This window comes from Microbacterium awajiense (assembly GCF_039536545.1).
Classification (GTDB): domain Bacteria; phylum Actinomycetota; class Actinomycetes; order Actinomycetales; family Microbacteriaceae; genus Microbacterium; species Microbacterium awajiense.
The window spans coordinates 693,071-804,707 of the sequence record NZ_BAAAYU010000005.1; the positions used below are offsets into that span (position 1 = coordinate 693,071).

Below are 111,637 nucleotides of genomic sequence, written 5' to 3' on the forward strand. Positions count from 1 at the left end.
GCGGCAGCCCTGCTCATGATGCTCGGGGTCGGTGACGACGACGTGCGTGCGGACTACCTGCTCACGAACGACTCCCTGGTTCCTGCGCTGCAGCCGATGGTCGACAGGTTCGCTTCCATCGGCGGCGACCCGGAGTTGCTCGCTCCTGTCATCGGGGTCCGAGAAGAGTACCTGGACGCCGCGCGGTCCGAGATGCAGTCCCGATTCGGCGACGTCGAAACCTACTTCTCGAAAGGCCTCGGTCTGAGCTCGGGCACGATCGACGCGCTGCGCGCCGATCTGGTGGTGAGCGCATGAGCGATCTCACGGCAGTCGACATCCTGCTGCAACCCGATGCGGCGATGCTCGCGCGCACGGACCGAGAGAATGCCCGGATGCTCGAGAGCATCCCCAGCCCTCCGGGCTTCCACCTCGACGAGCACCATCAGCCCCACATCACCACGCTGCAGCGATACCTGCGGACGGACTCGCTCGATGACGCCTACGCCGCGATCGAACGCGTCCTGGCCAGTCTCGATCTGAGGACCCTGTCCTTCACGGCGCATGCCATCGCCCACCTGGAGGTCCAGCCGGGTGTCGGTCTGGCCGCCATCGTCGTGACGCCGGGCCCCGAGGTACTGGACTTCCAGTCCAAGCTCATCGACGCGCTCGCTCCGTTCGTCGGCCACGGTGGCACGGCCGAGGCCTTCGTGCGAACGGAAGCCGAGCCCGACATCAACGAGGCGACGCGCTCCTACGTCGAGAGCTACGTTCCCGACCGCAGCGGCGACAAGTACATCGCGCATGTCACGGTCGGCCTGGCGAAGATCGCCGACCTGACCCGCATGGAAGCGGAGCCGTTCGAGCCCCTCACCTTCGCGGCGACAGGCGTGAGCATCTACCGGCTCGGAAACAACGGAACGGCAGCCGCTCAGCTCAAGAGCTTCTCGTAGCATCGGCTTCCCGCGAGCGCGCGGGCGGCACCACCGCTGAACAGACACCGTCAGGAGTGTGCATGTCCGCGCTCGCGAAAGTCATCCCGCCGTGGATGCGAGAGTACAAGGCAGGCTGGCTCCCTGCCGACATCATCGCCGGTGTCACCCTCGCCGCGATCGCCATTCCCGAGGTCATGGGATACACGTCGATCGCGCAGACGCCTGTGATCACCGGGCTCTACACGATCATCTTCCCCACGCTGGTGTTCGCGCTGCTCGGTTCGTCGCGACTGCTCGTCGTCGGTGCGGACTCGGCGACTGCGGCGATCCTCGCAGCCGGCCTCGCGGGCATCGGGATCGCGGGCCTCTCACCGAACACGACGGAATGGGTGGCGTGGACCAGCCTGATCGCTCTCGTGTGCGGTGGTCTGCTCGTGCTCGCACGCCTGCTCAGACTCGGTTTCCTCGGCGACTTCCTCAGCGCATCCGTGCTCATCGGCTTCCTGACGGGAGTCGGCATCCAGGTGCTCACGGGTCAGCTGCCGGACATGCTCGGCATCAGCAAGGGCAGTGGAAACTGGTTCGAGCAGCAGTGGAACACGATCACTCACGTTGTGGATGCGAACATCTGGGCGGTGTCGTTCGCCGCGGGGACCCTGGTGATCATCGTCGGATGCAAGCTGATCAGTCCGAAGATCCCCGGTGCCGTCATCGCCGTGATCCTCTCGATCATCGTCTCGACGATGGTGAACGCGTCTGAGATGCTCGGCGTCGCCGTCATCGGCCCCGTGCAGGGCGGTCTGCCGCCCATCGGCCTGCCGCAGGACATCAACCTGGGGGACATCCCGGCGGTCATGGGGGTCGCGCTCTCGTGCTTCTTCCTGATCATCGCCCAGAGCGCCGCCACATCACGAAGCTTCGCCATGAAGCACGGCCAGCGCGTCGATGTCAACCGCGACATCGTCGGACTCGCAGGCGCGAACTTCGCGGCCGGCCTCACCGGGACGTTCGTCGTCAACGGCAGCCCGACCAAGACGGAGATCCTCGATCAGCAGAACGGTCGCAGCCAGATGGCGAACATCACGATGTCGATCGTCGTGCTGCTCGTCGTGCTCTTCCTGACCCCGTTCCTCACGAACATGCCCGTCGCCGTCCTGGCGGCGATCGTCTTCATGATCGGACTGAGTCTTGTCGACATCAAGGGACTCGCCCGCATCCGCGCTGCCCGTGTCAGTGAATTCGTGATCGCGTGTGTCACGGCCATCGTCGTGTTCGGCTGGGGCGTGGAGCAGGGAATCATCCTCGCGATCATCCTGTCGATCGTCGAGCTCGTGCGTCGGGCGTACTCGCCGCGCGACTTCCTCATCGGTGAGGACAAGCAGGGTTCGCCGACCTACGTGCCCGCCGCCGAGGGAGCGCAGAGCCTCCCCGGCCTCATCCTGTTCCGCTTCGACGCCCGGCTGTTCTATGCGAACGCCAGCCTGTTCGTGGACGACATCCGGGGACTCATCGACCACGCCCCCGAGCCGGTGAAGTGGCTCGTCCTCGACTGCTCCTCGATCGGCGACATCGACTACTCGGCGAGTCTCAACCTCGCCGACCTGATCACGGCGCTGCACGACGAGAACCGAGTCTTCGCGCTCGCGGCGGTCGACCCGATGCTCATGGAGGATCTGCATGCGTACCGCACGTTGGAATCCTTCGACAACGCGCACATCTACCCGACCATAGAAGACTCGATCGCCGCGTTCCGGGCCGCGTCGCGAGCCGAGTGAGCCGTCAGGTAGCCGACCCCCGTCGGCCTCGGTGCCGTGGCGGGCATCACGGGCGGACGTCGACGTCGTCGCCGCTCCAGAGGTCGCCGCACTCGACCTCGACAGCCCCGTGGGCGACCAGGTAGGCGCGCGCACCGCGGTCGCCGCAGAGCCCGTCGGCGAGTGCCGAGAAGTGATGTCGGCCGACCACGGCCGGGTGTCCCGGGTGACGGCCGTAGACCGCCTGGACCAGCGCACCCCGGGCCGTGTCCGTGTCGGGACCCACGGCGGCGAGCACTCGCGCGACGGCACTCGAGGGTGTGTCGGGGGTGTCGACGGGCACGATGACCAGCACGTCGCACTCCCGATCGGCGGCGGCGTGCACACCCGCGCGCAGGCTCGTGCCGAGCCCCGCGCTCCAGTCGGGCACGACAACGGCTGCTGCCTCCGCCGGGATGAGCTCCGTCACCTCGCCGCGGCGCGCCCCCACGGTGACGAGCAGGTCGTCGCAGCCGCCGGCGCGCAGCATCCGCACCGCGCGGGCGACCCACGGCTCACCGTTCGACGTCCGCGCGAGGGCCTTGGGTCCGCCGAATCGCGCCCCGCCGCCGGCGGCGAGCACGAGCCCGCACACGCGCATCCGCACCTCCGAGATCGCCCGACGTGTCACGACAGCGTATTCCGCCGGAAACAAGACGGCGTTAGCGTCGATGCATGCTCGACCTGGCGCGCGAACTGCTCCCGCTGGTGCGGGCGGGTACGTCCGTCGCCGCGGTGACGGTGACGCACGTCGCCCGCAGCGCCCCGCGCGGTGTGGGCGCGGCGATGGCTGTGACCGCGGATGCGACCGTGATCGGATCGATCTCGGGCGGGTGCGTCGAGAGTGACGCCGTCGCCCTGGCTCTGAGCTCCATCGCCGATGGACGCGCGCGCACCGCGCAGTTCGGGTTCACCGACGCCGACGCGCACGCCGCCGGGCTCGCCTGCGGCGGACACGTCGAGGTGATCGCACACGTCGTCGATGCGCGCGAGCCCCTCGTGCTCGAAGCGCTGACGAATGCGGCGGCCGACCGCCCAGCGACGCTCGCGGTCGTCGCGACGGGTCCGCACGCCGGGCGCTCGGTGCCCGTCGCGGCGCTGCGCGCCTCGGCGCCGCCGTCGGAGCGCGGGCTGCTCGACGACGCGGTCGCCACGCACGACAGTCGCATGCTGAGGTCGGCATACGACGGGGCTGATGTGCTCGTGCTCGCGCACGCGCCCCGCGCCCGGCTGATCATCCTGGGCGCGGGCGAACACGCCGCAGCGTTGTGCCGGGTGGGGGCGGCGTCGGGCTTCGCGGTCACCGTGTGCGATCCGTGGGAGACGCTCGTGACCGCCGAGCGGTTCCCCGCCGCCGACAGATTGGCGGTGTGCGCACCCGCAGAGTTCCTCGCATCGATCGATCCGGCCGAGGTCGACGCGCGGACGACGATCTGCGTGCTCACACACGACGAGCGGCTCGACGTGCCCGCGATCCGGCAGGCGCTGTCGATGCCGGTCGGGTTCGTCGGGGCGATGGGCGCGCGCCTCACCGTCGCGCGCCGTGCGGCGCTGCTGCACGAAGCGGGCGTCTCGGACGTCGACCTCGCCCGGCTGCACTCGCCCCTCGGCCTCGACCTGTCGGGGTCGTCGCCCGACGAGGCGGCCCTGTCGGTGCTCGCCGAGATCGTCGCATCCCGCCACGGCGGATCGGGCCGACCGCTGCGCGAGACGACCGGTCGGCTGCACCGAAACGATGTGCCCGTTCCCGCGCACGCCACTGCGGCGGCGGGCTGCGCCCTTCCCGAGCAGGCGCGGCCATGACCGTCTCCGCCGACTCCGTCCGTCTGTCGGATGCCGACCTCGCGCACCTGCAGCGCGCGGTCGAACTCGCGCAGGCCGCGCGCGCGGCGGGCAACCATCCGTTCGGCGCGATCGTCGTGACCGCCGACGGTCGCATCATCGAGGCGCGCAACACCGTGGTGACCGAGCACGACCCGACAGGGCACGCCGAGACCAACGTCGTGCGCGCTGCGGCAGCGGTGCTCGACGGCGGCGACCTCACGGCGTCCACGCTGTTCACGAGCACCGAACCCTGCGCGATGTGCACCGGCGCGATCTACTGGTCGGGCATCGAGCGGATCGTCTACGCACTCGGCGAGGACGAGCTGCGCCGCATCGTCGGCGCACAAGAGGGCGTGCCCACGATGGCGCTGCCCTGTCGCGAGGTGCTCGCCCATGGCGGGCGTCCCGTCGAGGTCGTCGGTCCGGTCGCGCTGCCCGAGGCCGCGCTCGTCCATGAAGGATTCTGGTCATGACGCGCACCATCGTCGAGGGCGGCTTCATCGCGACGGTCGACCCCGTCGGCTCCGAGCACGCCGGGGGCCACCTCGTGATCGACGACGGCGTCATCGTCGCCGTCGGCGCGGGCCCCGCCGCCGCGACGTGGCGTGAGGGCGCCGAGGTGATCGACGCCCGAGGATGCCTCGTGACGCCCGGTCTGGTCAACACGCACCACCATCTCTACCAGTGGCTCACACGCGGGTACGCGCAGGACGCGATCCTGTTCGACTGGCTGACCGCCCTGTACCCGCTGTGGTCACGGATCGACGCCGACCTGACCGGCATCGGCGCCGCCGGCGCCATGGCGGTGCTCGCCCGGTCAGGCTGCACCACGGTCGGCGACCACCACTACATCTTCCCCGCCGGCTCGGGCGACATCGTCGGGGCGATCGTCGATGCGGCATCCCGCGTGGGCGTGCGCCTGCACGCCACACGGGGGTCGATGGACCTCGGGGCCTCGCAGGGGGGCCTTCCCCCCGACTTCGCGGTCGAGACGACCGATGCCGCGCTGCGCGCATCGCAGGAAGCGGTCGAGCGCTACCACGATCCGTCGACGGGTTCGCTCGTGCACGTCGCGATCGCACCGTGCTCGCCGTTCTCGGTCACCGCCGATCTGCTGCGCGAGGCGGCGACGCTGGCCCGATCGCTCGAGGTGAGACTGCACACGCACGCTTCCGAGACCGTGGAGGAGGATGCCTACTGCCTGGAGCACTTCGGCATGTCTCCCACGGAGTACCTCGAGTCGCTCGGTTGGCTGGGGCCGGACGTGTGGATGGCCCACTGCGTGCACCTCGACGAGCCGTCGATCGCGAAGTACGCCGCGACGGGCACGGGCGTCGCCCACTGCCCGTCGTCGAACGCGCGGCTCGCCGCAGGCATCGCGCCGGTGCGCGACATGCTGGCCGCCGGCGTCCCGGTGGGCCTCGGTGTCGACGGCGCCGCCTCGAACGAATCGGGGCAGCTCGGCGTCGAGATCCGCGAGGCCGTGCTGATGAACCGTCTGCGCACGGGATCGGACTCGTTCAGCGTGCGACACGGCCTTCGGATCGGCACGATGGGCGGCGCGCGCGTGCTCGGCCGCGATGACGAGATCGGCTCGCTGGAGCCGGGCAAGCTCGCCGATGTCGCGGTGTGGCGCATCGACGGGGTGGAACACGCCGGCATTCTCGATCCGGTGTGCGCCCTCGGGCTCGGTTCGATGCCGCCGGTCGCGCGTCTGCTGGTCGGTGGCCGCACCGTCGTACAGGACGGGCAGCTCGTGACGGCCGAGGAGCCGATCCTCGCCGAGCAGGTGGCCGCGGCCTCTCGGGAACTCGCCTCGCGTCTGTGATCATGGACCTCACGACCGTCACTTCGTACCGCGTGGCCCGCGAGCGCGCCGATCTGCGCCTCGCCCCGGGTGAGACGGTTCTCGGCGGCGGCACGTGGCTCATGAGCGAGCCGCAGCCCGAGACGACCGGCCTGGTCGACCTCGCGGGCATGGGATGGACCGACCTCGAGGTGACCGCGGCGGGCCTGCGCATCGCCGCGACGTGCACGATCGCCGATCTGGTGGCGTTCGCACAGCGTCGCGGCTCGATCATGCCGCCCGACTACTGGCGGGCGGCGGAGATGTTCCCGGATGCCGCGAACGCCCTGCTCGCGTCGTTCAAGATCTGGAACCTCGCCACCGTCGGCGGCAACCTCTGCCGGTCGTTCGCGGCTGGTGCGATGATCTCGCTCGCGGTCGCCCTCGACGGCGTCGCCGAGGTCTGGACCGCCGACGGAGCCGAACGCCGGATGCCGGTCGCCGACCTGCCGACCGGTAACGGCACCAACGCGCTGCTGCCCGGCGAGGTGCTGCGCGCGGTCGAGCTTCCCGCCGCCGCGCTCAGCTCGCACGCCGTGCTCGAGAAGATCGCCCTCGCCGAACTCGGCCGGTCGGGCGCGGTCGTCACGGCGCGTCGCGGTGTCGACGGCTCGGCGGTGTTCGCCGTGACCGCCGCGACGCTCACCCCCCACGTGATGCGCTTCCCCGGGATGCCGGATGCCGCGCACCTGCGCGATCGTGTCGAGGCGGCCGATGACTTCTACACCGACCCGCTGGGCGCAGCCGACTGGCGACGCGGAGTCAGCGTCGTCCTCGCCGAGCGCGCACGACGTCGGCTGGAGGCGTCATGAGGTTCCGCGTCGACGGCACCGAGGTCGACGTCGAGCCGCGACCCGGCCAGTGCGCGCGCACGCTGCTGCGCGAGCAGGGCCGTACCGAGGTCAAGAAGGGATGCGACGCCGGGGATTGCGGCGCGTGCGCGGTGCTGCTCGACGGCACGCCCGTGCATTCGTGCATCCTGCCCGCCGCGCGTCTGGACGGCCGCGAGATCACCACCGCCGCTGGCCTCGCGCCGGGCGACGAGTTGCACCCGGTGCAGGAGGCGATCGCGAGTGGGTTCGGCTTCCAGTGCGGCTTCTGCACCGCCGGCATGACCGTCACCGCTTCCGCACTCACCGTCGACGACCTGCCCGACCTCGACCGCCGCATGAAGGGCAGCCTCTGCCGCTGCACCGGGTATCGGCCGATCCGCGAGGCGATCCGCGCGGCCACGCTCGGACCCGTGCGCGAGACCGGTGCGCGTGCCGATGCCGGCGCGGTCGGGGGTATAGGGACGTCGGTCGCCGCGCCGGCCGCCCGACGGATCGTGCAGGGTCGCGAGCCGTTCACCTTCGACGAACCGGTGCCCGGTGCACTCGTGCTGCGCGTGCTCGGATCACCGCATGCCCACGCGCGCATACTCTCGATCGACGTCGCCGCGGCGCGCGCCGTACCCGGCGTGGTCGCGGTGCTCACCCACCACGACGTGCCCGCGACCCGGTTCTCGACGGCGCGTCACGAGCACCGCACCGACGACCCGGACGACACGCGCATCCTCGACGACACCGTGCGCTTCGTCGGCCAGCGGGTGGCGGCGGTCGTCGCCGAGACGGCCGAGGCCGCGGACGCCGCCTGCCGGGCGATCGGCGTCGACTACGAAGTGCTGCCCGCCGTCTTCGACGCCGACGCCGCGCGTCGACCCGGTGCACCGGTGCTGCACCCCGAGCTGACGACCGACGACCGCGTCGCCGAGGCATCCCGCAACGTCATCGCCGAGCTGCACGAGGGCGTCGGCGGCGACATCGACGAGGCTCTGGCGGCGAGCGCGGTCACGGTGCACGGCACGTGGCAGACCTCACGGGTCTCGCACGCACAGCTCGAGACCCATGGCGCGGTCGGCTGGCTCGACGACGACGGCCGGATCGTGATCCGCTCGAGCACGCAGGTGCCGTTCCTCGTGCGCGACGAGGTGGCGCGTCTGCTCGACCGCGATCCCGCCACGGTGCGCGTGCACGTCGCGCGCGTCGGCGGCGGCTTCGGCGGCAAGCAGGAGCTGTTCAGCGAAGACCTCGTCGCGCTCGCCGTGCTGCGCACCGGCCGTCCCGTCGCCTTCGACTTCTCGCGCGTCGAGGAGTTCACCCGCACGTCGGTGCGTCATCCGATGCGCGTGGCCGTGACCCTGGGCGCGACCGACGAGGGCCGGCTGACCGCCATCAAGCTCGATGTGCTCAGCGACACGGGCGCGTACGGCAACCACGCCATCGGCGTGTTGATGCACGGCTGCGCCGAGTCGACGATCATCTACCGGTCGCCGGTGCGCCGGCTGGACGCCGAGGTCGTCTACACGAACACCGTGCCGTCGGGCGCGTTCCGCGGGTACGGACTCGGTCAGGTGATGCTCGGCATCGAGTCGGCGATGGACCTGCTCGCCCAGCGCCTCGACCTCGACCCGTTCGAGGTGCGCCGGCTCAACGCGGTGCGCGAAGGCGACCCGCTGCATCCCGACCCCGAGGAGGAGTACGAGGAAGACCTGGTGTGGGGCAGCTACGGCCTGGACCAGTGCCTCGACCTCGCCGAGGAGGCGCTGCGCCGCGGCAACGATGCGGTCCCGCCCGACGGGTGGCTCGTCGGCGAGGGCATGGCGATGGGGATGCTGGCGACGCTGGCACCGGGCGGTCACGTCTCTCACGCGACCGCGACACTGCGCGCAGACGGCGGGTACGTGGTGCACGTCGGCACAGCCGAGTTCGGCAACGGTGCCACGACCGTGCACCGTCAGATCGCGGCGACGGCGCTCGAGGCCGACTTCGCGAGCATCGACCTGCGCCACGCCGACACCGATCTCGTCGCCCACGACACGGGCGCGTTCGCGTCGACCGGCATCACGGTCGCGGGCAAGGCGGTGCACGCCGCGTGCCTGGCGCTGCGCGAGCGGATGCTCGAGATCGCGGCATCCGTCACCGGGTCGGATGCCGCAGCGGGCCGACTCGCTCCCGGCGGCGTCGACGTCGGCGGACGACTCGTGGGTTTCGCCGAGATCGTCGCGGCGGCGGGCGAGGACGAGCGCACCGCGGAGGGGCTCACCGCCGCGGGAGCGGAGTTCGGCGAGCGCCGCTCGCTGGCGTTCAACGTCCATGCGGTGCGCGTGGCCGTCGATCCCGAGACCGGATCGGTGCGCCTCCTGCAGTCGGTACAGGCTGCCGACGCCGGCACGGTCATGAACCCCGCGCAGTGCCGCGGGCAGATCGAGGGCGGCGTCGCGCAGGGCGTCGGCAGTGCTCTGTACGAGGAGGTGCTGATCGACGAGAGGGGCGCTGTGGTCAACCCGGTGTTCCGCCAGTACCGCGTACCGCAGTTCGCCGACATCCCCGACACCGAGGTGTATTTCGCCGAGACCGCCGACGACCTCGGACCGTACGGGGCGAAGTCGATGAGCGAAGCGCCGTACAACCCCGTCGCACCGGCGATCGGCAACGCGATCGCCCGCGCCCTCGGCGCGCGTCCGCATCACCAGCCGTTCACCCGCGAGCGTGTGTGGCGCCTCGCGAACGGCCACCCCGACCCGCACTGACCCCCCGGCATCCGTCACACCGTCGAAACACCGCGACGCACGCGCGGAAACGTGCGACCCCTAGCGTCTGTCAGATCAGAACGCACCAGAAGGGGGAGCCAATCCCGATGGCATCACACAGCAACCTTTCGCGGCGCGCCCGACTCGCCGCGGTCGCGGCGACCGCCGCCGCATCCCTGTTCGTCCTCGTCGGCTGTGCTTCCGGCGGCGACGAGCCCGCCGCATCAGGCGGTTCGGACGAATCGATGGACTTCGGCGAGATCAGCGTGCAGTACTCGTGGATCAAGAACGAGGAGTTCGCCGGAGAGTTCTACGCCTATGAGAACGGCTACTACGACGAGGCCGGATTCTCGGACGTCATCGGCATCGCCGGTCCCGACACCGGCGTGGCCAAGCTGCTTTCGGGCACGGTGCAGTTCGCGCTCAGCGACGCCGCGTCGGTGGGCGCAGCCGTCGCCGAGCAGGATGCTCCGCTGAAGATCATCGGCGCGACCTTCCAGAAGAACCCGTTCACGATCCTCTCGCTCGCTGACGGCGGCGACATCGCCACCCCCGAAGACCTCATCGGCAAGAAGATCGGCGTGCAGGATTCGAACGCCTCGGTGTTCGCGGCGCTGCTCGCGGCGAACGACATCGATCCGAGTGAGGTCGAGATCGTGCCGGTCGACTTCGACCCGACCCCGCTCATGAACGGCGAGGTGGACGGCTTCATGGCGTATCTGACGAATGAGGCGATCACGGTCGAGTTCGCCGGCTACGAAGTGACCAACCTCGCCTACGCCGAGAACGGCCTGCCGTACGTCGCCGAGACCTTCACGGTCACCGACCAGTACCTGGCTGAGAACCCCGACCTCGTGAAGGCGTTCCTGATCGCCGAGATCAAGGGCTGGACCGAGACGTTCATGCAGCCGATCGACGACACGGTCACCCTCGTCACCGACTACTACAACGAGTCGGCGGCGGCGGGCGACCTCACGTTCGGCGAGCTCGATCCCGCGAAGGTGGCCGCCGGCCTCGAGGCGCAGGCGCTGCTCATCTCGACCGACGAGACCGAGGCCAATGGCCTGTTCACCATCTCGGACGACCTGAAGGAGCAGACCCTCGCGTCGCTGGCGGCGTCCGGGTGGGAGCTCACCGCCGATCAGCTGTTCGACACGACGATCATCGACGAGATCTACACCGAGTTCCCCGACCTGCTGGCGTACCAGCCCTAACAGGGATCATGTCGGTTCCGACCAACGTGGATGCCGGTGCCCAGACGGGCACCGGCATCCAGATCACGGGAGTCTCGAAGTCGTTCCCGCTGCGCGGCGGCCGTTCGCTGCTCGCGCTGCAGGACACCGACCTCCACACCGAGAAGGGCTCGTTCCTGGCCCTTCTCGGTCCCTCGGGCTGCGGCAAGTCCACGATCCTGCGGATCCTGGCCGCACTCGAGCATCCGTCCAGCGGCACCGCGCTCGTCGACGGCGAATCGCCCGACCAGCTGCGGTCCAACAGCGAGCTGGGCATCGCATTCCAGGATCACGCGCTGCTGGCGTGGCGCAGTGTGCGCAAGAACATCGAGCTGCCCTTCGAGGTGGCCGGCAAGCCCGTCGACAAGGACTACGTCGACGAGCTGATCGCGCTCGTGGGCCTCAAGGACTTCGCGAACGCGAAGCCCGCACAGCTGTCGGGCGGCATGCGCCAGCGCGCCTCGATCGCCCGCGCACTCGTCCTCAAACCCTCGGTGCTGCTGCTGGACGAGCCGTTCGGCGCGCTCGACGACATGACGCGACAGAATCTGAACCTCGAGCTGCTGCGCATCTGGACCGAGAAGCCCGCCACCACGCTGCTGGTGACCCACGGCATCAGCGAGGCGATCTTCCTCGCAGACCGCGTGGCCGTGATGTCTCCGCGACCGGGCCGCGTCAAAGAGATCATCGAGATCGACCTGCCGCGTCCGCGCACGCCCGACCTGATGCGCACGCCCGAGTTCCACGCATACGTCGACCAGGCGTCGGAGCTGCTGTTCGGCTCGGACGGTCGGGCGGAGGCGGAGGCGTAGTGCGCACCTTCCGGATGCCGACCTGGGCGGCGGGCCTGATCGGGGCCGCCGCGCTGATCCTGGCGTGGTGGCTGTTCTCGCTCACGGCGTTCCAGCTCGAGGCGGGCACCAGCTTCACCCCGGTGCCCTCGCCCTGGGCGGTGTTCGAGTGGCTCTTCCTCGACGGCAACATCGCCGGCGCGTGGAGTGTGTTCCAGCCGACGATCACCGCCGCCGGGATCGGATACCTGTGGGGCAACGGCATCGCGCTGATCCTCGCGGCCTTCGTGCTGGTGTTCCCGAAGACCGAGACGGTCGTCACCCAGATCGCGGTGGTCAGCTACTGCCTGCCGATCGTCGCCGTCGGCGGCATCTCGGTCGTCGTGCTCGGCGGTGCGAAGAACCCCGGTGACCCGTCGGCGACCGCGATCTTCCTGGCCGCCCTCGTCTGCGTCTTCACCACGGTCGTCGGATCGATCCTCGGCTTCACGTCGGCCGACAAGTCGTCGCTCGACGTCGTGCGCGTCTTCGGCGGCGGCACGTGGACGCAGCTGCGCAAAGTGCGGCTGATCGCCGCGCTGCCGGCGATCCTCACCGCTCTGCAGATCGCCGTGCCGACCGCGTTCCTGGGCGCCGTCCTCGGCGAGTATCTCGGCGCGATCACCGCCGGCGTCGGCCCCACGCTCATCCGCCTGCAGGGCCAGCTCGACGCGGCCGGCGTCTGGTCGGTGTTCCTGCTGTGCGCGGTGTTCGCCCTGGTCGCCTACAGCCTGGTCGGACTCGTCGTGAAGCTCGTCACGCCGTGGGTGGCCGGGAGGCCGTCATGACCGAGAAGCTGGTCGACACCCAGAATCCGCCGACGCCGCAGACGGCGCAGCTCGTGCTGAAGGCCGATCCGGTCGCGCAGGCGCAGCAGCGCACCGACCGTCGCCGCGCCCTGACCCGCACGATCGGCCGATCGCTGGGCAACGCCGCGATCACGTTCGCGGTGGTGCTGCTGCTGTGGCAGGCGATCGTGAGCTTCAGCGGCATCTCGCCCTTCGTCGCGAAGGGACCGGTCGACGTCTGGAATTACCTCGTCACCGATCCGGATGCCGCGGAGCATCGCGCGGCACTCATGCCTCTGGTGTGGCAGACACTGATCGACTCGGGCATCGGTTTCGTGTTCGGCATGCTCACCGCGATCGTCCTCGCCGTGCTGTTCAGCCTGTCGAAGGCGGTCGAGGCCGGCGTCATGCCCCTCGTGCTGCTGCTGCGCACCATCCCGCTCGTGTCGATCGCCCCGGTGATCATCCTCATCACCGGACGCGGCACCGTGGCATCCGTCGCCGTCATCGGCACGATCGTCGTGCTGTTCCCGGCGCTCGCGAGCATTCTGTTCGGCCTGAGCCGGGCGAGCCCGCAGAGCATCGACGTGGTGCACGTGTTCGGCGGTGGCCGGTTCACGGCGCTGCGCAAGGTGAACATCCCGGGCGCCGGTCCGTCGCTGTTCGCCGCGGCGCGCGTGTCGGTTCCGGGAGCGGTGACCGGAGCCCTGCTCGCCGAATGGCTGTCCACCGGTCAGGGCATCGGCGGGGCGATCCTCAAGTTCAACGCCCAAGCGCAGTTCACCCAGCTGTGGGCGTCGATCGCGCTGATCACGCTCATCACGCTGCTGCTCTACAACATCGTGCAGATCGTCGAGAACATCGTGCTCGTGCGGATGGGCATGGCGCCCTCGCAGCGCTGACGCGGTCAGGCGCGGTCGTAGGCGGCGCGCAGCAGCGCCTCGAGTTCCGCGTCGACCTCTGCGACGGATGCCACCCGCACGCGGTGCGTGCACATGCCCGACGTCTGCTCGACCCGGCCGTCGGCGGGCGCGTCGCCGAGGTTGAGGCCGACGTCGATGCGGGTGCGACTGGCCGGCGTGAGCACGGCGAACTGCTTCGACCGCCGCAACGAGACACTGGTCTTCTTCGGTGCGACCTCGACGTCGCCGCCCAGACTCTGCGCGACCTCCACGAGCCGGTCGTACACCGGGCGCATCTCGGCCTTGCCGCCGGCGTACTGCTCGGCCACGAGGTCGGCGGGTGCGGCATCCGTCGACGACGCCGCAGCTGCGGCATGCACGAGGGCGTTCGCGTTGCCGTGAGTGAGACCGTGCTCGGACTTGAGCCACGCGACGAGCTGGCCGTGCCGCATCCCTTGCGCACGCTGGGCCTCGACGCGGGCGTACCACTCGTCGAGCGGCGTTGCGGTCGCCTCGGCGATGTTGCGCAGCTGCGATGTTCGGGCCTGTTCGACGTCCATGACTTCAGGATGCCGCGCCGCGCCCCGCCCTGCCTTGTACGGAATTCACCCGCCGCCGTCGAGGAACCGCGGGTCGTCGTAGCGCGATCGTACGAGCGCGTCGCGGTACTCGCGCGGCGTGAGCCCGACGAGCTGCCGGAACGAGCGGATGAAGTGCGACTGGTCGACGAACGGACTGTCGGCGATGAGCGCGGTCCATGAGGGCACTTCGCCCTCGGTCGGGATCGCCCGCACCACCGCATCCACCGCCGACAGCCGCGCCAGGTGCGACGGCGTCGAGCCGGTGACACGGCGGAAGCGCGCGATCAGCGTCTTGTGGGTCACGCCGGCCTCGTCGGCGAGCGAGGCGATCGACCGCGCGGGGTCGGCCCGCAGCGCGTCGGTCGCGACCCGAACCGTGCGCACCTCGGGGGTCTCGGGTACGAGGTGGGCGCGCAGGACCTCGACCACGGTGCGTGCCGCCTCACCCGGATCGGCAGCGGATGCCGCAACGCCGGCCAGGTCGTCGCCGAGAGCGCCCCGCACCGTGCCGACCGTGTCGGTGGGGTCGAGGCCGAGCCGCGCGGGCCCGTAAGCGGGCAACCGCACCGCGACGTGTCGCAGGACGGGGGGATTGTCGAACCGCACCACCGCCCGGCGCAGCCCGGTTCGGAAGACGCCTGGAGTGGGCCACGAGCCGGACTCGTCGTGCACGCGGTACGGCTCGGCCAGATTGACGATGATCTCGGTCGCCGGCATCGGCAGCACCTGCTCCGACGCGTGCGCGCGGGGCATGTCGAGCGCCCACACCTCGGTCACCGCGCCCGTCAGGTCGGGCGGCAGCGGAATCGGCTCGGGCAGCACGCCCCCAGGCTAGGCCCGCCCGCGATCGCAGACCCCACGAGGCTCGGAGAATCGCATCAACCTCGGGTCGGAAAGCGTTCTTCGTACCGCGGTTCGCGTGGATCTCCGAAGTCGGTGGCCTCGACGATCGCCTGACGTCAGGCCGCGCGGCGATCGGCGGCCAGCTGCAGCACGGTTTCGGCGAGCGCCTGGATGCCGCGGGCCACGTCGGCGCCCGACACGGCTTCGTCGGGGTGGTGGCTGATGCCGTCGGGGTTGCGCAGGAACAGCATCCCGACGCCCGTGACAGCGCCGATCGCCATGCCGTCGTGACCGGCCCTGCTGAAGATCACGGCCGGGTCGTCGGCGGACTCCCTCAGCGGGTCGAGGGTCGACCGGATGCCGGTGCGCACCGCGTCCTGCAGCAGCGGCTCGCAGAACACGGCCGGCGCGCTGTGCACCTCGCGGGCCCGCCACCGCAGGCCCCGCCGGCCCATGATCGCGTCGAGGTCGCGCTCGATCTGTTGCCAGACGCGGTCGCGCTCACCGTCGAACTCGCCGCGCAGGTCGAGCGACAGGTGCGCCTCGCCGGGCACGACGTTGACCGCGCCGGGATAGGCCTCGAGCTGGCCGACCGTGCCGATGATGTGGTGCTCGGCCCGGCAGATCCGCTCGACCGCCAGCGCCGCCTCGGACGCCCCCAGCAGCGCGTCGCGCCGCATGTCGTACGGGGTGCCGCCGGCATGCGCCGCCTCGCCCTCGACGATGAGCTGGAACCGCCGCGCCGACGCGATCGACGAGACCACCGCGAGCGCCTCGCCGCGGCGGTCGAGCTCGGGTCCCTGCTCGATGTGGGCCTCGAGGTAGCCGACGAGCTCTTCGGGCCGCCGGGCGGCCTCGCCGATGCGGCCGGTGTCGAGTCCGAACTCGCGTGCGGCCTCGCGCAGGGTCGTGCCCGACTCGTCCTCGAGGTCCCACCAGTCGTCGTGCCACGTGCCGGCGACCGCGGACGAGCCGAGCAGGGCCTTGCCGAAGCGGGTGCCCTCTTCGTCCGAGAACGCGATCACCTCGATCGCGAACGGCAGATCGACGCCGGATGCCTCACCCGCGGCATCCGGCCGTCTCAGCAGCCGCACCACCTCGAGCGCCATGAGCACGCCGACGATGCCGTCGAAGCGGCCCGCGTCGGGGACGGTGTCGAGGTGCGAGCCGATCATGAGGGCGGGGCCGTCGCGGTCGATCGAGCCCGCCGGGGTGAGCCGCTCGATGCGGCCGACCTGGTTGCCGGCGGCATCCTGGTGCGTCGCCATGCCGACCTCGCGCATCCATTCGGCGGCGAGGCGGTTGACGCGCGCGTGCTCGGCCGAGAGGTATACGCGCTCGATCGCACCGGGGGTCGCCGTGACGCGGGCCAGTTCGTCGCAGCGTGCCATGACGCGGCGCGCCGCGGCGGCGATGCGTTCGCCGTCGACCGAGAGCAGAGCGGATGTCACACCGAGGCCCCCCGGTACACGTCCGCCGCCGCCTCGACGCCCGCACCCGCCGGCACCGCGGCCCCGAAGCGCCGCAGCACGGCCTCGAGGGCGGCGAGCGTGGTGAGCACCGCGTCTTCACGGGCGTTGTAGCCCATGGTTCCGATGCGCCACACGCGGCCGTGGAGCGGCCCGAACGAGGTGCCGATCTCGATGCCGAAGTCGTCGAGCATGGCAGCGCGGGCCTCGTCGCCCGGCACGCCGTCGGGGATCTCGACCGCGACCACGTTGGTCATCTTGTGCGCGACGTCGCCGAAGACCACGAGGCCGAGCGCCTCGACCCCGGCGAGCATCGCCGCGCCCGCCACCCGATGCCGCTCGATGACGGTCTCGCGGCCTTCGAGCAGAATCAGCCGTGCACACTCGCGGGCGGCGTAGAGCATCGAGGTCGCCTCGGTGTGGTGGTTCAGCCGTCGCGGTCCCCAGTAGTCGAGGATCATGCCGAGGTCGAAGTAGTTCGACCGCACGAAGTCCGACGCCGACGGGTCGCCGGGCTCGCGGATGCCGGCCTCGATCTTCTTGCGCGCCTGCACGACCTCGACGGCGCGGTCGCTGAGCGTGATCGGCGCCGATCCCGAGGGTCCGCCGAGGCACTTCTGAAGGCCGGCGGTCGCGGCATCCAGCCCCCAGGCATCCGCTTCGAAGGGATTGCCGCCCAGCGATGCGGTCGCGTCGGAGTAGAACAGCACGCCGTGGCGGTCGCAGATCGCCCCGATCTCGTCGAGCGGCTGGTTCATCGTCGTCGAGGTGTCGCCCTGCACCAGGCCCAGCAAGGCAGGCTTCACCCGCGCGATCGCCTCTTCGATGGCCGAGACGGGGAAGACCTGCCCCCACTCCACCTCGATGGTGTGCACGTCGGCCATCGCGCGCTCGGCGATCTCGGCGAGCAGGTGCCCGAACCGGCCGAAGACGGGCACGAGCACGCGGTCGCCGGGTCGGATGAGCGAGATCATCGCCGCCTCGATGCCCGCCCGACTCGTGCCGTCGACGAGCAGCGTCGCGTCGTTGCGGGTGCCCCACACGCCGCGGTACAGCTCTTGCGTCTCGGTCATCGTGGCCGTCATGAAGGGGTCGTACTGACCGACGAGCGGCGCCGACATGGCACGCAGCACGCTGGGGTACGCCGAGATCGGGCCGGGGCCCATCAGCAGTCGCGGTGGCGGCTCGATCGGTCCGGGCAGCGGGGTCACGGGGTCTGTGGTGCTCACGGGGCCTCCCTCGGATCGACGAGCCGGGCGAGCCGGCGTCCGGCGCGCACGAGCGAGATGTCGGCACCGGATCGCCCGATGAGGCACACGCCGACCGGTGCGGGCCCCAGTTGAGACTCGACCGTCAGCAGCGGCACCGAGAGGGCGGGCAGCCCGCCGACCGCAGCGGGGGTGGTCATGCGCAGGGTGGCCTGCCGCACCGCGTCGACGCGCTCACCCCCGTGCGTGCGCATGGGCGCGGGCCCGGGCACGGTCGGCAGCAGCAGCGTCGCGCCCGCGACGAGGTGCTGCATACGTTCGCGCAGCGGTTCCAGCTCGGATCGAGCGGATGCCTCCTGCTCGGCCGTCACGGCCGAGGCGATCCGGAAGCGTTCGGCCACTGCGGGGCCGACGGCACCGGGGTGGTCACGCAGCCACTCGCCGTTGTTGCGCCACGCCTCGGCGCCCTGCACGACACGGAACGGCTCGAGGAATTCGTCGAGGTCGCCGATCGACACGCGCGCGAGCGAGGGCGGATCGTCGGATGCCGCAAGCCGCACGAGCAGCGCATCGAAAGCGTCGCGCGTCTCGGGCTCGACGGCGTCGAGCACCTCCTGCGGGATGAGGAACCGCCACGGCAGGTCGCTGCCCGACGCGCCGTAGACGCTCTCGGTCGAGTCCGACCCGTCGAAGCTGAGGCACCAGTCGACGACCGCTTGCAGCGTCTCGCCGCCGCGGGTGAGCCAGCCGATCGTGTCGAACGACTGGGCCAGTGGCAGCATCCCCTGCCTGGGGACGAGCCCGTGCGTGGTGCGCAGGCCCCACAGGCCCTGGTACGACGCGGGCACACGGACGGACCCTGCGGTGTCGGTGGCGAGCCCGATCTCGGCCTGCCCGGTCGCGACCGCCGACGCGGGTCCGCTCGACGAGCCTCCGGGCAGCGCGCCGGGAAGCGCCCCGTTCGGCGGGGTGCCGTAGTGCACGTTGTCGCCGGCGATCGAGTAGGCGAACTCGTCGGTGCGCGCGATGCCCCGCAGCGATGCGCCACCGAGCAGCAGATCGCTGACCGCGGCCGCGCTGGTGGTTTCGGGGCGCGCCCAGTCGAGGAACTTCGGGTTGCCGGCGCCGATGCGGTATCCCTTGATCGCGAAGAGGTCCTTGACCGCGACGGTGAGCCCCGCGAGCGGTCCCTCCCAGGCGCCCTGCCAGAGCGGGTCGCCGACGGTGCGCCAGATCGCGCGGTCGAGGGCCTGCGCGCGCGGTGTCACGTGTGCGGCGGTGATGCGCCACGCCCCGTCGGTGCCGCGCTGCCACAGCTGCGTCTGCAGGCCGGTTCCGCCGTCGAGGTACCGCGAGACCGAGACGAGCAGTGCGGCGCCTGCTGCCAGCGGCCGGTATTCGATCCGTTCGATCTCGCGCGCGGCGACGCCGCCGCGCACGCCGCGGAAGGCGCTGATGGCGTCGTGGCCGATCAGCAGACCGGCGGCATCCCCCCGCATCGTGTCGGGGCCGGGGGCGAACATCGCGTCGAGAGTGTCGAGGTCGTTGGCCAGGATCGCGCGCTCGTAGTCCTCGAACGCGGTGAACAGGTCGGAGGGCACGGCGTCGGCGCCGACGATCTCATCGGTCACGGTCCACCCCCGTGAAGTCGCTCTCGCGGATGCGGGCGTGCACACCGCACGTGATGTCGACCACCTGCGAGATGTCGAAGTCGGTCGCGGCCGACAGGTAGGCGTAGGCGAGGTGCTCGTCCATGCCGTAGCGGGCATGAAGCAAACTCAGTGCCGCTCGCACGCATTTGCGCATCGCCTCGTTCAGGTCGGGATCGAGGCCGGTCGGCACGAGATACTCGTCGGTCCGCACCAGCGGCCCGACGATCTCGCCGAACTCGGCGAGCGCCTCGGCGCGCGGCACGACCTCGAACCGCAGGGTCGCGCGGAGCGAGGCCTCGAGCGCCGTGAGCGCGACCTCGCCGTCGCCTTGGGCGAAGTGCGGATCGCCGACGTAGGCGAGGGCACCGGCCACCTGCACCGGAAGGTAGAGCACGGCGCCTTCGGTCAGCAGGTTGATGTCGATGTTGCCGCCGTGCGCGCCGGGCGGCACCGAGTGCGGCCGCTGGTCGCCGCGGACGGCGACACCCATCGTGCCGAGGAAGGGCGCGAGCGGGAACTCGACCGGGCGGGGTCCGCCCTCGGTGAGCGGCAGCACGCCCCGGGGGCCGGCGGCGCGGTCTTCGACGGGCGTGAAGACGCTGACGTTCTCGGGTCCGCGGGGCAGCTCGCCCACGAGGGCGCCCTTGCCGTGCCGGTTCGAGATCACGCCGTACGGCACCCGCGGTTCGAGCTGCACGACGGTGATCTTCAGCAGGTCGCCGGGCGCGGCATCCGCCACCCGGATCGGACCCGTCACGACGTGCGGTCCGTCGGATGCGGGGTCGCGCGAGAGCTCGGCGGCGATCTCGATCGCGTCGGTGAGCACGTCGGATGCCGCGACTCCGTGCCCGCCGAAGTAGGCCGCCGGGTCCTTGCCCTGGTCTTCGAGGATGCCTTCGTGGCTGACGGTGTCGATCGTGACGGTCTCGCCGGGCGCGATCTCGAGCACGGCCGGATCGGCCTCGCACGGCAGGCGGCCCCACATCACGGTCGCCGGGGTGGCGGCCAGGTAGTGGTCGCCGGCGATCTCGCCCTGCCCGGGCTGAAGAACCTGGAACGTGCGCACCATGGAGCCATCCAACCGCATCGACGTTTCGCGTGGGTGTCGCCCGTCGATCCGTGTGGGCCGGGCCGCCCGAGGCCGGGGCTGCCACGAGCACGGGGTGCGAGGGGCGCGCGCCGCGTGCCCAACTCCTGATTATCCGGCGGATCCGGGCGGGAAACCCCCGAATCGGGGCGATTGCCGCCCGGATTGCAGGAGTTGGGCACGGCGTGTCTGCGCGAACAACATGCCCGATGACATCGACGGGCCGCGGTGGGATGCCTGAGCCGGAGGCCCTGGCTAGGATGCCCGGCATGGCCATCACGTTCGTGCGGGGGCCGAGTGGCACCCTCGTGATGCTCGCGCATGACCTCGCGAAGTCGACGGCGAGATTCGGCGCCACACCACCATCGTCACCGGCGACGGGCTGACCCGATGCCGGAGTCGTGGGCGACGTACCGCCGGTCGATCGGCGACCGGTCGCCGCTGTTCGCCGCCATCGCCGCCGCGTGGCCCTGCGACCGAGCGCTGTATCCGGGCAGCTACCTCGACCTCTCGCCGTCGGCGGCCATCCGCTCGGTCACATACGTCGACACCGATCGCCGCGCGGCCCGCTTCTTCGGCGACCGCGCTCGCGTGGACGCCGAACTCGCCGAGGCGGGAGTGGATGCCGCCGCACGAGAGGTGCGATTCCTGCACGCCGACTACACCGACGAACTGCCGGTCGATGAGGCCTCCGTCGACCTGTTGATCTCGCTGTTCGCGGGACCGGTCTCGGACCACTGCCGTCGCTACCTCCGACCCGGCGGGATGCTGCTGGCCAACACCAGTCACGGCGACGCGAGTCTCGCGGCGCTCCACCCCGACTGGATGCTCGTCGCGGCCGTCCACCACCGCGACGGCCGCTATCGCCTCGACACTTCCGATCTCGACCGCTGCCTCGTGCCGAAGAAGCCTGCCGACGCCGACCCCGGGCTCATCCGCGAGCGCGGCCGCGGGGTGGCGTACACGCGCAGCGCGTTCGCGTACGTGTTCCGGCTGACCGAATCCGCCGGCACCTCCGATCGAATCGGTCCGGGATGATCGGGTGAGCGCCCGCTACCGCGATGAAGCTCGATGGTGAAGGAGGACCCGTGATCGGCACGCTCAACCGGGTCGTCGAGCACATCGACGATCACCTCACCGACGACATCGACATCGCCGCGCTCGCCACCGGGCTCGGCACGACCGAGTACCACGTGCGCCGCATGTTCTCGTCGCTGGCGGGAATGCCGCTGTCGGAGTACATCCGGCGCCGCCGCATGACGGTCGCCGCCGCCGACCTGCTCGGCGACGACGGGATGCTCGACATCGCGGTGCGGTACGGCTACGGCTCGACCGAGGCGTTCACGCGGGCGTTCCGCGCGGTGCACGGCGTCGGTCCGTCCGACGTGCGGCGCACCGGGGGTCCCCTTCGATCGCAACCACAGCTCAGGTTCCGCCTGACCGTCGAAGGGAACACCCCCATGGACACCCGTCTCACCGACCGACCCGCCTTCCGCCTCGTCGGCCACTCGACCCGTGTGCCGCTGGTTCACCGAGGTGCGAATCCGCACATCCAGGCGTTCATCGCCGGACTGCCGGCACCCGAGCATGAGCGTCTGAAGGCGCTCAGTAGCGCCGAGCCCGCCGGACTGCTGCAGGTCAGCGCCGACGTCGACCCCGACTACACCGAGGGCACCGACCTCATCTACCTGCACGGCGTCGCGATCGGCGCCGACACCGCAGCACCCGACGACCTCGACGTGATCGAGGTGCCGGCCGGGCAGTGGGCCGTGTTCCGGGTCACCGGCGCGTACCCGGATGCTCTGCAGGATGCCTGGGCCGCGACGGCGACCGACTGGTTTCCGTCGAATCCGTGGCGGCTGCGTCCGGGCCCGTCGATCGTGGCAGTGCTCGACCGAGCTGCCGACTTCCGCACCGCGACCTGCGAGCTGTGGCTGCCGGTCGAGCGCGGCTGAGACCCGGTCGACCGGGCGTCACCGCCGAACGGACCGAGCCGACTCGACCAGCGCTTCGAGCGTGACCAGTCGCGCGGCCCGGTCGCCGGTGATCTCGGCGACCCGCACGTCGTCGCCCACGAGGTCGGGATCGTCGATGAGGTCGAGAAGGGCGCGATCGGCGGCATCCCGCAGCTCGAGGTCTTCGTCGTCGCCGACGACGATCCCGTCGTCGTCCACGAGCGGCAGCACGACGAGCAGGTCGACCTGCGAGAGCGCCCGCTGCGCGACCTCGTCGGCCCGAGGAACGCTCTCGTCGGGGTGCTCCGCACGGCCCAGCTCGTGCAGCGCATGCAGGTAGGCGAGGAAGTCGAGCGGGCCGCGTTCGGCGATGAGGTCACCGTCGAATTCGTCCGAGAGCAGCCGATCGGCGGCGAGCCGCAACTGCGCGGCGAACAGGCCCGCTGTGGGCTGATCCCACGATTCGTCGAGCAGTTCGAACGGATCGGGCAGCACCGTGAACGACGGATGCCGCGCGACGAAGTCCGCGATCAGCGTGCTCTTGCCGCTGGCGTGGGTTCCCGACACCACGATCCGCATCGAAGACCCCCTCAGCCCAGGAACCTCGCCGGGTCGAACTCGTCGATCGGGATGATGCGGGTGCGCGGCAGCGGGGCGTCGAACACGCGCGCGTCGTACTCGAGATCGAACTTCTCGAGCCCGGGGATCGCCGTGAAGCCGCTGTTGCGGAACTCGGTGAACGCGACGACTCCGACGCGGCGATCGGCGCCGACCAGCGCCGTGATGTCGTCGATGAAGTCGCCGTCGTGGCTGACGAGCAGCACGTCGGCCGGGCGGTCGACCAGGGCCTGGAGGGTGCGCTGCACCGCGATGTCGACGACCTTCTCGTCGGGCGCCCCCGACAGCGGCACCACGACGTAGTCCATGGCCTTGAGCGCCTGGACGAACGACATCGGGATGCCGCTGGTGGCGTTGAGGAAGAACACCCCGCGTGCGGGCTGATCCCAGACGCGTGAGGCGAACGAGACCAGTCGGTCCCAGCGTGGGCGCTCGTCGGGCTGCGGCCGTCGATTCAGGATCGATGTGCCGAGGGTGGCGTCGATGTTCTCGCCGTCGACCAGCACCCAGGTCGCGCGCGATGCGGCATCCGTCACATGAGCCCCCTGCCTCGAACCGGCTAGACCGAAGCCTAGTGCCGGCGCTCGTCCCACCGCGCCTCTGCCGGGTTGACAGCGGACACGACGGGACTTATCGTTTTTCGATAACAACGAATAACGATAAGGAGGATGCTCATGACGAAGCAGGGTACCGAACGGGTGATGTCGAAGGCCGATGCGGTGTCGATGATTCTGTTCATGCTCGCGGGCGCCGCGATCGCGGTCGTCACCGTCGTCGCGGCGGTCATGCGGATCGTCGAGGTGCTGCCCGGCCGCGACGTGCGGGTGTTCGCCGAGTTCGCGGGCACGGTGGCGCAGGCGCCGATCGGACCCGACGGCGAGGCCGCGCCGGTCGAGCTCGACACAGGCTGGGTGATCGCGCCGGAGCTGCCGGCGGCATCGGTCGGCGCGATCGTCATCCAGCAGATCATCCTCGCGGGCGCGGTCATCACGGTGGTGACGTGTCTGCTGCTGGTGACGAACAGCATCCTGCGGGGCCGGATGTTCAGCCGCACGAACACGCGGCTGGTCACGGTGGCGGGCTTCGTCGCCATCGTCGGCTACGCGGCCATGCCGTTCTTCGGCAACATGGGCGCGAACGGCGCCTTCGTGCGCATCTCGGACGGCACGTTCGACAACGTGATCATGGCGGTCGACCTCTACCCGCTGATCCTCCTCGCCTTCCTGGCCGCACTCGGCAGCCTCACCTTCACGGTGGGTGAGCGCATCCGCCGCGACACGGAGGGGCTGGTATGACACCTCCGGACGAGGACGGCCCCAGCGGCATCCACTGCCGTCTCGACGAGCTGCTCGCCGCGCGCGGGATGACCGTCACGCGGCTGTCCGAGCTGGTCGGGGTCTCGGTCGTCAACCTGTCGGTGCTCAAGAACGACCGGGCCCGGGCCATCCGCTACTCCACTCTGTCGGCGATCTGCGACGCGCTCGACTGCGAGGTCGGCGACCTGCTCGTGAGGGCGGGCACCGACGGGGCGGATCGATGACCGACGACGACGCGGTCGCCGAGACCGAGCGCCTGGTGCTGCGCCGGTGGCGGGTGGCGGACGCCGCTGTGCAGCGCACGTTGTGGGCCGAACGCGATCCGCGCACCCCCGCCCACCGGCGGCTGTCCTCCGACGGCCATCCGACTCTCGAGGAGCTCGAGGACCGCATCCGCCACGAGTCCCCCGGCGCCACGGTCGCACTGCTCGCGGCCGTCCGGCGCACGGACGGCGCGGTCGTCGGCTACGCCGGGCTCATCCGGAACGACCACGGTGAGCCGGACGAGCCCGAGATCGCCTACGAATTCCTGCGTGCGGAGTGGGGGCGGGGCCTGGCCACCGAGGCGTGCGGCGCCGTCGTCGACTGGGCGCGGCGCACGCGCCACCGCCGCCTCTGGGCCACAGTGCGTGAGTGGAACACCGCCTCTCGCCGCGTACTCGACAAAGTGGGGTTCGCCGAGACGACCCGCGTCGACCGCGATGCCGCGCACGGCGACACCCTGTACTACCGTCTCGACCTCTGACCTTCGCTGTCCGCGGTGCCTGCGACGATCCAGGCGACGGATGCGGCGGAGGAGGCGGGATGCGGGGCGAGGCGACCGTGCTGCACGCCGACCTCGACGCCTTCTACGCCTCGGTCGAGCAGCGGGACGAACCCGCCCTGCGCGGACGTCCGGTGATCGTCGGCGGTGGAGTGGTGCTCGCTGCGAGCTACGAGGCGAAGGCGCGGGGCGTGCGCACCGCGATGGGCGGCCGGCTGGCGAGAGAGCTGTGCCCCGACGCGATCGTCGTGCCGCCGCGCATGGACGCCTACTCGGCGGCGAGCAGAGCCGTGTTCGCAGTCTTCCGCGACACGACGCCGCTCGTGGAGGGCATCTCGATCGACGAGGCGTTCCTCGAGGTGGGCGGTCTGCGCCGGCTCGTCGGCACGCCCGAGCAGGTCGCGGTGCGACTGCGCGAGCGCGTGCGTACCGAGGTCGGGCTGCCGATCTCGGTCGGCGTCGCGCGCACCAAGTTCCTCGCCAAGGTCGCGAGCGCGGTGAGCAAGCCCGATGGACTGCTGGTGGTCGAGCCCGACGGCGAGCAGGCGTTCCTGCTGCCGCTGCCGGTCGAACGGCTCTGGGGGGTGGGGGCCGCGACCGCCGAGAAGCTGCACGGTCTCGGCATCCGCACGGTGGGTCAGCTGGCCGAGCTCGAAGAGGCGACCGCCGAGCGGCTGCTGGGCCGGGCGGCGGGTGCGCATCTTCACGCGCTGGCGCGCCTGCGCGACCCGAGACCGGTGGATGCCACGAAGCGGCGCGGATCGATCGGCTCGCAGCGCGCGCTCGGCACCCGCCCGCGCACGCCCGACGAGCTCGACCTGTTCCTCACCCAGATCGTCGACCGGCTCGGCCGACGCCTGCGCGAGGGTGGACGCGTGTGCCGCACGGTCGTGCTGCGCCCGCGGTTCGGCGACTTCACGAAGGCGACGCGGTCGCGGTCGCTGCGATCGCCGACCGACCGCACCGCTCTGCTGCTCGGCATCGCCCGCGGTCTGCTCGCCGTCGCGCAGCCCGAGATCGAGCAGCGCGGCATCACCCTCATCGGCGTCTCGTTCTCGCAGCTCGCCCGGGCCGACAGCATCCCGCCCGAGCTGCCCATCGACTGGGACGACGGCATGAGGCTCGACTCGGTGCTCGATGCCGTGCGCGACCGCTTCGGCGCGGCATCCGTCGGGCGCGCGACGCAGCTCGGACGCGATCCGGGGTGGTCGACGCCGGTGCTGCCAGAGCACGAGTGAGTCGCCTTCCGGTCTAGCGCGGGATCGGCGTCGGCCCCTTGACGAATTGGTAACCGATACGTTACCAATGGTGTGTGGATGTCTTCACCGCGCTCGCCGACCCGGTGCGCCGTGCGCTCGTGCGGCGGCTCGCGGCCGGGCCGGCGCGCGTGGCCGACCTCGCGGCCGAGCATCCGATCAGCCGACCGGCGATCAGCCGCCATCTGCGCCTGCTCGGCGAGGGCGGCCTGGTGGTGGCGACCGAGGTCGGACGCGAGCGGCACTACGCGCTCGACCACGACGGTCTGCGCCCGGTTCGCGCGCTGCTCACCGAGCTCGCCGGTGAGCCGCGCGTCGACCCGACGCGCCTCGATGCGCTCGAACTCGAGGTGAAGCGCACGGTGCGCGAACGACGCGAGACGCCCCCGATCCGCCGAGAGGAGACCGCATGACCCCCACTGCCACGGCGACCGGCCGACGCGAGGTGCGCGACGGCGCCGTCTACATCGTGTTCGAGCGCACCTTCCGCGCGCCGAGAGACGACGTGTGGGCGGCCGTCACCGAACCCCACCGTCTGGAACGCTGGATCGGCACATGGTCGGGCGACCCGACCACCGGGTCGGTCGAGTTCCGCATGACAGCCGAAGATCCGGATGCCGCGCCCGAGACCCACCGGATTCTGCTGTGCGATCCGCCTCGCCGATTGGTCACCGAGTCGACCTCGCCGGACGATGACACGACGTGGCGCATCGAACTCGACCTCACTGAGGAGCGGGGCGTCACCACCTTCCGATTCGCGCAGCGCATGGAAGACGCGGTTCCGGCCGAGACGGTCGGGCCGGGATGGGACTACTACCTCGATCGCCTTGTCGTCGCCCACGGCGGCGGCGACGCCGCCATGGTCGAGTGGGACGCCTACTACCCGGCGTTGTCGAACCACTACGCGGAGATGTTCGGCCGGTAGGGTCCGGCATGCGGCGGCGAGCGCGCGTCCCACCGTGCGCTACTGCACCGAGACGCCCTGCTCGACCGCGGCGCGGGGGTGCGGGCGACTGATGAGGAACCCCTGCGCGCGATCGCAGCCCAACTCGGCCGCGGTCTCGAGATGCTGTTGTGTCTCGATGCCCTCGGCGACGACGCGCAGGCCGCGCTCGTGCGCGACCTCGACGCTCTCGCGCAGCGCGCCGAGACGATCGGGATCGGTGCTGCGCACGAGCGGACCCGCGAGCTTGACCTCGGTCAACGGCAGGTTCTCGAGACGCTCGAGCGACGCGTAGCCGGCGCCGAACTCGTCGAGCGAGATGCCGACGCCGATCTCGCGCAGCACCCGCAACCGCGGCACGACCGCGGAGGCATCCAGCAACGGCAGCTTCTCGGTGATCTCGAGCGTGAGGGATGCCGGGGCGAGGCCGCGTCGGCGGAACTCGTCGAACACGTAGCGCGCGAACGCCTCGTCGACCAGCTGCAGCGGCGAGACGTTGACGGCGAGCTCCCAATCACGACCGTTCGCGCGCCAGCTCTCGAGGAGGTCCAGGCAGTCGTCGAGCATGAAGCGGCCGAGCTCGTGGATGACGCCCGTGTTCTCGGCCAGGTCGACCATCGTGGCCGGGTCGATCTCGCCCATCGACGGGTGATGCCACCGGCACAGCGCCTCGACGGCTTCGACGTCGCCGGTCTTCAGCGAGATCTGCGGTTGATACGCGGCTTCGATCTGGCCGTCACGCAGGGCGGTCGCCAGGTCGGCCGCAAGGTCTTCTGTGTCGGGCATCCCTCAAGTGAGCCGGAAGGGACGATCCGGTGCAAGGGGAGCGCACCCGAACAGGGTCACCCGCTATGATGCGGGGCTTCGGCCGTTCGGCCGCGATGACGTAACCCGTTGCATCCCCAGTCCGACGCCGGTATGGTCACGCGCAACCGCAGACCCGGAGAAGCGCACAGCGCTGAGATCCGCCCCGCCGGGGACGCTCCGTCGGCCCGAGGGAGACATCGTGTCCACCACCTCGATCAGCAATGCGGCGCGCGAGCGAACCTTCGCCGTCGTCGACCCGCGCACGGGAACCGAGATCTCACGACGACCGGCGTTCACCGACGCCGACGTCGTCGCAGCGATCGATCGTGCTCACTCCGCGTATCGCTCGTGGCGTGACACCGACATCGCGGACCGCGCGGAGGTGCTGCATCGGATCGCCGACCTGCAGGCTGCGAACGCGCGCGAACTGCGACGACTGCTGATCCACGAGATGGGCGCACCGCCCGAGAGCATCGGGTGGGACTTCGACTTCGACGTGTCGATGTACCGCTGGTACGCCGACCACGGTGCGGAGCTGCTGGCGGACGAGCCGATCGACGTTGCCGACGGCCGAGGCATGGTGGTCAAGCGGCCGCTCGGCGTGATCCTCGGCATCATCCCGTGGAACGCGCACGTGATGCTCACAACCCGGTTCGCTGCGCCCAACCTCATCGTCGGGAACACCGTGCTGGTCAAGCCGCCGCCGCAGTGCCCCGAGAGTGCGGCCCTGATGGAGCAGCTCGTGCACGCGGCGGGGGTGCCCGAGGGCGTCTACACCGCGCTGTACTCGACGCACGAACAGACCGAGATGATCATCGCCGATCCGCGCGTGCACGCGGTCTCGTTCACCGGTTCCGCTGCGGGCGGCGCCGCGGTGGCCGAGATCGCCGGGAGACATCTCACGCGGGTGTCCCTCGAACTGGGCGGCTCCGACCCCTTCGTCGTGCTGTCGACCGACGACCTCGCCGGCACGGTCGCGGACGCGGTCGACCTGCGGCTGCTGGTGGGCGGACAGGCCTGCATCTGCGCGAAGAGGTTCATCCTGATGGACGATCTCTACGACGAGTTCGTCCGCCTCTACCTCGAGCAGGTCAGGATCGCCGGCACACCCGACCCGTCGGTGCCGGATGATGCGACGTGGACGCTGTCGTCCGACCTGGCCGCCGAGCGCCTTCAGGATCAGGTCGATCGCGCTGTCGCCCAGGGCGCGACGCTCGTCGGCGGCGAACGCGCGGGCAACATCTTCGCTCCGGGACTGCTCGTCGACGTCCCCGACGACGCCGACGTGCACAGTGAGGAGCTCTTCGGCCCCATCGCCATCGCGTACCGTGTGCACGACGATGACGAGGCGGTCGAGATCGCCAACGGCTCGCCATACGGCCTGGGCGCCTATGTCTACGCGAGCGAGCCCGGGCGTGCGGAGGCTGTGGCCGAGCGGATCGACTCGGGGATGTGCTTCATCAACCGTGGGCCCGACCTCGACGCCGCTGTCTGCTTCGGCGGCGTCAAGGCGTCCGGCTTCGGGCGCGCGCACGGCCGATGGGGTGCGGAGGAGTTCCTGAATCACCGCTTCGTGAGGACGCGGTAGCCGCCGGTCATCGCAGCGACCACCAGCGCCTGCGCCGCTCGGGCTTCGCCTGCGCTTCGTCGGCCTCCTGAGCCGCACGCGCGCGGGCGGCACGGCGCTCGCGCCAGGCATCCACCTCTGCGTCGACATCGCGCGTGGGTGTGACGACCGGTGGTCCACCCTGCAGCTGGCGTCGTGCCTCGACGACCCGGCGGTTGAAGTCGTCGAGCACCTCGCGCACGCGGGCCTCGCTCGACTCCAGATCGAGCTGGGCGTCGAGCTCGAGGTTCTCGACCCGCAGGCTCAGCGCAGGCGGGCCGAGCCCGGTGAGGTTCTCGGACTCGATCTTGCGGCGGATCCACCAGTCGGGATCGTGGTGCGAGCCGAGGCCCTCGATCGGCTTGCCGGCGCCAGGAAGGTCGTCGAAGTCGCCGCGGCGGATCGCCTGCTGGATCGCGGTCTCGACGATCGCCGACATGTTCTGCGCGGTGAGCGACGAGGAAGGCTTGCCCGAATCCGGGTCCGCGGACGGGTCTTCGCCCGCGGCGCGGCGCGCGGCATAGCGAGCGGCCTCGCTTCGTGCGTCGGACATGCCACCTCCTCGGGTCTCCCGAGGCATCCAGTCAACCTCATCGAGTGCAGAGGGGACACCGGAGCCACCAAGACCGCTGCCGAGCGTTGGCCGCGGGGTCTAGCCTGAGCCGATGCGGATGCTCCTCACCTCCAACGGAATCACGAACGCCGCCATCGGAGACGCGCTTGTGGAGCTGCTCGGAAAGCCGATCGCCGAGTCGCGCGTCGTCGTCGTGATCGACGCGATCCTCGGGTTCGCGGGCGACAGTTCGCAGCTCGTCGCACACCTCGAGGGGCTGCGCGCGCTCGATTGGGCGGAGTTCGACGTGGCTTCCCTCTTCGCCGGCCCGGCCGGCCTGGTGGAGGAGCGGCTGCGGGCCGCCGATGTGATCCTCTGCTACGGCGGCAGCAACCTGTGGCTGGCCCACGCCTGGAAGGAGACGGGGCTCGCGCCCGTTCTGGCGGAGCTCCTCGACGAGAAGGTCTACGTGGGGTGGAGCGCCGGCTCGATGATCTTCCCTCGCCGACTGGACCGCTGGCCGGAGGACTTCAACGACCAGGAAGAGCTCGAGATGTTCGGCCTCGACTCGGTCGCACCCGCCGTTCCGCTGTTCGATTGGTTCTTCATGGGCCATCTGGGTGCCGACTGGATGTCGCCGACCGCCGAGCAGTGGGCGGCGCGCGGCGCGGCGCGCACCGGCCAGCAGGTGTGGTTCATCGACGACGATTCCGCGCTGCTCGTGCGCGACCCGAGCGCTGACCCCGTCGTCATCTCCACCGGCCACTGGCGGCGCTTCGACGTCGACGGCTCACTGGCCGACTCGCGGTGAATACCGCGGTGGGGTGATTCACCGGTGCGCTCGCGCAGGCAGACTGGGCGCATGACCGTGCCTGACGGCGAGACCATGCTCACGGATCCGCAGCCCCGCCTGCCCGCGTGGCTCGCCGACATCATCATCATCGCGCTGATGGTGGTGCTCTCCGTGGTGCGCGATCCGGGCGAGATGATCCTCGTGCCGGATGCCGCCACGATCACCCTGGTCGCGCTCGCGGCGGCGGCTCTGCTCTTCCGCCGACGCTGGCCGATTCCGATCCTCGGCGTGGAGGTCGCGCTGTACGGGATCGCCGCCGCGTTCGCGACCCTCGCCCCGGCGATCGCGTTCGCGGTCGCTGTGGCGATCTTCGCCGTCACGAACCGCAGGCCGCGGAAGGTCGGGGTCATCGTGACGCTGATCGCCGTGGGGCTGGTGATCGGTCTGGGCCTGCTGGCCTGGCAGGGCGGCCCGACCGACCCGCGGCTGGTGCAGTTCGCGCTGACGGCGATCGTCGGATCGGCGCTCGGGGATGCCACCCGGTCGCGGCGCGAGTACATCGCGGCGATCACGGATCGTGCCGAGCGCGCCGAGCGCACCCGTGAGGCCGAGGCCCGTCGTCGAGTGTCGGAGGAACGGCTGCGGATCGCACGGGATCTGCACGACGCGGTTGCCCACCAGATCTCGGTGATCAGCCTGAACGCCGGCGTCGCGTCGGCCGCGATCGATGCCCGGCCCGACAAGGCGAAGGAGTCTCTCGCGGCGATCCGCTCGGCGTCGCGGACGGTGCTCGGTGAGATCGGCGGCCTGCTCGAGGTGCTGCGGGCCGACGACAACGATGCCACCGCGCCTGGGCCGAACCTGGCTCAGCTCGACGACCTGACCCGCCGGTTCACCGAGGCCGGGTTGGAGGTGTCGGTCCGGATCCAAGGCGACCTGTCGCGCGCGGACGGCGCCGTCGGCCTTGTCGCCTACCGCGTCATTCAGGAGGCGCTGACCAACGCGCACAAGCACGGCGCAGAGGACCGCGCTCACATCCTTCTCTCCGTGGATGACGAGGCCCTGACGACCGTGGTCACGAACCCGATCGCTGCGGCGATCGACGCATCCGCTGCCCCGGGCTCTCGTCTGGGCCTCGCCGGGATGCGCGAGCGGGTGGCGACCGTGCACGGCTCCGTTGAAACCGGTCCCGCGGCCGGAGGCTGGCGGGTGGCAGCGCGTCTGCCGCTGACAGAGGGAGGCTCCGCGTGATCCGGGTGCTCGTCGTCGACGATCAGGCGCTCATCCGCCAGGCCGTGACCGACATCCTCGGTGCCGCGGCCGGCATCGAGGTGGTCGGCGATGCCGTCGACGGGGCCGATGGAGTCGAGGCATCCCGTCGGCTTCGTCCTGATGTGGTGCTGATGGACATCCGGATGCCGCGACTCGACGGAATCGACGCGACAGCCCGGATCTGCGCCGACCCGGCCCTCGCCGAGACCCGGGTGCTCATCCTCACGACGTTCGAGGAGGACGAGTACGTCGTGAGGGCGATGCGCGCGGGGGCGAGCGGGTTCATCGGGAAGGGCTCGGAGCCCGACGACATCGTGCGCGCGGTCGAGGCCGTGCACGCGGGTGACTCCCTGCTGTCGGCAGCAGCCACGCGCGCCCTGATCGCGAAGCATCTGCAGCCCGCGGCCATGGATCGCGCTCGGCTCGAGTCGCTGACCGACCGCGAGGAGGAGGTGCTGCTGCTCGTCGCGCGGGGCCGGTCGAACCAGGAGATCGCCGACGAGCTGTTCATCTCACCCCATACGGCCAAGACCCATGTGAACCGCATCATGACCAAGCTGTACGCGCACGACCGCGCGCAGCTCGTGATCGCCGCCTACGAGTCGGGACTGCTCGCGCCCGGCGGCTGAAATACCGCAGGTGCGGTACGCGCATGCCGCCGCGGGAGGATCCGCGCCCGCGCGAGGAAGACGAGCCTGGGGGTATGACAATCTCCTCCCCTGTCACCAACGCGCCGGCCGGTGCCACGATCATCTCGGCGCGCGACGTGCACAAGTCCTACGGAAGCGGCCAGAACCGCTTCGACGCACTCAAGAGCATCAGCTTCGACATCCGCGAGGGCGAGTCGATCGCGATCATCGGCAAGTCGGGCTCAGGCAAGTCGACCCTGATGCACGTGCTCGCCCTGCTCGACGCCCCCGACTCCGGCGACCTCGAGCTCGACGGCGTCGACACGAAGCGACTGCGCGGCAGGAAACTCAACCGCACCCGCAACAAGACGTTCGGGTTCGTGTTCCAGCAGTTCTTCCTCACCGGGTCGAACACCGTGCTCGAGAATGTGATCCTCCCGATGAAGATCGCCGGCGTCGGTCGGGCCGAGCGCAAGCGCCGCGGAATGGCTGCGCTCGAGCAGCTCGAGCTCGCCGACAAGGCCAAGAACAAGGCCGTGAACCTGTCGGGCGGTCAGAAGCAGCGCACGGTGATCGCCCGCGCCCTCGTCAACAACCCGCGCATCATCTTCGCCGACGAGCCCACGGGCAACCTCGACTCGAACACCGGCGCGGTCGTCGAAGACATCCTGTTCACCCTCAACCGCGAGCACGGCATCACACTCATCGTCGTCACCCACGACGAAGACCTTGCCGCCCGCTGCGACCGCCGCATCCACATCCGCGACGGACGCATCGTCGAGGACTCTTCGGAGGTGGCGGCATGAGGACCGCTGATCTGATCACCACCGCAGGCGCCAACACGTTCCGCTCCAAGACCCGCTCGATCCTCACGATCCTCGCGATCTTCGTCGGCGCGTTCACCCTGACTCTGACGAGCGGTCTCGGCACCGGGATCAACCAGTACATCGACGACACGGTGAGCGCGGTCGGCGCGTCTGACGCGATGACCGTCACCAAGGTGCAGGAGGGCTCGGAGCGGACTCCCGGCTCGTCGGGGCCCGTCGAATACGACCCGGATGCCGTCTCCACCGGCATCCCGGGCCAGACCGTCATCGCGCTCACGCCCGACGACGTCGCCACGATCGAGGGCATCGACGGGGTGCTCGACGTGCAGGCCGCGCGCGCGATCAGCCCCGACTACATCGTGTTCGGCGACGGCACGAAGTACGTCGCGCAGGTCGGCAGCCTCGTGCCGGGGCAGACGACGCTGCTCACCGCCGGCGCGGAGCCCGACACGGATGCCGCCGATTACGAGGTCGCGATCCCCCTCACCTATGTCGAGGCGCTCGGGTTCGACTCTGCCGATGCCGCCATCGGCGAGACGGTCGAGATCGCGATCACCGACGCGATGCGTGAGCAGCACGTCATCTCGGCCGAGGTCGTCGGCGTGACCGAAGAGACGCTCGCGTCGCCGCTGGGCGCGAGCATCCTGCTCAACGACGCTCTCGCCGACACCCTCTTCGACACCCAGTCGACGGGGATCCCCGCCGACGAGGCAGACCGGTACACCTCGGCGACCGTCTGGTTCGACCCCGACGCCACCGACGACGAGATAGACGCGCTGCAGGATGCCCTGTCCGACGAGGGCTACACCGGAATCACCGTCGCCGACCAGCTCGGCACGATCACTTCGGTCATCGACGGCATCGTGCTCGTGCTCAACGGCTTCGCGATCATCGCGCTGCTGGCCGCGAGCTTCGGCATCGTCAACACCCTGCTGATGTCGGTGCAGGAGCGCACGCGCGAGATCGGCCTCATGAAGGCGATGGGGATGGGGTCCGGACGCGTGTTCAGCTTGTTCAGCCTCGAGGCCGTCTTCCTCGGCTTCCTCGGCAGCGCCATCGGCGTCGGCATCGCGATGATCGCCGGCGGGGCGATCAGCACGGCCGTGTCCACGGGACTGCTGTCGGATCTGGCCGGGCTCACGCTGATCGCGTTCGACCCGGTGTCGGTCGTCACGATCATCCTGACCGTCATGGTCATCGCATTCCTGGCCGGGACCATCCCCGCCTGGCGTGCGGCCAAGGCCGACCCCGTCGAGTCTCTGCGCTACGAGTGAGGTCGCCGAGCGGGCTCCTGCCGGGCAGGTGGGAGCCCGCTCGTCTCGACGATCGGCACTCTGCCGGCCGCCTCTCTATCCCTCGTGCGGCGCCTTGATCGTCTTCATGGGAAACCGGGACTGCATTCTGGCCAACCCCGGCAGGGCGGTCAGTTGCTGGGTCATGAACGCCTCGTAGGCGGTGCGGTCGGCCACTCTGACGAGGGCTTCGTAGTCGGGCGACCCGAACATCCGTCGCGCTTCGATGATCTCGTCGAACGCGACGAGCGCGGCCTCGAATCGTTCCACGGTCGCCTGCTTCATGTCGGCCAGTTCCAGTTCGATCCACACTTCGAACCCCTGATCGATCGCGTCAGGGTTGATCCGCGCGTGGTACCCGAGGATGACCCCCTCCTCCTCCAGGCGCCGCACCCGTCGAAGACACGGCGACGGCGTCAGCCCGACGCGCTCAGCCAACTCGTTGTTGCTCACGCGCGCATCACGGCGAAGCTGGTCGATTATTGCGCTGTCGATCGCATCCACGATTCAAACTTGCCAGAAGACGATGCTGCTCAGCAATATTCGCAATCGACTGCGGCCTCGGTCGGCCTACTCTGCGAGATATCGCATTCACGGCCTCAGCAAGGACACCGCAATCATGGACATCGCTGCGCTCGCGCTCTTCGTCGGCTTCGCCGCAATAGCCCTCGTAGTCCCCGGGCCCGATTGGGTGTTCGTGCTCTCCTCGAGCACGAGTGGCACCCGAGTAGGCTCCGCCGTCGGCGGACTGATGACGGGCTACGCGATCATCACGATCGCTGTCGCGGTCGGCCTGGGCGCCCTGATCGCGACCGTGCCGTTCGCCCTCACCGCCATCGCCGTCCTCGGCGCCGGCTACCTCATCTACCTCGGCGCGGCGATCCTCCGCGCACGATCCTCCGCGGCCCCCGCCGGCGCCATCGCCCCCGCAGATCTTCGGCCGGATGCCCACACCCTCATCCGCGGCATCGGCGTCAGCGCGCTCAACCCCAAGGCGCTGCTGTTCTTCCTGGCCATCCTGCCGCTCTTCGTCCGAGCCGAATCGCCACTGCCGGCGACCCTGCAGCTCGGCATCTACGGCGCGATCTACATCGTGATCGGGTCGGCGTTCTACCTCCTGCTGGGAACGCTCGCCCGCCGGCTGTCGCGCACGAACCGCGCCGGCGCCCTTCTGAACCGGGTGTCGGGTGCCCTCATGATCCTCATCGGCATCGCCATGCTCGTGGAGCAGGCCATCACGATCGCGCACATCGTTTAGGCACGTCGCCGGTCGCTGCAGTTCGAGAAGCGAGCGTCGGATAGTGCGGCCGTGTCCGCGGGCGGGACCTAGCCCGATGCGCCGGGCGACAGAACGCGCAAGCCGGCGCGGGCAGCGGCATCCAGTCCTCAGTCGGTCGTTATCCTCTCGTGAACGCCGAGGCCCGGATCCTTTGACGGGCATTGCACGAAGAGGGGGTTGAGGTCGGGCGGCCCTCCTCTTGCGCACGCTAGAATTCTGTACATGACAGTCCTCTCTCTGGCAGACGCGCGCGCATCGCTGAGCAAGCACATCGAATCGGCTACGACAACGCACGAGCGGTTCGAGATCACCCGCAATGGCGCCCGAGTCGCGGTATTGATGAGCGCCGAGGACTATGACGCGCTCGTGGAGACGGTCGACATCCTGAGCAGCCCAGACGAGGTTGCAGCGCTACGGACAGCGATCGCTGAGCTCGAGGTGGGCGACGTGTCGTCGGCAGATGAGGTTCGCGCGGCGATGGTCGCGCGCGGTCGGCTCGCCGAGTGAACGTCGCGTACGAGGTCATCTTCACCCGATCAGCCAGGCGCGCGCTGGAGGTCACGCTCCCCGAGTCGGTCGCGGCGGCGGCTTTCGAATTCATCGTCGGCCCCTTGGCGGGGAACCCGCGGCGGGTCGGGAAGCCTTTGCGTGAGCCGCTCGCGCCACTGTACTCGGCGCGGCGGGGCGAGTACCGAGTGCTCTACCGGATCGAGGACGACCGACTGGTCATCGAGATCGTGACGATAGAGCATCGCCGGGACGCCTACCACCGTCGCTGAGAATCGCCCCGCATCACCAAAGGGAATGCTTCTCTCCTAGACAGGTCCCCGACCCCGCGCCGACCGCCGACGCGGCAACGATCGTGCACGAACGAACGCCGTGGCGACCCATGGACCACGCCGTGTGACCACGCTCCGCTGACGACACCCGCCACCACGCAGTGGCAGCAGACCCCTTGTCTGCCCAACGGGCCGCCGACACAATGGGGCGCAGGCGCGCGTGCGCGCTCGACCGTATGAGGTGAGAGCTCGATGACGTCAACCGTCCGCGAAGTCACGTTCGACCTGCTCCGCACGCTCGGCGTGACCACGATGTTCGGCAATCCGGGGTCGACCGAAGAGACCTTCCTCAAGGACTATCCCGCGGACTTCACCTACGTGCAGACGCTCGCCGAGGCGGCTGCCGTCGGCGCCGCCGACGGGTACTCGCAGGCGATGCGCACTCCGGTGCTGGTGAATGTGCACACGTCGGCGGGCTTGTCGAACGGCATGTCGAACATCCTCACCGCGTACATGAACCGCACCCCGCTGATCGTGACCGCGGGGAACCAGACGCGCGAGATGCTGCTGATGGAGCCCTGGCTGACCAACATCGACCCGGCCGTGCTTCCTCGCCCGTGGGTGAAGTGGAGCTACGAACCGGTACGCGCCGGCGACGTTCCGGCCGCGTTCATGCGGGCGATCGCGATCGCGACGCAGCCGCCGCAGGGCCCGGTGTTCCTCTCCGTCCCGCTGGACGACTGGGATCAGCCCGCCGACGGGCCGGCGGCCGTGCGCTCGGTCGCCACCCGGATCGCGCCCGATCCGACGCGGCTCGCCGAATTCGCCGCGGCCCTCGCGGCTGCCCACAACCCCGCGCTGATCTACGGCGCGGCGATCGCGCGCGAAGAGGGCTGGGACCAGGCGATCGCGCTCGCCGAGCGCCTGAACGCACCGGTGTGGGCGGCACCGGCATCCGAGCGACCGCCGTTCCCCGAGAACCACCCGCTCTACGTCGGCGGACTGCCGTTCGCGATCGGGCCGCTGTCAGAGAAGCTGGCGGGCCACGACCTCGCGATCGTGATCGGCGCACCGGTTTTCCGGTACTACCCGTGGGTTGCGGGTTCGTATGTGCCGGACGGCCTGCGGCTGCTGCATGTCTCGGACGACCCGGGCGAGACCGCGAAGGCGCCGGTGGGCGACAGCCTTCTCGGCGATGCCGTGCTCACCATCGAGCGGCTGACCGAGCTGATACCGGCGCGGCCCTCGACCACGGCGCGCATCGCGCCGCAGCCGCACCGAATGGCGCCCCAGCCGCAGGCCGAACCTACCCAAGAGCCGGGTGACTCACGTCTGACCGCGTCGCAGCTCTTCCGTACGCTGCGCGACGCGGCGCCCGCCGACACGGTGCTCGTCGAGGAGTCGCCGTCGAACCTCGCCGAACTGCACGCCGCCTGGCCGGTCGAACTGCCCGACAGCTTCTACACGTTCGCGTCGGGCAGCCTCGGCTGGAACCTGCCGGCCTCGGTCGGCATCGCACTGGCCGAGCGCGACAGCGGACGGAAGCGTCCGGTGCTCGCCGTGATCGGCGACGGCTCGCTGCAGTACTCGATCCAAGCGCTGTGGACGGCCGCGCAGCACGGCCTCCCCCTCGTCGTGGTCGTGCCCCGCAACAGCGAGTACGCCATCCTGAAGTCCTTCGCCGAGCTCGAGGAGACCCCCGGAGTGCCCGGCCTCGACATTCCGGGCCTCGACATCGCGGCCCTCGCCACAGGCTACGGATGCCACGGAGTCGACGCCGAGACCGAAGACGACGTCCGCGCAGAGCTCGCGGCCGCCTTCGACGCCGACAAGCCGACCGTCATCGTCGTGCCGGTGACACCGACCATCCCCCCGCTGATCTGACGTCGCCCAGGCGACGGTCACGAGCGCGCAGCCATCGATCGGACGCGCATGACCCGCTCCACCCACACGCTGCCCGCCGGTGCAGGGTTCTGGGTCGTCGCGATCGTCTTCTTCCTCGCGATGTCGTACTCGACGGTTCCGACCCCGCTGTACCCGATCTATGAGCAGGCCGACGGCTACCCGGTGTGGATGATCACCGTGATCTTCGCCGCCTACGCGGTCGGTGTCGTGGGCGGGCTGCTGCTGCTCGGTCCTGTCAGCGACTGGGCCGGCCGCAGACGGATGTCGCTCATCGCGCTCGCGCTCGTCGCGGTCGCCGCGCTCCTCTTCATTGTCTGGACCGAGGTGCCTGCGCTGCTCGTCGCGCGGGTGGTCAACGGTGTCGGCATCGGCATCCTGTCCGCGAACGCGACAGCGCATCTGGGCGAGCTGCGCGCTCGCACGCGCCCGAAGGAGAGCCCCGTCATCGCCGCCACAGTCGCCGGCGTCGCAACGATCGGGGGCCTTGCTCTCGGTCCGATCGTCGGTGGGCTGTTCGCGGAGTTCGTCGACGATCCCCTGTTCCTCCCGAACGTCATCTACCTGGTCGTGATCCTCGTGTGCGCCGTCGCGATGGCGTTCGTGCCCGAAACGGTCAACGCGGTCGCCGGGCGCGGTCGCTATCGGCCGCAGCGCCTCGTCGTGCCACCGTCTTCGCGCAGCGCATTCGGTGTCGCGGGACTCGGCGCCTTCTCGGCGTTCGCGCTGCTCGGCACCTTCACGACGCTCACGCCGGTGTTCCTCGTCGACACGTTCGGCGACCGCGACCATCTGCTCGCCGGCCTCACGGCGGCATCCGTCTTCGCATCAGCCGCGATCGCCCAGGCGGCGCTGATGCGCGTCGCGCTGCGACGACAGCTCACGACCGCGATCGTCTGCTGCACGCTCGGACTTGTGGCGGTCGCGATCGGGTCGTTCCTGCCGTCGCTCGTGCTCTTCGTGCTCGGCGGCATCATCTCGGGCGTCGGAGTCGGCATCCTGTTCCGCTCGGCCATCGCGACCGCGGGTGCTCTCACCGATCCCGCGCGCCGCGGGGAGACGCTCGCGCTGCTGTTCCTCATCGCCTACCTCGGGCTCATCGTCCCCGTCGTATCGGTCGGCCTGGCCGCCGAGTTCGTGAACGAGCAGGCCGTGATGGTCGTCTTCGCGGTGCTCGTTCTGGCGGCGACGGTCAGTGCAGGCGTTGCGATGCGCCGCCGGGCGTCTGCCTGACGCAGTCCGCCCGTGCGGCGCACGCGAGGCGTCACAGGCCGATCAGGGCGAGGACGCCGACGGTGGCGGCGGTCGTGAGCGCGGTCCAGAGCACGATCGCGACACCCTGCCACAGCAGGATCCAGCTCTTCGAGACGCCGGATGCGACGAGCATCGCCGACGTGAACTGCGTCGGCAGCGCCAGAGGGCCGAGGATGCTCGCACCCGGCACGCCGAATCGCACGAGGAACCGGCGGAAGCGCTGGCGTCCCTTCGATTCGGGCTTCGTCTCCGCCGCAAGCGCAGGCACGCCCGACGCATGGCCGCCGGCGAGGACAAGCTCGCGACGGTGGGCGCGCCGCGCGACGATCGCGGCACGGATGCGAGCGCCGAAGACGACGACGACGAAGACCGACAGGAAGTTGCCGGTGACCGCCGCCGCGAAGGCGACGAACGGATTGAGGCCGGCCCAGACGCCGAGGACCGACGCGATTTCTCCTTCGACGAAGGGGATCGCCGCCGCGAGGAGGACGATGAGGGGCTGCACGATCAGCGGAACGTGCGACATGAGGTTCTGGAGACCGTCGATGAGGTCCATGGGTTTCCTTCCGCGAGCGGTTGTGCCGCGCGATGGGTGACTGGTGAAATGCATTCGTACTAGCACGGCGTACTAGCACACTGTACTAGTACGCCGTGCAGGTGAGTATTATTCCCAGGGGAGGTGCAGTCATCGGAACGCGAGAGAAGATCCTCGAAGCGGCTGCCGAAATCGTCCGCGACGACGGCGAGCGGCCGAGCGTCCGCGCCGTCGCGGCCCGCGCGGGCGTCGGCGCGAGCACGCTGCGCCACTACTTCCCGACCCAGCGCGCGTTGATCGGCGCGGTGCTCACCGAGCTGTACACGGACGCGATGCCCGACGCGCGCATCCGCGACACCACTCTGCCCGCGCGCGACCGGCTGCTCGAGTGCCTGTGGGCGCTGCTCGAGCCCTTCGGCAGCGAAGAAGAGGCGCGGCAGACGTGGAAGACGATCTACGAGACGGTCATCGCGCCCGAGGCGTCCGACCAAGCACGCGAGAACTACATGCTCCTCGTCCGGCAGGCCGAGCGACGCGTGGAATCCTGGCTCGCGATCCTCGATGCCGAGGGCGCACTGGTGCCGGGTGACATCCCGGCCCTCTCCAGGTTTCTCCTCGCGATCATCGACGGCGTCTCACTCGACCGCGCGATGATGACGGGCGCCGCCCGACTCGAGTACGACGCATCGACGCTGCGCATCGCCGTCGACGCCGTCCTCGTCGCGGAAGCCGGCGGCGGGAACGCCGACGACTGAGGCACCCTGGTATCCCTCAGCAACGCGCACCCGCTAACGTGACGGCATGCAGCTCGCCGAGTTCAACGCGCTGCCGGATCCGCGCCGCACGACGACGGGTGCCGAGTAGATGGACCGTTCGGCCCGGCATCCTTGGTGGTGGGGTCGGCAGACATGGGGGTTGCTGTGAAACTGTTCTTCGATGACGCCTCGTTCGACAGCGAGCTGCAGCGCACCGCGGCCAAGGCGTCGTACGGATGCGCCGATCTCGGCGAGGTCTTCGCGATCGCGGCGCGGATCACGCCCGCCGACCTCGACTCCTGGTACCGCGCGTGGTTCGCGGCCGGCGTCGACAACCGCGACCTGGCGGAATCGGAGGCCTCCCGCGGAAACGTCTACACCGCGACCCAAGCCTTCCTCCGGGCGAGCGAGTACTTCCGCTCTGCCTACTTCTACACTCGTCGCGACTACACCGGCGACGCGCTCCAGGATGCCTGGCGGGCGTCGCGCGAGGCGTTCTGGGATGCGATCCCGCACTTGCCCGTCCCGACCGAGCGTGTGCAGATCCCCTTCGAGGGCATGCAGCTGCCGGGATACCTGTTTCTGCCGCCGGATGCCGCGGCCCACACCCTGGCTGGAGACGGTGGCCTCCCGGTGCTGATCTTCCCCGCGGGGTACGACGGGCCTGCCGAGGAGACCTACTCCCTCGGCGCTGTCGAAGCCGCCATGCGCGGGTTTGCAGTCCTGACCTTCGACGGTCCCGGGCAGGGCGAGATGCTCTACGCCCACCGCGTGCCGTTCCGGTTCGACTTCGAGACGGTCGTCGCGGCCGCCATCGACGTGGTCGCGGCCCGAGACGGCCTGGATGCCTCGCGACTGGGAATCGTCGGCCGCAGCTTCGGCGGATACCTCGCGCCTCGGGCTGCGGCGAACGAGCCGAGGATTGCCGCGATGACCGCCGACCCCGCGCAGCTGGACATGGGGGCCGCCTTCGCCACGCACCTCCCCCGGTCGCTCCTCGACATGCTCCACAACGACGACCCGGCATTCAACGACGCGATCTGGGAGGCCTATCCCGGAGTCGTCGGCCAAGAGTATTGGCTGTCGCGCGCGCGATCGCACGGCTGCGACACCCCGCTGGAGTACGTGAAGGAGATGGCGAAGTACACCGTCGACGTGTCCGCCATCGCGTGCCCGACTTTCGTCTCGTACGGCGAGGGAGACTTCGCGCAGAGCGATTCGAAGACCTTCTACGACCGGCTCACCGTCGAGAACAAGCGGTTCGTGATGTATCGGGATGCCGACGGCGGTGGCGGTCACTGCGAAGGGATGGGCCCGTCGCGTTTCTTCGCCGATGCGTTCGGCTGGCTCGCGGGCGCGCTCTCCACCTGATCACCGACCCCGCCGGATTCGGCGACGACCTCGGCCGTTTCGGGGGTGGCTGGTGAGCGCGCACCAGCGCCGCGGCGCCCACGTCACCCAGCCCGACCGATCATCGAAACCCCTCAGTAACGCGCACCCGCTAACGTGACGGCATGCAGCTCGCCGAATTCAACGCGCTGCCGGCTCCGGAAGCGGCCGAGATCGTCGCCGTGTGGGCGGCGGTTCCCGCCTGGGTCGACACGCTCGTCGCGGCCCGCCCCTACACCCGTGTCGATGGCCTCGCGCAGACAGCACGCGACGCCGCAACCGCCTGGACCCGCGCCGACCTCGACGCGGCCCTCGCGCACCACCCGCGCATCGGCGAGCGCCCCACGACGACGGGCGCCGAGGCTGCGGCATCCCGCAGCGAACAGGCGTCGATGACGGATGCCGCAGCCGACATCACCGCGCGCATCGCCGCCGGCAACGCCGCCTACGAAGAACGGTTCGGGCGCGTCTTCCTCATCCGGGCGGCCGGGCGCAGCCCCGCCGAGATGCTGTCGGAGCTCGAGCGGCGACTCGGCAACGACGACGAGACCGAGGCATCCGAGGCTCTCGACCAGCTGGCGCAGATCGCCCTGCTGCGCCTGCGCACCACCGTCACCGACGACGAGAGGACCGCAGAGACATGAACAGCCACCTCACCACCCACGTGCTCGATGCCGCCACCGGTGCACCCGCCGAAGGGGTCGCGGTCGTGCTGGCCGCGGCATCCGGCGACTCGGTGGTCGCCGAGACCCCCGGGTCGATCATCGCCCACGGCACCACCGACGCCGACGGCCGCGCGGCGCTCGGGCCCGAGCAGCTGCCCGCCGGCGACTACACCCTCACCTTCCTCACCGGCGCATACTTCGCCGAGCGTGAGGTCGACACCTTCTACCCCTTCGTCACCGTGACGTTCACCGTCGAGGTCGCGGACGACGGCTCGAGCCGGCACTACCACGTGCCCCTGCTGCTCAGCCCGTTCGCCTATTCGACCTACAGAGGGAGCTAGTCATGGTCTCGGTCAGCCTCGGCGCCAACAAGTACGGCAAAGCGGAGAACCGCGTGGTGCGGATCTACCGCGACACCCCGCGTCACGAAATCGTCGATCTCAACGTCAGCTCGCAGCTGCGCGGGGCCGCCCTGGCCGAGTCGTACCTCACCGGCGACAACAGCGTCGTCGTCGCCACCGACACGCAGAAGAACACGGCGTTCGCGTTTGCGAAGCAGTTCGGCGTGCCGTCGGCGGAGGAATACCTGCTCGCCCTGTCGCGCCACTTCACGTCGTCGTTCGACTGGATCGAGGGCGGCCTGTGGCAGGCCGAGCAGTACGAGTGGGAGCGCATCCTCATCGACGGCGCCGCCCACGACCACTCCTTCGTGCGGAAGGGCCAGGGCACACGGCTGGCATCGGTGCAGGTGATCGACGGCGCCACCCACGTCACCGGCGGTGTGAAAGACCTGGTCGTGCTGAAGTCGACGGGCAGCGAGTTCGCCGGCTTTCCGCGTGACACGTACACGACGCTCGTCGAGACCGACGACCGCATCATGGCGACGTCGGTGACCGGTCGCTGGCGGTTCCTGCCCGAGGCCGTCGATGCGGGCATCGACTACAACGGGCTGTACTCCGAAGTGTCGGAGGTTCTGCTGGCGACCTTCGCGTCGGTGCACTCGCTGGCGCTGCAGCAGACCCTCTTCGAGATGGGCAAGGCGGCGATCGAAGCCCGGCCCGAGATCGCCGAGGTGCGCTTCGCCATGCCCAACATCCACCACTTCCTCTACGATCTCGCGCCGTTCGGCCTCGACAACCCGGGTGAGGTCTTCCACGCCGCCGACCGCCCGTACGGGCTCATCGAGGGAACGGTGCTGCGCGACGGGGTCGCCGAGGCTCCGGGCGCCTGGGTCGACCTGCCGACCTTCGTGTAGGCGGGCAGTCGCTCAGCGACCGAGCGACGGGCGGGCGACGGCGGTTCCGTCAGGGCGTCTCGCCTTCGGACGACACCGCGGCGGACGCGATCCGATCCGGCGCGATGACGATCGAGGAGATGATGCGCGCCGCCGCCTCATCAGAGGTCTCCGACGTCATCGTCAACTGCGCGAGGACGATCGCCTCGCCCGCGTCGAGCACCGACCAGAGCTCCCACAGGCGAACACCCGCCGTGCCCGCGCAGTTCTCCCAGACCACCACCTCGCCGACCACTCCGTCCGGTGGGGCCGGGTGCATCGACGAGAGCACGCAGCCCTGGTCCAGCCAGTAGTCGTTCAGGCGCACCTGCTCTCGCACCCATGCCGCACTGGTCTCGTGCCCGGCTCCGGGAAGGCCGAGGCGTGTCGCGGCATCCACGGACGCTCCGAGCCAGACCCCGTCTTCACCCCAGTCGACCCAGTCCGCGGGCGAGTGCCCCGCGATGCCGGCGCTTCCCTCGTCGAGCACACCGTCGATCTCGTAGTTCCACCTGGCGGCGACGACGAGCCAGTCTTCGGGCACGTCGAACGCCAGCGCCGAATCGCTCGTGGTGACGCGCTTGAACTGAACCGACTGCGCCGTCTCCTGCACAGGCGACGCGGAAGGATCAGGCGTTGCGAGCAGGCCCAAGGCCCAGTCCAGTCGCTCGGGCGTGATGATCGCCGTCGCGAGCGCGCCGGCCACAGCCACTCCGATCACCCCGAGGGCGGCCTGGCCGACGCGACGACGGCGTCGATTCGCCGTCGGTCCCGGCTCGGCGGAGTGACCGCCGTCGTGAGACTGCGCAGCGTCGCCCTCACGGGGGACGGGCTGCGCCGCGGAGTACGGCGGAGGATTGCGTGCCTCCCCCGGCACGTCGCGTCCCGCGCTGCGCCCACCTTCGGATGCTTCCACGCCCAGGCTCCCCTTCCGCCCCGCCCGCACGCTCAGATGCACGGAACTCTAGTCGTCGGGTGCCGGCCTCGGTAGAGACCCGATGGTGTCTCACGATCGAGGAGACCCGGACGAGGGGTGGATGCCTGTCGTGGGGAGGCCTCGTCGTCGGCGCGATCTCCTCGGCGATGCGTCGCGGGTACGGCCCTCAGCCCGGCAGGAGCGATGCGGTGAACTCGAGCTTGTCGAGCACGGGCGCGGGGATCGTGAACGGATAGAGGTCGCCCTTGCCCATCGATCGGTTCACGACGTTGAGCGCCGTCGACAGCGGCACCCACACCTCGGTCACCAGAGCGCGCATGCCGGATGCGGCATCCACCGTCGCGGCATCCGTCAGCCCATAGGCGACCGCGGTGTCGACCGTGTCGAGGATGTGCATCATGTGCGCCCAGGTCTCGGCGAAGTCCTCGTACGGGTGCATCGTCGCGTACGTCGAGATGTGCGCCTTCGCCCAGTCAGCCGGAGCGCCCTCGGCGTAGTGGCGGTCGACGGATGCCTGATAGTCGGCACGCTCGTCGCCGAACAGCTCGCGCGAGCGCGCGACCGCGGCATCCGTCGTCACGAGGGTCCACTCGAAGTAGTGGCCGATCTCGTGGCGGAAGTGGCCGAGCAGCGTGCGGTACGGCTCGTCGAGCTGCTCGCGCAGCCCCTCGCGGTGCGCATCGTCGCTCTCGGCCAGGTCGATGGTGATCACCCCGTCGACGTGGCCGGTGGTGACCGACTGCAGCGTGCTCGACAGCAGATCGAACGCGAGACCGCGCTCGGGGTCCACCGAGCGCGGCACGACCTCGAGACCCAGCCGGTCGAGCTCGACCAGCAGGTGGCGCTTCGCGCGTTCGGCGGGCACGAAGTTCGCGAGCCCCTCGAGGTCGCCGTCGGCGGGCCGCACCCGCGTGAGGTCGCAGCTCGCGCACTGCCCTCCTTCGAGCCGGGCGAGCCACGTGCATCCCGACAGGTTGAGGTTGCGGCAGACGTGCCAGATCAGGTCGTCGGCATCGATGTATCGGCCGACCCCGTCGACCGGCACGATCGCGCGTTCCTCGCGCGAGAAGCCCAGCGCGCTGCCGCAGCTCACGCACACCGAGTTCTCGAAGAAGAGCGGTCCGTCGCACACGCGACAGCGGAAGGCCTGCATGCCTCCATCCTTGCGCGGATTCAGGTCGCGTCGGCGCCCGGCGCGGGAGCGGCGGCGACGGGCTGAGCCTCATCGACGACCGGCGCCACGTCGACGCCGACCCGCAGCGTCGACTTCTTCGCCTTCGACCAGATGATGCCGCGCACGGGAGACACGTCGCCGTAGTCACGACCCCACGCGACCGTGATGTAGCGGTCGTCGATCCACGTGTCGTTGGTCGGGTCGATGTGCAGCCACTGATCAGATGCCGGCACCCACACCGCGAGCCACGCGTGCGAGGCATCCGCCCCCACCACGCGCTCCTTGCCCGGCGGCGGCTGGGTCGCGAGATAGCCGCTCACGTAGCGGGCGGCGACTCCGTGACTGCGCAGGCAGGCGAGGGCGACGTGCGCGAAGTCCTGACACACACCGGCCCTCTTGCGCATCGCGTCGGCGACGGTGCTCGTGACGGTGGTCGCCTTGGTGTCGTAGTCGAAGTCGCGGTGGATGCGGTGCATGAGGTCGGTGACGGCCTCACCGAGCGGGCGCCCCGGCGCGAGCGACTCCGCGCCGTAGGCGGCGGCATCCGGAACATGCGCGACCCGCGGCGACTCGAGCGCGAACTCGACGGCGGCCCACGTGTCGCGCGCGGTCGCGCCTTCGAGCGGACGCGCCGACTCCCACGGCTGTGCGAGCGCCGACTCGTCGTATCGGGGCGGCTCGACCTCGACCTCGCTGAGGGCGTCGATGACGAGGTTGGTGTGCGGCTCGGTGACGTGGAAGTAGGTCGCGGAGTTGCCGAAGTAGTCGGTGTCGGGGGCGAGGTCGCCGGGCACGGGAGACACGGTCACACCGTGAGACGTCAGTCGCTGCCAGGGCAGCTCGCGCGGGCGCAGGTGATAGGTGCCGACGCTGTTGCGCACCGGCTTGTCGTACGTATAGGTCGTACGGTGGCTCAGGCGGTACTTCACGAGCGGCTCATCTCTTCGATGAGCGACAGCGACGACATCTCCAGCGACGGCGGACCACCCTGGAAGTGCTGCTGCTCGATCGCGTCGGACACCCGCGCGAGCTGCCTGCGCGTCTCGGCGAGGAACGCGGTGAGGGCGGGGCGCTCGCCCCCGGATGCCGCAGCCACAGCCGCCACGTCGAGTCCGTCGATCGTCTCGGCGAGCTCGTGCAGCAGCCGCTCGGGCCGGGTCGCACCGGTCGAGTCGGGCATCGCCGCCAGCGACGCGCGCAGGCGTTCGACCGAGAAGGCGAGCGATCGAGGGTTGTCGCCGTCTTTGATCAGGAGCTCGAGGATGCTGCGCACCCGGCCATAGCCGCGGTAGCGGCGGCGATGGGTGACCAGGCTCTCGGCGGCGAGCAGCACGCCGTCAAGCACGTCGCGGTCGACCCGCGAGTCGCGGCGCGAGGTCGTCGTGGCCGACAGCAGCGCGCACAGCTGCTGGCAGCGCTCGAGGTAGCGGCCTGCCTCGATCATGTGCCAGCCGGTGTCGCGGATCATGTTCGCCGTGACGCCGTGCAGCGAGAGCACACCGGTGAGTATGCGCTCGGCGGAATCCGCGATCTGCGGCGAGTGCGTCGACTCGCGCAGCGCCGCCTTCGCCCGATCGGCATAGCTGAAGACACGCCACGTGTCGCCGGAGAGCTGGTCGCGCACGCCCTCGAGCGCGGCGCGCATTCCGGCGAGCGCATGCGCGGCCGACCCCGATCGCCGCTCGTCGAGCAGCAGCGACCGCAGCTCGGCGTCGGGGTCGAGCCAGCGCGTTCCGGCGAGGCGGTGCAGCACGTCGAGCAGCACGTCACCCGACGCCGACTTCTGGTCGCGCGCGAGGTCGAACCGGGTATGGGTGGCGACGATGAGCCGCAGCGCATCCTCGGCGCGCTCGGCGTAGCGCCCCGCCCAGTACATGTCGGCGAGCGCGCGCGGTGCCAGCGGCGGGATCGACGGGATCATCGTCATCGGAGCGTCGGCGGGCAGACCCTGATCGGCCTCGGCCGCATCCGACTTCAGCACCCACACGTCTTTGGTCAGCGGGGCGCCCGCGTCGTCACGCGCGGTCGCAAGCCCACCGGCGAGGGTGCGGTAGGCCTGTCCGTGATGCAGCGCGAAGGCGCGCAGCACCAAGGTGCGCGACTCGGCGGCATCCGTCGGCCCCCACACCGGCGCCTGCGACAGGGCGATGCGCTCGACACCGACGTAGCGGTAGGGATGCGCCGCGATGAGTGCTCCGATCTCGTCGACGCCGCCCGTCACGGCGGTGCCGTCGAGGGTGCGCACGATGATCGACTCGGGGTCGTCGCGCAGCCGCGCGACCACCTCGTCGGCATCCACCCCGCACCACCATGCCGGCGCGGCCGGCAGCCGCAGCTGCTCGCCGAGCAGCCGCTCGCAGGCGGCCGGCAGGAACGGCAGCAGCGCCGGGTTCTCGAGCACGCCCGCACCCAGCCCGTTGACGACCCGCACCCGCCGCCGCCGCACCGCCTCGACGAGGCCCGCGACGCCCAATTGCGAATCGCCCCGCAGCTCGAGCGGATCGCACCACGCCGAGTCGACGCGGCGCAGGATCACATCGACTCGATCGACCGGCTTCGACCGCGGCCAGCGCGGCGGCTTGATCCACACGTCGCCGTCGCTGACGACCAGGTCACTGCCCTGCACGAGCGGAAAGCCGAGCATGTTCGCCAGGAAGGCCTGGTCGTAGGCCGTCTCGGAATGCGTGCCCGGCGAGAGCACCACCACGCGCGGATCGGGGTCGTCGACGGCCGCGTTCTGCAGCAGCGCGTCGCGGAACGCCGCGAAGTACGGCTCGAGCCGATGGATCTCGGCCTCCTGATATAGCTCGGGCAGCAGCCGCGATACGACGAGGCGGTTCTGCATCGCATAGCCCAGGCCCGACGGCGCCTGCACCCGGTCGGCCAGCACGCGCCACTCGCCCTCGGCGTCGCGGCCGAGGTCGGTGGCGGTCATGAGCAGCGGATGCGTCGATCCGGCGCTCGCCCGCGCGATCGGCCGGATGAACCCCGGGTGCGCCACGATCGCCGCCGCCGGGATCACACCGTCGGCCAGCAGCCGCTGATCGGAGTAGACGTCGGCCATGATCGCGTTGAGCAGCTCGGCGCGCTGCGCGAGACCGACCTGCAGCGACTCCCACGTCGCCGAATCGAGCACCAGGGGGAACGGATCGAGCCGCCACGGCCGCGCGCCGTCCTCGCGGTGCGTGTAGGTGACACCGTCATCGGCGAGCGCTGCCGAGATCTCGGCATCCACCCGCGCCATCTCGGCCGCGGTCATGCCGACCGTCGCCGCCGCGAGGGCCTTCCAGGCCGGGCGCAGTGAGCCCTCGGGTGCGATCACCTCGTCGAAACGCGGCATCCCCGTCGAATCGGCGTCCGACAGGGGGATCAGGGGAGACTGCGACAGCGCCGCCGCGTAGTCGTGGAGCACGCTCACCGCGGGGGCACTCTCCTGAGGTCGAGCGTGTGCGGGTAGTCGGTCGTCGCGGCACGGCGGCCGGCGAGCCGCATCGCCGCGACGTCGAGTCGGCCCGGCGTATGACCGTGGGCGGTGAACCGGCTCGCGCGGCGGGCCTCTGCCTCATTGGCGTTGACGGGCGGATGCTCGTACGCCCGGCCGCCCGGATGCACAACGTGATACGTCGCGCCGCCCAGGCTCGCCTCGGACTCGGCGTCGACCACGTCGAACACCAGCGGCGCGTGCACCTCGATCGACGGATGCAGCGCCGACCACGGCTGCCATGCGCGGTAGCGCACGCCGGCGTAGTACTCGCCGAGGTGTCCTGTCGGGGTCATGGGCACAGGTACACCCTGACATGTCACGAGGTGCCGGTCGGGGTCGACGCCCCGCACGCGCACCTGCACGCGCTCCACCGACGAGTCGACGTAGCGCGCCGTTCCGCCCGCCGTCGCCTCTTCGCCGAGTACGTGCCACGGCTCGATCGCCTGTCGCAGTTCGAGCTCGATGCCGCCGCCCGCCTCGAGCCGCGTGACGCCGATTCGGGGGAAGCGGAACTCGGTGAACGGGTCGAGCCAGGTCTCTTCGAAGGCGATGCCGTGGGCGCGAAGGTCGGCGACGACGGCATTGATGTCGGCGGTCGCCCCCTGCGGCAGCAGGAAGTCCTCGTGCAGACGTGTGCCCCACCGCACGAGCGGCGCCGTGTAGGGCTTCTCCCAGAACATCGCGACGAGGCTGCGCACCAGCAGCGCCTGCACCAGCGCGAGCTGCGGATGCGGCGGCATCTCGAAGCCGCGCAGTTCGAGCAGGCCGAGCCGGCCGCGGCTCGAGTCGGGGCTGTACAGCTTGTCGATGCAGAACTCGGCTCGGTGCGTGTTGCCGGTGAGGTCGGTCAGCAGGTGCCGCAGCGCCCGGTCGACGAGCCAGGGCAGGGCTTCGGCGTCGGGCTGGTCGGCGACCGTCGCGAGGCGACGCACTTCGGCGAGCGCGATCTCCATCTCGTAGACGGCCTCGGGTCGGCCCTCGTCGAAGCGCGGCGCCTGGCTGGTCGGCCCGATGAACCGGCCCGAGAAGAGATACGAGAGGCTCGGATGCCGCTGCCAGTAGGCGACCATGCTCGCGAGCAGATCCGGCCGGCGCAGCAGGGGAGAGTCGATGGGCTGCGCGCCGCCGAGGGTGAGGTGGTTGCCGCCGCCGGTGCCGGTGTGCAGGCCGTCGAGGTCGAACTTCTCGGTCGCGAGCCGGCTCTGCCGCGCCTGCTCGTACAGGTCGAGGGTGAGGTCACGCTGATCGGCCCACGATGAGGTCGGCTGCACGTTGACTTCGATGACGCCGGGGTCGGGTGTGACGACCAGCTGGGTGAGACGCGCGTCGGGGGGTGGGCCGTACCCCTCGAGCACGAGCCGGGTGCCATGCTCGGCCGCCGCGGTCTCGATGACCGCGAGCAGACTCGCGTAGGCCTCGAGCGTCGTGGTCGGCGGCAGGAAGACGAACACATGACCGTCGCGCGCCTCGACGGTGAGCGCGGTGCGCTCGGCGCCGTCCGGATCGACGACCGCGACCGGAGGGATGCCCGCGACCAGCGGCGGACCCGCCTCGAGGTACGACGGCTCGCCCGGATGCTCGGGGTCGGTCCACGCCACCGCATCGAGCGGCAGTCGCAGTCCGACGGCGCTGGTGCCCGACAGCAGCACCAGCCGACCCCGCCGGAACCGCCAGGCGGGGCTCGTCCAGTCGTCACCGGTCGTCAGCGGCAGCACCCATCCGGTGGGCGTGGCCTCGGCGGCATCCAGCGCGGCGACGTCCGCGGCATCGGACGGGTCTGCGTCGGGACGAGGTCCGGCCGGGCGGCGCACCTCGGCGGCGAGGCGGGCGAGCGGATCTTCGTACGCGCCGAGCAGCTGCCCGTCGGGCAGCCCCAGCACCCGCGTGATCCCGCGCGCGAGCGCCTCGGCGGCGGATGCGGCATCCGGGTCGGGGTCGTCGTTCCACGGATCGGCGAACAGGGCGGGGTCGTTCCACAGCGGCACGGCGTCCGACCGCCACTGCAACGCGATGTTCCACCGCGGCAGCGGCTCGCCGGGGTACCACTTGCCGTCGCCGCGGTGCACGACGCCGCCGAGCGCGTACGCCGCCCGCAACCGCTCGGCCAGATCGGCCGCGAGCGCGCGCTTGTGCTCGCCGTCGGCGTCGGTGTTCCACTCGGGGGCGGTGGCGTCGTCGAGGGCGACGAACGTCGGCTCACCGCCCATCGTCAGGCGCACGTCGCCGCGGCGCAGCCGCTCGTCGACGGCTTCGCCCAGCGCGTCGATGCGCTCCCACTGCGCCTCGGTGAACGGCTTGGTGGTGCGCGGGTCCTCATGCACCCGCCGCACCTCGTTGCGGAAGTCGAACTCGACGTCGACGCGGCCGGTCGCCCCCTCGATGGGCGCCGCGGTGCTGGGATGCGGCGTCGCCGACAGCGGAATGTGCCCCTCACCGGCGAACAGGGCGCTGGTGGCATCCATCCCCACCCACCCGGCTCCGGGGATGTACACCTCGGCCCACGCGTGCAGGTCGGTGAAGTCGGCCGTGGGGCCGCTCGGTCCGTCGAGGGAGGCCTGATCGGCGGCGAGCTGCACGAGGTAGCCCGACACGAAGCGCGCGGCCAGCCCGTAGCGGCGCAGCAGGCTGACGAGCAGCCACGCCGAGTCGCGACACGACCCGATCGCGCGGGTCAGGGTCTCGTCGGGCGACTGCACGCCCGGCTCCATGCGCACGTCGTACGCGACGGCGCCGTGCACGGCGCGGTTGAGGTCGGCGAGGAACGTCACCGTCGGCACGCCGTCGGCCGGCAGCGGCGGCAGGCCCTGCATCCAGTCGTAGGCGGCCTCGCTGTCGTCGACCGGCGCCCGGTACGGCGCGAGGTCGGCGGCGAGCTCGGGACGGTACTGGAACGGGAACCGCTCGGCGTACTCCTCGATGAAGAAGTCGAACGGGTTGATCACCATGAGGTCGGCGACCAGTCCCACCGTCACCTCGAGGTGGCTGACCTTCTCGGGGAAGACGACGCGCGCCACCCAGTTGCCGAAGGGGTCCTGCTGCCAGTTGATGAAGTGGTTCTTCGGGCTGATCTGCAGCGAGTACGCCTCGATGGGCGTGCGCGTGTGCGGCGCGGGCCTGAGTCGGATCAGGTGCGGATGCACCGTGACCGGGTGTGCGAAGCGATACCCCGTGTAGTGCTCGAGTGCGACCTTGACCGACATGGGTCAACACTCTCGCACTTCTGTTGCCGCGTGGTTACGGTTTCGACTCGGCTGCGGCATCCGTCGTCGTCGCGGGTGGACCATCCTTCTGTCGGGATCTTCGAGCACCAGGGTGTCAAGACCGGGCGCTGTCGGCCCCGGCCGTGTGCCCAACTCCTGAGAAAACCGGTCGAAAGCATGCAAGACGGCCTACGACCCGGCCGCCGTCGCAGTTTCTCAGGAGTTGGGCCCGGGTCAGCGGGCTGACAGCAGGCGGCCCGACGGCCTCCGGTCGAAGCGCGACGCCTCCCCGGCGTCGCCCTCGGTCGCGTCGTAGACGAGCGCGCCGCGCACCCAGGTGCGGCGGATGCGGCCGGTGAGCACCCGGTGGTCGTAGGCGCTGATCGGGTTGCGGTGCAGCAGCCGCCGCGCATCGATCGGGTAGCGCTCGTCGGGCGCGAACACGGTCAGATGTGCGGGCGCCCCCGGTTCGATCGCACCGACACCGGTCAGCCCGGCCACCGCCGCAGGCCCCGTCGTGTACAGGGGCAGGATCGTCTCGAGCGGGATCCCGCGAGCGTGCGCCTCGGTCCATACGGCCGACAGTCCCACCTGCAGGCTCGCGATGCCGCCCCACGCCAGCCCGAAGTCGCCGCCGTGCGCGCGCTTGAGGTCGACCGTCGACGGGGAGTGGTCGCTCACGATCGCATCGATGGTGCCGTCCACGACGCCCTCCCACAGCAGGTCGCGGTTGCCGGCATCCCGGATCGGCGGGCAGCACTTGAACTCGCCGGCGCCGTCGGGGATCTCCTCGGCCGTGATCACCAGATAGTGCGGGCAGGTCTCGACCGTGATCGGCAGGCCCCCGGCCTTCGCCGCGCGGATCGCGGGCAGTGAGCCGGCGTCGCTGAGGTGCAGGATGTGGGCCCGCGCTCCGGTGCGGCGTGCGGCGTCGATCACCGCGTCGATGGCGGATGCCTCACTGGCGGGCGGCCGCGAAGCGAGGAACGCGTCGTAGTCGCGACCGAGTGCACCGTTGTCGTGCAGCAGCGCCGGATCCTCGGCGTGCACGATGAGCCGCGAGCCGATCGCGGCGATCTCGGCCATCGCGGCGCGCAGCTGGTCGCCGGTGAGATGCCCGAACTCATCCACGCCCGACGGGGCGAGGAAGCACTTGAATCCGTAGACCCCCGCGTCGTGCACAGGGCGCAGCATCCCGAGGTTCTCGGGCACGGCGCCACCCCAGAAGCCCACGTCGATGAACGCGGATGCCGCAGCCGCTGCGCGCTTGACCTCCAGGGCCTCGACGGTGGTCGTGGGAGGGATCGAGTTGAGCGGCATGTCGACGATCGTCGTCACCCCGCCCGCCGCGGCCGCGAGGGTGGCGGAGCGGAAGCCCTCCCATTCGGTGCGTCCCGGCTCGTTGACGTGCACGTGGGAGTCGACCAGGCCCGGCAGCAGCACGGCGTCACCGGGAACGACGACCGCCCCGCGAGGTCCGCCGCGCGGCGCGGTGTCGACCGCGACGATGACGCCGTCTTCGACCCACACCTCCGCAGGGCGGAACGCGCCGTCGATCCAGGCGCGTCCTGCGCGGATGGTGAGACGATCGCTCGACGCCATGACGGAAGGCTATTGCGGTCGAGCGCCCCGGGGGGTTTCCCGCCCGTTACAGGAGTGCGTCGTCACCGATCGACGACCCCCGTCGCCGACGTCGCCCATCGGCGCTACCCTGCCGAGGGTGGACACCGACTCCCTGCGGAACACCCCCTTGCTGCAGCGCATCCGCCGCTCGGTGATCGGCGACGACCAGGTCGTCCCCGGCCCGTACGGCCCGCGTCGTGTGACGTACGCCGACTACACGGCATCCGGCCGCGCCCTGAGCTTCATCGAGGACTTCATCCACGACGAGGTGCTGCCGCGCTACGCCAACACCCACACCGAGTCCAGCGGCACGGGCCTGCAGACCACCCGGCTGCGTGAAGACGCCCGCGAGGTCATCCACCGCGCCGTCGGCGGCGACGACGACGTCGTGGTCATCTTCGCCGGCGCCGGCGCGACGGGGGCGATCGCGAAGCTCGTCGGGATGCTGGGGCTGCGCATCCCGTCGCCCCTCGAGGACCGCTATCACCTCAGCGCCCTGATCCCGGCCGATGAGCGCCCCGTGGTCTTCATCGGACCGTTCGAGCACCACTCCAACGAACTGCCGTGGCGCGAGTCCATCGCCGACGTCGTCACGATCCCGCAAGACGCCGACGGGCACATCGACGTCTCGGTGCTCGAAGCCGAGCTCGCCCGCCATGCGATGCGACCCCTCAAGATCGGATCGTTCTCGGCGGCGAGCAACGTCACCGGCATCGTCAGCGACACCGCGCGCATCTCGGCGTTGCTGCACGCGCACGGCGCGCTGTCGTTCTGGGACTTCGCCGCCGCCGCCCCCTACGTCGACATCGACATGTACCAGGGTGCGCCGGCCGAGGCCCTGGCATCGGGCACGTACAAGGATGCGGTGTTCATCAGCCCGCACAAGTTCATCGGCGGCCCCGGCACGCCGGGCGTGCTGGTCATCCGCCGCGAGCTGGCGAGCAACCGTGTGCCCGACGTGCCCGGCGGCGGCACCGTCGCCTACGTGAACCCGACCGAGCACCGCTACCTCGACGACGTCGCCCACCGCGAGGAGGGCGGCACGCCCGCGATCGTCGAGGCGATCCGCGCCGGCGTCGTCTTCGGCCTGAAGGAGGCGGTGGGGGTCGAGACGATCCGCACCCTCGAAGACGACCTGCTCGCCCGCGCCGTCGCCGCCTGGGCCGATGAGCCCGCGATCGAGGTGCTCGGCAACCTCGACGCCGAGCGGCTGTCGATCGTCTCGTTCGTCGTGCGCACACCGTCGGGGCGGTTCCTGCACCACAATTTCGTCGTGTCGCTGCTCAACGACCTGTTCGGCATCCAGTCGCGCGGCGGATGCTCGTGCGCCGGCCCGTACGGCCACCACCTGCTGGGTATCGACGTCGACCGCTCGGCCGAGTACGACCGCGAGATCTCGCGCGGATGCGAGGGCATCAAGCCCGGGTGGGTGCGCATCAACTTCAACTACTTCATCTCGCCCGCCGTGTTCGACTATCTCGTCGAGGCGGTCAAGATGGTCGCCCGCGACGGCTGGCGCATGCTGCCCGACTACACGTTCGACCCCGCGACCGGGCTGTGGCACCACCGCCGCGCCTCAGCCGAGCCGCCGCTGCGCCTGCGCCAGGTGGGCTTCGACGACGAGGGCCGCCTGACGTTCCCGCACCACGACGAGCGCGCCCCCGAATCGGCGCTGACGGGCTACCTCGCCGAGGCAGAAGCGCTGTTCGCGGTCGCGGCGACCGACGTCGGCCACGAAGCGACCCGCATGCCCGGCGTTTCGGACGACTTCGAGCACCTGCGCTGGTTCGACCTGCCCGCGGTGTGCCTGACGCCCTAGGCGCGCGGCCGCCGTCCGCGCGTCAGACGGTGAAGACCGTGTGCACGCCGGGCACGAGCGCGCGCCCGCCGAGGGCCCCCAGTTCGATCAGCACCGCGGTGCCCGCGATCTCCCCGCCGAGTGCGCCGACCAGCTCGCAGGCGGCCGCGAGGGTGCCGCCGGTGGCGAGCACGTCGTCGACCAGCAGAACGCGCGTGCCGTCGGTGATGTCGTCGTGCGCCTCGATCTCGGCGCGGCCGTACTCGAGGTCGTAGGCGACGGATGCCGCAGGCCGCGGCAGCTTGCCGGCCTTGCGGATCGGCACGAGCCCGGTGCCGGTCATCGCGGCGATCGTGCCGGCCAGCAGGAACCCGCGCGCCTCGACGCCGGCCACGACGTCGAACCGCCCGAGATACGGCTCGGCGAGCGCCGTCGTCACCGCGCGCAGCGCCGCGGCATCCGCCAGCAGGGGTGTGATGTCACGGAAGAGGATGCCAGGCTCGGGGTAGTCGGGGATCTCTCGGATGAGCCCCTCGGCGCGCTGGAGTTCGGGCGTGTCCACGCGCCTACCCTAGGCCCCGCCCTCACACCGAGCGGACGAGGATGCACGCTCGCCACGGCGTGTCGCGTGCATCCTCGTCCGCTCGACCCCAGGGGGGTGGTGAGGACGGCCTAGGGTGGGGGACGAGCACGGGGAGGCAGCACGATGGCGGATCCGATCGGGCCCGACGAGTACGTCGAGGCGGTCGAGGCCCTGTCAGCCGCCTTCGCCGACGAGGCAGCCGCGACCGATCCGGATGCGCCGATCTCGTCACAGCTGTGGCCGACCGCCGGCGAACTCGTCGATCATCTCGGCCAGATCCAACGTTGGGCCGCGCAGGTCGTCGACACGGGCGCATCCACCGATCGGGCGTCGTTCGCCCGTCCGACCGGCGTCGACCGGGTGAGGTGGTACCGGCAGTCCGCAGAGAGGCTGACCGATGCGCTGCGGGCCGCCGACCCCGCCCGCGAGTGCTGGACGCTGCTGGGCGCCGGCGCGGCCGGCTTCTGGCGGCGCCGCATGACCCACGAGGCCCGCAAGCACGTGTGGGACCTGCGATCGGCGGCGACCCCACGGCCCCCGCTGCCCGACGAGGGCGGAGCCGCGATGCAGGCCGACGCCGTCGATGAGCTGTTCGGCGTGTTCCTCGCCCGCACCCTGCGCGCCGGCATGATCGCGCCGCTGCCGGGCACCCTGGTGCTGCAGTCGACGGACTCCGACGATGCCTGGCTGATCTCGCCGCACTGGGAGGTGTCTCGAGGTCACGACGACAGGGCCACCGTTGTGCGGGGCGCCCTCGGCGACGTCGTCCTGTTCGCGTGGGAGCGGATGCCTCTCGCCGAGGCATCCGGCCGTCTCGAGGTCGTCGGCGATCCCGTCGTGGCCGAGTCCTTCCTGACCTCCCATGTGCACCCCTGACCTCTGCGGACTTGATGCGGGATGCAAGCGCTTGCACTAGGCTGACCTGATGCCGCACCCCACCCCCACCTCGCAGCTGAGCCCGACCCGACCCGGGGCCGAGTGGTGGCGCACCGCCGTCATCTACCAGATCTATCCGCGCTCGTTCGCCGACGCCTCGGGTGACGGGATCGGCGACCTGCCCGGCATCACCTCGCACCTCGGCGCGCTGGTCGACCTCGGCGTCGACGCCATCTGGCTGAGCCCGTTCCAGCGCTCGCCCCAGAAGGATGCCGGCTACGACGTCGCCGACTACTGCGACGTCGACCCGCTGTTCGGCACCCTCGACGACTTCGACGACATGCTCGCCGCGGCCCACGCCGGCGGCATCCGGGTGATCATCGACCTCGTGCCCAACCACTCCTCCGACCAGCACGCCTGGTTCCAGCAGGCTCTCGCGTCCGAGCCCGGCAGCGCCGAGCGGGCCCGCTACATCTTCCGCGACGGCAAAGGGCCCGACGGCGCCGAACCGCCCAACAACTGGGAGTCCGTCTTCGGCGGCCCGGCCTGGACCCGCATCACCGAGGCAGACGGCCGGCCGGGGCAGTGGTACCTGCACCTGTTCGACTCGTCGCAGCCCGACTTCGACTGGTCGAACCCGGTCGTGCACGAGGAATTCGTGCGCATCCTGCGGTTCTGGCTCGACCGCGGGGTCGACGGCTTCCGCGTCGACGTCGCCCATGGCCTGGTCAAGGCCGAGGGGCTGCCCGACTACCATCCGCCGGCGGACGCCGACTCGATGGGCGGCGAAGAAGAGAACGTGCCCTATTGGGGTCGGCCGGGGGTGCACGAGATCTACCGCGAGTGGAACCGGGTGCTCGCCGAGTACGACGGCGATCGCGCCCTCGTCGCCGAGGCGTGGCGTCCGACCGAGGACGAGACCGCCCTGTGGGTGCGCGCCGACGAGATGCAGCAGGCGTTCAACTTCCCCTACCTGCTCACCGGTTGGGATGCCGACGAGCTGCGCGAGGTCATCACCGAGTCGTTGCGCGCGTTCGGCGCCGTCGGCGCGCCCAGCACGTGGGTGCTGTCGAACCACGACGTCATCCGCCACGCGACGCGCTACGCGCTGACGGCGCCGATCCCGCAGGGGCACGGGCTGGGTCCGCGGTCGCCGGCGAAGCCGCTCGCCGAACTCGGCCTGCGCCGCGCGCGCGCCGCGACCACCCTCATGCTGGGCCTGCCCGGCTCGGCCTACGTCTACCAGGGCGAAGAGCTGGGGCTGCCCGAGGTCGTCGAGCTCGACGACGATGTGCGGCAGGATCCGACGTGGTTCCGCACCGGCGGAGAGCGGTACGGCCGTGACGGATGCCGCGTGCCGATCCCCTGGCGCTCCGACGCCCCCGCGTACGGATTCAGCCCGACGGGCGCGTCGTGGCTGCCGCAGCCTGCCGTGTGGGGCGAGCTCGCCCGCGACGCGCAGGACGGCGATCCGGCATCGACCCTCTCGCTGTACCGCACGCTCCTGGCCACGCGGCACGCGCACGCACTGGGCTCCGGCGAGCTGGAGTGGCTCGACATCGCCGACGACACCGTCGCGTTCCGCAACGGGGATGTCTTCGTCGTGGCGAACACCGGCTCCACGCCCGTGCGCGTTCCCGACGGTGAAGTGCTGGTGAGCAGCGCCGATGTCGTCGACGGCGTGCTCCCCGCCGACGCCGCCTGCTGGATCGCGGCGGCGTAGGAAGCGCCATGGCGGGCATCGACGACGTCGCCGAGCGCGCGGGGGTCTCCACCGCGACCGTCTCGCGCGCGCTCAGCGGCCGCGGGCCGGTCGCCGAGGCCACCCGCGCGCGGGTGGAGGAAGCCGCGCGCAGTCTCGGATACGTGGTCTCGTCGACCGCGTCGGGTCTCGCATCGGGCCGCACCCGCAACATCGGCGTGCTGCTGCCCTACCTCGACCGGTGGTTCTTCTCGACCGTGCTCGGCGGCATCGCCGACACGCTGCTCGACGACGGCTACGACATCGCGCTCTACAACCTCACCGACGACCGCCGCCATCGGGGCGAGATCTTCGAGACATCGCTGCGGCGCGGACGGGTCGACGGCGTGATCGCGATCTCGATCGAGCTCGACGCCGATGAGCGCCGGCGCCTGAGCGAGCTGAACCGCCCCGTCGTGGCGATCGGCGGCCCCACCCCCGGTGTCGCAACGCTCTCGGTCGACGACGTCGCCGTCGGACGCCTCGCGACCGAGCACCTGCTCGAGCTCGGCCACACCCGCATCGCCCACCTCGGCGCAGACACCCGCTTCGACAGCGACTTCCACGTCCCCGCCCAGCGTCGCGCCGGGTTCGACGCCGCACTCGAGGCCGCCGGCATCCCGGCAGACGCGGCACCGTTCGACGCCGCCGACTTCACCGTCAAGGGCGGCCACGACGCCGCCACCCGCCTGCTCGGCGCCGACGACGCCCCGACGGCGATCTTCGCGGCATCCGACGAGATGGCCATCGGTGCGATGCTCGCCGCGCGCGAGCTCGGCCTGCGCGTGCCCGAGGACGTGTCGGTGATCGGGGTCGACGGGCATGAGCTGGGTGAGTTCTTCCAGCTGACGACAGTCGCTCAGTTCCCGCGCGAGCAAGGCGCGCGCGCCGCAGCCGCGATCCTCGCCGCGATCGAGGGGGAGCCGCCGCACGCCGAGCCGCTCGAACACCGGCTGGTCGACCGCGGCTCGACAGCGCCGCCTCCGCAGTAGCGCCGACGCCGAACTAGGCTCGTCGCCATGACCCTCGACCTCGAAGCCCTCTACACCGACCTGCACCGGCATCCCGAACTGTCGTTCCAGGAGACCCGCACGGCCGGGGTGATCACCGCCACGCTGGAGCGTCTGGGCATCGAGTACGAAGAGGGCGTCGGCAAGACCGGTGTGGTCGCGGTGGTGCGCAACCCCGGCCCCGACGGCGACGGTCCCGTCATCTGGCTGCGCGCCGACACCGACGCACTGCCCGTCGAAGAGCGCACCGGGCTCGAGTACGCGAGCACCGCCCGCGGCACCGACCCCACCGGCACCGACGTGCCCGTCATGCACGCGTGCGGCCATGACATGCACGTGTCCGCGATGCTCGGGGCGCTCGAACGCCTCGTCGCCACCCGCGACGAGTGGACGGGCACCGTGGTCGTCGTGTTCCAGCCCGCCGAAGAGTACGGTGCGGGAGCGCAGGCGATGATCGCCGACGGTGTGCTCGACCGCTACCCGACGCCCGACGTCGTGCTCGGCCAGCACGTCACCCCGTTGCCGGCGGGCACGATCGGGGTGCGCAGCGGCACGCAGATGGCGGCTTCCGACGGGCTGCGCGTCACCCTCTACGGCCGCGGGGGGCACGGCTCGCGCCCCCACGCCACGATCGACCCGATCGTCATGGCGGCGGCGACCGTCATGCGGCTGCAGACGATCGTCTCGCGCGAGACCGACCCGCGCAACGTCGCCGTCGTCACCGTCGGCTCGATCCACGCCGGGCTGAAGAACAACATCATCCCCGCCGAGGCCGTACTCGAACTCAGCCTGCGCTACCCCGACGACGAGGCCCGCGAGCGCGTGCTCGAGCAGGTCGAGCGGATCGTGCGGGCCGAGGCCGCAGCATCCGGCGCCGAACAGCCGCCGACCATCGTGACCGACCACACCCTGCCGCCGACCATCAACGACGTCGAGGCGACCGACAGGCTGCGCGTCGCGTTCGACCGCCACTTCGGCGACGGCACCGTCGTCGACCCCGGCATGTTCACCGGCAGCGAGGACGTCTCGTGGTTCGCCCGCGAGTCGGGCGCCCCGCTCGTCTACTGGTTCTGGGGCGGCGTCGACCCGCAGAAGTACGCGGATGCCGCGGCCGCCGGCACCATCGAGCGCGACATCCCGACGAACCACTCGCCGTTCTTCGCCCCGGTGCTTCAGCCCACACTCTCCAACGGCGTCGAGAACATCGTCGTGGCCGCCCGGGAGTTCTTGGGCGCGCGTAGCCTGGAAGTGTGAGTTCCACCACGCCCGACCTCGATCTCGCGGCGATCCGCCAGGACTTCCCGCTGCTGGCCGACCGCCCCGACGGCACGAGGGCGATCTACCTCGACTCCGCGGCCACCAGCCAGAGGCCGCGCGCGGTCATCGACGCCGAGGTCGACTTCCTGCGCACGGCGAACGCCGCCGTGCACCGCGGCGCCCACACCCTCGCCGCCGAGGCCACCGAGTTCTTCGAAGACGCCCGCGCGACGGTCGCCGGCTTCGTCGGAGCCGACCCCGACCAGCTGGTCTGGACGTCGGGCGCCACCGCGGGCCTGAACTTGGTCGCGTATGCGATCGGCAACGCGACCGCCGGCCGCGGACTGCCCGCGAGCGCGCGCTTCGCGCTGCAGCCGGGCGACGAGCTGGTCGTCACCGAGACCGAGCACCACGCGAACCTGCTGCCGTGGCAGGAGCTCGCGGCCCGCACCGGTGCCGTGCTGCGCCACATCGCCGTCCACGACGACGGCACGCTCGACCTCGAGTCGGCGGCATCCGTGATCGGGCCGCGCACGCGGGTCGTCGCGTTCCCGCACGTGTCGAACGTGCTGGGGATCGTCAACCCGGTCGTCGCGCTGGTCGAGATGGCGCGGGACGCCGAAGCGCTCACGGTGCTCGACGCGTGCCAGTCCGCGCCGCACCTGCCGCTCGACCTGCCCACTCTCGACGTCGACCTCGCGGTGTTCTCAGGGCACAAGATGCTCGGCCCGTACGCGATCGGCGGCCTCTATGGTCGCGCCGACGTGCTCGCAGACCTGCCACCGTTCCTGGTGGGCGGCTCGATGATCACCCGCGTGGGCCTCGGGGAGTCGGAGTACCTGCCGCCGCCGCAGCGGTTCGAGGCGGGCACGCAGCCGGTGTCGCAGGCGATCGGTCTGGCCGCCGCTGTGCGCTATCTCGACGGCATCGGCATGGGTGCCGTCCACGCTCACGAAGTGCGGCTCGAACGTCGCATGCGCGAGGGGCTGCGGTCGCTCCCCGGCATCCGACTGCTCGGCGACGCCGAGGGCGCCGACCGCGTCGCTTTGTGCGCGTTCGAGGTCGAGGGTGTGCACGCGCACGACGCCGGACAGTTCCTCGATGCCCGGGGCATCTCGGTGCGGGTCGGGCACCACTGCGCGCAGCCTCTGCACCGCCGGTTCGGGATGACCGCCACGGTGCGGGCGAGCGCCGCCGTGTACAACACCGACGACGAGATCGACGAGCTGCTGAACGCCGTCTCGGGAATCCGCGGGTTCTTCGGAGCGGGCGCATGAGCCTCGAGTCGCTCTACCAGGAGCTCATCCTCGACCACTCCAAGGCCCGCGACGGCTACGGGCTCGCCGACGACGAGGCGCCCACGGCAACCTCGCACCAGCACAATCCGGTGTGCGGCGACGACATCACCCTGCGCGTGCGGCTCTCCGCGGACGGCGGCGCGGTGCGGGATGTCACGTGGGAGGGCAGCGGATGCTCGATCTCGCAGGCGTCCGCCTCGATGCTCACCGGTCTCGTCGACGGAATGCCGCGGGCCGAGGCATCCGCTCTCATCGACGGCTTCCGCACGGCGCTGCGCTCGCGCGGCACGGTGCCCCTCGACGAGGAGACTTTCGGCGATGCGGCCGCGCTGTCGGGGGTCTCGAAGTACACAGCTCGGGTGAAGTGCGCCATGCTCGCGTGGGTCGCACTGGAAGACGCCCTCGCGCGGGCGTAGCAGCCGCCCGCGCGAGCACGCGCGCCGGTGTTCAGGCCTCCTGCAGGATGCCCTCGAGCCGGGCGAAGCTGGTCTCCATGCCGTCGGTCATGCCGGTGGCCAGCACCATGTCGCGCGTCTGCGCGTCGGGGTACTCGATGAGGGTGGTGATGAGCGTCGCGCCGTCCTCTTCGTACAGGGTGAGATCGTTGAGCGTCGGCGGGTAATCGGTGCCCGACATCTGCTCGGTGGTCACCATGCGGCGACCCTCCTCGACGAGCAGCACCTCACCCTCGAACCCGAATGCCTCGCCGGGCGTGCCCGCTTCGGGCTCCCATGCATAGCGGTAGGAGCTGCCGGGCTCGGTCGAGATCTCGCACACCGACATGCGCCATCCATCAGGACCGAGCAGCCAGCGCTTCATGAGCTCGGGGTCGGTGTAGGCCTGCCACACGAGCTCGCGCGGTCCCTCGATCAGCCGCGTGATGCGCACGTGCTGGTCGCTGAGGATCTCGGTCTGCGTGCCCTGTCCCTGCGCCCACTCCCGCAGCCCCTGCAGCACGCGGTCGAGCTGGTTCATCGCGAGGCGCGATCCCTCGACGGCGCCCATCTCGACGACCTGTTCGAGGGCGTCGGCCGACGTGAAGTACGTCACGTTGGTCAGCCGAGACCCCGTCGCGGTCTCGTCGAAGTGGAAGGTCATGCGCATCGACGGCATCCCGTCGATCGGTGCGCCGTCGGCGTCGACGAACGAGTCGAGCACTTCGAACCGGCGAGGCTCGTCGATCGACAGGAATTCCCAGGCTCCTCGCGACGACTCACCGCGCGGGCCGGACATGTGGTACTCGGCGCGACCTCCGACCGCGAGCTGGAACAGCGCGAAGGTCGCCGGCCAGCCGGGAGGACCCCAGAAGCGACCGAGCTGCTGCGGGTCGGTGAACACGCCCCACAGGCGCTCGACGGGTGCATCGAAGTCGGCGGTGAGCGTCATGGTGAGGGATTCGGGGTCGGTGGTGATGTCGGTGACAGGCATGTCAGTCCCTTTCGGTGTCGGTGTCGGTGTCTGAGGCGGATGCCTCGGCGAGGATCGCGTCGAGGCGGTGCACGCGCGAGCGCCACAGGTCCTCGTAGCGGGCCAGCAGCGTGCGGGCGCGCGCAATGGTGGCGGGGTCGGCTCGCACGAGACGCTCCCTTCCTTCGGCGCGCTTGATGATGAGGTTCGCCGCCTCGAGTACGGCCACGTGCTTCTGCACGGCGGCGAACGACATGTCGTAGTCGGCGGCGAGCGTCGAGACCGAGTGCTCTTGCTCGATGGTGCGTCGCAGGATGTCTCGCCGCGTGGCTGCGGCCAGGGCGTGGAAGACGCGATCGATCTCGTCGTCGCTGAGTTCAGAATGTACAACCATTTGGTTGTACATTAGGGCGCCGTCGAGCGGATGTCAATACCTCAGGTGTCGGGAACGCGTTCTCGTTGCACTAGCGGGAAGACGGTCTCGACCGAGACGCCCGTGTTCCGCGACGCAGACGACGCCGTGATCAACCACGGTTACCTCGGAAGTGGCGCGCAACCCTCTGCGTCAACCGTCGCGTCTGGCTACACGCGCTGTCAGGGCCCCGTCGACGACGACTTCTGCACCTGAGACGTAGCTCGCGCCCGGTGACGCGAGGAACGCGACGACCTGCGCGATCTCGTCCGGTTGCGCAGCACGACCGAGCGGGATGTCGAAGGAGCCGGGATCCACACGCGAAGTCATCGACGTCGGCACCAGCCCCGGCAGAACCGTGTTGACGCGGATCCCATCCGCGGCCAACTCAACCGCGAGCGACTGACCCAGACCGCGCAAGCCCGCTTTCGATGCCGCATAGGCGTGCAGACCCTCTCGCCCGCGAATGGCGTCAATGGATGACACGTTGACGATCACCCCACCGCCACCGCGTCTCATCACCGGAGCGACTGCCTTGCACCCGAGAAACGGACCCGTCAGGTTCGTGGCCAGCACGCCGTCCCACTTCTCACGCGACGTGCGGTCCAGGGCCGCGGCGAACCCAACCCCGGCATTGTTGACGAGGACGTCCACGCCGCCGTGGCGACGCTCCGTCGTAGCAACAACGGCCTTCCACTGCCCTTCGTCGGCGACATCGAGACCCGCGGACTCAGCGTTGAGGGAAGAGGCCACGGACTCTGCACGACGCTCGACCGCGTCCGTAACGACAACCACGTAGTCCAGTTCGGACAGCGCCCGCGCGATCGCCGCTCCGATTCCGCGTCCCGCACCCGTCACAAGCGCGACAGTTGCGCGGTCACGGCGACTCATCTGCGAGGTGTCGATCACACCGCCATGATGGCAGAGCAACCGTTACAGTAGCCAAGCCCACGACGCCGCACGGAGAGCATTCGCCGGCGCCCGGCGACCTGCTGCATGTCAGGTTGCCTCCAGCTGGCGTCGCCGTTCTCGCGCAGCGACTCGAACCGCCAGCTGTGCGCCCACCGGCCGCATCGTTCGCGGGGCCTTTATATCTCGTGGCGCATGAAGACCGAAAACGGGTTCTCGACGTAGTCCCCGAAGGCCCCGCAGAATGTGAAGCCCTCGCTCAGATACAACTGCCGGGCCGGTAGGAACGCCTCGGAACTTCCCGTTTCGAGCCACGCGAACCTCACCCCACGCAGCGCCGCCTCGCTGAGAATGTGGCGCAGCGTCGCCCGGCCAGCACCGGTACCGAGAAACTCGGACGCCACCCGCATCGATTTGATCTCCGCGTTCTCCGCGTCGAGGGTGCGTAGCGCCCCGATGGCCACCAGTGTGTCGTCCCGCCATCCTGACCAGAAGGTCACGCTCGGATCGAGCAGCCCAGCAACGTCAAGTGCAAAGACACTCCCAGCGGGACTCAACGCATGCATGCCCGCCATGTGCAGGGCGACAAGATCGCGAGATGCCTGGCCAGAGAGGTCGTCGATTCGAAACGTCGGCTGAGTCACCCCGCGAGACTAGGCACGGCAGGTTACGGACCAGTTTCGTCTCGAGTCAGGAGCCGTCGCGGAGGTTCTCGAGCCGACGCGAAGCGAACGCTATCTCGCTGAACGAAACCGTGCACCCATCCCCAGTAGGGCTCTGGGCCACAACCCTAGTTCCACCGGGTCGGAGCTTTCTCGTCGACCTCGCAGAGGAGAACTCCGAATCCCCCGCGGAGTCAGTCCCGCTTGAGGTTGGGCAGCCGCCGACGTTCCCACGATCCGATGATGTGGTCTTCCATGGCTGCGCGAGCGCCCTGCACATCGCCGGCGGCGATGGCCTCGACGACCCGTGCGTGCTCTTCGCAGGTGCGCTCGAACGCGTCGACCGGATCACGCCCGTCATAGCGCGCGCTCTCGCGGGCGCGCTGGTACAGGACGCCCGCGATGTTCTCTGCGAGCAGGTTCCCCGACATCTCCATCACGGCGAGGTGGAAGGCGACGTCGGCTTCGCGAAACGCCGTCGAGTCGGCGATCGCGTCCCTCATGGCGGCGAGGCTTCTTTCGAGCCGCTCGATATCGTCATCGTCGTGCGACGCGGCAACAGCCCCCGACATCGTCGCCTCGAGGGATGCGCGAACGACGCTCAGGTCGTCGAGAATGCCCAGCGCGTCGTCGTGGCCGATGAGTGCGGTGATCACGAGCGGGTCGAGCAGATTCCACTGCGACATCGGGTTCACATGCGTGCCGCGACCTTGGGCGACGGTGACCATGCCCTTCTCTTGCAGCCGTTTCACCGACTCGCGGATCACCGTACGGCTCACGCCGAAGTCGCGACTGAGGACGGCCTCGGGAGGCAGGGCGTTGCCGGGCGCGAAATGTCCGGACACGATGGACTCGACCAGCTCGCGGAGCACGACGACGCCGATGCGGTCGAACGGCGCCCGTCCACCGACGTGGGCATCGTTCGAACTCTGGGCCATTGGTCAACTCTATTCGTCGGTGGAACTCGGCAACAGCGATCCAACATACATGTGATGTATGCTGTTTATTGCCCATCCTCAACGACGACGAGCCAGGACCTCATGAAGATCACGGGTTTCCGCACACTGCGCACCTTTCACGACTGGGGACGACCGATCGGGGATGTCAACGGGTTCATCGACTCGGGCGTGACCGAAGTCCCGCTCGTCATCATCGAGACCGATGAAGGCATCGACGGGGTGGGAATGGGATCCCATGCCGAGGTCCCCCGGCTCTTCCAGGCCCTCGAGGGCAAGGACCCCCGGGGAGTGCAGTCGTTGTACGACGCGATGCTCGCCATCATGTTCAAGACGGGCCACGGCGGGGCGGCGTTCGGCGGGATCGGCACCCTCGACATGGCTCTGTGGGACATCAAGGCGAAGGCTGCCGGCGAGCCGCTGTGGCGGCTGCTCGGGGCGACCGACCGATTCGTGCCCGGCTATGCGTCGGGCCTCGACATCGCGCTCGACGACGAGGCCCTGCACGCGTTCTATGCGACGTTCGCCGAACGCGGCTTCACCAGCGGCAAACTCAAGGGCGGCCGGGACTGGACTCACGACATCCGCCGTCTGGGCATCATCGCCGATGCCCTGCGCGCGAACGCCGACAACCCGGGCCTCATGCTCGATGCGAACGAGTCGTGGAATCTCAAGCAGGCCATTCGCTATCTCTCCAAGGTCGAGGAAGCCGTCGACCTGGCGTGGATCGAGGAGCCGCTGCGGCGCTGGGATGCCACGGGGCACGCCAAGCTGACCTCGGCGATCCGGGCTGCCGTCGCCACCGGTGAGAACCTCACGGGTCTGGAGCAGTATCGACCTCTCCTCGACGCGAACGCGGTCGATGTCGTCCAGGCGGGCGCCGGCTGGGGGATCACCCATTTCCTCCGCGTGGCGATCACCGCCCACAGCCGCGATCTTCCCGTGAGCCCGGTCGGACTCACGGCGAATCACGCGGTCGCCGCGGCGGCGGCCGCCGTCCCGAACCACCTCTCGGCTGAGGTGCAGGATGTGCGCGGCCCGTTCGGCATGCTGCTGGACCAGGAGTACGCCGACGGCGGCATCGTCCTGGGCGACGAGCCCGGCGCGGGAGTCACGATCGACGAGCGGGCCATCGCCCAGGATCAGCGTCTCGCCTCCTGGCTCGCGCCCGAAGGCCCGCATGTGCGGTCTCGTCGTGCCGGGCTTCAGCTCGTCCCCGGCGCACTCTACCCGCGCTGAGCCGAGCCCGCCCCGCGGGGCCTACTCCTTCGTGCCCCCCGCAGTCAGCCCCGACACCAGGAAGCGCTGCGAGAAGAGGAAGATCACGAGCACCGGCGCGACCGAGATGATCGTCGCCATCGCGAGAACCGGAAGATCGATCGTCACCGAGCCCGAAGACGTCGGGTTGAACAGCGGCACGTTGGAGAGCAGTTCGGCGAGGCCCACCTGGATCGGCGACTTGCGCCCGGGCACCATGACGAACGGAAGGAAGTAGTTGTTCCAGTTCGCCACCAGGTTGAAGAAGCCCACCAGGGCGATCACCGGGGTCGCGAGGGGCATCGCCACCTGCGCGAAGACCCGGAACTCACCCGCGCCATCGATGCGCGCTGCATTGAGCAGGTCGCGTGAAACCGCGGTGGAGAAGTAGATGTAGGTGAGATACACGCCGAACGGGAAGAACGAGAACGGCAGGATGACCGACCAGGGCGTTCCGACGAGCCCCACGGCGCTGAGCTCGAGGAAGACCGGGAGTACGAGCGCGGTGTTCGGGATGAGCATCACGACGAGCGTGACCATCAGCAGAAGACTGCGGAATCGGAACTCGACGAGGGCGAGGGCGTAGCCGGCGGGGATGCTGACGACGAGCGTGATCACCAACGCAACGCCCGCATAGAGGGTGGCGTTCCCCATCCAGACCCAGACGATCCCGTTCTGGAAGGTCATGAGGGCGTCCCAGTTCGCCGCGAGGGTGTCGAAGCCGCCGAAGCTGAACGGATTGTCCAGCAGCAGCTGGCGCGGCGTCTTGGTCGGCGCGAGCAGCAGCCAGACGATCGGCAGGATGAAGAAGACGACGAAGAACGCGAGGACCGCCCAGGCGAGCACTCTCGCGACCCACGTGCGGGGTGAGTGCTGTCCCTCCCCCCTCGCGCGGAGTCGTCCGGAGCGTGCGTCCGGCGCGGACTGCCGGACGATGGATTCAGTCGCGGTCAAAGAGTCCTCCTCGGAAGACGAACAGCGCCGAGAGCCCCGCCGCGACGACCAGCAGAAGAATCGAGATCGCCGCGGATCCGCTGAAGTCGTTCTGCCGGAACGCGTAGAGGTAGGCGAGCTGGTTCAGCGAGTAGTCCTGGGGCACGACGCCCTTGGATGCCTGGGAGAGGACCCGCGGCTCGACGAACAACTGGGTGCCTGCCGCAAGCGACATGACGACCATGTAGCTGATCCACTTGCGCATCAACGGAATCTGGATGTGCCACGCGGTCTTGATCGGGCCGGCGCCGTCGATGCGCGCCGCCTCCATGACCTCCTGCGGCACGTTGTTGAGAGCCCCGAAGAGGATGACGATCCACCCGCCCGCGCCGGTCCAGAAGGCGATCAGCGTGAAGAGCACCGGCAGGTTGTCGAGCGCCACGACCTGCACGAAGGATTCGAAGCCGAACAGCGACAGCACGCCGGAGACCGGGCTCACGGTGGGGTCGAGGAGGAACAGCCACAGCATCACGCTCGAGGCGCCTGCGAGCGCCCCGGGAATGTAATAGAGGAAGCGGAGGGAGCTCGAGGCGAACCTCGAGCGCAGCCCGTGGGCGAGCAGCGCCAGCAGAACGGTGAACACCGTCAGGGTCAGCAGCCACACCACCACGTAGGCGGCCACATGTCCGACGGCGGGCCAGAACCGGAAGTCGTCGAAGACCTTGGCGAAGTTGTCGAAGCCGACGAAGGCGTTGTCGCGGGTGAAGGCCAGGTAGAGCGCGTAGAGGACCGGCAGCAGGCCGAACGCGAGCAGCAGGACGGTGTACCCGCTGACGAAGATCACGCCGATCCGCGCCTGGCTGCGATCGGGACGCTTGCGCGATGAGGGCGGCACCTGCCGCCCCGCCCGCGCGGGCGGGGCGGCAGGTGCCGTTGAGAGATCCGTCATGGTGCTGACACGTGCCTTACCGAGTCGGTGCTATCGCTGCGCGGTCTCGTACCCGTTGATCTGCGCTTCGTTGAGGTAACGCTCCTGCCAATCGGCGGTGACATCCGCGATCGGGGTCCCCTCTGCGAGCGCGGGCACGACCACCTCGGCGTAGGCGACCTCGGGGCTGAAGTTCGGGAAGCCCCAGCCGCTCCAGACGCTCGACGCGGCGGTCGACATCGCGCCCTCGAAATCACCCAGGAAGAAGCCGCTCTCAGCCTGACCGGCGAGCCAGCTGTCGGCGGTCGACTGGTACGCGGGCAGTCCGGTGGCCAGCTCGACGGCCGCCTCCGACGCGGTGACGTACTCGAGGAAGGCAGCGACGGCGTCGAGGTTCTCCGAGTGACTGGATGCGTACCAGACACCTCCGCCGACGTTGCCGGTGACCTGGTCCTCACCCTCCCAGTACAGCGGGTTCGCCGCGCCGATGGTGCCTGCCGGGGCGTTCACGTTGTCGGGGTTCTGGAAGATCGCCCCTGCGTACCACGCCGGACCGGGCATCGCGACGATCTTGTCGGCGTAGTTCTCGACGAACGTCGCGCTGAAGATGCTGTCGGTGACCAGGGTGCCGTTGTCGACCATGTGGTCGAGCATGTCGGTCATCGCGACCGAGTACGGGTCTTCGAAGTCAGAGCTGAAGGTGTTGCCGTCGAGCTGGAAGATCGGTGCCTGGGCACCCCAGTAGTACACGTACGTGCCGACGAACGAGTCTCCGACCGATCCGAGGATGTAGCCGGGGTGCTCGGCGGCGAGCTTGTCGCTCAGCTCCTCGTACTCCTCCCACGTCTCGGGGATGTCGTATCCGAACTCATCGAGAAGGTCCTGGTTGTACCAGAGAAGCACGGGCGCCAGGTCGTTGCGCACACCGTAGACGGTGCCGTCGACCGTCATGGGATCCAGAGCACCCGGGGTGAACCCGTCCAGGTACGACTCGTCCAGGTAGCCCTGGTTGAGAGGCGCTGCGAAGGCCTGCACGCCCGCGTTCTCCTTCGCCGCCCACGAGGTGTCGTTGGTCTGGCTGGAGAAGACGACGTCGGGCCAGCCCTCACCGGACTGATCGAACAGCGCGATGCGCGTCTGGAATGAGCCGCTGCCGCCGGCATTGCCGTCGTAGGTCTCGATGGAGATCGGGATGTCGGGGTTCTCCTCGGCGAATGCCGTGGCGATGGGTTCGCGCGCCGCGTCCACCCACACGGTGATCTCGGCGTCGGGGTTCTGCTCTGCCGCGACGAAGCCGAGTTCGCTGTCGACCTCCTCGGTCGCCGACGAGCACGCACTGAGCGCAAGGGCACCGGTCAACGCGATCACCGTGGCCGCTGCGGTTCGGATGTAGGTCTGTGAATGCTGTGGTGCCATTGCCGGGGGCCTTCCTTGGTCGGCTTCTCTGACGACTGCAACCGCGGGCGCGGTGCGCTGAAAACTAGTAGATCATACATCGTACCTATGAGCAATGTGGATCTGTACGCAATCGCCAGAGGCGGCCACGAAGGTCACTTACATGTGTAAGATTGCGGCATCCTGATTCTTACGCTCGTAAGAATCACCGACCGCAAGGAGCCCCGTTGACCCCCTCCCGCCACCCCAGCACCGACCTCGCGAACCAGCCGGTTTCCGTGCGAGCCAAGATCGCCGCCGCCTGGACGAGCTTCATGTTCCTGTACATCTACGTGGACTACTACCACCTCTACAAGCCCGGCACGATCGAGGCGATCGGCGGCGGTCGCGTGTTCGAGTTCGACATCAGCCCGGCGCTGATGACCGCCTTCCTCGCGCTCGTCTCGGTCCCGGCGCTCATGGTGTGGCTCTCGCTGGCGCTGCCTGCCCGGGCGAACCGGATGACGAACCTCGTCGTGGCCGTGCTCTACATCCCGGTCACGGTGTTCAACGCGGTCGGTGAGACATGGGAGTGGGCCTCGTTCTACGCCCTCTCGATCGGCGTCGAACTGGTCCTGCTCGCCTACATCCTGCGCTGCGTGTGGGCCTGGCCGCGCGTGGCGGCCCCGGAACGGGTGACAGCATGGAGTCATGGCAGCCCGCGCACGACTCAGCCGTGACCGCATCATCGATGCGGCGGCCGCGGTCGCCGATCGGGGCGGCCTCGCCGCGGTGAGCATGCGGAACGTGGCGGCGGAACTCGACAGCGAAGCCATGTCGCTCTACCACCACGTGCCCAACAAGGAGGCGCTCCTCGACGGGCTGGCCGACTGGGCCTTCCTGCAGATCGACCTCCCCGACCCGGCGAAGCCGTGGCGCGAGTCCATGACGGCGCGGGCGACCTCCGCCCGCGCCGTCCTGGGCAGCCATCCGTGGGCCCTCGGGATGCTGGAGTCGCGCCCGAAGCCCGGCCCGGCCCTCCTGCGCCACCATGATCGCGTGCTCGGGTGCCTCTCCGAGGCGGGGTTCTCGGCCGCCCTCGCGACGCATGCCTTCTCGACGATCGACGCGTTCGTCTACGGGTTCGTCCTCACCGAGGCATCCCTTCCCTTCGCCGCCGGCGAGGGAGCGGAGGCGGCGTTCGCCGACGAGGTGGGGGCATCCGCCGACGACTACCCGTACATCGCGGCGCACCGCGCGGAACTGCTGGCCGACAAGACGTTCGCCTTCGCCGACGAGTTCGCGGCGGGACTCGACCTCATCCTCGACGCGATCGAGGCGCAGCGGCGCGCCGCGCCGTAGCCGCGCGCAGCGCCCGCCGGGTCAGCCGAGGCCCTGGCGTTCGATATCGGGGTCGGCATCGCCCACGACCGACTTGCGCGAGAGGCCGACCGCCCCCGAACCCGGTCCCCGCGACAGAGCGGCCGACACGGCGACCGACTCGTCGACGTCGGGGTACTGGGGGCGCAGGCGCACCGCGGTCTGGCGCTTCTTCTCACGCTTGGCGCGCCGCGAGGCCGCCCACAGGTTCAGCGCCTCGACGAAGATCGCGAACGCCATCGGTCCGTAGATGAAGGCCTTGTCGATCTTGATGTCGAAGCCCTCGGCGACCAGGAACACGCCGATGAGCAGCAGGAACGACAGCGCGAGCATCTTGACGGTCGGATGCTTGTTGACGAAGTCGAAGATGAACCGGGCGGCGAACAGCATGATGCCGAACGAGAGCACGACCACGGTGATGATGATGAGCAGGTTCTCGGTCATGCCGACGGCGGTGATCACCGAGTCGAGCGAGAACACCAGGTCGAGTACCAGGATCTGCGCCAGCACGCCCGCGAAGGTCACGGTGCCGCGGCTCGGCCCACCGTGCCCTTCCTCGTGTCCCTCGAGCTTGTGATGGATCTCGGTGACCGCCTTGTAGACGAGGAACAGCCCACCGGCGATGAGGATGAGGTCCTTCCACGAGAAGCCCATGCCGAGGATGGTGAAGATGTCGTCCTTGAGGGTGATGATCCACCCCGCGAACAGCACGAGGATGACCCGCATCACCATCGCGAGCGTCAGGCCGAGATTGCGCGCACGGGCCTGCTGCTCCTTGGGCAGCTTCGAGGCGAGGATCGAGATGAAGATCACGTTGTCGACGCCGAGCACCACCTCGAGCACGAACAGCGTGAAGAAGACGGCGACCAGGTCGGGGGTGAATTCGAAGGAGAAGTCCACGCGTCGATCCTACGGGCGTGCGCCCCGAGTGTTCTCGGAGCGCACGCCCTGGTGCGTCAGCGGAACCGGCGCCGGTAGATCGCCAGTGCGCCGGCGAACGCCGCCACGAGGATGCCGACGCACCACGCGAGCGCGATCCACAGCTCCGTCCCGACCGGCTGCTGCGCGAACAGCGCGCGGATGCTGTCGACGATCGGCGTGACGGGCTGGTGCTCGGCGAACCACGCCACCGGCGCCGGCATGGTGTCGGTGGGCACGAACGCCGAACTGATGAACGGCAGGAAGATGAGCGGATACGAGAAGGCGCCGGCGCCGTCGGGCGTCTTCGCCGAGAGCCCCGCGATGACCGCGATCCAGGTGAGCGCAAGAGTGAAGAGCACGAGGATGCCGGTCACGGCGAGCCACGCCCCGACACCGGCTGCGGTGCGGAAGCCGAGCAGCACCGCCACCGCGACGACGATCGCCAGCGACACGAGGATGGACACGAGCGACGTCAGCACGTGCGCCCACAGCACGCTCGACCGCGCGATCGGCATCGAGCGGAATCGCTCGACGATGCCGCCCTTGAGGTCGAGGAACAGCCGGTACGAGGTGTACGAGACTCCCGAGGCGATCGTGATGAGCAGGATGCCGGGCAGCAGGTAGTCGATGTACGAGCCCGAAGTCTGACCGGTGTCGATCGCGCCGCCGAAGACGAAGACGAAGACGAGCAGCAGGGCGATCGGGGTGATCACGGTGGTGATGATCGTGTCGGGGCTGCGCAGGATGTGACGCAGCGACCGCCCGGTCAGAACGGACGTGTCGGTGAGAACGTGCGCGGTCATGACTGTTCCTTCTGTGGTGTGCCCCGCGCGCCGACGATCGCCAGGAAGACCTCTTCGAGCGAGGGCTGCTTCTCGACGTACTCGACCTGCGCCGGAGGCAGGAGCTTCTTGAGTTCGGCGAGCGTGCCGTCGGCGACGATCACGCCCTGGTGCAGGATCGCGATGCGATCAGCCAGCTGCTCGGCCTCTTCGAGATACTGCGTGGTCAGCAGCACCGTGGTGCCCCCGACAGCGAGCTGCTTCACGGCCCCCCAGACTTCGAGGCGCGCCTCGGGGTCGAGGCCCGTCGTCGGCTCGTCGAGGAAGATCACCGGCGGGTCGCCGATGAGGCTCATCGCGAGGTCGAGGCGGCGGCGCATGCCGCCCGAGTAGGTGCCGGCGCGGCGGCCTCCGGCATCCGTCAATGCGAAGCGCGCAAGCAGGTCGTCGGCGATGCGGCCGGGCTGCGGCAGCCGCCGCAACCGGGCGATCAGCACGAGGTTCTCACGACCCGTGAGCATCTCGTCGACCGCGGCGAACTGGCCGGTGAGGCTGATCGCCGCGCGAACGGCAGCATCGTCGGATCCCACGTCGTGGCCGTCGATCGACGCGGTTCCGCCGTCGGCGGCGATCAGCGTCGAGAGGATGCGGATGGCCGTGGTCTTGCCGGCTCCGTTCGAGCCGAGCAGGGCGAAGATGGTGCCCCGCTCGACGGTGAGGTCGACGCCGCGCAGCACCTCGGCTTCTTTGAACGACTTGGTGAGCCCGGTGACCCGGATGGCCGGCTCGGCGATCGCGGTCATGACCGACCCCCGGCATCCGCGGCATCCGCGGCGTCGTCGATCGCCTTCGTGAGGCGGGCACGCTCTTTGTCGATCCACGACTTGCCGCCGTACGCCTGCGCGAAGGTCTCGGCGAACCCGACCGGGTCGTCGCCGACGATCACCCGCACCGGTGTGCCGTCGGCGGCCGCGGCCTCCCAGAGGTCGGCGTGGTCGGCGAACATCTGCACGATGGTGTCGCCGTCGACGACGCCGCCGTAGTACATGAGGTACCGGTTCACAGCGGCCGCGGCCGCACGGTACGGCTCGGGAAGGGCGTCGAGGCGTGCCTTCGCCTGACGGTACTGCTTCTTCTGTTCGAGGGGTCCGGTGAGGACCTCGATCCATTTCGACACCATGGTCATTCCTTTCCGTCGTGAAGTCGTTCGAGTCGTTCTACGAGGAAGCTCCACGTCCTCCAGAACTCGGTCAGGCTTTCGCGGCCCTGCGCGTTGAGCGAGTACACCTTGCGCGGCGGGCCCTTCTCGGAGGGCACCTTCTCGACGTCGACGAGTCCGCGCTGTTCGATGCGCACCAGCAGGGCGTAGATCGTCCCCTCGGCGAGGTCGGTGAATCCCTGCTCGCGCAGCCGCGCGGTGATCTCGTATCCGTACGCAGGACGCGACGCCAGGATCGCGAGCACGATGCCCTCGAGCACGCCCTTGAGCATCTCGGTGTCCTGCCTGCCCATCGCGCCTCCTGTGGTACTCACTGTCGTTGACTACCGCTACAGAGTAACACTGAGTACCGGTACATAGCAACACCCAGTACCGCGGCCGTGCAGGCATCCGCTGCACTTTCCTGCGGATGCTGCGTCGCGCGACGCCGCGGTCGCAGGAAACTGCAGCGCACCCGCGGGGAACTGCCGCGCTCGCTGAGAGCGCGCCACGCGCAGGTGGTGTGGGAGGTCGGTGCTCGCATCCGTCCCGGCCGGGTGGTCTCCCACTTCGCGGCCGCCGCGCTCCGACTGCCCGAGGCCGTCGCCGTCGCCGATCAGGCCCTGTGGCATCGCCGCGAGGGCGGCCCGCTCGTCACGTGCGCCGAGCTGCGGGATGCCGCGCACAGCCGGGTCGGGCGCGGAGCGGCGCGGGCGGTGCGGGCGGCCGAGTTCGCGACACCGCTGGCCGACAGTGTGCGGGAATCGCAGAGTCGCGTGCTGGTCTGGACGATGGGATTCCCGACGCCCGAACTGCAAGCGCACTTCGTGCTGTCGGACGGGCGCGACGCCTTCACCGACTTCTTCTGGCGCGAGTTCCGGCACATCGGCGAGTTCGACGGAGCCGGCAAGTACCGCGACCCACGGCTGCTCAGAGGCCGCTCCGCGCAACAGGTGCTCCTCGACGAGAAGGATCGCGAAGACGACCTCCGCCGCCAGGTGGCCGCGTTCTCGCGGTGGCGGGTGCGGCAGCTGACCGCTCCGCGTGAGCTGTATGACATCCTGCGCGAGGCCGGGTTGCCGTCGTCGCGGCCACGCCCCGGCCGCTGATCGCCCTGTCCCCCTCCGCCGCCGCCCCGCCCCCGCCCGGCACGGCCGCGCCCGCAGGCATCCGCTGCACTTTCCTGCGGATGCTGCGTCGCCCGACGCCGCGGTCGCAGGAAACTGCCGCGCACCCGCGGAGAACTGCCGCGGTCGCAGGGAACAGGCGCGGCCCCTGCACCGTGCCCGCGACAACTAGGATGGGAGCCGTCCGGCGCCCGTGATCCCCTGGAGCTCAGCCGTATGACCACCCCCGCCTCGGCCTCCGTCGCCGACACCGTCGAGAACGCGGCCGCGACGCCCGAGAAGGAGCAGCCGTATGCGGCGCTCGGACTCAAGCCGGACGAGTACGCGCAGATCCGCGAGATCCTCGGCCGCCGCCCCACCTCGGGCGAGCTCGCCATGTACTCGGTCATGTGGAGCGAGCACTGCTCGTACAAGTCCAGCAAGATCTACCTGCGCCAGTTCGGCCAGAAGGTCAGCGACGAGATGAAGACCCGCCTGATGGTCGGAATGGGCCAGAACGCCGGCGTCGTCGACATCGGCGAGGGCTGGGCGGTCACCTTCAAGGTCGAGTCCCACAACCACCCCAGCTACATCGAGCCGTTCCAGGGCGCCGCCACCGGCGTCGGCGGCATCGTGCGCGACATCATCTCGATGGGCGCCCGCCCGGTCGCCGTCATGGACCAGCTGCGCTTCGGCGCGATCGACGACCCCGACACCGCGCGCGTGGTGCACGGCGTCGTCAGCGGCATCTCGTTCTACGGCAACTGCCTGGGCCTGCCCAACATCGGCGGCGAGACCGTGTTCGACCCGGTGTACCAGGGCAACCCGCTCGTCAACGCGCTCGCCGTGGGCGTGCTGCGCCACGAAGACCTCAAGCTCGCCAACGCGTCGGGAGCCGGCAATCAGGTCGTGCTGTTCGGCGCCCGCACCGGCGGCGACGGCATCGGGGGAGCATCCATCCTCGCGTCCGACACGTTCAGCGAGGGCGGGCCCACCAAGCGCCCGGCGGTGCAGGTCGGCGACCCCTTCGCCGAGAAGGTGCTCATCGAGTGCTGCCTCGAGCTGTACCGCGACGGCCTCGTCGAGGCGATCCAAGACCTCGGCGCCGCGGGCATCTCGTGCGCGACGAGCGAGCTGGCCGCCAACGGCGGGTCGGGCATGCGCGTCGACCTCGAGAAGGTGCTGCTGCGCGACCCCACGCTCACGCCCGAAGAGATCCTGATGAGCGAGTCGCAGGAGCGCATGATGGCGATCGTCGCCCCCGACAAGCTCGACGCCTTCCTCGCGGTCGTCGAGAAGTGGGACGTCGAGACGAGCGTGCTCGGCGAGGTCACCGGCGACGGCCGCCTGCAGATCTTCTGGCACGGCGAGCAGATCGTCGATGTCGACCCCTCGACCGTCGCGGTCGACGGCCCGGTGTACGAGCGCCCGGTCGCCTACCCGACCTGGATCGACGACCTGCGCGACGACTCGGCGTCGGCGCTCGAGCGGCCCTCCGACCCCGATGCGCTGCGCGAGCAGTTCACCCGCCTGGTCGCGAGCCCGAACCTCGCCGACACGTCGTGGGTGACCAATCAGTACGACTACTACGTGATGGGCAACACGGCGCTGAGCTTCCCCGACGATGCCGGCATGATCCGCGTCGACGAGCAGTCGGGCCTCGGCTTCGCGATCGCCACGGACTGCAACGGGCGCTACTGCCAGCTCGACCCCTACGAGGGCGCCAAGCTCGCCCTCGCCGAGGCGTACCGCAACGTGGCCGTCACCGGGGCCGTGCCCGCAGCGGTCACGGACTGCCTCAACTTCGGCAGCCCCGAGAACCCCGAGGTGATGTGGCAGTTCTCGCGCGCGGTCGAGGGTCTCGCCGACGGATGCCTCGAACTCGGGATCCCGGTCACCGGCGGCAACGTCTCGTTCTACAACCAGACCGGCGACCAGCCCATCTTCCCCACCCCCGTGGTCGGAGTGATGGGCATCATCGACGACGTCGCCCGCCGCATCCCGTCGGGGTGGCAGGATCCGGGCGAGAACATCTACCTGCTGGGCGTCACCTCGACCGAGCTCTCCGGATCGCAGTGGGCCGCGACGGTGCACGGTCACCTCGGCGGTCGTCCGCCCGCGGTGGACCTCGCCGGCGAGCGCAGGCTGGCGGAGCTGCTGCAGGCCGCCTCGCAGCAGTCGCTCGTGTCGTCGGCGCACGACCTGTCGTCGGGTGGCCTCGCCCAGGCGCTCGCCGAGGGCGTCATGCGCTTCGGCGTCGGTGCGCGCGTGTGGCTGACCGAGCTCATGGAGCGCGACGGGGTGGATGCCGCATCCGCCCTGTTCTCGGAGTCGACCGGCCGCGTGATCGTGAGCGTGCCCCGCGAAGACGACGTGAAGTTCCGCGGCCTGTGCGAAGGCCGCGGCTACCCCGTGCTGCGGATCGGCGTGACGGATGCCGCCGCCGACGGCGACCCCGCCGCCCTCGAGGTGCAGGGGATCTTCACGCTCACCGCAGACGAACTGCGCGGGCTGTCGCGTGCGACCTTGCCCGCCGCGTTCGGGCCGACGGTCGCCGAGCCTTCGGCGGTGTGAGACCTGGGTCGTAGGATGGGCGCATGACCACCGACGACGACGAGTACAGCGGCTTCAACGACACCCGCCAGCGGCGGGTCAAGGTCGTGGCCTGGGTCGTCATCGTCTCGCTCATCCTCGTCGGCGGCGGCGCGACGGTGTTCGCGCTGCTGTTCGGGTGATCTTCCCAGGTCCGCAACGGAGCCGCCGCGGTTAGCATGAGTTCGTGGAGCCGATCCTCGTTCTCCTCGGGAGCTGGTGGTGGGTCGCTCCGGCAGCAGCCGGCGCCGGAGTGGCGAGCTACAGCATGCTGACATCGGGACGCCGCCGTGCACGACGCCTCGAACTCGAGGCTGCGCGGCACGAAGAGGCCCAGGCATACCGCGCACTGGTCGCCGCGCGCGGACGGGTGCGTTCGGCTCGCGCCGACGTTCTGGTCGCCCGCTCGCGCGGTCCCGTGACCGCGGCGCAGCTCGAGGCTCGTCAGGCCCTGCAGCTGGCCAAGCAGGCCGAGAAGTCGGCGTCGCTCGCACTGCGTGCCAGCCGCAGCCGGGTCAAGGCGGCATGGGATGGTCTGCGAGCCCGGTCCGCCGACACCCCGCTGCCGCTCGAGGCGCTCATGGGCGAGCACGACGCCGTACGAGCCCGCTGGCTCGAGTATGAGACCGATGCCGCGAAGGCGCTCGCGTACCCGCGCATGATCGACGCCCAGTATCCGACGACCCACGCGTTCCTGCGCGCGATGCGCGATGCCGGTGATCTGCGGCCGGCGTCGACGACCGCCAAGATCACCCCGGCCCGCTACGTCGAGTACCGTGACGCGGTGCGGCGCCTCGAGGTCGCCTTCGCCGAGGCCGAGCGTGCCGCAGGTGCCCGCGCGGCCCTTCCGCGCCCGACGCCGTGGCCCGTACCCGGCTGGTGGGGCGCCGCCGCCGATCCCCGCTGAGCCTGCCCTGCCCCCCGGTCGGGGGGCGGCACCCCACCCGGCGGAGCCCGGTGTCCGCCGGTTAGCATGACAGGGTGGAGCCGTTCTTCACCTTCCTGGGCAGCTACTGGTGGCTGATCTTCCCCCTCATGGGGGTGCTCGGCGCGGCCGGCAGTGCGTGGGAGCGCGGCGCCCGAAGCCGTCACAAGCGCCGCCTCGAGATGATCCACGCCAAGGCCGAGCTCAAAGCGGCGCAGGCGGCGGCGCGCGGCAAGATCGCCCCGGATGCCGCCGCCCTGCCCACGGTCACGGGACCGACCGCGACGACGGCACCCGGCGACGCCGACGCGCCGCAGACCCAGCCGACTCAGCTCGAGAGGCTGTTCGCGACCCACGACGCCGTCACGGCTCGATGGCTCGACTATGAGCTCGATGTGGCGAAGATGATCGCGTTCCCGGCGATGAGCGACGGCCGCCAGCCGCTGACGGCGGCATTCCTGCGGGCGAAGCGCCTGGCCGACGGGCTGCGTCCGGCATCGCCCAAGGCGAAGCTGACGCCGGAGCAGCTGGCCGAGTACCGCAGTGCCGTCACCGATTTCGAGGTCGCGTTCGACGTCGCTGAGCGCGACGCGCGGCGTCTGCGCGATTCGGCCTTCAGCGCGCAGGAGCGCAAGCGCCTCGACACGGCGAAGCAGCTGCTGACCGTCGCCGTCGACCAGGCGGCGACCCCGGCCGAACGCCAGCTGGCATACCGACGCGTGCGCGAAGAGCTCGACGGGTTGATCTCGGTGTCGGACGAGGCGATCGAGGTGCTCGAGAAGAAGGTCATGCTCGAGCTGCCGTCGAACCGGCAGGATCCCACCACGACCTGAGACCGAGAACCGGCCCGGTCAGTCCGAGTTCGCGTCGATCCAGGCGTCGATCCGCTCGAACCAGCCGAACAGCCACTCGGCCTGCGCGGCGGCATCCGCGGGGATCTCGGCGCGCGGCACGCGCCACGCATGCATCGTCACGCGCTTGTCGACGGGAAGGGCCTTCCAGATGTCGCGAACGGTGATCAGGCTGTCGAGACCGGCGTGCGCGATGAAGACCATGTCAGCCTCGGATGCCTCTCGCAGGGCCGCGTGAACGCCGCCGGGCTGCGGCGGCATGACGTGCCGCATCCCCTCGGCGCGGTCGGCGAGCGCGTCACGGCCCGATGCCCGCAGCCGGTCGATGCGGCTGACCCGCCGGGACGCGGTGGCGTTGCCTCCTTCAGGGAAGATCACCAGCGCGTCGTCGCGGCCGAGGCCGCGGGCGAGATCCGCGATCTGCGCTTCGACGGCCTTGCCCCCGCCGCTCGCGCCCTTGCCGAACCCGCGCGGCGTGATGAACCGCGTCGGAATGCGGTTGAGCAGCACATCGACCGCCGGATCCCACTGCATGGTGTCCTTGAGCACGATGCGAGAATGGCGCCCCGCGCCGTTGAGCAGGGTGTGGATGACGATGAACGAGTCGCCCGGGCCGGCGTGCCGGCTGGCGACCACGAGGGGTACGGCCGCTTCGAACACGTCGTCCACATCGACCGGCTCGCCCGACGGCAGCGCCGCTTCGGTCGTGATCTTCAGGCGCAGGATGACGCCGAAGACCCAGAACAGCACGCGCAGGGCGAACCCTCCGACCGCGTAGTGAGCGTGGACGAACGCGTGCGAGCGCAGCTTCCACCCGAACCCCGATGCGACCCAGAGGGCGAACAGCACCACCAGCAACGCGGCATCCCACAGCAGGTAGACGAGCACGAGCACGATCGCCCGTGGCCAGCGGAACCGGTCGGGGATGAGCGAGGCGATGATCAGCAGCACCACGAGGACGGTGGGCAGCGCGAGAACGATCACCGGTGCGGCGATGACCACCAGCGGAGCGAGGATGACCCGGCGTACCCACCGCGGCGGCACCCGCATCAGGCGGCCTCGACCGGAGTCGGCGCGTCGAGGTAGGACTCGCAGGCGTCGCGCGCCTGTGCGATGCGGCGGTCGACGGTCGCCATCTTGCGATACGACATCAGCGAGTCGTCGCCGTCGAGGGCGCCTCCGCTGGGCAGGACGTGCAGCGAGACCCCCTGCGGCACTGTCGCCAGGTCGCGGGCGAATCGGTGGCGCCGGGCGATCTCGAACGCGACCCGTGCCGCGTCGACCACGGTCTTTGGAGCCTTCAGCGGCGCTTCGACCCTGCCGACCTGCATGATGTAGACCTCGGTCGCGCCGGCGAGCACCGCCTGCTCGATCGGGATCGAGTTCACGATGCCGCCGTCGATGTAGTGTTCGCCGTCGATCTGCACGGCGGGAAGCAGCCCGGGCACAGCGGCGGACGCCAGGATCGCGGGAACGAGCGGCCCCGCCGAGAAGACCGACTCGGCGGCGCGTTCGACGTTGGCGGCGACCACGCGCAGTGGCACCGCGAGATCCTCGAACGTGCTGTCGGCTCCGAGGGCGACCTCGAGCAGCCGGCGCAGCGGCTCGGGTGAACTCAGGTGCGTGCGGGTCTTCACGAGTCGACCGAACTGGCGCAGGAGCGACTCGCCGTAGACCGCGTCGGCTTCGTCCGACATCCAGGCTCCGCGCAGCGCCTCGACCACTCCGGGCGTGGGATCCTTCGCGACCAGCGCGCCGTTGATCGCGCCGATCGAGGTGCCGACGATGAGGTCGGGCCGCACACCGCGACCCAGCACGGCCTGGAGCATCCCGATCTCGACCGCTCCGCGGATGCCGCCACCACCCAGGACGAACGCCGTCGTGCCGCCGGATGTCATGCCGCCACCCTATTGCGCGGGTTGACAACGTGCATGGCTTTGTTGCATGGTTAGTTAGTCAAGTAAGTAACCATGCAAGCGGAGGACGGATGATCGAGGAAGGGCGCCCACTGTTCCTGCAGATCGCCGAGAGCGTCGAGGACGCGATCGTCGACGGCTCGTTGCCCGAAGAGGGTCAGGCTCCGTCGACGAACGAACTGGCCGCCTTCCATCGCATCAACCCCGCCACCGCGGCGAAGGGGGTCGCGATGCTCGTCGACAAGAACGTGCTGTACAAGCGGCGCGGCATCGGCATGTTCGTCTCGGCCGGGGCGCGCGAACGCCTGCTCGCCGAGCGACGCAGCGCGTTCGGCATCCGCTTCGTCGACCCGCTGCTGGCCGAGGCCCGCAAGCTCGGGCTCGGCCCCGACGACCTCGGCGCGATCATCCGCGAGCGCGCCGCCGACTCCACCCCAGACACGGAAGGAAATGCACCATGACCTCGGTGATCGAGGTGTCAGGACTCACCAAGCGCTACCGCGACACGATCGCGGTCGACGATGTGAGCTTCTCGATCGAGAAGGACACCATCTACGGACTGCTCGGCCGCAACGGCGCCGGCAAGACCACGGTGATGTCGATCGTCACCGCGCAGAACTTCGCCACCAGCGGCGACGTGCGTGTGTTCGGCCAAGCCCCCTATGAGAATGCGAGCGTGCTCTCGCGCATGTGCTTCGTGCGTGAGAGCCAGAAGTACCCCGACGACGCGACCCCGCGTCACGCGTTCGCGATGGCGCGTCTGTTCTACCCGAACTGGAACGACGAGCTCGCCGCGGGCCTCATCCGCGACTTCCAACTGCCGCTCAAGCGTCGCATCAAGAAGCTCTCGCGCGGCCAGCTGTCGGCGGTGGGCGTGATCATCGGCCTCGCCTCGCGCGCCGAGATCACCTTCTTCGACGAGCCCTACCTCGGGCTCGACGCGGTCGCCCGCCAGATCTTCTACGACCGGCTGCTCGAGGACTACGCCGAACACCCGCGCACGATCGTGCTCTCGAGCCATCTGATCGACGAGGTCTCCAACCTGCTCGAGCGCGTCCTCGTGATCGACGGCGGGCGCATCATCATGGACGAGGAGACCGACGCCGTGCGCGACCGCGCGGCGACCATCGTCGGCGACGTCGCGGCGGTGGATGCCTTCACCGCCGGTCGCGAGGTGATCCACCGCGAGACCCTCGGCCGGACCGCATCGGTCACCGTGCTCGGCGGGCTGACCGCCGGCGACCGCGAGCGCCTCGACCTCGCCGGACTCGATGTCGGCCCGGTGTCGCTGCAGCAGTTGATCGTGCGCACCACGCAGCACCACGCGGCGACCGCTGATCGCGTCGCCCACGACGAAGGAGCCCTGCGATGAGTCGTACCGTCAATGTCGTCCGCATGCAGCTGGTCAACCGCCAGACCTACATCTGGGTGCCGCTCATGGTGCTCGGCGGGGCCTTCGTGCTGAGCCTGGCCATCTGGGCGATGATCCGCGGCGTCGGCGCCGAGGGAGACCTGTACGGCGGCGGCAGCCAGGCGCCGCTGTGGTACTTCGGCGTCGTGGGCGTGCAGGCGCTCACCCTCACATTCCCGTTCTCACAGGCGATGAGCGTCACCCGCCGCGAGTTCTTCGCCGGCACGCTGCTGACCGCGGCGATCGCGAGCGCGCTGCTGGCCGTGGTGTTCGTGGTCGGCGGGCTCATCGAGCAGGCGACCGCCGGCTGGGGCATGAACGGCTACTTCTTCTACCTGCCGCCGGTGTGGGAGGCCGGCGCCCTCGGGGCGGGCCTGGCGTTCTTCACGATCGCGCTCGGCTTCTTCACGGTCGGCTTCGCGATCGCCACCGTCTACAAGCGGTTCGGCATGCTCGCGCTCACCAGCACGATCATCGGGCTGTGCGCACTGCTCGTGCTGGGTCTGTTCGCGCTCATCCGCTTCGACCTGTGGGGTGCGATGTTCGGCTGGTTCGCCGAGCAGGGGGCGCTCGGGCTGTCGGTGTGGGGGCTCGTGGCGGTCGTGGTCGTCGCGGGGCTCGCGTTCCTCACCCTGCGACGCGCGACCCCGTAGCGCCGACGGTCTGCGGATGCCTCGACCCGCCGGGTCGGGGCATCCGTGCGTCGGCCGGGTGGTCAGCGACCGTCCGCGGCCTCGGTGTGGTGACGGATCACTTCGGCCACGACGAAGTTGAACCACTTCTCGGCGAACGCCGGATCGAGGTCGGCCTCTTCGGCCAGACGGCGCAGCCGGGCGATCTGCTGCTCTTCGCGCGCGGTGTCCGACGGCGGCATCCCGTGCTCGGCTTTGAGGTGACCGACCTGCTTCGTGCACTTGAATCGCTCCGCGAGCATGAACACGAGCGCCGCGTCGATGTTGTCGATGCTGCTGCGCAGCCGCAGCAGGGTGTCGGTCGGATCCTCGGTCATGACCGCCTCCTTCGCGTGCCACCGACCCTACCGGCCCTAGAGTGTGTTCCATGACCGACGGCTCAGACCGCCCGAAGACCCGCGCCGACGAACGACTCGCCACGACGGACGCCCCGGTGACACCGGCATCCGTCACGTCGAGCGAGGCGTCCGCGGTCGAAGGCTCCCCCGCCCGCACCTTCTGGGCGAACCTCAACAACCCGTTCGCGCTGGGCTTCTTCCTGGTGCTCGGCGGCCTCGTCGCGCTCGTGCTCGGCCTCGCGGTCGGCAGTCTGTCGACGATCATCGTCTACATCGCGCTCGCCCTGTTCGTCGCGCTCGGCCTCGATCCCGCGGTGCGGATGCTCGAACGGCGCAAGCTCTCGCGCGCATGGGCGATCGTCATCGCCTATTCGGCGTTCGCGCTCGTGCTCGTGGGCGTGCTGTTCCTGATCCTCCCCACGGTGATCGAGCAGATCGCACAGTTCGTCACCGACATCCCCAGCATCGTCACCGACTTCAAGTCGACCGATGTCTACGGCTGGCTGGCTTCGACCTTCGGCGACCCGATCGAAACGCTCACGAACGAAGTGCTCAAGTTCCTGTCCGATCCGGGCAACATCGCTGCCGTCGGCGGCGGCGTGCTGCAGGTGATCGTGGGCGTCGGCACCGCGATCTCGGGCGGCGTCATCGTCGTGGTGCTGAGCCTGTACTTCCTGGCCTCGCTGGTCGCCATGAAGAAGTCGCTGTACCAGCTGGCCCCGGCCCGCAACCGCACGAAGGTCGCCGACCTCACCGAGCAGATCACCGACTCGATCGGCAGCTACCTGATGGGCATGGTGACGCTCGCGTTCTTCAACGCGACCTTCACATTCATCATGTATCTGCTGCTGGGCCTGCAGTTCGCCGCACTGATGGCGGTCGTCGCGTTCTGCATCACGATCATCCCGCTCGTCGGCCCGGTGCTGTTCTGGATCATCGGTTCGACGGTGGCGCTGTTCCTGAACCCGGTCGCGGCGCTCGTGTTCGCGATCGCGTACCTCATCTACATGCAGCTCGAGGCGTACGTGCTGACCCCGAAGGTGATGAACAAGGCGGTGTCGGTGCCGGGCGCACTCGTCGTGATCGGCGCCCTCGTCGGCGGCACGCTGCTCGGCCTGCTGGGCGCCCTCGTCGCGGTGCCGGTGACCGCATCGATCCTGCTGATCATCAAGCAGGTCGTGATCCCCCGTCAGGACGCGAAGGTGTAGCGACACGGGTCACCGCGGCGCAGCCGCTGCGACCCGGCTTCAGCGAGCGGGCAGCAGGCAGGTCGGCGACGGCACCGCCACGCGGTGACGGATGCGACCGGGCACCCCGGTGCGCTCGTCGAGCGGCCGCGACACCACCTCCTCGCCGAGCTGTCCGGCGATGAGCATCGTGTCGCCGAGCACGAGGTGGTGGCGGGGCCAGTGGGTTCCGGCCTCGACGAGGGCCACCGGGTCGAGGCGGTCGCCGTCGCCGCGCACCCGCAGGGTCGCGACGGTGTCGCTGCCCCGCGCACTCGCGTGGACGACGTGGCCGTCGCGGGATGCCGTGATCTCGGCGGCGGTGTCGTCGGCCAGCGTGCCGACCAACGGGGTGCTCGAGCGCACGCGCCACGTGCCGTCGGCATCGGGTGAGAGCACGAAGACCTCGCACGCGAGCTCGGCGATGACATACAGGTGCCCGCTGGGATGCCACAGCATGTGGCGCGGACCCACCCCGCGCGGCAGCACGACCTCGCCGTGCGCACGCAGCCCCGCCCCGCCGTCGCGCCAGAATCGGACCAGATCGAACCCCATGTCGGTCGTGGCGATGAGGCCCCCGGGCAGATACCGCGCCTGGTGCGAATGCGACGAGCGGCCGGATGCCCCGGCATCCGCGTCGCCGTCGCCGTCGCCGTCCGCGTCCGCCGCCGCATCGTGGTCGGGCACGAGGTGCGCGTACTCGTCTCCGGCGGCTTCCCGCAGCGCGCGAGCCGCGGCGGCGAGATCGATGTCAGGCCCGGCTGCCGACGCCGGGGCCGCAGCGGACTCACCGTCGTACGGGTCGACAGCGGCAACCGCGATCTTCGGTGCGGACGGACGGCCCGAGGCATCCAGGTCCATCGAGACCACGCGACCGTCACCCCAGCACGAGGCGATCAGCCGGTCGCCGGCAGGCGACACGGCGAGGTGGCAGACCGCGTCGCCGGCGTCGACAGGCTCACCCAGCCGCACGAGCGCGGTCGGGCCGGTGCGGCGGAACGCCTGCACGGCACCGGCGCCCTCGAGCGCCGCGTAGACGACATCGCGCGACGGATGCGCGGCCAGCCACGACGGCGATCCGCCCGACGCGACCGCGTCGCCGTCGAATCCGAGCCGGCCGCCGGATCCCGGCTCGTCGTCGGCGCCGACGCGCAGCATCCCGATGCCCGTCGCAGAGCCGTCCATGTCGGCGGTGTATCCGCCGAGCCAGAGCCGCATCAGCCGATGAGGTCGCGCCGCACGACCACAGCGTCGCGCGCGGCACCGACGCCGATGACCGAGATGTGGGTTCCGCTCATCTCTTCGAGGGCGAGCACATAGTCCTGCGCCGCCTTCGGCAGGTCGTCGAACGTGCGGGCGCGCGAGATGTCCTCGCTCCAGCCCTCGAAGTGCTCGAGGATCGGCTTGGCGTGGTGGAAATCGGTCTGGTTGACGGGCACCTCGTCGAATCGCGTGCCGTCGACGTCGTAGGCGACGCATACGGGGATGCGCTCGAGGCCGGTCAGGATGTCGAGCTTCGTGAGCACGAGGTCGGTGATGCCGTTGATGCGCGTGGCGTAGCGGGTGATCGGGGCGTCGTACCAGCCGACGCGGCGCGGGCGACCGGTGGTGGTGCCGAATTCGAATCCGCGCGAGCGCAGCCACTCGCCCTGGTCGTCGAACAGCTCGGTCGGGAACGGCCCCGCGCCCACACGCGTCGTGTAGGCCTTCACGATTCCCACGATGCGGTCGAAGCGGTTGGGTCCGACGCCGCTGCCGGTGGCCGCGCCGCCGGCGGTCGCCGACGACGACGTGACGAACGGGTACGTACCGTGGTCCACGTCGAGCATCGTCGCCTGCCCGCCTTCGAAGACGACGACGTCGCCCTCATCGAGGGCCCGGCTCAGAAGCAGACCGGTGTCGGCGACCATCGGCCGCAGGCGGTCGGCGTACGACAGCAGATCGTCGACGATCTCGTCGCACGCGATGGCACGTCGGTTGAAGACCTTCACGAGCAGGTGGTTCTTCTGCTCGAGCGCGCCCTCGACCTTCTGCCGCAGGATGTTCTCGTCGAACAGATCCTGCACGCGGATGCCGACGCGGTTGATCTTGTCGGCGTACGCGGGGCCGATCCCGCGACCCGTCGTGCCGATCTGCCGCTTGCCGAGGAACCGCTCGGTCACCTTGTCGAGGGTGCGGTGATACTGCGTGATGATGTGCGCGTTCGCGCTGATGCGCAGTCGCGACGTGTCGACGCCGCGGGCGTGCAGCGCCTTGAGCTCGTAGAACAGCACTTCGAGGTCGACGACGACGCCGTTGCCGATCACCGCGTTCACTCCGGGCGACAGGATGCCGCTGGGCAGCAGATGCAGGGCGTACTTCTCGTCGCCGATCACGACCGTGTGGCCGGCGTTGTTGCCGCCGTTGAACTTCACGACCCAGTCGGTGCGTTCGCCGAGCAGGTCGGTGGCCTTGCCCTTGCCCTCGTCTCCCCATTGAACGCCGACGATCACGATGCCTGGCATGGGCTCTCCCCCGTTTGCGGACGGTTACACCCCATCCTATCGATGCGGTCGGGAGGCGCCCCGATAGTGTTGCGGCATGACGCGCGCGCCCTGGTGGGAGAACACGTGGTCGACCGTGCGGCTGGTGACGGCCGCCCTCATCGCGGCGGCGGTGATCGCACAAGCCCAGGTCACCTTCAGCCTGGCCGCCGACGCGGGGCGCGACATGACGACGACGGTCGTCAACTTCTTCAGCTTCTTCACGATCCTCTCGAACGTCGCATCGATCTTCGTGCTCGCGTGGGCGTCGCTGTGGCTGTGGATGCGCGGACGCGATGCCGCGGGCCGGCCGGCCCGCGAGCCCGTACCGCTCGCCGTCGCTCTGGCGTGCGTGTCGACCTACATGATCGTCACGGGCATCGTCTACAACACGCTGCTGCGCAGCGTCGAGCTGCCGCAGGGGACGACCGTGCCGTGGTCGAACGAAGTGCTCCACGTGGTCGGCCCGCTGGTGCTGCTGCTCGACGTCTTCCTCGGCCCCCGGCCTCGGTCCCTCCGCTGGAGCGCCGTGTGGGCCGTCGTCGCGTTCCCGGTCGTGTGGGTCGTCTACACCCTCGTCCGCGGCCCGCTCACGGTCAATCCGGTGACCGGCGCCGAGTGGTGGTACCCGTACCCGTTCCTCGACCCCGCGCTGCAGGACGGGTACGGCGGGGTCGCCGTGTACGTCGTGGGCATCGCGGCGCTCATCGCCCTCGTCGGCTGGTTCGTGGTGTGGGTCGACCGCCGTCGCGCCGTGGTGGGCTCGACCGGCGCGACGACGGAGACCGTCACCGCCCCGTCGAAGAACGCGCCCGTCAGCCGGTAGGACGGCACGCGCAGGTCCGGGCCTCGGGTTTCCGGGGGCTGCGGGCTCAGCCGCGCGCCCCGTGCTCGATAGGCTGGGGGGCATGTCGAAGGTCCTCCAGTCCCTGCCCGTCGGCGAACGCGTCGGCATCGCCTTCTCGGGAGGGCTCGACACCTCGGTGGCGGTGGCGTGGATGCGCGACAAGGGCGCCGTCCCCTGTACGTACACGGGCGACCTCGGCCAGCCCGACGAAGACGACATCGAAGCCATCCCGGCGCGCGCCCTCGAGTACGGCGCCGAGGTCTCGCGTCTCATCGACTGCAAGCCCGCGCTCGTCGAAGAGGGCTTCGGCGCGCTCGCCTGCGGCGCGTTCCACATCCGCTCGGGCGGACGCACTTACTTCAACACGACGCCGATCGGACGCGCCGTCACCGGAACGCTGCTCGTGCGGGCGATGAAGGAGGACGGCGTCGACATCTGGGGCGACGGGTCGACCTACAAGGGCAACGACATCGAGCGGTTCTATCGCTATGGCCTGCTGGCGAATCCCGCGCTGCGCATCTACAAGCCCTGGCTCGACACCGACTTCGTCACCGAACTCGGCGGTCGCCAGGAGATGAGCGAATGGCTCGTCGCGCACGGCTTCCCCTACCGCGACAGCGCCGAGAAGGCCTACTCGACGGATGCCAACATCTGGGGCGCCACGCACGAGGCCAAGACGCTCGAGCACCTCGACGTGTCGCTCGAGATCGTCGAGCCCATCATGGGCGTGCGCTTCTGGGATCCCGACGTCGCGATCGAGCCCGAAGACGTCACGGTCACCTTCGACGCCGGCCGGCCGGTCGCGCTCAACGGCGTGGAGTACTCGGATGCCGTCTCGCTCGTGTTCGAGGCGAATCGCATCGGCGGGCGTCACGGACTCGGCATGAGCGATCAGATCGAGAACCGCATCATCGAGGCGAAGTCGCGCGGCATCTACGAGGCGCCGGGCATGGCGCTGCTGTTCATCGCGTACGAACGCCTTGTCAACGGCATCCTGAACGAAGACACCCTCGCGACCTACCACGAGCAGGGGCGCCGCCTGGGCCGTCTCATGTACGAGGGCCGCTGGCTCGAGCCGCAGTCTCTGATGCTGCGCGAGTCCATCCAGAAGTGGGTCGGATCGACGATCAGCGGCACCGTCACCCTGCGACTGCGCCGGGGTGAGGACTACACGATCCTGGACACCACCTCGGCGAATCTGTCGTACGCGGCCGAGAAGCTCTCGATGGAGCGCGTCGGCGATGCCGCCTTCGGCCCGGCCGACCGCATCGGTCAGCTGACGATGCGCAACCTCGACATCGCCGACTCGCGCACACGCCTCGAGCACTACGCGGCAGCCGGGATCATCGGGGGCGCGACGGGCGAGCTCGTCGGCGACCTCGAGCAGGGCGGCGCGGCCGAGATCACCGGCCACGCCGTGGACTACAGCGCCGAGCGCGAAGAGCTGGCCGAAGCCGTCGACGAGCTCAACGAGGCGTCGGCGTTCGACCTCGGCACCGACTGAGCGACCGTCCGCGTGGTGCGCGACCGGCTCTGAGCGCAGGTCCGCGCCCGGTCGCGTGCCGAACTCCTCCCATCCGCGGCGCTGGGGGGTCGGATCGGCCGGATTCGAGCCGGTCTGGCCCGAATTGGAGGAGTTGGGCCATCGCCGTCGTGCCGAACTCCTGAGTTTTCGGGCCGACCGGTCCACATCAGCCCGAATCGTCGCGATGTCGGGCCGTTTCTCAGGAGTTGGGCGCCCGCCAGGAGCCGACCCGCCGCCTGGGGCCCCACCAGGCCGAGCAGCACGCCGGCGATCACGAGCGGCATGCCGGGCCGTCGGGATACGATGCCTGACGGACCACGTGTGCCCGAACACGTGAGACCGAGGACCGGGGTGCGTGCGCTCCGGTCTCACACCGCTCCACCGAAGGCTTTCTTTGATGTCGACGCCGACCACCGACTCCGTCCCCGTCTCCGACGCGCCTCGGAGGTCGGTCGGAAGGATCATCGGCGCCACCGTGTTCGGCATCGTCGCCGCGGTCGTGGTCATCGCGCTCATCGCCGCCGGCACGATCGTCTGGAACATCCAGCGCAGCTTTCCGCAGCGCGACGGAGTGATCGAGCTCAGCGGGCTCGGCTCCGACGTCACGGTGCAACGCGATGTGCGCGGCGTGCCGACGATCACGGCGTCGACCGCCGACGACCTGTTCTTCGCACAGGGCTACGTGCACGCTCAAGACCGCTTCTGGGAGATGGACTTCCGCCGCCACGTCACCGCCGGGCGGCTGTCCGAGCTGTTCGGCGCGTCGCAACTGGAGACGGATCGGTTCCTGCGCACGCTCGGCTGGCATGAGATCGCCGCGATCGAGGCCGAGCAGCTCGACGCCGATGCGCTCCGGTACTACGAGTCCTATGCCGCAGGAGTCAATGCCTACCTCGACGATCACGACGGGGCGGATGCCTCGTTCGAGTACGCCGTGCTCGGTCTTCAGAACCCCGAGTACGAGATCGAGCCGTGGACGGTCGTCGACTCGCTGGCCTGGCTCAAGGCGATGGCGTGGGACCTGCGGTCGAACCTCGGTGATGAGACCGACCGTGCGCTCGCGGCGCAGTCGCTCAGTCCCGAGCAGATCGCCCAGCTCTACCCCGACTACCCCTTCGACGAGAACCCGGTCATCGTGCCCGTCATCTCGGATGTGCCCGAACTCGAGGTCGACGCGACCCCGGCCGCGTATCGCGGAACGGAAGACGCCGTCGAGGCGGTGACGGCATCCGCCCGTATCGAGTGGACCGAGGTGGGTGATCTCATCGAGGCCGTCGGCACACTGCTCGGTCGGCCCGGCGAGGGCATCGGCTCCAACTCGTGGGTCGTCTCGGGCGAGCTGACCGAAACAGGGCTGCCGCTTCTGGCCAATGATCCGCACCTCGGGGCATCCCTCCCGAGCGTCTGGCACCAGATCGGCCTGCGCTGCCGCGCGGTCGGCACCGCGTGCCCCTTCGACGTCTCCGGCTTCGGGTTCTCGGGTGTGCCGGGCGTGATCATCGGCCACAACGACCGTGTGGCCTGGGGCTTCACGAACCTCACGACGGATGTGACCGACCTCTACCTCGAGAAGCTCGAGGGCGACCAGTACTGGCGCGACGGCGAACTGGTGCCGTTGCAGACCCGCACCGAGACGATCCGCGTCGCGGGCGGGGACGACGTGCAGCTCGAGATCCGCGCCACCGGGAACGGCCCGATCGTGTCGGGGCTCACCGCCGACTACGGACGCATCGCGAGCGACCCCTACACGGGCGAGACCGATGCCGTCACGCAGCCCTCGGGTGCACCGGACGGCGAGTACGCGGTGAGTCTGCGGTGGACCGCGCTCGAACCCGGCACGACGGCGCAGTCGATCTTCACGATGAATCTGGCGCAGGACTTCGAGGACTTCCGCACGGCCGCGTCGCAGTTCGACGTGCCCGCCCAGAACCTCGTCTACGCCGACGTCGACGGCAACATCGGCTACCAGACGCCGGGCCGCCTTCCGATCCGGGGCGCCGGCGACGGGTCGATGCCGCAGCCCGGCTGGAGCTCGGCGTACGACTGGCGTGGTTACATCCCGTTCGACGATCTTCCCGTGGTGTACAACCCCGACTCGGGGTACATCGTCACGGCGAACAACGCGATCGTCGACGACGACTACGAGTACTTCCTCACCGACGACTGGGACTACGGGTGGCGCGCGGCACGCATCGTCGACCTCATCGAGCGCAAGGCGGCGCTCGCCCCGCTCACCGCGACCGACATGCGTGACATCCAGGCCGACAACCAGTTCTACCTGGGCAAGCGGCTGGCCGCGGCGTTCGCCGACGTCGACGCCGGATCCGACGGCGCGGATGCCGCGCTCGCCCTGCTGCAGACGTGGGACGCGCAGAACGACGCCGACTCGGAGGCGGCCGCGTACGCCAACGTGCTGTGGGACCAGCTCGCCGTGAGCCTCTTCGTCAACGGCCGCGCGGAGCCGGCTCCGATCGACGACCAGGCGCGCATGTTCCTCGTGGTCGACCGCCTGCTCGACGATCCGGAGTCACCGTGGTGGACGAACACCGGGATCGGCGTCGACGGCCGCGAGCAGATGCTCTCGTACGTCGCGACCTCGGCGTACGAGCGGCTGGTGGCCGCACAGGGAGACAACCAGGACCGCTGGAACTGGGGCTCGCTGCACGCGCTGCCGCTGCGCAGCGACACGTTCGGCTCGTCGGGCATCGCCCCGATCGAGTGGCTGTTCAACCGCGGTCCCTACCCGGTAGGCGGTGGCTCGTCGGTCGCGAACGCCACCGGGTGGGTGCTCGGATCGGGCTTCGAGACGGTCACCGTGCCGTCGATGCGCATGATCGTCGACCTCTCCGACCTGGATGCCTCGCAGTGGAACCAGCTCACCGGCGTGAGCGGCCACACGTTCCACCCGAACTACGTCGATCAGGTCGAGGACTGGCAGCGCGCCGAGCTCTCGCCGTGGCCGTTCTCGAGACAGGCGGTCGACGAGGCCGCCGAGTTCACGCTCACCCTCACGCCCGCCGGCTGAACGGCGGGCCGCCTCACCCGCCGGCTGCGGGCGGCGTGCGCTTGGACGCGGCCAGGTCGTCGACGATGAGCGACGAGTCGTCGATGGTGCCGTTGCGGTAGGCCTGTCGGCCGATCATGTGCGCCGACAGCGGCGCGGTCGCCAGCTGCATCAGCACCACCGGCAGCAGGAACGCCACGACGGGCCACGAGCGCAGCGACAGCGCGATCGCGACGCAGATGAGCAGCAGTCCGAGCACCTGCGGCTTGGTGGCCGCGTGCAGTCGGGCGGTCACGTCGCGGAAGCGCACGAGGCCGATCGCCGCGGTGAGGCACAGCAGCGCGCCGATGAGGATGAGGATGAGCGCCGCGGTGTCGAGCGCGGCCGTGACTTCAGGGGTGAGTGTCATCGGTCGAGGTTGTCCCTTCTCGCGACGAACCGTGCGATCGAGATCGATCCGAACACTCCGACGGCCGCGATGATGAGCAGCACCGGTAGCGTGCGGGTGTGCCCGTTGATCGCCATCTCGGCGCCGAGCACGCAGATCACCAGAGTGAGCAGCACATCGGATGCCACGGCGCGATCGAGGATCGACGGTCCGACGACGATGCGCCACATCGTGACGAGCGCCGCGATGGTGAAGACGGCGTAGATCACCATGAGCATGGCGTTCACGGCGTGCTCCCCTCGTGCCGGGCGGCGCGCACCTTCTCGACGTCCGCGCGCGAGCCGACGGCCATCACGATCCGCCGCTCCCACTTCCAGGTGTCGCGGCGGTGGGACTCGACGTCCTCCTGCGAGCGCACGCCCAGCACGTGAAGGTAGAGAATGCGACGATCCCGGTCGGCGTCGATGAGCAGCGACCCGGGGATCAGCGATGCGGTCACCGCCACATGCGTCATGATCAGGTCGTCGTCGACGTGGAGGGGAACCGCGATGATGGCGGATTTCGGCAGGCGGCGCGGGTCGATCGCCTGCCACGCCACCACGAGCGAGCCGGCGACGAGCGAGACGAGGAACTCGAACACGAACACGATGCCGTACCAGAGGTTCACCCGGCCCGACAGCTCGACGGGCGGCAGCCGGAAGACGCTGGTCACCAGCACCGCTGCGGCGAGCCCGGTGAGGAAGGCGAGCCAGGTGAACTGGCCCCACAGCAGCATCCAGACCGCGATGAGCCAGACGAAGAACGGCAGCTGGCGCCACAGTCGCGTGAGCCTGTTGCGGCGCGACGGCCGGGTCGCGGCATCCGTCGTCATCATCGCTCCTCGCCCTTGTCGTCGCCGCCGGTGCTCTGCTCATGCTCCTGCTCGAGCTGGCCGATCGTCACGGGTTCGAGCAGGGCGCCGCCGATGCGCGCGCAGATGTCGTACAGCGGTCCGGCGAAGACGGTGAGCGCCACCGTGAGTCCCACCATGCCCACGGTCGCCGAGGTCATGATGCGCGGAATCACGCGGCGTTCGGTCGACACCGACGCGGCGGGCGCGTCGCCGAGGTACGAGATGCGCGCCTCGGTCTCGGCCGAGTCGTCCTCTTCGCGCCAGAACGACAGGTTCCACGCGCGCATCAGTGCATACAGGGTGAGCAGAGATGTGACCACGCCGGCGACGATCAGCGCGATCATGAGCGGATCACCCTCTTCGGCGGCCGCGTCGAAGAGCGCGAACTTGCCGATGAAGCCCGAGAACGGCGGCAGTCCGCCGAGGTTGACGGCCGGGATGAAATAGAGCACGGCGATCAGCGGCGCCGCCTTCATGAGCCCCTTGACGCGCAGGATCGACGTCGACCCCGCCCGGCGCTCGACCAGCCCCACCGCGAGGAACAGCGTGGTCTGCACGACGATGTGGTGGACCATGTAGTAGATCGTGGCGCCGATGGCCGCCGGCGTCGCGATCGCGAGTCCGAAGAGCATGTAGCCGATGTGGCTCACCAGGGTGAACGACAGGATGCGCTTGAGCTCGGCCTGTGCGACGGCGCCGAGCACACCGACGATCATCGTCGCCATCGCCGCGACCATGAGCAGCACGTTGACGTCGTTGAACAGGAACAACTCGGTCTCGGTGCGGATGATCGCGTAGACGCCGACCTTCGTCAGCAGGCCGGCGAACACCGCGGTCACCGGTGCGGGGGCCGTCGGATACGAGTCGGGCAGCCAGAACGAGAGCGGGAACACCGCCGCCTTGATGGCGAACGCCAGCAGGAGCAGCAGGTGCATGACCAGCTGCGTGTCCTGATCGAGGTCGCCCATCCGCTGCGAGATCTGCACGATGTTGACGGTGCCGAGGGCGCCGTAGATCACGGCGATCGCCGAGAGGAAGAGGATCGACGAGACCAGCGACACCACGATGTAGACGACGCCGGTGCGGATGCGCGACTCGGTCGATCCCAGCGTGATCAGCACGTAGGAGGCGACCAGCAGGATCTCGAACCCCACGTAGAGGTTGAACAGGTCTCCTGCGATGAAGGCGTTGAAGATGCCGGCCGCGAGGATCAGGTAGGACGGGTGGAAGATCGAGACCGGTGTGTCGTCGTCGTTGTCGACCGCGCCCTGGCCGACCGAGAACAGCAGAACGGCGAGCAGCACGACGCTCGAGACCATGACCAGCAGCGCCGCGAGACGATCGACGTACAGCACGATGCCGAAGGGGATGGGCCAGCCGCCCACCGACACCGCGATCGCCTGATCGCCGAGGTCGACCACGGTCAGCAGGGTCGCGGCGATGGCGCACACCACGGTCAGCGTCGCGACCGAGACCGTGATCTGCACGCGTCGGTGACGACCCGCGATCAGGGCGATGGCGGCCCCGAGCAGGGGGAGCGTCACCAGCAGGGGTACGAGGGCGGGAGCGATGGCGGTCATCGGCTTCCCTCCTCGTCGTCGTCAGCGTGGTCGTCGACGATGCGGCGCTCGACGGGGATCGTGATCGGCGAGGTCGCCACGCCGACGAAATCGGTCGTGGCGTCGTCGTCCTCGTCCTCGATCTCGGTCTCCTCGTCCATCGCCTCCTCGGCCTCGACGCTGCCCTCGCGGATCGCGATGTCGACGGCGTCGTCCTCGACCGTGTCGGCCTGACCCAGCTGCCAGGACCGGTAGATCAGGGCGAGCAGGAACGCCGAGACCGCGAAGGTGATGACGATCGCGGTGAGCATGAGCGCCTGCGGCAGGGGGTCGGACATCTCGTCGGGCTCGCCCGAGCCGTAGAAGGGCGCGATACCCGGATACCCCATGACGATGAGCAGCAGCAGGTTGGCGGCGTTGCCCAGCAGCAGGAAGCCGATGAGCACACGTGTGAGGCTGCGCTCGAGCATCGCGTAGACCCCGCACGCGAAGAGCACGGCCATGATCACGATCAGGGCGAGCGAGACGTCCATCAGACCTCGACCCCCCGTACGCGCTGCTCGTGGCTCTGACGGTCGACCTCGGCGCCGAGACTGCGCAGGACGTCGAGCACCAGGCCGATGACCACCAGGTACACGCCGATGTCGAAGATCGTCGAGGTGACGAACTCGATGTGACCGATGATCGGCAGTTCGGTCTCCCACCATGTGCTCGTCAGCGGAGCGGCGCCGAAGATCAGCGGCACGATCGCGCAGCCGACCGCGATCGACATGCCGATGCCGAGCAGGCGGCCCGCGTCGGTCGGCGCGGCCACGCCGAGCTCGTACCGGCCGCCGGCGATGTAGCGCATCACGAGCGCCATGCCCGCGACCAGACCGCCGGCGAAGCCGCCGCCGGGCAGGTTGTGACCGGCGAACAGCAGGTACAGCGACACGATGATGATCGTGTGGAAGAGGATGCGCACGATCACCTCGAGGACGATCGAGCGATTCTCGGGGCGCACCTTCGCACCACCCAGCAGCCACGCGGTGCGGCGGCTCTCGGGCGCCTCTCCGAACGGCTTGATGCCCTCGGAGGTCTCGACCAGCGGCTGCCGACTGCGCGCACCCGTGCGCGGCATCGGCGAGGTCAGGTCCGAGAGCGTGTCGGAGCGATGGGTGATGAAGACGAGGGATGCCACACCCGTCGCGGCCAGGATGAGCACCGACAGCTCGCCCATGGTGTCCCACCCGCGGATGTCGACCAGCGTCACGTTCACGACGTTGCGCCCGTGCCCGAGCTCGTACGCGAGTTCGGCGAAGTCGTCCGAGATCGGCGTCGCCACGCGGGCGGAGGTCGCCACGATCGCGACGAGCGCCATCGTCACGCCGACCGCCGCACCGAGCACGGCCCGCGCGACCGGCCACACCGAGGCGTTGTGCTCGCCCATTCGCGACGGGATGCGCCGCAGCACCAGGGCGAACGCGACGAGCGTCACGGTCTCGACCAGAATCTGCGTGAGGGCGAGGTCGGGGGCGCCACTCGTGGCGAACAGCAGCACCATGCCCAGCCCGGTCACCGAGACGAGCACGACGCCGGTGTACCGCTTGCGCGCGCGCACCGCGATGAGTCCCGCGATCACCATGATGGGCAGCGCGACCAGCTGCATCGGGTTCTGGTAGGCGTCCAGCGACGCCTGCCACGGCGATCCGGCCAGCAGCGCTGTCGCCTCCGCAGCGACGAACACCACGAAGATCGTGCCCACGTAGACCGGCAGCGAACCGCGCTGGGTGAAGCTCGTGGTCAGCACCGACAGCCGCGCGATACCGCGCAGCGCCTGGTTGTACACGTCCGAGGCCGTGAAGGGCAGCATCCGCCCGCCCTCGCGACGCGCGGTCAGCGCGAACACGACCGCGCCGACGGCGATCGTGCCCAGCGAAATCCACAGCGCCGGTTCGAAGCCGTGCCACAGCGCGAGATGCGCGGGGTACTCGGGTGCCGGCACGCCGGGGGTCGACGGCGGCGCCTGGTCGGCGTATGGGGCCAGCGCGACGTCGAGGGCGGATGCCGCGAACCCGGCGACCAGGCTGAGCGCGGCCAGCAGCACGGGCGCGGAGACGAAGCCGATCGGCGGCAGCGGCCACTCGGTGGTGGGCTTGGCCGCGCCGGAGGCATCGCGCTTCGTCCAGAACGCACCCCACAGGAAGCGCATGCCGTAGGCGGCGGTGAGCACCGACCCGAGGACGACCGCTCCGAGCGCGATGGCCCCCCACACCGAGCCGCCGAGGGTCTCGTCGAGCAGAGCGGTGAGCGCCCCCTCCTTCGCGACGAAGCCGATGGTGGGGATGATCCCCACCATCGACCCGATCGCGACGAACGACGCGGTCGCGATCACGGGCGCGCGGCGGCCGAGGCCGCTGAGCTCGCGGATGTCGCGGGTGGCGAGCTGGCGGTCGATGACGCCGACGATCAGGAACAGCGCCGACTTGAAGAGCGCGTGCCCGATCAGCAGCGCCAGCCCCGCGAGCGCGGCGTCACGCGTGCCGAAGCCGAGCACGACCGTGAGGAAGCCGAGCTGGCTCACGGTGCCGAACGCGAGGATGCGCTTGAGGTCGGTCTCGCGCAGCGACTGCAGTCCGCCCAGCAGCATCGTGAATCCGCCGAGCGAGATCACGATGGGGCGCCAGACGGGGGAGTCGGCATAGAACGGCGCGAGCAGCGCGATGAGGTAGATGCCGGCCTTCACCATCGCGGCCGCGTGCAGGTACGCGCTCACCGGCGTCGGTGCGGCCATGGCTCCGGGCAGCCAGAAGTGGAACGGGAAGATGGCGGACTTGCTGAGCGCACCGACCAGCAGCAGCACGAGCGCGACGTCGACGACCGCACCGGTGGGCACCTCGGCCAGGATCGTCGAGATGCTCGAGGTTCCGGCCTCGACGACCATCAGCACGACGCCGATGAGCATGACCAGTCCGCCGAGGGTCGTCACCAGCAGCGCCTGCAATGCGGCGCGGCGACTGGCGGCGCGGCGGTTGTAGTAGCCGATGAGCAGGTACGAGAGCACGCTCGTGACCTCCCACAGCATCACGAGCACGACGAGGTCGTCGGTGAGCACGAGCCCGTACATCGCGCCGGCGAACGCCAGCAGCACGGCCGCGAATTGGCCGATGGGCTCGCGCTTTCCGCCGAAGTACCACCGGCAGTAGATCAGCACGAGTGCGCCGACACCCGTCACGATGAGCGTCATCACCCACGACAGGGTGTCCATGCGCATCGACAGCTCGATGCCCAGCGGAGGGATCCAGTCGTACGACTCGAACGGCGGTGGGCCGGCGAGCACGCGCGGCGTCATCACGACGGCGTGGACGAACGCGGCCAGCGGCAGCAGAGCCGCGATGAGGAATGCCCTCGGACCCATCCGGCGCGTCAGCCACGGCACCGCGATCGGCAGCACAGCGAACGCGCCGAGCAGGAGGAGCATGCGCGTCCTCCTCGTGGTCGTCGGCCGCCGGCACCGGGCGGCTCGGGCGATCAGGGTGTGCGGATCAGTTTATCCGCCGGAATCGACCGGGCCGCTCGCGGGCGGTGCGGCGCCGGGAGCGAGCGCGCTGGTGTTGCCCTCGCGGAACGCGCACGTGAACCGGATGGATGCGGCATCCCGCCCGTCGAGCATTGCCGCGACGGCCGCACCGGCTGCGCGGCCCTTCTCGGCGGCGGGCTGCACGAGCGTCGTGAGCTCGTACGGGGCGAGGCCGTCGACCTCGATGCCGTCGAAGCCGGTGACGCTCAGATCGCGCGGCACGTCGAGGCCCGCCTCTTCTGCGGCGCGGATGACCCCGGCCGCGAGCAGGTCGCTCTGCGCGATGACCGCGGTCGGCCGGGTCGCCGGATCGGCGAGCAGCGCGCGGCCGGCCGCGAGGCCCTCGTCGATCGAGCTGGCCGCCGCCGCATACACGGGCGCGGCGGGGAAGACATCGCGCGCGCCGTCGCGGCGTTCGCGCGTGACGTCGATCTCGATTCCGGCGGTCTCGGGCACCCATCCCGGCACCCAGTCGGTGCGGATCGGCAATGACAGCACCACGACGCGCTCGTGGCCGAGCGAGCGCAGGTGACTCGCCGCCTGCCGCTGCGCCTCGCGGTTGTCGAGGTCGATGCGCGGCACGTCTGCTCCGGCGTCCCCTTCGATGACCACGACCGGGATGCCGCGGGTGTGCACCACCGAGAGCGACTCGCGCAGCATCCCGCTGCAGCCGATGAGCACCGCGGCGTCCAGCGGTGCCGTCGTCAGCGATGCCCCGACCCCTGCCGGATCGTGATCGCGCAGCAGCAGCAGACCGGCTCCGAGTGGGGCCACGGCGTCGGCGAGGCCGTCCATCATGACGGTCTTGACGGGGTCGAGGAACGTGTCGCCGAGGTGCTCTTCGAAGACGACGCCCACGATGCCCGACCGTCCGGTGCGCAGCGACGCGGCCCGAGGATCGGGGCCGCTGTAGCCGAGCCGCTCGGCGGCGGCCAGGACACGCGCCCGGGTCTGGGTGGACACTGGGGTCTTGCCGCTGAAGACGACCGACGCCGTCGACGGCGACACGCCGGCCTCGCGTGCGACGTCGGAGATGGTGGCTCGTCGTGCGCCCATCTCTCGATCGTAAGCGAGGCGGCGGCCTCCGTCGAATCGATTCGACGTTTCTCGAATCGATTCGGTAGCATGACCGCGTGATCGACGTCGACCTGTCGCGCCGCCAGCTCGTCCGCTGGCGTACCGCGATCTTCACCATCTTCTTCGTTACGGGCCTCGGGTTCGCCTCCTGGGCGTCGCGCCTGCCCGCCGTCAAGGTCGACCTCGACATCAACGACGCCGAGATCGGCATCCTGCTCTTCGTGGCCGGCGCGGCATCGATCGTGGGCCTGTCGCTCGCCAACGTCATGGTCGTGCGGTGGGGTGCGCGGCGCGGCATGTTCCTCACGATCCTCGCCTTCTCGCTCGGTGTGATCGTCGTCGGCGTCGGCGTGCAGTTCCTGGGCTCCTTCCTCGTCGCTTCGATCGGCCTCGCCCTCATGGGCATGGGCATGAGCGCCACCGACGTCATGATGAACGTCGAGGCGGCAGCGGTCGAACAGGCCTCCGGGCGCACGCTCATGCCGCTGTTCCATGCGTTCTTCAGCATCGGCACGGTCGTCGGCGCCGGGATCGGCATCGCGATGGCGGCGCTGCAGGTCGGCGTCGCATGGCACCTGTGGATCGTGGGAACCCTCGTACTCGTCGCAGGGCTGCTCGCGCTGCGCGCCGTGCCCGTGCGCGAGGCGACCGGCGACGAGGTCGCAGCGAGCGCCCCGCGACGCGAGCGTCTGCTGCGCGCCCTGGCCGTCTGGCGCGACCCGCGCACCTATGCGATCGGCGCCATCATGCTCGGCATGGCGTTCGCCGAAGGCAGCGCGAACGACTGGCTCACGATCGCCATGGTCGACGGACACGGCCAGACCGAGGCCATGGGCGCCATCGCGCTGACGATCTTCTCGGTCGCGATGACGGTCTTCCGCATCCTCGGCGGCCCCCTCGTCGACCGCATCGGCCGGGTCTGGACGCTGCGCATCCTCGCGGTCACCGCCGCGGCCGGTCTCATCCTCTTCATCCTGGCGCCGTCGCTGCCGTTCGCTCTGGTCGGCGTGGCGCTCTGGGGCGCGGGAGCATCGCTGGGCTTCCCGCTCGGCATGTCCGCCGCCGCCGACGACCCGGCCAAGGCTGCGGCATCCGTCTCGGCAGCCGCCACGATCGGGTACCTCGCGTTCCTGTGCGGCCCTCCGGTGCTCGGCTGGATCAGCCACCAGATCGGCATCCTGCCGACGCTGTGGATCATCGTCGGCCTCATCATCGTGTCGGGTCTGGCCTCGGGTGCGGCCAAGCCCATCGCGGGCTCGACCGTCGGCACCGGGCACCCGCACGACTGACGCGCCGCTCGGTCTAGGCTCGACGGGTGCGTCTTGTCATCGCCCGCTGCTCGGTCGACTACACCGGCCGTCTCACCGCGCACCTGCCGCTTGCCACCCGGCTGCTCGTGCACAAGGGCGACGGCAGCCTGCTGGTGCACTCCGACGGCGGGTCGTACAAGCCCCTCAACTGGATGAGCCCGCCGTGCACGCTCACGGTCGAGGAACCCGATGCGGATGCCGCATCCGCCGGCGTCGTCGAGCAGTGGCGCGTCACGCACGCCAAGACCGGCGACGCGCTGCTGGTGCGCATCTACGAGGTGGTGCACGACTCGTCGCACGAGCTCGGCATCGATCCCGGCCTGCAGAAGGACGGTGTCGAGGCCGACCTGCAGCGGCTGCTCGCCGAGCAGGTCGACGTGATCGGCGACGGCCTGACGCTCGTGCGCCGCGAGTTCCCGACCGCAATCGGCCCGGTCGACCTGCTGCTGCGTGATTCCGCCGGCGGGACCATCGCGGTCGAGGTCAAGCGGCGGGGCGACATCGACGGCGTCGAGCAGCTCACGCGCTACCTCGAGCTGCTCGGTCGCGACCCGCATCTGGCGCCGGTGACCGGCGTCTTCGCCGCGCAGGAGATCAAACCGCAGGCCCGTGTGCTCGCCGCCGACCGCGGCATCCGCTGCGTGACGCTCGACTACGACGGCATGAAGGGCGTCGACTCCGGGGCGCCGCGGCTGTTCTGACCGCCCCCTCATCGCCGAGACGGCATCGCACGGTCGCGACTGCGGGATACCGCCGCTGTCCCGGCCGGCGGATGAAGTCCCACGGTCTGCGGGTAGCGTAGGGCCATGCCGAGTCGCTCACCGTGGACCTGCATCCTGTGGGATGTCGACGGCACGATCGTGGATGCATCCGAGGGGATTCTGCGGCGTCTCACCGTCGCGCTCGAGCACTTCGGCAAGCAGCCGCCGACGCGCGGCGAACTGTCGCACTGGATCGGCCCGCCGATGTACGACTCGTTCCAGGCCAACGTCGGGATGTCACCCGACGAGGCTCGAGAAGCGGTCGCGTTCTACCGCGGCCTCAACAAGTCCGAGGGCTACACCGCGGGAGCGCAGCTGTATGCGGGCGTCGGCGATCTCATCCATGACGTCGCGGCCGCGGGCATCCCGCAGGCGACCGCCAGCTCGAAGCCCGAGGTGCAGGTGGTCGCGCTCATGGAGCATTTCGACCTTTCGCCGTCGTTCACCGCGATGGTCGGGGCGACACCCGATGAGCACACGCTGAGCGCCAAGGCCGACATCGTGGCCGAAGCCCTGCGCCGCCTGCGCGCAGCGGGCGTCGACACGAGTCGGCCGGTGCTGATCGGCGACCGTCACCACGACGTCGAGGGCGGTCGCGAGTGCGGCATCCCGGTGATCTTCGTGGGCTGGGGATTCGGCTGGCCGCACGAGTCCGAGGGGGCGCAGGCCGTCGTGGACGACATCGGGCAGCTGCGTTCCCACCTGCTGCTGGAGGATGCCGGTGGGTGAGATCGTCGGCGAGGTGCTGCGCTGGGCGATCCCGCCGATCGTCGTCTTCGTCGTCGCGGCACTCGCCGTCACGGCGATCGTCTGGGCCGTGCGCCGCGCGCGGCGATCGCCGAAGGCGCGAGCAGCGGCAGATGCGGCACGGGCCCGAGCGGGCGCGGTGCTCGTACGTCTCGACGACGCCGTGGACGAACTCGATCTCGAGGTCGGCCTGTCGGGCGCCCTGTACGGCGGCGGTGCGCCACCATCGCTGCGCCGCGCGCGCCTGACCGCGCAGCATGTGCGCGACGAGGCCTTCGACGCCTACCGCGCCCTCGGACTGCCCGACGTGCGTCCCGACGAGGTGCGGCGTGGCTCGGCGCGCATCGAACGGCGTGCCGAAGGCGCGCTCGGCACGATCGCCGCAGCCCGACGCGAGCACGACGAGTGGATGCGGGCGAACGTGAGCGCGGCCCGCCAGATCGACGCCGCGCGGGTCCGGCTCGACCGGCTGCGGGCCGCGATGGGCGACCCGACCGCGCTGGTGGACCAGATGGCCGAGCGCTTCGCGCCGGAGGAATGGTCACAGGCCTCGGGCGCCGCCGAAGCCGCGATCGCCGCCGCCGCCGAGGCCGAACGCCTGCTGTCGACCGCCGAGACCCACGCCGACGATCCGAGCCGCAGCGCCCTGGGCGAGCTCGCCGCCGCCGAGAAGGCGCTGCGTACGGCTGAAACCGAGACCCGGCTGCTGGAAGAGACCCATCGCATGGTGACCCAGGCCGCCCAAGCGGTGCCGGGGGAGTTCGATGCCGCGCGATCGGCGCTCCGACAGGCCACCGCCACGCGCGAGGCGCTCGAACCCGTCGACGCGGATCGGCTGGGAAGCGAACTGCGGGCGATCTCGGCCGAGTTGGAAGCCCTCCAGCCTGAGGCATCCCGTCGCCCCACCCGCACGATCGATCGCATCGCGCGGCTGCGCGACCGCCTCGACCTGGCTCTCGGCGACGCGCGGACGGCGCAGCAGCGTCTGCGCGGTGCCCGCACCGCACTGCCGGGCACGCTCGCCGCGGCCCGCACGGCGATCGCCCATGCCGAGTCGGCCGTGACCCACGCGCGTGCCGGAGCCGAGGCGCGCTCACGGCTCATCTCGGCGCAGGACGAACTCGCCGGAGCCCGCAGCGCACAGGATCCGGTCGCCGCCCTCGATGCCGCACGGCGGGCGATGCGCGACGCCGAGGATGCGAAGGCGCTCGCCGACTACGACCGGCTCGGTCGCTGAGTCCCGCTCACGCCGGCCTCACGGGCTGGCGCAGCACCGTCCGCAGCCTCTCGGGCGCGATGCGGCGCGGGTCGCCGAGGTAGATCTCGTGGTGAGGGCCGTTCCAGGTGTACCCGCGCTCGGGCATCACCACATGGTGCAGGCGTGCCAGCGTCGGCGTCTCGTCGTCGTACGACCCGATGTGCATGATCTGCAGTGACAGCCCTTCGTCGAGCCGCCGCGCGCTCACGCGGTCGAGCGGAAGGGCGGGCTTGTTGGCCGTCGCCTTCTCGACACCGGCACGGATGTCGTCGTCGGCGACCTGGTCGGGAAGCGGGATGAGCATCGTCCACTCCCACGCGTCCTTGCGCCTCTCGGCGAAGCTCGCGGGATCGTCGCTCGACCACAGCCCCTCGAGCGGGCCGACCACGAAGTCATCTCCGGTGCGCGCACGCAGGCCGAACTTCACCGCATACCCGGCGGCGTACAGCGCGCTCACCGCGTCGACGTACTCCTGCGCGGTGTTGGGATCGCCGTGGCCGTCGATCGCGAGGTAGGTGATGGGCGGCACGACCACCTCGCTGAAGTCCCTCGCCGAGGGCGCGTAGAGGTCCTTCCGATCCTTCTTCAGGTCGATCTTCATGATGCCCGCCACGCTAGCGGGGGTGGCCGACGGCAGGAAGGCCCGCCCCGCTAGGGTGACATTCATGGGGCAGACGACGACGCGAGGCGCGGGTCGCCTCATCCTCACAGTTCTCGGGCGCATCCCGGCCACGCTCACGATGGTCGCGGCGATCCTGGTGGTCGGCGTCGTCTCGGGTGCGCTGTGGTCTCCGTTCCGCGACAGCGGAGCGTGGGAGACCTTCGCCTACGGCCTGCCCGCCTTCGAGGCCGGCCGGTGGTGGACTCCGATCACCGGCACGTTCCTCGTTGCGCAGCCGTGGGTCTACGTCTTCACGATCGCCGGTTTCGTCGGTATGGGATACCTGGAGTACCGACGCGGTTGGCGGGTGGCCGCCGCCTACTTCGCGATCGGCCAGCTGTTCGCGATCTGCGCGACGGCACTCCTGCTGTGGGTGTTCGCGCTGCTGCCGTGGCCGTGGGCGCAGGCCGAAGCCGGGATGCTCGACGTCGGCGCCTCCGGGGGCACGATGGCCTGCATCGCGGCGGCCATCAGTCTGTTCGTCGCGCCGTGGCGGGTGCGCGCGTGGCTCGTGCTGATCGCGTTCGTCATGGTGGCGCTGCTGTTCTGGGGCAATCTCGCCGACCTCGAGCATGCGATGGCCGTGCTGCTCGTGCTCGCCGTCGATCGCTCGCTGCGACCGCAGCGCGCCACGGTGCGCGAGCAGCGGCTCGTCGCCTTCATCGCGCTGCTCACCCTCGGTGCGATCGAGATCATCGTGCTCTTCGTGCCCACCAGCGGGCCCTTCGGCTCGAGTGAGCCGGCGTCGGGATCCTTCGTCGACATCCTCATCGACGTCGTGGTGATCGCCCTCGTCGCGAACGGACTGCGACGGGGCCGGCGCTGGGCGTGGGTGGTGTCGATCATCCTGTCCGCCTTCAACCTGCTCGGGGTGACCGCGATCATCGTCGTCGCGATCGTCCTGGGCTGGGCGGTGCTCGCCGACGGAGCGCTCAGCGATCCGACCGTGACCCTCGCGACGGGCGTGCTGTGGCTGCCGATGCTCGTGTACCTGATCTGGGTCCGTGGCGCGTTCGCCGCCCATCGACGCTCGACGCTCGGTGAGCACCCCGCTCCTGACCGCGACGACGTGAAGAAGGCTCTGCGCGCGCACGGCGGCGGGACCCTCTCGTGGATGACGACGTGGGACGACATGGTCTACGCGCGGATGCCGTCAGGCGGCATCGTCGCCTATCAGCGCCGGTCGGGGGTCGCACTCGCCCTGGCCGACCCCATCGCACCCGAAGCCGACCGAGCAACGACGGTGCGGGAGTTCATCGCCGCCGCCGAGGCCGCCGGCCTCGTGCCGTGCTTCTTCAGCGCGGCCGAACCGACTCGCGAGGCCGTGCCCGTGACGTGGCGCAGCCTGGTCGTCGCCGACGACACGATCGTCGACCTGCCGGGGCTCGAGTTCACGGGCAAGCGGTGGAACTCGGTGCGCTCGGCCCTGAACCGTGCAGGTCGCGAAGAGATGACGTTCCGCATGACCAGGCTCGAGGATGAGCCGTGGGGAGTGCAGGCACAGCTGCGGTCGATCTCGGAGATGTGGGTCGGAGACAAGGGGCTGCCCGAGATGGGCTTCACGCTCGGCACCCTCGACGAAGCCCGCGACCCCGAAGTGCGCCTGGCGATCGCGGTGTCGACGGCGGGCGATGTCGACGGATTCCTGTCGTGGCTGCCGGTGTACGGCGGCGACGGCACCGTACGCGGCTGGACCCTCGACCTGATGCGCCGGCGCGAGGGCGGCTTCGGTCCGGTGATGGAGTTCCTCATCGGCTCATCGGCTCGACTCTTCGCCGAGGAGGGGGCCGAGGTCATGTCGCTGTCGGGCGCCCCGCTCGCGCACGACTATCCCCCGGATGCGGGCATGATCGCCGCGCTGAGCGACAAGCTGGCCGAGGTGCTCGAGCCGGTGTACGGCTTCGGGTCGCTCCACCGCTTCAAGGAGAAGTTCAACCCGCGCTACGAGACGCTCTGCCTGCTGTATCGCGACGAGAGCGACCTGACCCGCATCGGGGCCGCGCTGACTCGGGCGTTCCTGCCGGATGCCACCCTGCGCCAGTTCGCCGGGGCAGGGTTGGAACTCGTCCGGGGCGGACGAGACTGAACGACGCGGCCGCGGGGCGCGGCCACGGATCAGATGGGCCGGATGTTCTCGGCTTGCAGGCCCTTAGGGCCCTGCGCGACTTCGAACTCGACGCGCTGGTTCTCTTCGAGCGACCGGTAGCCGCTCGCCTCGATCGCCGTGTAGTGCGCGAAGACGTCCGCGCCGCCCTCATCGGGAGCGATGAAGCCGAAGCCCTTCTCCGCGTTGAACCACTTGACGGTGCCCTGGGTGCTCATGAATTGCCGTTCCTCGGGAAATGCACGCATCGGACCGATGCGCTGGAAGCAACGCTAGCCAAGGCGTCGCGGGCGGTGCGAACCTGTCGACGGATGGTGACACAAACGTTGCATTGCATTCACACCGGCGCAGGCCCATCGTCCGCCCGGGCCGAGCGGAGCTCGAGGCCCGGGCGTCGACGGATCCCCCCGGATAGGCCACGCGAAGCGTGACAACGCCACTCTACCGATATATCGGCCTGTCCACACAGAAGGATCAGGTGCATTCGGATGCATCGGAGCCGGGTTATCCTGGTGCCCGCCCATGACTACGTTCAGCCCGCTCGACCCGCGCGGAACGGTCCTCGGAGACGAGGTCTATCTGGCGCTCGGCGAAGCGATCATCGACGGCACACTGCCCCCCGGCGAGCGACTGCGCGATCAGGACCTCGCCCAGCGCCTCGGCGTCTCGCGCACTCCTGTGCGCGAAGCCCTGCAGCGACTCGAGCGCGCCGGCCTGGTCGAGGTCGCGCCGAACCGCTATACGAGGGTGTCCGCGTCGACCGAGAAAGTGCAGCGCGACACCCTCGAGTTCGTCGTGCACTTCCTGGGCGCGGCGGTGAAGATCGCGGTCGAGCACGCTGACGACGCTGGGCTGGCCGACCTGGTCGCGGCCGCCGACGACGTGGTCGAGGCATCCCGTGCCGATGACGTGCCGGCGATCTTCATCGCCAGCGAACGACTGTTCGACCTGTCGGTGATCGCCACCGAGAACGTCGCCTTCCTCAAGATCCTTCGCGAGGGCGAGCTCGCGTTCCGTCACTACCTCAGTCGCTGGCAGCCCGCGATCCAGTGCCCCGCCAGCCGCACGGTCGAGTACGAGCGTTTCCGCGAAGCGGTGGCCGACCGCGACGGCGCGACGGCCGAACGGCTGTTCCGCACGATCAACGGCTTCTCCTGACCCATCCGCGTCGGTACGTTGGGCGCGTGGCCCATATCGATCTGCGACCGCTCGACGACGACGACCTCGACGCCGTCTTCGACATGATGCGCGATCCGGATGCCGTC

General features: G+C 70.0%; 112 protein-coding genes (2 of these 112 cut by a window edge). 65 read left to right on the forward strand and 47 right to left on the reverse strand.

From position 1 onward, the window contains the following. From ABD663_RS09920 to ABD663_RS09930, 3 genes are all read left to right on the forward strand, one after another. Positions 1-297, forward strand: the 3' end of a protein-coding gene (locus ABD663_RS09920; RefSeq protein WP_344738013.1) for a tyrosine-protein phosphatase. The gene continues 528 nt to the left of window position 1, outside the view; 297 of the gene's 825 nt are visible here — the last part of the coding sequence; its start codon lies off the left edge, out of view; it ends in the stop codon at positions 295-297. Beyond that, positions 294-932: a 2'-5' RNA ligase family protein gene (locus tag ABD663_RS09925; RefSeq protein WP_344738015.1), complete on the forward strand. Its 639-nt coding sequence runs from the start codon at positions 294-296 to the stop codon at positions 930-932. The genes ABD663_RS09920 and ABD663_RS09925 overlap by 4 nt, the downstream gene beginning before the upstream one ends. A gap of 62 nt (positions 933-994) precedes the next feature. Then, positions 995-2,689: a SulP family inorganic anion transporter gene (locus tag ABD663_RS09930; protein ID WP_344738017.1), complete on the forward strand. Its 1,695-nt coding sequence runs from the start codon at positions 995-997 to the stop codon at positions 2,687-2,689. A 46-nt stretch (positions 2,690-2,735) separates the two neighbouring features. Here ABD663_RS09930 and ABD663_RS09935 read toward each other — a convergent pair whose 3' ends face one another. Then, positions 2,736-3,338, reverse strand: coding sequence for a nucleotidyltransferase family protein (locus tag ABD663_RS09935; protein WP_344738019.1), 603 nt, complete (start codon positions 3,336-3,338; stop codon positions 2,736-2,738). A gap of 44 nt (positions 3,339-3,382) precedes the next feature. On the opposite strand from ABD663_RS09935, the gene ABD663_RS09940 reads away from it, so the two are divergent. The 9 genes from ABD663_RS09940 to ABD663_RS09980 all read left to right on the forward strand — a co-directional run bounded on the left by ABD663_RS09940 (position 3,383) and on the right by ABD663_RS09980 (position 13,700). Beyond that, the gene (locus ABD663_RS09940; RefSeq protein WP_344738021.1) at positions 3,383-4,510 is read left to right on the forward strand and encodes an XdhC family protein; all 1,128 of its coding nucleotides are present in this window, start codon (positions 3,383-3,385) and stop codon (positions 4,508-4,510) included. Then, positions 4,507-5,004 (forward strand): nucleoside deaminase, encoded by a 498-nt coding sequence (locus tag ABD663_RS09945; RefSeq protein WP_344738023.1) that lies wholly within the window; start codon positions 4,507-4,509, stop codon positions 5,002-5,004. Before ABD663_RS09940 ends, ABD663_RS09945 begins: the two co-directional genes overlap by 4 nt. Further along, complete coding sequence (locus ABD663_RS09950) at positions 5,001-6,359, forward strand: 8-oxoguanine deaminase (protein WP_344738025.1); 1,359 nt, start codon at positions 5,001-5,003, stop codon at positions 6,357-6,359. Before ABD663_RS09945 ends, ABD663_RS09950 begins: the two co-directional genes overlap by 4 nt. A gap of 2 nt (positions 6,360-6,361) precedes the next feature. Beyond that, positions 6,362-7,189, forward strand: coding sequence for an FAD binding domain-containing protein (locus ABD663_RS09955; protein ID WP_344738027.1), 828 nt, complete (start codon positions 6,362-6,364; stop codon positions 7,187-7,189). Further along, positions 7,186-9,948, forward strand: a complete 2,763-nt coding sequence (locus ABD663_RS09960) for a molybdopterin-dependent oxidoreductase (RefSeq protein ID WP_344738029.1) — start codon at positions 7,186-7,188, stop codon at positions 9,946-9,948. Before ABD663_RS09955 ends, ABD663_RS09960 begins: the two co-directional genes overlap by 4 nt. A 107-nt stretch (positions 9,949-10,055) precedes the next feature. Next, entirely contained in the window at positions 10,056-11,162 is a 1,107-nt protein-coding gene (locus ABD663_RS09965) for an ABC transporter substrate-binding protein (protein ID WP_344738031.1), read from the forward strand. A gap of 8 nt (positions 11,163-11,170) precedes the next feature. Continuing rightward, positions 11,171-11,992, forward strand: coding sequence for an ABC transporter ATP-binding protein (locus tag ABD663_RS09970; protein ID WP_344738033.1), 822 nt, complete (start codon positions 11,171-11,173; stop codon positions 11,990-11,992). Continuing rightward, the gene (locus ABD663_RS09975; protein WP_344738035.1) at positions 11,992-12,798 is read left to right on the forward strand and encodes an ABC transporter permease; all 807 of its coding nucleotides are present in this window, start codon (positions 11,992-11,994) and stop codon (positions 12,796-12,798) included. The genes ABD663_RS09970 and ABD663_RS09975 overlap by 1 nt, the downstream gene beginning before the upstream one ends. Continuing rightward, positions 12,795-13,700 (forward strand): ABC transporter permease, encoded by a 906-nt coding sequence (locus ABD663_RS09980; protein ID WP_344738037.1) that lies wholly within the window; start codon positions 12,795-12,797, stop codon positions 13,698-13,700. Before ABD663_RS09975 ends, ABD663_RS09980 begins: the two co-directional genes overlap by 4 nt. Before the next feature lie 5 nt (positions 13,701-13,705). Here ABD663_RS09980 and ABD663_RS09985 read toward each other — a convergent pair whose 3' ends face one another. The 6 genes from ABD663_RS09985 to ABD663_RS10010 form a co-directional block, all read right to left on the reverse strand. Beyond that, positions 13,706-14,260: a DUF5655 domain-containing protein gene (locus ABD663_RS09985; RefSeq protein WP_344738039.1), complete on the reverse strand. Its 555-nt coding sequence runs from the start codon at positions 14,258-14,260 to the stop codon at positions 13,706-13,708. Between the two features lie 45 nt (positions 14,261-14,305). Next, positions 14,306-15,103, reverse strand: coding sequence for an AraC family transcriptional regulator (locus tag ABD663_RS09990; RefSeq protein ID WP_344738041.1), 798 nt, complete (start codon positions 15,101-15,103; stop codon positions 14,306-14,308). 137 nt (positions 15,104-15,240) lie between these two features. Further along, positions 15,241-16,515: a Zn-dependent hydrolase gene (locus tag ABD663_RS09995; RefSeq protein WP_425561793.1), complete on the reverse strand. Its 1,275-nt coding sequence runs from the start codon at positions 16,513-16,515 to the stop codon at positions 15,241-15,243. Between the two features lie 56 nt (positions 16,516-16,571). After that, a complete protein-coding gene (locus tag ABD663_RS10000) occupies positions 16,572-17,759 on the reverse strand; it encodes a pyridoxal-phosphate-dependent aminotransferase family protein (protein ID WP_344740209.1) in 1,188 nt (395 codons plus the stop codon). Positions 17,760-17,818: 59 nt separating this feature from the next. After that, the gene (locus ABD663_RS10005) at positions 17,819-19,432 is read right to left on the reverse strand and encodes an AtzH-like domain-containing protein (protein WP_344738045.1); all 1,614 of its coding nucleotides are present in this window, start codon (positions 19,430-19,432) and stop codon (positions 17,819-17,821) included. Further along, positions 19,422-20,522, reverse strand: a complete 1,101-nt coding sequence (locus ABD663_RS10010; RefSeq protein ID WP_344738047.1) for an acetamidase/formamidase family protein — start codon at positions 20,520-20,522, stop codon at positions 19,422-19,424. The genes ABD663_RS10005 and ABD663_RS10010 overlap by 11 nt, the downstream gene beginning before the upstream one ends. 408 nt (positions 20,523-20,930) lie before the next feature. Here ABD663_RS10010 and ABD663_RS10015 point away from each other — a divergent pair, with 408 nt between their 5' ends. Beyond that, a complete protein-coding gene (locus ABD663_RS10015; protein ID WP_344738050.1) occupies positions 20,931-21,578 on the forward strand; it encodes a class I SAM-dependent methyltransferase in 648 nt (215 codons plus the stop codon). Positions 21,579-21,628: 50 nt separating this feature from the next. Then, on the forward strand, positions 21,629-22,495 hold the full coding sequence (locus ABD663_RS10020) for an AraC family transcriptional regulator (RefSeq protein ID WP_344738052.1): 867 nt from the start codon (positions 21,629-21,631) through the stop codon (positions 22,493-22,495). 18 nt (positions 22,496-22,513) lie between these two features. Here ABD663_RS10020 and ABD663_RS10025 read toward each other — a convergent pair whose 3' ends face one another. After that, a complete protein-coding gene (locus ABD663_RS10025; protein WP_344738054.1) occupies positions 22,514-23,074 on the reverse strand; it encodes a DEAD/DEAH box helicase family protein in 561 nt (186 codons plus the stop codon). Between the two features lie 11 nt (positions 23,075-23,085). After that, positions 23,086-23,649, reverse strand: a complete 564-nt coding sequence (locus ABD663_RS10030) for an NYN domain-containing protein (protein WP_344738056.1) — start codon at positions 23,647-23,649, stop codon at positions 23,086-23,088. A 138-nt stretch (positions 23,650-23,787) separates the two neighbouring features. On the opposite strand from ABD663_RS10030, the gene ABD663_RS10035 reads away from it, so the two are divergent. From ABD663_RS10035 to ABD663_RS10060, 6 genes are all read left to right on the forward strand, one after another. Beyond that, on the forward strand, positions 23,788-24,408 hold the full coding sequence (locus tag ABD663_RS10035; protein ID WP_344738058.1) for a hypothetical protein: 621 nt from the start codon (positions 23,788-23,790) through the stop codon (positions 24,406-24,408). Further along, positions 24,405-24,653, forward strand: a complete 249-nt coding sequence (locus ABD663_RS10040) for a helix-turn-helix domain-containing protein (protein ID WP_344738060.1) — start codon at positions 24,405-24,407, stop codon at positions 24,651-24,653. Before ABD663_RS10035 ends, ABD663_RS10040 begins: the two co-directional genes overlap by 4 nt. Continuing rightward, positions 24,650-25,174, forward strand: coding sequence for a GNAT family N-acetyltransferase (locus ABD663_RS10045; RefSeq protein WP_344738062.1), 525 nt, complete (start codon positions 24,650-24,652; stop codon positions 25,172-25,174). Before ABD663_RS10040 ends, ABD663_RS10045 begins: the two co-directional genes overlap by 4 nt. Positions 25,175-25,233: 59 nt before the next feature. After that, on the forward strand, positions 25,234-26,430 hold the full coding sequence (gene dinB / locus ABD663_RS10050; RefSeq protein ID WP_344738064.1) for a DNA polymerase IV: 1,197 nt from the start codon (positions 25,234-25,236) through the stop codon (positions 26,428-26,430). Positions 26,431-26,504: 74 nt separating this feature from the next. After that, positions 26,505-26,861, forward strand: a complete 357-nt coding sequence (locus tag ABD663_RS10055) for an ArsR/SmtB family transcription factor (protein ID WP_344738066.1) — start codon at positions 26,505-26,507, stop codon at positions 26,859-26,861. Continuing rightward, positions 26,858-27,373 carry an SRPBCC domain-containing protein gene (locus ABD663_RS10060; protein ID WP_344738068.1) on the forward strand — a complete coding sequence of 172 codons (516 nt, stop codon included), beginning with the start codon at positions 26,858-26,860 and terminating at the stop codon, positions 27,371-27,373. The genes ABD663_RS10055 and ABD663_RS10060 overlap by 4 nt, the downstream gene beginning before the upstream one ends. A 39-nt stretch (positions 27,374-27,412) precedes the next feature. Here the strand turns inward: ABD663_RS10060 and ABD663_RS10065 are convergent, their stop codons facing one another. Further along, positions 27,413-28,177 (reverse strand): EAL domain-containing protein, encoded by a 765-nt coding sequence (locus tag ABD663_RS10065; RefSeq protein WP_344738070.1) that lies wholly within the window; start codon positions 28,175-28,177, stop codon positions 27,413-27,415. 220 nt (positions 28,178-28,397) lie between these two features. On the opposite strand from ABD663_RS10065, the gene ABD663_RS10070 reads away from it, so the two are divergent. Further along, on the forward strand, positions 28,398-29,786 hold the full coding sequence (locus tag ABD663_RS10070; RefSeq protein WP_344738072.1) for an aldehyde dehydrogenase family protein: 1,389 nt from the start codon (positions 28,398-28,400) through the stop codon (positions 29,784-29,786). A gap of 7 nt (positions 29,787-29,793) precedes the next feature. On the opposite strand, the gene ABD663_RS10075 is transcribed toward ABD663_RS10070, so the two are convergent. Continuing rightward, a complete protein-coding gene (locus tag ABD663_RS10075; protein ID WP_344738075.1) occupies positions 29,794-30,357 on the reverse strand; it encodes a DnaJ family domain-containing protein in 564 nt (187 codons plus the stop codon). A 112-nt stretch (positions 30,358-30,469) separates the two neighbouring features. Between ABD663_RS10075 and ABD663_RS10080 the strand changes: the two genes are divergently transcribed. From ABD663_RS10080 to ABD663_RS10100, 5 genes are all read left to right on the forward strand, one after another. Next, the gene (locus ABD663_RS10080) at positions 30,470-31,168 is read left to right on the forward strand and encodes a Type 1 glutamine amidotransferase-like domain-containing protein (protein ID WP_344738077.1); all 699 of its coding nucleotides are present in this window, start codon (positions 30,470-30,472) and stop codon (positions 31,166-31,168) included. 51 nt (positions 31,169-31,219) lie between these two features. Next, a complete protein-coding gene (locus ABD663_RS10085; RefSeq protein ID WP_344738079.1) occupies positions 31,220-32,401 on the forward strand; it encodes a sensor histidine kinase in 1,182 nt (393 codons plus the stop codon). Continuing rightward, complete coding sequence (locus tag ABD663_RS10090; RefSeq protein WP_344738081.1) at positions 32,398-33,051, forward strand: response regulator; 654 nt, start codon at positions 32,398-32,400, stop codon at positions 33,049-33,051. Before ABD663_RS10085 ends, ABD663_RS10090 begins: the two co-directional genes overlap by 4 nt. Positions 33,052-33,125: 74 nt before the next feature. Then, complete coding sequence (locus ABD663_RS10095; RefSeq protein WP_344738083.1) at positions 33,126-33,857, forward strand: ABC transporter ATP-binding protein; 732 nt, start codon at positions 33,126-33,128, stop codon at positions 33,855-33,857. Continuing rightward, positions 33,854-35,152: an ABC transporter permease gene (locus ABD663_RS10100; protein ID WP_344738085.1), complete on the forward strand. Its 1,299-nt coding sequence runs from the start codon at positions 33,854-33,856 to the stop codon at positions 35,150-35,152. Before ABD663_RS10095 ends, ABD663_RS10100 begins: the two co-directional genes overlap by 4 nt. A 75-nt stretch (positions 35,153-35,227) precedes the next feature. Here the strand turns inward: ABD663_RS10100 and ABD663_RS10105 are convergent, their stop codons facing one another. Then, entirely contained in the window at positions 35,228-35,674 is a 447-nt protein-coding gene (locus ABD663_RS10105; protein ID WP_344738087.1) for an Lrp/AsnC family transcriptional regulator, read from the reverse strand. Positions 35,675-35,789: 115 nt separating this feature from the next. Between ABD663_RS10105 and ABD663_RS10110 the strand changes: the two genes are divergently transcribed. The 5 genes from ABD663_RS10110 (at position 35,790) to ABD663_RS10130 (ending at position 40,363) form a co-directional block, all read left to right on the forward strand. Beyond that, the gene (locus ABD663_RS10110; protein ID WP_344738089.1) at positions 35,790-36,428 is read left to right on the forward strand and encodes a LysE family translocator; all 639 of its coding nucleotides are present in this window, start codon (positions 35,790-35,792) and stop codon (positions 36,426-36,428) included. 243 nt (positions 36,429-36,671) lie between these two features. Further along, positions 36,672-36,956 (forward strand): type II toxin-antitoxin system Phd/YefM family antitoxin, encoded by a 285-nt coding sequence (locus ABD663_RS10115; RefSeq protein WP_344738091.1) that lies wholly within the window; start codon positions 36,672-36,674, stop codon positions 36,954-36,956. After that, on the forward strand, positions 36,953-37,228 hold the full coding sequence (locus ABD663_RS10120; RefSeq protein ID WP_344738093.1) for a type II toxin-antitoxin system RelE family toxin: 276 nt from the start codon (positions 36,953-36,955) through the stop codon (positions 37,226-37,228). The genes ABD663_RS10115 and ABD663_RS10120 overlap by 4 nt, the downstream gene beginning before the upstream one ends. A gap of 252 nt (positions 37,229-37,480) precedes the next feature. Next, positions 37,481-39,112, forward strand: coding sequence for a benzoylformate decarboxylase (mdlC, locus tag ABD663_RS10125; protein ID WP_344738095.1), 1,632 nt, complete (start codon positions 37,481-37,483; stop codon positions 39,110-39,112). Between the two features lie 48 nt (positions 39,113-39,160). Further along, positions 39,161-40,363: an MFS transporter gene (locus ABD663_RS10130; RefSeq protein ID WP_344738097.1), complete on the forward strand. Its 1,203-nt coding sequence runs from the start codon at positions 39,161-39,163 to the stop codon at positions 40,361-40,363. Positions 40,364-40,394: 31 nt separating this feature from the next. On the opposite strand, the gene ABD663_RS10135 is transcribed toward ABD663_RS10130, so the two are convergent. Next, the gene (locus ABD663_RS10135; protein ID WP_344738099.1) at positions 40,395-40,940 is read right to left on the reverse strand and encodes a small multidrug efflux protein; all 546 of its coding nucleotides are present in this window, start codon (positions 40,938-40,940) and stop codon (positions 40,395-40,397) included. 101 nt (positions 40,941-41,041) lie between these two features. On the opposite strand from ABD663_RS10135, the gene ABD663_RS10140 reads away from it, so the two are divergent. The 5 genes from ABD663_RS10140 to pucL all read left to right on the forward strand — a co-directional run bounded on the left by ABD663_RS10140 (position 41,042) and on the right by pucL (position 44,983). Then, positions 41,042-41,674, forward strand: a complete 633-nt coding sequence (locus ABD663_RS10140) for a TetR/AcrR family transcriptional regulator (RefSeq protein ID WP_344738101.1) — start codon at positions 41,042-41,044, stop codon at positions 41,672-41,674. Positions 41,675-41,839: 165 nt separating this feature from the next. Then, the gene (locus tag ABD663_RS10145) at positions 41,840-43,045 is read left to right on the forward strand and encodes an alpha/beta hydrolase family protein (RefSeq protein WP_344738103.1); all 1,206 of its coding nucleotides are present in this window, start codon (positions 41,840-41,842) and stop codon (positions 43,043-43,045) included. A gap of 143 nt (positions 43,046-43,188) precedes the next feature. Next, positions 43,189-43,707, forward strand: coding sequence for a 2-oxo-4-hydroxy-4-carboxy-5-ureidoimidazoline decarboxylase (gene uraD / locus ABD663_RS10150; RefSeq protein ID WP_344738105.1), 519 nt, complete (start codon positions 43,189-43,191; stop codon positions 43,705-43,707). Then, positions 43,704-44,069, forward strand: coding sequence for a hydroxyisourate hydrolase (uraH, locus tag ABD663_RS10155; protein ID WP_344738107.1), 366 nt, complete (start codon positions 43,704-43,706; stop codon positions 44,067-44,069). The genes uraD and uraH overlap by 4 nt, the downstream gene beginning before the upstream one ends. Before the next feature lie 2 nt (positions 44,070-44,071). Next, the gene (gene pucL / locus ABD663_RS10160; protein ID WP_344738109.1) at positions 44,072-44,983 is read left to right on the forward strand and encodes a factor-independent urate hydroxylase; all 912 of its coding nucleotides are present in this window, start codon (positions 44,072-44,074) and stop codon (positions 44,981-44,983) included. Positions 44,984-45,032: 49 nt separating this feature from the next. Here the strand turns inward: pucL and ABD663_RS10165 are convergent, their stop codons facing one another. The 6 genes from ABD663_RS10165 to allB form a co-directional block, all read right to left on the reverse strand. Next, entirely contained in the window at positions 45,033-45,917 is an 885-nt protein-coding gene (locus ABD663_RS10165) for a hypothetical protein (protein WP_344738111.1), read from the reverse strand. 187 nt (positions 45,918-46,104) lie between these two features. After that, the gene (locus ABD663_RS10170) at positions 46,105-47,091 is read right to left on the reverse strand and encodes a zinc-binding metallopeptidase family protein (RefSeq protein WP_344738113.1); all 987 of its coding nucleotides are present in this window, start codon (positions 47,089-47,091) and stop codon (positions 46,105-46,107) included. A 20-nt stretch (positions 47,092-47,111) separates the two neighbouring features. Continuing rightward, entirely contained in the window at positions 47,112-48,041 is a 930-nt protein-coding gene (locus tag ABD663_RS10175) for a transglutaminase family protein (protein WP_344738115.1), read from the reverse strand. Then, positions 48,038-50,530, reverse strand: coding sequence for a circularly permuted type 2 ATP-grasp protein (locus tag ABD663_RS10180; protein ID WP_344738117.1), 2,493 nt, complete (start codon positions 50,528-50,530; stop codon positions 48,038-48,040). Before ABD663_RS10180 ends, ABD663_RS10175 begins: the two co-directional genes overlap by 4 nt. Then, the gene (locus tag ABD663_RS10185; RefSeq protein ID WP_344738119.1) at positions 50,527-53,796 is read right to left on the reverse strand and encodes a transglutaminase family protein; all 3,270 of its coding nucleotides are present in this window, start codon (positions 53,794-53,796) and stop codon (positions 50,527-50,529) included. The genes ABD663_RS10180 and ABD663_RS10185 overlap by 4 nt, the downstream gene beginning before the upstream one ends. 234 nt (positions 53,797-54,030) lie before the next feature. After that, positions 54,031-55,398 carry an allantoinase AllB gene (gene allB, locus ABD663_RS10190; protein ID WP_344738121.1) on the reverse strand — a complete coding sequence of 456 codons (1,368 nt, stop codon included), beginning with the start codon at positions 55,396-55,398 and terminating at the stop codon, positions 54,031-54,033. Positions 55,399-55,516: 118 nt separating this feature from the next. Between allB and ABD663_RS10195 the strand changes: the two genes are divergently transcribed. Then, entirely contained in the window at positions 55,517-57,238 is a 1,722-nt protein-coding gene (locus ABD663_RS10195; RefSeq protein WP_344738123.1) for an aminotransferase class V-fold PLP-dependent enzyme, read from the forward strand. 22 nt (positions 57,239-57,260) lie between these two features. On the opposite strand, the gene ABD663_RS10200 is transcribed toward ABD663_RS10195, so the two are convergent. Next, on the reverse strand, positions 57,261-57,779 hold the full coding sequence (locus ABD663_RS10200; protein WP_344738125.1) for an adenine phosphoribosyltransferase: 519 nt from the start codon (positions 57,777-57,779) through the stop codon (positions 57,261-57,263). A 144-nt stretch (positions 57,780-57,923) separates the two neighbouring features. Between ABD663_RS10200 and ABD663_RS10205 the strand changes: the two genes are divergently transcribed. Genes ABD663_RS10205 through sufU form a run of 6 tightly spaced genes read left to right on the forward strand, consistent with a single transcriptional unit; the run spans position 57,924 to position 64,398 of the window. Further along, positions 57,924-58,676 carry a maleylpyruvate isomerase N-terminal domain-containing protein gene (locus ABD663_RS10205; RefSeq protein WP_344738127.1) on the forward strand — a complete coding sequence of 251 codons (753 nt, stop codon included), beginning with the start codon at positions 57,924-57,926 and terminating at the stop codon, positions 58,674-58,676. 49 nt (positions 58,677-58,725) lie between these two features. Then, positions 58,726-60,399, forward strand: coding sequence for a glycoside hydrolase family 13 protein (locus tag ABD663_RS10210; protein WP_344738130.1), 1,674 nt, complete (start codon positions 58,726-58,728; stop codon positions 60,397-60,399). Between the two features lie 8 nt (positions 60,400-60,407). Then, on the forward strand, positions 60,408-61,409 hold the full coding sequence (locus ABD663_RS10215) for a LacI family DNA-binding transcriptional regulator (protein WP_344738133.1): 1,002 nt from the start codon (positions 60,408-60,410) through the stop codon (positions 61,407-61,409). A gap of 27 nt (positions 61,410-61,436) precedes the next feature. Continuing rightward, the gene (locus ABD663_RS10220) at positions 61,437-62,681 is read left to right on the forward strand and encodes an amidohydrolase (protein WP_344738135.1); all 1,245 of its coding nucleotides are present in this window, start codon (positions 61,437-61,439) and stop codon (positions 62,679-62,681) included. Further along, on the forward strand, positions 62,678-63,961 hold the full coding sequence (locus ABD663_RS10225; RefSeq protein WP_344738137.1) for an aminotransferase class V-fold PLP-dependent enzyme: 1,284 nt from the start codon (positions 62,678-62,680) through the stop codon (positions 63,959-63,961). The genes ABD663_RS10220 and ABD663_RS10225 overlap by 4 nt, the downstream gene beginning before the upstream one ends. Further along, positions 63,958-64,398, forward strand: coding sequence for a Fe-S cluster assembly sulfur transfer protein SufU (sufU, locus tag ABD663_RS10230; protein ID WP_344738139.1), 441 nt, complete (start codon positions 63,958-63,960; stop codon positions 64,396-64,398). The genes ABD663_RS10225 and sufU overlap by 4 nt, the downstream gene beginning before the upstream one ends. A gap of 31 nt (positions 64,399-64,429) precedes the next feature. Here sufU and ABD663_RS10235 read toward each other — a convergent pair whose 3' ends face one another. From ABD663_RS10235 to ABD663_RS10255, 5 genes are all read right to left on the reverse strand, one after another. After that, complete coding sequence (locus ABD663_RS10235) at positions 64,430-65,410, reverse strand: SRPBCC family protein (RefSeq protein ID WP_344738141.1); 981 nt, start codon at positions 65,408-65,410, stop codon at positions 64,430-64,432. A 1-nt stretch (position 65,411) separates the two neighbouring features. After that, positions 65,412-65,783, reverse strand: a complete 372-nt coding sequence (locus ABD663_RS10240) for an ArsR/SmtB family transcription factor (protein WP_344738143.1) — start codon at positions 65,781-65,783, stop codon at positions 65,412-65,414. Between the two features lie 171 nt (positions 65,784-65,954). Beyond that, on the reverse strand, positions 65,955-66,710 hold the full coding sequence (locus ABD663_RS10245; RefSeq protein WP_344738145.1) for an SDR family NAD(P)-dependent oxidoreductase: 756 nt from the start codon (positions 66,708-66,710) through the stop codon (positions 65,955-65,957). A 179-nt stretch (positions 66,711-66,889) separates the two neighbouring features. Then, on the reverse strand, positions 66,890-67,354 hold the full coding sequence (locus ABD663_RS10250; protein ID WP_344738147.1) for a GNAT family N-acetyltransferase: 465 nt from the start codon (positions 67,352-67,354) through the stop codon (positions 66,890-66,892). Positions 67,355-67,566: 212 nt separating this feature from the next. Beyond that, positions 67,567-68,310: a FadR/GntR family transcriptional regulator gene (locus ABD663_RS10255; protein WP_344738149.1), complete on the reverse strand. Its 744-nt coding sequence runs from the start codon at positions 68,308-68,310 to the stop codon at positions 67,567-67,569. A gap of 102 nt (positions 68,311-68,412) precedes the next feature. On the opposite strand from ABD663_RS10255, the gene ABD663_RS10260 reads away from it, so the two are divergent. Further along, entirely contained in the window at positions 68,413-69,567 is a 1,155-nt protein-coding gene (locus tag ABD663_RS10260; RefSeq protein WP_344738151.1) for a mandelate racemase/muconate lactonizing enzyme family protein, read from the forward strand. 21 nt (positions 69,568-69,588) lie between these two features. Here the strand turns inward: ABD663_RS10260 and ABD663_RS10265 are convergent, their stop codons facing one another. From ABD663_RS10265 to ABD663_RS10275, 3 genes are all read right to left on the reverse strand, one after another. Beyond that, positions 69,589-70,431, reverse strand: coding sequence for a carbohydrate ABC transporter permease (locus tag ABD663_RS10265; RefSeq protein ID WP_344738153.1), 843 nt, complete (start codon positions 70,429-70,431; stop codon positions 69,589-69,591). Positions 70,432-70,525: 94 nt separating this feature from the next. Further along, positions 70,526-71,467 carry a carbohydrate ABC transporter permease gene (locus ABD663_RS10270; protein ID WP_344738155.1) on the reverse strand — a complete coding sequence of 314 codons (942 nt, stop codon included), beginning with the start codon at positions 71,465-71,467 and terminating at the stop codon, positions 70,526-70,528. 30 nt (positions 71,468-71,497) lie between these two features. Beyond that, positions 71,498-72,862 carry an ABC transporter substrate-binding protein gene (locus ABD663_RS10275; protein WP_344738157.1) on the reverse strand — a complete coding sequence of 455 codons (1,365 nt, stop codon included), beginning with the start codon at positions 72,860-72,862 and terminating at the stop codon, positions 71,498-71,500. Between the two features lie 206 nt (positions 72,863-73,068). Here ABD663_RS10275 and ABD663_RS10280 point away from each other — a divergent pair, with 206 nt between their 5' ends. Together ABD663_RS10280 and ABD663_RS10285 are read left to right on the forward strand one after the other, a co-directional pair. Beyond that, positions 73,069-73,560 carry a DUF6326 family protein gene (locus ABD663_RS10280; protein ID WP_344738159.1) on the forward strand — a complete coding sequence of 164 codons (492 nt, stop codon included), beginning with the start codon at positions 73,069-73,071 and terminating at the stop codon, positions 73,558-73,560. Beyond that, entirely contained in the window at positions 73,532-74,182 is a 651-nt protein-coding gene (locus ABD663_RS10285; protein ID WP_344738161.1) for a TetR/AcrR family transcriptional regulator C-terminal domain-containing protein, read from the forward strand. The genes ABD663_RS10280 and ABD663_RS10285 overlap by 29 nt, the downstream gene beginning before the upstream one ends. Before the next feature lie 21 nt (positions 74,183-74,203). Here ABD663_RS10285 and ABD663_RS10290 read toward each other — a convergent pair whose 3' ends face one another. The 5 genes from ABD663_RS10290 to ABD663_RS10310 are packed head-to-tail and all read right to left on the reverse strand — an operon-like array spanning position 74,204 to position 77,415. Continuing rightward, positions 74,204-75,100 (reverse strand): TerC family protein, encoded by an 897-nt coding sequence (locus ABD663_RS10290; protein WP_344738163.1) that lies wholly within the window; start codon positions 75,098-75,100, stop codon positions 74,204-74,206. 56 nt (positions 75,101-75,156) lie between these two features. After that, a complete protein-coding gene (locus ABD663_RS10295) occupies positions 75,157-75,924 on the reverse strand; it encodes an ABC transporter permease (protein WP_344738165.1) in 768 nt (255 codons plus the stop codon). After that, complete coding sequence (locus ABD663_RS10300; RefSeq protein WP_344738167.1) at positions 75,921-76,706, reverse strand: ABC transporter ATP-binding protein; 786 nt, start codon at positions 76,704-76,706, stop codon at positions 75,921-75,923. The genes ABD663_RS10295 and ABD663_RS10300 overlap by 4 nt, the downstream gene beginning before the upstream one ends. Then, complete coding sequence (locus tag ABD663_RS10305; RefSeq protein ID WP_344738169.1) at positions 76,703-77,083, reverse strand: DUF1048 domain-containing protein; 381 nt, start codon at positions 77,081-77,083, stop codon at positions 76,703-76,705. Before ABD663_RS10305 ends, ABD663_RS10300 begins: the two co-directional genes overlap by 4 nt. Positions 77,084-77,085: 2 nt before the next feature. Beyond that, positions 77,086-77,415, reverse strand: a complete 330-nt coding sequence (locus ABD663_RS10310) for a PadR family transcriptional regulator (RefSeq protein WP_344738171.1) — start codon at positions 77,413-77,415, stop codon at positions 77,086-77,088. Positions 77,416-77,658: 243 nt separating this feature from the next. Between ABD663_RS10310 and ABD663_RS10315 the strand changes: the two genes are divergently transcribed. From ABD663_RS10315 to ABD663_RS10335, 5 genes are all read left to right on the forward strand, one after another. After that, positions 77,659-78,210: a hypothetical protein gene (locus tag ABD663_RS10315; RefSeq protein WP_344738173.1), complete on the forward strand. Its 552-nt coding sequence runs from the start codon at positions 77,659-77,661 to the stop codon at positions 78,208-78,210. A 234-nt stretch (positions 78,211-78,444) separates the two neighbouring features. Beyond that, positions 78,445-80,781 carry a phosphoribosylformylglycinamidine synthase subunit PurL gene (gene purL, locus ABD663_RS10320; protein ID WP_344738175.1) on the forward strand — a complete coding sequence of 779 codons (2,337 nt, stop codon included), beginning with the start codon at positions 78,445-78,447 and terminating at the stop codon, positions 80,779-80,781. Between the two features lie 23 nt (positions 80,782-80,804). Beyond that, entirely contained in the window at positions 80,805-80,942 is a 138-nt protein-coding gene (locus ABD663_RS10325; RefSeq protein WP_344738177.1) for a hypothetical protein, read from the forward strand. A gap of 44 nt (positions 80,943-80,986) precedes the next feature. Then, positions 80,987-81,706 carry a hypothetical protein gene (locus ABD663_RS10330; protein ID WP_344738179.1) on the forward strand — a complete coding sequence of 240 codons (720 nt, stop codon included), beginning with the start codon at positions 80,987-80,989 and terminating at the stop codon, positions 81,704-81,706. 74 nt (positions 81,707-81,780) lie between these two features. Then, the gene (locus ABD663_RS10335; RefSeq protein WP_344738181.1) at positions 81,781-82,557 is read left to right on the forward strand and encodes a hypothetical protein; all 777 of its coding nucleotides are present in this window, start codon (positions 81,781-81,783) and stop codon (positions 82,555-82,557) included. Between the two features lie 18 nt (positions 82,558-82,575). Here ABD663_RS10335 and ABD663_RS10340 read toward each other — a convergent pair whose 3' ends face one another. Beyond that, on the reverse strand, positions 82,576-83,625 hold the full coding sequence (locus ABD663_RS10340) for a 1-acyl-sn-glycerol-3-phosphate acyltransferase (RefSeq protein ID WP_344738183.1): 1,050 nt from the start codon (positions 83,623-83,625) through the stop codon (positions 82,576-82,578). Next, on the reverse strand, positions 83,625-84,473 hold the full coding sequence (locus ABD663_RS10345) for a patatin-like phospholipase family protein (protein ID WP_344738185.1): 849 nt from the start codon (positions 84,471-84,473) through the stop codon (positions 83,625-83,627). The genes ABD663_RS10340 and ABD663_RS10345 overlap by 1 nt, the downstream gene beginning before the upstream one ends. Before the next feature lie 89 nt (positions 84,474-84,562). Here ABD663_RS10345 and ABD663_RS10350 point away from each other — a divergent pair, with 89 nt between their 5' ends. Genes ABD663_RS10350 through ABD663_RS10360 form a run of 3 tightly spaced genes read left to right on the forward strand, consistent with a single transcriptional unit; the run spans position 84,563 to position 86,555 of the window. After that, on the forward strand, positions 84,563-84,952 hold the full coding sequence (locus ABD663_RS10350; protein WP_344738187.1) for a GntR family transcriptional regulator: 390 nt from the start codon (positions 84,563-84,565) through the stop codon (positions 84,950-84,952). After that, a complete protein-coding gene (locus ABD663_RS10355) occupies positions 84,949-85,863 on the forward strand; it encodes an ABC transporter ATP-binding protein (RefSeq protein WP_344738189.1) in 915 nt (304 codons plus the stop codon). Before ABD663_RS10350 ends, ABD663_RS10355 begins: the two co-directional genes overlap by 4 nt. Further along, entirely contained in the window at positions 85,860-86,555 is a 696-nt protein-coding gene (locus ABD663_RS10360) for a hypothetical protein (RefSeq protein WP_344738192.1), read from the forward strand. The genes ABD663_RS10355 and ABD663_RS10360 overlap by 4 nt, the downstream gene beginning before the upstream one ends. Positions 86,556-86,617: 62 nt before the next feature. Here the strand turns inward: ABD663_RS10360 and ABD663_RS10365 are convergent, their stop codons facing one another. Further along, positions 86,618-86,911, reverse strand: a complete 294-nt coding sequence (locus ABD663_RS10365; protein ID WP_344738194.1) for a chorismate mutase — start codon at positions 86,909-86,911, stop codon at positions 86,618-86,620. A 50-nt stretch (positions 86,912-86,961) separates the two neighbouring features. Between ABD663_RS10365 and ABD663_RS10370 the strand changes: the two genes are divergently transcribed. Then, positions 86,962-88,140 (forward strand): AI-2E family transporter, encoded by a 1,179-nt coding sequence (locus ABD663_RS10370; protein ID WP_344738196.1) that lies wholly within the window; start codon positions 86,962-86,964, stop codon positions 88,138-88,140. Positions 88,141-88,179: 39 nt separating this feature from the next. Here ABD663_RS10370 and ABD663_RS10375 read toward each other — a convergent pair whose 3' ends face one another. Together ABD663_RS10375 and ABD663_RS10380 are read right to left on the reverse strand one after the other, a co-directional pair. Beyond that, positions 88,180-89,376, reverse strand: a complete 1,197-nt coding sequence (locus ABD663_RS10375; RefSeq protein WP_344738198.1) for a lactonase family protein — start codon at positions 89,374-89,376, stop codon at positions 88,180-88,182. Continuing rightward, on the reverse strand, positions 89,376-90,662 hold the full coding sequence (locus ABD663_RS10380; RefSeq protein WP_344738200.1) for an adenylosuccinate synthase: 1,287 nt from the start codon (positions 90,660-90,662) through the stop codon (positions 89,376-89,378). Before ABD663_RS10380 ends, ABD663_RS10375 begins: the two co-directional genes overlap by 1 nt. Before the next feature lie 76 nt (positions 90,663-90,738). Here ABD663_RS10380 and ABD663_RS10385 point away from each other — a divergent pair, with 76 nt between their 5' ends. From ABD663_RS10385 to ABD663_RS10395, 3 genes are all read left to right on the forward strand, one after another. Beyond that, on the forward strand, positions 90,739-91,506 hold the full coding sequence (locus ABD663_RS10385; protein WP_344738202.1) for a Pr6Pr family membrane protein: 768 nt from the start codon (positions 90,739-90,741) through the stop codon (positions 91,504-91,506). A gap of 82 nt (positions 91,507-91,588) precedes the next feature. Continuing rightward, complete coding sequence (argG, locus tag ABD663_RS10390; protein WP_344738204.1) at positions 91,589-93,031, forward strand: argininosuccinate synthase; 1,443 nt, start codon at positions 91,589-91,591, stop codon at positions 93,029-93,031. 418 nt (positions 93,032-93,449) lie between these two features. Next, entirely contained in the window at positions 93,450-96,077 is a 2,628-nt protein-coding gene (locus ABD663_RS10395; RefSeq protein WP_344738206.1) for a penicillin acylase family protein, read from the forward strand. 13 nt (positions 96,078-96,090) lie between these two features. Here ABD663_RS10395 and mnhG read toward each other — a convergent pair whose 3' ends face one another. The 7 genes from mnhG to ABD663_RS10430 all read right to left on the reverse strand — a co-directional run bounded on the left by mnhG (position 96,091) and on the right by ABD663_RS10430 (position 103,510). Beyond that, positions 96,091-96,465 (reverse strand): monovalent cation/H(+) antiporter subunit G, encoded by a 375-nt coding sequence (mnhG, locus tag ABD663_RS10400; protein ID WP_344738208.1) that lies wholly within the window; start codon positions 96,463-96,465, stop codon positions 96,091-96,093. Then, positions 96,462-96,722: an MrpF/PhaF family protein gene (locus ABD663_RS10405; RefSeq protein ID WP_425561794.1), complete on the reverse strand. Its 261-nt coding sequence runs from the start codon at positions 96,720-96,722 to the stop codon at positions 96,462-96,464. Before ABD663_RS10405 ends, mnhG begins: the two co-directional genes overlap by 4 nt. A gap of 5 nt (positions 96,723-96,727) precedes the next feature. Next, on the reverse strand, positions 96,728-97,315 hold the full coding sequence (locus ABD663_RS10410; RefSeq protein WP_344738212.1) for a Na+/H+ antiporter subunit E: 588 nt from the start codon (positions 97,313-97,315) through the stop codon (positions 96,728-96,730). Beyond that, positions 97,315-98,916: a Na+/H+ antiporter subunit D gene (locus ABD663_RS10415; protein WP_344738214.1), complete on the reverse strand. Its 1,602-nt coding sequence runs from the start codon at positions 98,914-98,916 to the stop codon at positions 97,315-97,317. The genes ABD663_RS10410 and ABD663_RS10415 overlap by 1 nt, the downstream gene beginning before the upstream one ends. Further along, positions 98,913-99,428: a Na(+)/H(+) antiporter subunit C gene (locus ABD663_RS10420; protein ID WP_344738216.1), complete on the reverse strand. Its 516-nt coding sequence runs from the start codon at positions 99,426-99,428 to the stop codon at positions 98,913-98,915. The genes ABD663_RS10415 and ABD663_RS10420 overlap by 4 nt, the downstream gene beginning before the upstream one ends. Beyond that, positions 99,428-102,355, reverse strand: coding sequence for a Na+/H+ antiporter subunit A (locus tag ABD663_RS10425; protein ID WP_344738219.1), 2,928 nt, complete (start codon positions 102,353-102,355; stop codon positions 99,428-99,430). Before ABD663_RS10425 ends, ABD663_RS10420 begins: the two co-directional genes overlap by 1 nt. Before the next feature lie 69 nt (positions 102,356-102,424). Then, complete coding sequence (locus ABD663_RS10430) at positions 102,425-103,510, reverse strand: LacI family DNA-binding transcriptional regulator (protein ID WP_344738221.1); 1,086 nt, start codon at positions 103,508-103,510, stop codon at positions 102,425-102,427. An 80-nt stretch (positions 103,511-103,590) separates the two neighbouring features. Here ABD663_RS10430 and ABD663_RS10435 point away from each other — a divergent pair, with 80 nt between their 5' ends. From ABD663_RS10435 to ABD663_RS10450, 4 genes are all read left to right on the forward strand, one after another. Beyond that, positions 103,591-104,820: an MFS transporter gene (locus ABD663_RS10435; protein WP_344740211.1), complete on the forward strand. Its 1,230-nt coding sequence runs from the start codon at positions 103,591-103,593 to the stop codon at positions 104,818-104,820. Between the two features lie 26 nt (positions 104,821-104,846). Beyond that, a complete protein-coding gene (nucS, locus tag ABD663_RS10440; RefSeq protein ID WP_344738223.1) occupies positions 104,847-105,542 on the forward strand; it encodes an endonuclease NucS in 696 nt (231 codons plus the stop codon). Between the two features lie 105 nt (positions 105,543-105,647). Then, positions 105,648-106,331 (forward strand): HAD hydrolase-like protein, encoded by a 684-nt coding sequence (locus ABD663_RS10445; protein WP_344738225.1) that lies wholly within the window; start codon positions 105,648-105,650, stop codon positions 106,329-106,331. Continuing rightward, positions 106,324-107,586: a hypothetical protein gene (locus ABD663_RS10450; protein ID WP_425561776.1), complete on the forward strand. Its 1,263-nt coding sequence runs from the start codon at positions 106,324-106,326 to the stop codon at positions 107,584-107,586. Before ABD663_RS10445 ends, ABD663_RS10450 begins: the two co-directional genes overlap by 8 nt. Positions 107,587-107,593: 7 nt before the next feature. Here the strand turns inward: ABD663_RS10450 and ABD663_RS10455 are convergent, their stop codons facing one another. Further along, complete coding sequence (locus ABD663_RS10455) at positions 107,594-108,208, reverse strand: GyrI-like domain-containing protein (protein ID WP_344738229.1); 615 nt, start codon at positions 108,206-108,208, stop codon at positions 107,594-107,596. A 64-nt stretch (positions 108,209-108,272) separates the two neighbouring features. On the opposite strand from ABD663_RS10455, the gene ABD663_RS10460 reads away from it, so the two are divergent. Continuing rightward, positions 108,273-110,354 carry a bifunctional lysylphosphatidylglycerol flippase/synthetase MprF gene (locus ABD663_RS10460; protein WP_344738231.1) on the forward strand — a complete coding sequence of 694 codons (2,082 nt, stop codon included), beginning with the start codon at positions 108,273-108,275 and terminating at the stop codon, positions 110,352-110,354. 29 nt (positions 110,355-110,383) lie between these two features. Here ABD663_RS10460 and ABD663_RS10465 read toward each other — a convergent pair whose 3' ends face one another. Next, positions 110,384-110,590, reverse strand: a complete 207-nt coding sequence (locus ABD663_RS10465) for a cold-shock protein (protein ID WP_344738233.1) — start codon at positions 110,588-110,590, stop codon at positions 110,384-110,386. A 304-nt stretch (positions 110,591-110,894) separates the two neighbouring features. On the opposite strand from ABD663_RS10465, the gene ABD663_RS10470 reads away from it, so the two are divergent. Continuing rightward, entirely contained in the window at positions 110,895-111,530 is a 636-nt protein-coding gene (locus tag ABD663_RS10470) for a GntR family transcriptional regulator (RefSeq protein ID WP_344738235.1), read from the forward strand. Positions 111,531-111,556: 26 nt separating this feature from the next. Then, positions 111,557-111,637, forward strand: partial view of a GNAT family N-acetyltransferase gene (locus ABD663_RS10475; protein WP_344738237.1) — the 5' portion only. Its footprint extends 411 nt past the window's final position; only the first 81 of its 492 coding nucleotides appear in the window; it begins with the start codon at positions 111,557-111,559; its stop codon lies off the right edge, out of view.

What these genes read in the sequence shown, in the direction of transcription:
- ABD663_RS10015 (WP_344738050.1), top strand. Translation starts at nt 20,931, where the DNA reads ATGCCGGAGTCGTGGGCGACGTACCGCCGGTCGATCGGCGACCGGTCG.
- ABD663_RS10270 (WP_344738155.1), bottom strand. Translation starts at nt 71,467, where the DNA reads ATGACGGATCTCTCAACGGCACCTGCCGCCCCGCCCGCGCGGGCGGGG.
- uraH (WP_344738107.1), top strand. Translation starts at nt 43,704, where the DNA reads ATGAACAGCCACCTCACCACCCACGTGCTCGATGCCGCCACCGGTGCA.
- ABD663_RS10260 (WP_344738151.1), top strand. Translation starts at nt 68,413, where the DNA reads ATGAAGATCACGGGTTTCCGCACACTGCGCACCTTTCACGACTGGGGA.
- ABD663_RS09940 (WP_344738021.1), top strand. Translation starts at nt 3,383, where the DNA reads ATGCTCGACCTGGCGCGCGAACTGCTCCCGCTGGTGCGGGCGGGTACG.
- ABD663_RS10075 (WP_344738075.1), bottom strand. Translation starts at nt 30,357, where the DNA reads ATGTCCGACGCACGAAGCGAGGCCGCTCGCTATGCCGCGCGCCGCGCC.
- ABD663_RS10310 (WP_344738171.1), bottom strand. Translation starts at nt 77,415, where the DNA reads ATGGGCAGGCAGGACACCGAGATGCTCAAGGGCGTGCTCGAGGGCATC.
- ABD663_RS10045 (WP_344738062.1), top strand. Translation starts at nt 24,650, where the DNA reads ATGACCGACGACGACGCGGTCGCCGAGACCGAGCGCCTGGTGCTGCGC.
- ABD663_RS10460 (WP_344738231.1), top strand. Translation starts at nt 108,273, where the DNA reads ATGGGGCAGACGACGACGCGAGGCGCGGGTCGCCTCATCCTCACAGTT.
- ABD663_RS10325 (WP_344738177.1), top strand. Translation starts at nt 80,805, where the DNA reads ATGACCACCGACGACGACGAGTACAGCGGCTTCAACGACACCCGCCAG.
- ABD663_RS10425 (WP_344738219.1), bottom strand. Translation starts at nt 102,355, where the DNA reads ATGCTCCTCCTGCTCGGCGCGTTCGCTGTGCTGCCGATCGCGGTGCCG.
- dinB (WP_344738064.1), top strand. Translation starts at nt 25,234, where the DNA reads ATGCGGGGCGAGGCGACCGTGCTGCACGCCGACCTCGACGCCTTCTAC.
- ABD663_RS10135 (WP_344738099.1), bottom strand. Translation starts at nt 40,940, where the DNA reads ATGGACCTCATCGACGGTCTCCAGAACCTCATGTCGCACGTTCCGCTG.
- ABD663_RS10285 (WP_344738161.1), top strand. Translation starts at nt 73,532, where the DNA reads ATGGCAGCCCGCGCACGACTCAGCCGTGACCGCATCATCGATGCGGCG.
- ABD663_RS10275 (WP_344738157.1), bottom strand. Translation starts at nt 72,862, where the DNA reads ATGGCACCACAGCATTCACAGACCTACATCCGAACCGCAGCGGCCACG.
- ABD663_RS10095 (WP_344738083.1), top strand. Translation starts at nt 33,126, where the DNA reads ATGACAATCTCCTCCCCTGTCACCAACGCGCCGGCCGGTGCCACGATC.
- ABD663_RS09980 (WP_344738037.1), top strand. Translation starts at nt 12,795, where the DNA reads ATGACCGAGAAGCTGGTCGACACCCAGAATCCGCCGACGCCGCAGACG.
- purL (WP_344738175.1), top strand. Translation starts at nt 78,445, where the DNA reads ATGACCACCCCCGCCTCGGCCTCCGTCGCCGACACCGTCGAGAACGCG.
- ABD663_RS10065 (WP_344738070.1), bottom strand. Translation starts at nt 28,177, where the DNA reads ATGCCCGACACAGAAGACCTTGCGGCCGACCTGGCGACCGCCCTGCGT.
- ABD663_RS10115 (WP_344738091.1), top strand. Translation starts at nt 36,672, where the DNA reads ATGACAGTCCTCTCTCTGGCAGACGCGCGCGCATCGCTGAGCAAGCAC.
- ABD663_RS10010 (WP_344738047.1), bottom strand. Translation starts at nt 20,522, where the DNA reads ATGGTGCGCACGTTCCAGGTTCTTCAGCCCGGGCAGGGCGAGATCGCC.
- ABD663_RS10395 (WP_344738206.1), top strand. Translation starts at nt 93,450, where the DNA reads ATGTCGACGCCGACCACCGACTCCGTCCCCGTCTCCGACGCGCCTCGG.
- mdlC (WP_344738095.1), top strand. Translation starts at nt 37,481, where the DNA reads ATGACGTCAACCGTCCGCGAAGTCACGTTCGACCTGCTCCGCACGCTC.
- ABD663_RS09965 (WP_344738031.1), top strand. Translation starts at nt 10,056, where the DNA reads ATGGCATCACACAGCAACCTTTCGCGGCGCGCCCGACTCGCCGCGGTC.
- ABD663_RS09945 (WP_344738023.1), top strand. Translation starts at nt 4,507, where the DNA reads ATGACCGTCTCCGCCGACTCCGTCCGTCTGTCGGATGCCGACCTCGCG.
- mnhG (WP_344738208.1), bottom strand. Translation starts at nt 96,465, where the DNA reads ATGACACTCACCCCTGAAGTCACGGCCGCGCTCGACACCGCGGCGCTC.
- ABD663_RS10385 (WP_344738202.1), top strand. Translation starts at nt 90,739, where the DNA reads ATGACGCGCGCGCCCTGGTGGGAGAACACGTGGTCGACCGTGCGGCTG.
- ABD663_RS10355 (WP_344738189.1), top strand. Translation starts at nt 84,949, where the DNA reads ATGACCTCGGTGATCGAGGTGTCAGGACTCACCAAGCGCTACCGCGAC.
- ABD663_RS10375 (WP_344738198.1), bottom strand. Translation starts at nt 89,376, where the DNA reads ATGCGGCTCTGGCTCGGCGGATACACCGCCGACATGGACGGCTCTGCG.
- ABD663_RS09995 (WP_425561793.1), bottom strand. Translation starts at nt 16,515, where the DNA reads ATGGCACGCTGCGACGAACTGGCCCGCGTCACGGCGACCCCCGGTGCG.
- argG (WP_344738204.1), top strand. Translation starts at nt 91,589, where the DNA reads ATGTCGAAGGTCCTCCAGTCCCTGCCCGTCGGCGAACGCGTCGGCATC.
- ABD663_RS10255 (WP_344738149.1), bottom strand. Translation starts at nt 68,310, where the DNA reads ATGGCCCAGAGTTCGAACGATGCCCACGTCGGTGGACGGGCGCCGTTC.
- ABD663_RS10445 (WP_344738225.1), top strand. Translation starts at nt 105,648, where the DNA reads ATGCCGAGTCGCTCACCGTGGACCTGCATCCTGTGGGATGTCGACGGC.
- ABD663_RS10080 (WP_344738077.1), top strand. Translation starts at nt 30,470, where the DNA reads ATGCGGATGCTCCTCACCTCCAACGGAATCACGAACGCCGCCATCGGA.
- ABD663_RS10405 (WP_425561794.1), bottom strand. Translation starts at nt 96,722, where the DNA reads ATGCTCATGGTGATCTACGCCGTCTTCACCATCGCGGCGCTCGTCACG.
- ABD663_RS10240 (WP_344738143.1), bottom strand. Translation starts at nt 65,783, where the DNA reads ATGGTTGTACATTCTGAACTCAGCGACGACGAGATCGATCGCGTCTTC.
- ABD663_RS10470 (WP_344738235.1), top strand. Translation starts at nt 110,895, where the DNA reads ATGACTACGTTCAGCCCGCTCGACCCGCGCGGAACGGTCCTCGGAGAC.
- ABD663_RS10370 (WP_344738196.1), top strand. Translation starts at nt 86,962, where the DNA reads ATGACCGACGGCTCAGACCGCCCGAAGACCCGCGCCGACGAACGACTC.
- allB (WP_344738121.1), bottom strand. Translation starts at nt 55,398, where the DNA reads ATGGCGTCGAGCGATCGTCTCACCATCCGCGCAGGACGCGCCTGGATC.
- ABD663_RS10170 (WP_344738113.1), bottom strand. Translation starts at nt 47,091, where the DNA reads ATGCAGGCCTTCCGCTGTCGCGTGTGCGACGGACCGCTCTTCTTCGAG.
- ABD663_RS10350 (WP_344738187.1), top strand. Translation starts at nt 84,563, where the DNA reads ATGATCGAGGAAGGGCGCCCACTGTTCCTGCAGATCGCCGAGAGCGTC.
- ABD663_RS09960 (WP_344738029.1), top strand. Translation starts at nt 7,186, where the DNA reads ATGAGGTTCCGCGTCGACGGCACCGAGGTCGACGTCGAGCCGCGACCC.
- ABD663_RS10205 (WP_344738127.1), top strand. Translation starts at nt 57,924, where the DNA reads ATGGCGGATCCGATCGGGCCCGACGAGTACGTCGAGGCGGTCGAGGCC.
- ABD663_RS10345 (WP_344738185.1), bottom strand. Translation starts at nt 84,473, where the DNA reads ATGACATCCGGCGGCACGACGGCGTTCGTCCTGGGTGGTGGCGGCATC.
- ABD663_RS10060 (WP_344738068.1), top strand. Translation starts at nt 26,858, where the DNA reads ATGACCCCCACTGCCACGGCGACCGGCCGACGCGAGGTGCGCGACGGC.
- ABD663_RS10110 (WP_344738089.1), top strand. Translation starts at nt 35,790, where the DNA reads ATGGACATCGCTGCGCTCGCGCTCTTCGTCGGCTTCGCCGCAATAGCC.
- ABD663_RS09970 (WP_344738033.1), top strand. Translation starts at nt 11,171, where the DNA reads ATGTCGGTTCCGACCAACGTGGATGCCGGTGCCCAGACGGGCACCGGC.
- sufU (WP_344738139.1), top strand. Translation starts at nt 63,958, where the DNA reads ATGAGCCTCGAGTCGCTCTACCAGGAGCTCATCCTCGACCACTCCAAG.
- ABD663_RS10130 (WP_344738097.1), top strand. Translation starts at nt 39,161, where the DNA reads ATGACCCGCTCCACCCACACGCTGCCCGCCGGTGCAGGGTTCTGGGTC.
- ABD663_RS10040 (WP_344738060.1), top strand. Translation starts at nt 24,405, where the DNA reads ATGACACCTCCGGACGAGGACGGCCCCAGCGGCATCCACTGCCGTCTC.
- ABD663_RS10235 (WP_344738141.1), bottom strand. Translation starts at nt 65,410, where the DNA reads ATGCCTGTCACCGACATCACCACCGACCCCGAATCCCTCACCATGACG.
- ABD663_RS10220 (WP_344738135.1), top strand. Translation starts at nt 61,437, where the DNA reads ATGACCCTCGACCTCGAAGCCCTCTACACCGACCTGCACCGGCATCCC.
- ABD663_RS10365 (WP_344738194.1), bottom strand. Translation starts at nt 86,911, where the DNA reads ATGACCGAGGATCCGACCGACACCCTGCTGCGGCTGCGCAGCAGCATC.
- ABD663_RS10300 (WP_344738167.1), bottom strand. Translation starts at nt 76,706, where the DNA reads ATGACCGCGATCGCCGAGCCGGCCATCCGGGTCACCGGGCTCACCAAG.
- ABD663_RS10000 (WP_344740209.1), bottom strand. Translation starts at nt 17,759, where the DNA reads ATGGGCCCCGGCCCGATCTCGGCGTACCCCAGCGTGCTGCGTGCCATG.
- ABD663_RS10025 (WP_344738054.1), bottom strand. Translation starts at nt 23,074, where the DNA reads ATGCGGATCGTGGTGTCGGGAACCCACGCCAGCGGCAAGAGCACGCTG.
- ABD663_RS10340 (WP_344738183.1), bottom strand. Translation starts at nt 83,625, where the DNA reads ATGCGGGTGCCGCCGCGGTGGGTACGCCGGGTCATCCTCGCTCCGCTG.
- ABD663_RS10455 (WP_344738229.1), bottom strand. Translation starts at nt 108,208, where the DNA reads ATGAAGATCGACCTGAAGAAGGATCGGAAGGACCTCTACGCGCCCTCG.
- ABD663_RS09985 (WP_344738039.1), bottom strand. Translation starts at nt 14,260, where the DNA reads ATGGACGTCGAACAGGCCCGAACATCGCAGCTGCGCAACATCGCCGAG.
- ABD663_RS10295 (WP_344738165.1), bottom strand. Translation starts at nt 75,924, where the DNA reads ATGACCGCGCACGTTCTCACCGACACGTCCGTTCTGACCGGGCGGTCG.
- ABD663_RS09930 (WP_344738017.1), top strand. Translation starts at nt 995, where the DNA reads ATGTCCGCGCTCGCGAAAGTCATCCCGCCGTGGATGCGAGAGTACAAG.
- ABD663_RS09955 (WP_344738027.1), top strand. Translation starts at nt 6,362, where the DNA reads ATGGACCTCACGACCGTCACTTCGTACCGCGTGGCCCGCGAGCGCGCC.
- ABD663_RS10305 (WP_344738169.1), bottom strand. Translation starts at nt 77,083, where the DNA reads ATGGTGTCGAAATGGATCGAGGTCCTCACCGGACCCCTCGAACAGAAG.
- ABD663_RS10410 (WP_344738212.1), bottom strand. Translation starts at nt 97,315, where the DNA reads ATGACGACGGATGCCGCGACCCGGCCGTCGCGCCGCAACAGGCTCACG.
- ABD663_RS10465 (WP_344738233.1), bottom strand. Translation starts at nt 110,590, where the DNA reads ATGAGCACCCAGGGCACCGTCAAGTGGTTCAACGCGGAGAAGGGCTTC.
- ABD663_RS10360 (WP_344738192.1), top strand. Translation starts at nt 85,860, where the DNA reads ATGAGTCGTACCGTCAATGTCGTCCGCATGCAGCTGGTCAACCGCCAG.
- ABD663_RS10210 (WP_344738130.1), top strand. Translation starts at nt 58,726, where the DNA reads ATGCCGCACCCCACCCCCACCTCGCAGCTGAGCCCGACCCGACCCGGG.
- ABD663_RS10035 (WP_344738058.1), top strand. Translation starts at nt 23,788, where the DNA reads ATGACGAAGCAGGGTACCGAACGGGTGATGTCGAAGGCCGATGCGGTG.
- ABD663_RS10380 (WP_344738200.1), bottom strand. Translation starts at nt 90,662, where the DNA reads ATGCCAGGCATCGTGATCGTCGGCGTTCAATGGGGAGACGAGGGCAAG.
- uraD (WP_344738105.1), top strand. Translation starts at nt 43,189, where the DNA reads ATGCAGCTCGCCGAATTCAACGCGCTGCCGGCTCCGGAAGCGGCCGAG.
- ABD663_RS10100 (WP_344738085.1), top strand. Translation starts at nt 33,854, where the DNA reads ATGAGGACCGCTGATCTGATCACCACCGCAGGCGCCAACACGTTCCGC.
- ABD663_RS09925 (WP_344738015.1), top strand. Translation starts at nt 294, where the DNA reads ATGAGCGATCTCACGGCAGTCGACATCCTGCTGCAACCCGATGCGGCG.
- ABD663_RS10415 (WP_344738214.1), bottom strand. Translation starts at nt 98,916, where the DNA reads ATGACCGCCATCGCTCCCGCCCTCGTACCCCTGCTGGTGACGCTCCCC.
- ABD663_RS09950 (WP_344738025.1), top strand. Translation starts at nt 5,001, where the DNA reads ATGACGCGCACCATCGTCGAGGGCGGCTTCATCGCGACGGTCGACCCC.
- ABD663_RS10185 (WP_344738119.1), bottom strand. Translation starts at nt 53,796, where the DNA reads ATGTCGGTCAAGGTCGCACTCGAGCACTACACGGGGTATCGCTTCGCA.
- ABD663_RS10215 (WP_344738133.1), top strand. Translation starts at nt 60,408, where the DNA reads ATGGCGGGCATCGACGACGTCGCCGAGCGCGCGGGGGTCTCCACCGCG.
- pucL (WP_344738109.1), top strand. Translation starts at nt 44,072, where the DNA reads ATGGTCTCGGTCAGCCTCGGCGCCAACAAGTACGGCAAAGCGGAGAAC.
- ABD663_RS10085 (WP_344738079.1), top strand. Translation starts at nt 31,220, where the DNA reads ATGACCGTGCCTGACGGCGAGACCATGCTCACGGATCCGCAGCCCCGC.
- ABD663_RS10430 (WP_344738221.1), bottom strand. Translation starts at nt 103,510, where the DNA reads ATGGGCGCACGACGAGCCACCATCTCCGACGTCGCACGCGAGGCCGGC.
- ABD663_RS10420 (WP_344738216.1), bottom strand. Translation starts at nt 99,428, where the DNA reads ATGGACGTCTCGCTCGCCCTGATCGTGATCATGGCCGTGCTCTTCGCG.